Source organism: Coprococcus sp. OM06-34AC (genome assembly GCF_003462545.1).
Lineage (GTDB): Bacteria > Bacillota > Clostridia > Lachnospirales > Lachnospiraceae > Coprococcus > Coprococcus aceti.
Genome location: NZ_QTZF01000007.1, coordinates 57,672 through 173,014 on the forward strand (window position 1 = coordinate 57,672; position 115,343 = coordinate 173,014).

General features: G+C 45.1%; 96 protein-coding genes, 9 tRNA genes, 1 other RNA gene, 2 pseudogenes and 1 riboswitch (2 of these 109 cut by a window edge). Of the genes and pseudogenes, 27 read left to right on the forward strand and 81 right to left on the reverse strand.

Features of this window, described 5'->3' with window-relative positions:
- The 7 genes in view from DXB91_RS11765 to DXB91_RS11795 are tightly spaced (at most 59 nt apart) and all read right to left on the reverse strand, a layout consistent with a single transcriptional unit that may run on beyond the window.
- Positions 1-1,061, reverse strand: the 5' portion of a protein-coding gene (locus tag DXB91_RS11765) for a Ppx/GppA phosphatase family protein (RefSeq protein WP_118018146.1). The gene continues 472 nt to the left of window position 1, outside the view; the window shows 1,061 of its 1,533 coding nt (coding positions 1-1,061); its start codon is at positions 1,059-1,061; the stop codon falls past the left edge of the window.
- A gap of 26 nt (positions 1,062-1,087) precedes the next feature.
- Positions 1,088-2,065, reverse strand: a complete 978-nt coding sequence (locus DXB91_RS11770) for a prephenate dehydratase (RefSeq protein WP_118018148.1) — start codon at positions 2,063-2,065, stop codon at positions 1,088-1,090.
- Positions 2,066-2,099: 34 nt separating this feature from the next.
- Entirely contained in the window at positions 2,100-2,918 is an 819-nt protein-coding gene (folK, locus tag DXB91_RS11775; RefSeq protein ID WP_118018150.1) for a 2-amino-4-hydroxy-6-hydroxymethyldihydropteridine diphosphokinase, read from the reverse strand.
- 19 nt (positions 2,919-2,937) lie between these two features.
- Positions 2,938-3,747, reverse strand: a complete 810-nt coding sequence (gene folP, locus DXB91_RS11780) for a dihydropteroate synthase (RefSeq protein ID WP_015533887.1) — start codon at positions 3,745-3,747, stop codon at positions 2,938-2,940.
- 59 nt (positions 3,748-3,806) lie between these two features.
- On the reverse strand, positions 3,807-4,298 hold the full coding sequence (locus DXB91_RS11785) for an HD domain-containing protein (protein WP_118018152.1): 492 nt from the start codon (positions 4,296-4,298) through the stop codon (positions 3,807-3,809).
- Positions 4,298-5,602, reverse strand: coding sequence for a bifunctional folylpolyglutamate synthase/dihydrofolate synthase (locus tag DXB91_RS11790; protein ID WP_243003564.1), 1,305 nt, complete (start codon positions 5,600-5,602; stop codon positions 4,298-4,300). Before DXB91_RS11790 ends, DXB91_RS11785 begins: the two co-directional genes overlap by 1 nt.
- 19 nt (positions 5,603-5,621) lie before the next feature.
- Positions 5,622-6,503, reverse strand: a complete 882-nt coding sequence (locus DXB91_RS11795; RefSeq protein WP_243003565.1) for a polysaccharide deacetylase family protein — start codon at positions 6,501-6,503, stop codon at positions 5,622-5,624.
- 140 nt (positions 6,504-6,643) lie between these two features.
- On the opposite strand from DXB91_RS11795, the gene DXB91_RS11800 reads away from it, so the two are divergent.
- Positions 6,644-7,192 (forward strand): hypothetical protein, encoded by a 549-nt coding sequence (locus tag DXB91_RS11800; RefSeq protein WP_118018156.1) that lies wholly within the window; start codon positions 6,644-6,646, stop codon positions 7,190-7,192.
- A 74-nt stretch (positions 7,193-7,266) separates the two neighbouring features.
- Here DXB91_RS11800 and DXB91_RS11805 read toward each other — a convergent pair whose 3' ends face one another.
- From DXB91_RS11805 to clpX, 9 genes are all read right to left on the reverse strand, one after another.
- Positions 7,267-7,596: a DUF308 domain-containing protein gene (locus tag DXB91_RS11805; protein ID WP_118018158.1), complete on the reverse strand. Its 330-nt coding sequence runs from the start codon at positions 7,594-7,596 to the stop codon at positions 7,267-7,269.
- A 24-nt stretch (positions 7,597-7,620) separates the two neighbouring features.
- The gene (locus tag DXB91_RS11810) at positions 7,621-7,974 is read right to left on the reverse strand and encodes a hypothetical protein (protein ID WP_117549243.1); all 354 of its coding nucleotides are present in this window, start codon (positions 7,972-7,974) and stop codon (positions 7,621-7,623) included.
- A gap of 41 nt (positions 7,975-8,015) precedes the next feature.
- Entirely contained in the window at positions 8,016-8,510 is a 495-nt protein-coding gene (locus tag DXB91_RS11815) for a hypothetical protein (protein WP_015533893.1), read from the reverse strand.
- Positions 8,511-8,524: 14 nt separating this feature from the next.
- Complete coding sequence (gene thrH, locus DXB91_RS11820; RefSeq protein WP_015533894.1) at positions 8,525-9,127, reverse strand: bifunctional phosphoserine phosphatase/homoserine phosphotransferase ThrH; 603 nt, start codon at positions 9,125-9,127, stop codon at positions 8,525-8,527.
- A 101-nt stretch (positions 9,128-9,228) separates the two neighbouring features.
- Entirely contained in the window at positions 9,229-9,639 is a 411-nt protein-coding gene (locus tag DXB91_RS11825) for a hypothetical protein (protein ID WP_118018160.1), read from the reverse strand.
- Between the two features lie 9 nt (positions 9,640-9,648).
- Positions 9,649-11,310, reverse strand: coding sequence for a S8 family peptidase (locus tag DXB91_RS11830; protein ID WP_117549245.1), 1,662 nt, complete (start codon positions 11,308-11,310; stop codon positions 9,649-9,651).
- Positions 11,311-11,448: 138 nt separating this feature from the next.
- The gene (locus DXB91_RS11835) at positions 11,449-13,287 is read right to left on the reverse strand and encodes a DUF885 domain-containing protein (protein WP_117549247.1); all 1,839 of its coding nucleotides are present in this window, start codon (positions 13,285-13,287) and stop codon (positions 11,449-11,451) included.
- A 97-nt stretch (positions 13,288-13,384) separates the two neighbouring features.
- Positions 13,385-13,951 (reverse strand): manganese efflux pump MntP, encoded by a 567-nt coding sequence (locus DXB91_RS11840; RefSeq protein ID WP_117549249.1) that lies wholly within the window; start codon positions 13,949-13,951, stop codon positions 13,385-13,387.
- A 276-nt stretch (positions 13,952-14,227) separates the two neighbouring features.
- A complete protein-coding gene (gene clpX / locus DXB91_RS11845) occupies positions 14,228-15,715 on the reverse strand; it encodes an ATP-dependent Clp protease ATP-binding subunit ClpX (RefSeq protein WP_118018162.1) in 1,488 nt (495 codons plus the stop codon).
- A 304-nt stretch (positions 15,716-16,019) separates the two neighbouring features.
- Here clpX and DXB91_RS11850 point away from each other — a divergent pair, with 304 nt between their 5' ends.
- On the forward strand, positions 16,020-16,358 hold the full coding sequence (locus tag DXB91_RS11850) for a P-II family nitrogen regulator (protein WP_015533899.1): 339 nt from the start codon (positions 16,020-16,022) through the stop codon (positions 16,356-16,358).
- Positions 16,359-16,429: 71 nt separating this feature from the next.
- Here the strand turns inward: DXB91_RS11850 and DXB91_RS11855 are convergent, their stop codons facing one another.
- Positions 16,430-17,188: a helix-turn-helix transcriptional regulator gene (locus DXB91_RS11855; RefSeq protein WP_158564610.1), complete on the reverse strand. Its 759-nt coding sequence runs from the start codon at positions 17,186-17,188 to the stop codon at positions 16,430-16,432.
- A gap of 311 nt (positions 17,189-17,499) precedes the next feature.
- Here DXB91_RS11855 and DXB91_RS11860 point away from each other — a divergent pair.
- Positions 17,500-18,756: pseudogene (locus DXB91_RS11860) on the forward strand (ammonium transporter); the annotation flags it as partial.
- 312 nt (positions 18,757-19,068) lie between these two features.
- Here the strand turns inward: DXB91_RS11860 and DXB91_RS11865 are convergent.
- From DXB91_RS11865 to DXB91_RS11930, 14 genes are all read right to left on the reverse strand, one after another.
- On the reverse strand, positions 19,069-19,521 hold the full coding sequence (locus tag DXB91_RS11865; protein ID WP_022215918.1) for a DUF6465 family protein: 453 nt from the start codon (positions 19,519-19,521) through the stop codon (positions 19,069-19,071).
- A gap of 230 nt (positions 19,522-19,751) precedes the next feature.
- Positions 19,752-21,119: a UDP-N-acetylmuramoyl-tripeptide--D-alanyl-D-alanine ligase gene (locus DXB91_RS11870; protein ID WP_117875017.1), complete on the reverse strand. Its 1,368-nt coding sequence runs from the start codon at positions 21,117-21,119 to the stop codon at positions 19,752-19,754.
- 105 nt (positions 21,120-21,224) lie between these two features.
- Positions 21,225-23,693, reverse strand: a complete 2,469-nt coding sequence (locus tag DXB91_RS11875) for an ATP-dependent DNA helicase (protein ID WP_118018166.1) — start codon at positions 23,691-23,693, stop codon at positions 21,225-21,227.
- The gene (locus DXB91_RS11880; RefSeq protein WP_022215915.1) at positions 23,693-24,238 is read right to left on the reverse strand and encodes a DJ-1 family glyoxalase III; all 546 of its coding nucleotides are present in this window, start codon (positions 24,236-24,238) and stop codon (positions 23,693-23,695) included. Before DXB91_RS11880 ends, DXB91_RS11875 begins: the two co-directional genes overlap by 1 nt.
- On the reverse strand, positions 24,235-24,768 hold the full coding sequence (locus tag DXB91_RS11885; RefSeq protein WP_055223316.1) for a CYTH domain-containing protein: 534 nt from the start codon (positions 24,766-24,768) through the stop codon (positions 24,235-24,237). The genes DXB91_RS11880 and DXB91_RS11885 overlap by 4 nt, the downstream gene beginning before the upstream one ends.
- Positions 24,769-24,805: 37 nt before the next feature.
- Entirely contained in the window at positions 24,806-25,627 is an 822-nt protein-coding gene (locus DXB91_RS11890) for a DUF1189 domain-containing protein (protein WP_055146925.1), read from the reverse strand.
- Between the two features lie 45 nt (positions 25,628-25,672).
- Positions 25,673-26,491 (reverse strand): Cof-type HAD-IIB family hydrolase, encoded by an 819-nt coding sequence (locus tag DXB91_RS11895; RefSeq protein WP_015533908.1) that lies wholly within the window; start codon positions 26,489-26,491, stop codon positions 25,673-25,675.
- 144 nt (positions 26,492-26,635) lie between these two features.
- Entirely contained in the window at positions 26,636-27,097 is a 462-nt protein-coding gene (ribH, locus tag DXB91_RS11900) for a 6,7-dimethyl-8-ribityllumazine synthase (RefSeq protein WP_015533909.1), read from the reverse strand.
- A gap of 56 nt (positions 27,098-27,153) precedes the next feature.
- Positions 27,154-28,359: a bifunctional 3,4-dihydroxy-2-butanone-4-phosphate synthase/GTP cyclohydrolase II gene (locus tag DXB91_RS11905; protein WP_022215912.1), complete on the reverse strand. Its 1,206-nt coding sequence runs from the start codon at positions 28,357-28,359 to the stop codon at positions 27,154-27,156.
- A 25-nt stretch (positions 28,360-28,384) separates the two neighbouring features.
- Positions 28,385-29,068: a riboflavin synthase gene (locus tag DXB91_RS11910; RefSeq protein ID WP_015533911.1), complete on the reverse strand. Its 684-nt coding sequence runs from the start codon at positions 29,066-29,068 to the stop codon at positions 28,385-28,387.
- A gap of 24 nt (positions 29,069-29,092) precedes the next feature.
- Entirely contained in the window at positions 29,093-30,241 is a 1,149-nt protein-coding gene (gene ribD / locus DXB91_RS11915) for a bifunctional diaminohydroxyphosphoribosylaminopyrimidine deaminase/5-amino-6-(5-phosphoribosylamino)uracil reductase RibD (protein WP_118018168.1), read from the reverse strand.
- A gap of 173 nt (positions 30,242-30,414) precedes the next feature.
- Positions 30,415-30,542, reverse strand: a riboswitch (FMN riboswitch).
- Between the two features lie 94 nt (positions 30,543-30,636).
- Complete coding sequence (locus DXB91_RS11920; protein ID WP_055146937.1) at positions 30,637-32,286, reverse strand: vWA domain-containing protein; 1,650 nt, start codon at positions 32,284-32,286, stop codon at positions 30,637-30,639.
- A 12-nt stretch (positions 32,287-32,298) separates the two neighbouring features.
- Positions 32,299-32,877 (reverse strand): hypothetical protein, encoded by a 579-nt coding sequence (locus DXB91_RS11925; RefSeq protein WP_117875027.1) that lies wholly within the window; start codon positions 32,875-32,877, stop codon positions 32,299-32,301.
- A 27-nt stretch (positions 32,878-32,904) separates the two neighbouring features.
- The gene (locus DXB91_RS11930) at positions 32,905-34,077 is read right to left on the reverse strand and encodes a hypothetical protein (RefSeq protein WP_117875029.1); all 1,173 of its coding nucleotides are present in this window, start codon (positions 34,075-34,077) and stop codon (positions 32,905-32,907) included.
- A gap of 282 nt (positions 34,078-34,359) precedes the next feature.
- Between DXB91_RS11930 and DXB91_RS11935 the strand changes: the two genes are divergently transcribed.
- Positions 34,360-34,866, forward strand: coding sequence for a YqeG family HAD IIIA-type phosphatase (locus tag DXB91_RS11935; RefSeq protein WP_015533916.1), 507 nt, complete (start codon positions 34,360-34,362; stop codon positions 34,864-34,866).
- A 140-nt stretch (positions 34,867-35,006) separates the two neighbouring features.
- On the opposite strand, the gene hisS is transcribed toward DXB91_RS11935, so the two are convergent.
- The 4 genes from hisS to DXB91_RS11955 all read right to left on the reverse strand — a co-directional run bounded on the left by hisS (position 35,007) and on the right by DXB91_RS11955 (position 40,799).
- Positions 35,007-36,272 (reverse strand): histidine--tRNA ligase, encoded by a 1,266-nt coding sequence (gene hisS, locus DXB91_RS11940; protein ID WP_015533917.1) that lies wholly within the window; start codon positions 36,270-36,272, stop codon positions 35,007-35,009.
- A gap of 161 nt (positions 36,273-36,433) precedes the next feature.
- On the reverse strand, positions 36,434-38,491 hold the full coding sequence (locus DXB91_RS11945) for a hypothetical protein (protein ID WP_015533918.1): 2,058 nt from the start codon (positions 38,489-38,491) through the stop codon (positions 36,434-36,436).
- A gap of 229 nt (positions 38,492-38,720) precedes the next feature.
- The gene (locus tag DXB91_RS11950; RefSeq protein WP_117875031.1) at positions 38,721-40,499 is read right to left on the reverse strand and encodes a MutS-related protein; all 1,779 of its coding nucleotides are present in this window, start codon (positions 40,497-40,499) and stop codon (positions 38,721-38,723) included.
- A 30-nt stretch (positions 40,500-40,529) separates the two neighbouring features.
- Positions 40,530-40,799, reverse strand: a complete 270-nt coding sequence (locus tag DXB91_RS11955) for a hypothetical protein (RefSeq protein ID WP_015533920.1) — start codon at positions 40,797-40,799, stop codon at positions 40,530-40,532.
- Between the two features lie 172 nt (positions 40,800-40,971).
- On the opposite strand from DXB91_RS11955, the gene DXB91_RS11960 reads away from it, so the two are divergent.
- Entirely contained in the window at positions 40,972-41,652 is a 681-nt protein-coding gene (locus DXB91_RS11960) for a YtxH domain-containing protein (protein ID WP_022215906.1), read from the forward strand.
- Between the two features lie 71 nt (positions 41,653-41,723).
- Here the strand turns inward: DXB91_RS11960 and DXB91_RS11965 are convergent, their stop codons facing one another.
- Genes DXB91_RS11965 through DXB91_RS11975 form a run of 3 tightly spaced genes read right to left on the reverse strand, consistent with a single transcriptional unit; the run spans position 41,724 to position 44,528 of the window.
- Positions 41,724-42,638 (reverse strand): hypothetical protein, encoded by a 915-nt coding sequence (locus DXB91_RS11965; protein WP_022215905.1) that lies wholly within the window; start codon positions 42,636-42,638, stop codon positions 41,724-41,726.
- A 30-nt stretch (positions 42,639-42,668) separates the two neighbouring features.
- Positions 42,669-43,544: a TPM domain-containing protein gene (locus DXB91_RS11970; protein WP_117875037.1), complete on the reverse strand. Its 876-nt coding sequence runs from the start codon at positions 43,542-43,544 to the stop codon at positions 42,669-42,671.
- Complete coding sequence (locus DXB91_RS11975; RefSeq protein WP_199414263.1) at positions 43,545-44,528, reverse strand: hypothetical protein; 984 nt, start codon at positions 44,526-44,528, stop codon at positions 43,545-43,547. It abuts the gene before it with no gap.
- A gap of 244 nt (positions 44,529-44,772) precedes the next feature.
- On the opposite strand from DXB91_RS11975, the gene DXB91_RS11980 reads away from it, so the two are divergent.
- From DXB91_RS11980 to DXB91_RS11995, 4 genes are all read left to right on the forward strand, one after another.
- Complete coding sequence (locus tag DXB91_RS11980; RefSeq protein WP_055273319.1) at positions 44,773-45,060, forward strand: hypothetical protein; 288 nt, start codon at positions 44,773-44,775, stop codon at positions 45,058-45,060.
- A gap of 168 nt (positions 45,061-45,228) precedes the next feature.
- A complete protein-coding gene (locus DXB91_RS11985; protein ID WP_055146954.1) occupies positions 45,229-45,711 on the forward strand; it encodes a hypothetical protein in 483 nt (160 codons plus the stop codon).
- 2 nt (positions 45,712-45,713) lie between these two features.
- On the forward strand, positions 45,714-45,968 hold the full coding sequence (locus DXB91_RS11990; protein ID WP_015533925.1) for a hypothetical protein: 255 nt from the start codon (positions 45,714-45,716) through the stop codon (positions 45,966-45,968).
- A gap of 164 nt (positions 45,969-46,132) precedes the next feature.
- Positions 46,133-46,474 (forward strand): helix-turn-helix domain-containing protein, encoded by a 342-nt coding sequence (locus DXB91_RS11995; protein WP_055146956.1) that lies wholly within the window; start codon positions 46,133-46,135, stop codon positions 46,472-46,474.
- A gap of 80 nt (positions 46,475-46,554) precedes the next feature.
- Here DXB91_RS11995 and leuS read toward each other — a convergent pair whose 3' ends face one another.
- Both leuS and DXB91_RS12005 read right to left on the reverse strand, forming a co-directional pair.
- Positions 46,555-48,972, reverse strand: a complete 2,418-nt coding sequence (gene leuS, locus DXB91_RS12000) for a leucine--tRNA ligase (RefSeq protein ID WP_118018170.1) — start codon at positions 48,970-48,972, stop codon at positions 46,555-46,557.
- A gap of 133 nt (positions 48,973-49,105) precedes the next feature.
- Positions 49,106-49,606, reverse strand: a complete 501-nt coding sequence (locus tag DXB91_RS12005; RefSeq protein ID WP_055273312.1) for an NUDIX hydrolase — start codon at positions 49,604-49,606, stop codon at positions 49,106-49,108.
- 191 nt (positions 49,607-49,797) lie between these two features.
- On the opposite strand from DXB91_RS12005, the gene DXB91_RS12010 reads away from it, so the two are divergent.
- The 3 genes from DXB91_RS12010 (at position 49,798) to typA (ending at position 53,585) form a co-directional block, all read left to right on the forward strand.
- Positions 49,798-50,601, forward strand: coding sequence for a class I SAM-dependent DNA methyltransferase (locus DXB91_RS12010; protein WP_118018172.1), 804 nt, complete (start codon positions 49,798-49,800; stop codon positions 50,599-50,601).
- A 142-nt stretch (positions 50,602-50,743) separates the two neighbouring features.
- Positions 50,744-51,628, forward strand: coding sequence for an Hsp33 family molecular chaperone HslO (hslO, locus tag DXB91_RS12015; protein ID WP_015533929.1), 885 nt, complete (start codon positions 50,744-50,746; stop codon positions 51,626-51,628).
- Between the two features lie 130 nt (positions 51,629-51,758).
- Positions 51,759-53,585 (forward strand): translational GTPase TypA, encoded by a 1,827-nt coding sequence (gene typA / locus DXB91_RS12020; protein ID WP_022215896.1) that lies wholly within the window; start codon positions 51,759-51,761, stop codon positions 53,583-53,585.
- Between the two features lie 243 nt (positions 53,586-53,828).
- On the opposite strand, the gene DXB91_RS12025 is transcribed toward typA, so the two are convergent.
- The 3 genes from DXB91_RS12025 to DXB91_RS12035 all read right to left on the reverse strand — a co-directional run bounded on the left by DXB91_RS12025 (position 53,829) and on the right by DXB91_RS12035 (position 56,159).
- Positions 53,829-55,205, reverse strand: a complete 1,377-nt coding sequence (locus DXB91_RS12025; protein ID WP_118018174.1) for an ABC transporter permease — start codon at positions 55,203-55,205, stop codon at positions 53,829-53,831.
- 41 nt (positions 55,206-55,246) lie between these two features.
- Positions 55,247-55,591, reverse strand: coding sequence for a hypothetical protein (locus DXB91_RS12030; protein ID WP_118018176.1), 345 nt, complete (start codon positions 55,589-55,591; stop codon positions 55,247-55,249).
- Between the two features lie 208 nt (positions 55,592-55,799).
- Positions 55,800-56,159 (reverse strand): helix-turn-helix transcriptional regulator, encoded by a 360-nt coding sequence (locus DXB91_RS12035; RefSeq protein WP_022215893.1) that lies wholly within the window; start codon positions 56,157-56,159, stop codon positions 55,800-55,802.
- 221 nt (positions 56,160-56,380) lie between these two features.
- On the opposite strand from DXB91_RS12035, the pseudogene DXB91_RS12040 reads away from it, so the two are divergent.
- The 3 genes and pseudogenes from DXB91_RS12040 (at position 56,381) to DXB91_RS12050 (ending at position 58,936) form a co-directional block, all read left to right on the forward strand.
- Positions 56,381-57,054 (forward strand): annotated as a pseudogene (locus tag DXB91_RS12040) (response regulator transcription factor).
- Positions 57,042-58,364 (forward strand): HAMP domain-containing sensor histidine kinase, encoded by a 1,323-nt coding sequence (locus DXB91_RS12045; RefSeq protein ID WP_118018178.1) that lies wholly within the window; start codon positions 57,042-57,044, stop codon positions 58,362-58,364. The pseudogene DXB91_RS12040 and the gene DXB91_RS12045 overlap by 13 nt, the downstream one beginning before the upstream one ends.
- 56 nt (positions 58,365-58,420) lie before the next feature.
- A complete protein-coding gene (locus DXB91_RS12050; RefSeq protein WP_118018180.1) occupies positions 58,421-58,936 on the forward strand; it encodes an immunoglobulin-like domain-containing protein in 516 nt (171 codons plus the stop codon).
- A gap of 143 nt (positions 58,937-59,079) precedes the next feature.
- On the opposite strand, the gene DXB91_RS12055 is transcribed toward DXB91_RS12050, so the two are convergent.
- The 16 genes from DXB91_RS12055 to DXB91_RS12130 form a co-directional block, all read right to left on the reverse strand.
- Positions 59,080-59,949: a hypothetical protein gene (locus DXB91_RS12055; protein ID WP_117875053.1), complete on the reverse strand. Its 870-nt coding sequence runs from the start codon at positions 59,947-59,949 to the stop codon at positions 59,080-59,082.
- Positions 59,950-60,071: 122 nt separating this feature from the next.
- Positions 60,072-60,287 (reverse strand): hypothetical protein, encoded by a 216-nt coding sequence (locus DXB91_RS12060; RefSeq protein WP_055146976.1) that lies wholly within the window; start codon positions 60,285-60,287, stop codon positions 60,072-60,074.
- Between the two features lie 296 nt (positions 60,288-60,583).
- Positions 60,584-62,335 (reverse strand): aspartate--tRNA ligase, encoded by a 1,752-nt coding sequence (gene aspS, locus DXB91_RS12065; RefSeq protein WP_117549309.1) that lies wholly within the window; start codon positions 62,333-62,335, stop codon positions 60,584-60,586.
- Positions 62,336-62,896: 561 nt separating this feature from the next.
- Entirely contained in the window at positions 62,897-63,259 is a 363-nt protein-coding gene (locus DXB91_RS12070; RefSeq protein ID WP_117549311.1) for a YccF domain-containing protein, read from the reverse strand.
- 11 nt (positions 63,260-63,270) lie between these two features.
- Complete coding sequence (locus tag DXB91_RS12075; protein WP_118018181.1) at positions 63,271-64,239, reverse strand: tRNA dihydrouridine synthase; 969 nt, start codon at positions 64,237-64,239, stop codon at positions 63,271-63,273.
- 126 nt (positions 64,240-64,365) lie between these two features.
- Positions 64,366-65,787 carry a sodium-dependent transporter gene (locus DXB91_RS12080; RefSeq protein WP_055280491.1) on the reverse strand — a complete coding sequence of 474 codons (1,422 nt, stop codon included), beginning with the start codon at positions 65,785-65,787 and terminating at the stop codon, positions 64,366-64,368.
- 23 nt (positions 65,788-65,810) lie between these two features.
- Positions 65,811-66,662: a PHP-associated domain-containing protein gene (locus DXB91_RS12085; RefSeq protein ID WP_118018184.1), complete on the reverse strand. Its 852-nt coding sequence runs from the start codon at positions 66,660-66,662 to the stop codon at positions 65,811-65,813.
- Between the two features lie 38 nt (positions 66,663-66,700).
- The gene (gene lepB / locus DXB91_RS12090; protein WP_015533941.1) at positions 66,701-67,741 is read right to left on the reverse strand and encodes a signal peptidase I; all 1,041 of its coding nucleotides are present in this window, start codon (positions 67,739-67,741) and stop codon (positions 66,701-66,703) included.
- A 132-nt stretch (positions 67,742-67,873) separates the two neighbouring features.
- A complete protein-coding gene (gene guaB / locus DXB91_RS12095) occupies positions 67,874-69,325 on the reverse strand; it encodes an IMP dehydrogenase (RefSeq protein WP_015533942.1) in 1,452 nt (483 codons plus the stop codon).
- A gap of 151 nt (positions 69,326-69,476) precedes the next feature.
- The gene (locus DXB91_RS12100; protein ID WP_055273298.1) at positions 69,477-71,612 is read right to left on the reverse strand and encodes an LTA synthase family protein; all 2,136 of its coding nucleotides are present in this window, start codon (positions 71,610-71,612) and stop codon (positions 69,477-69,479) included.
- A gap of 174 nt (positions 71,613-71,786) precedes the next feature.
- Positions 71,787-71,858, reverse strand: a tRNA-Gly gene (locus DXB91_RS12105).
- Between the two features lie 98 nt (positions 71,859-71,956).
- Positions 71,957-72,028, reverse strand: a tRNA-Gly gene (locus DXB91_RS12110).
- Between the two features lie 99 nt (positions 72,029-72,127).
- Positions 72,128-72,484 carry a heavy-metal-associated domain-containing protein gene (locus DXB91_RS12115; RefSeq protein WP_118018186.1) on the reverse strand — a complete coding sequence of 119 codons (357 nt, stop codon included), beginning with the start codon at positions 72,482-72,484 and terminating at the stop codon, positions 72,128-72,130.
- A 21-nt stretch (positions 72,485-72,505) separates the two neighbouring features.
- Complete coding sequence (locus tag DXB91_RS12120) at positions 72,506-72,988, reverse strand: transcriptional repressor (RefSeq protein ID WP_118018188.1); 483 nt, start codon at positions 72,986-72,988, stop codon at positions 72,506-72,508.
- 135 nt (positions 72,989-73,123) lie between these two features.
- Complete coding sequence (locus DXB91_RS12125) at positions 73,124-75,577, reverse strand: sensor histidine kinase (RefSeq protein WP_118018190.1); 2,454 nt, start codon at positions 75,575-75,577, stop codon at positions 73,124-73,126.
- Positions 75,577-76,266, reverse strand: a complete 690-nt coding sequence (locus tag DXB91_RS12130; RefSeq protein ID WP_117549467.1) for a response regulator transcription factor — start codon at positions 76,264-76,266, stop codon at positions 75,577-75,579. The genes DXB91_RS12125 and DXB91_RS12130 overlap by 1 nt, the downstream gene beginning before the upstream one ends.
- Positions 76,267-76,479: 213 nt before the next feature.
- Between DXB91_RS12130 and DXB91_RS12135 the strand changes: the two genes are divergently transcribed.
- Positions 76,480-77,673, forward strand: coding sequence for a DUF4317 domain-containing protein (locus DXB91_RS12135; RefSeq protein WP_118018192.1), 1,194 nt, complete (start codon positions 76,480-76,482; stop codon positions 77,671-77,673).
- 64 nt (positions 77,674-77,737) lie between these two features.
- Here the strand turns inward: DXB91_RS12135 and DXB91_RS12140 are convergent, their stop codons facing one another.
- The 6 genes from DXB91_RS12140 to DXB91_RS12165 form a co-directional block, all read right to left on the reverse strand.
- A complete protein-coding gene (locus tag DXB91_RS12140) occupies positions 77,738-78,685 on the reverse strand; it encodes a magnesium transporter CorA family protein (protein WP_117549331.1) in 948 nt (315 codons plus the stop codon).
- A gap of 122 nt (positions 78,686-78,807) precedes the next feature.
- Positions 78,808-80,349: a sodium:solute symporter family protein gene (locus DXB91_RS12145; protein WP_117549333.1), complete on the reverse strand. Its 1,542-nt coding sequence runs from the start codon at positions 80,347-80,349 to the stop codon at positions 78,808-78,810.
- A gap of 318 nt (positions 80,350-80,667) precedes the next feature.
- Positions 80,668-81,630 (reverse strand): calcium/sodium antiporter, encoded by a 963-nt coding sequence (locus tag DXB91_RS12150; RefSeq protein WP_015533950.1) that lies wholly within the window; start codon positions 81,628-81,630, stop codon positions 80,668-80,670.
- 85 nt (positions 81,631-81,715) lie between these two features.
- Positions 81,716-82,225, reverse strand: a complete 510-nt coding sequence (locus tag DXB91_RS12155) for a shikimate kinase (protein WP_055146992.1) — start codon at positions 82,223-82,225, stop codon at positions 81,716-81,718.
- Positions 82,222-82,680, reverse strand: a complete 459-nt coding sequence (locus DXB91_RS12160) for an Lrp/AsnC family transcriptional regulator (protein ID WP_022215931.1) — start codon at positions 82,678-82,680, stop codon at positions 82,222-82,224. Before DXB91_RS12160 ends, DXB91_RS12155 begins: the two co-directional genes overlap by 4 nt.
- Before the next feature lie 24 nt (positions 82,681-82,704).
- Complete coding sequence (locus tag DXB91_RS12165; protein WP_118018194.1) at positions 82,705-83,649, reverse strand: AEC family transporter; 945 nt, start codon at positions 83,647-83,649, stop codon at positions 82,705-82,707.
- 217 nt (positions 83,650-83,866) lie between these two features.
- Here DXB91_RS12165 and DXB91_RS12170 point away from each other — a divergent pair.
- The 7 genes from DXB91_RS12170 to DXB91_RS12200 all read left to right on the forward strand — a co-directional run bounded on the left by DXB91_RS12170 (position 83,867) and on the right by DXB91_RS12200 (position 84,637).
- Positions 83,867-83,941, forward strand: a tRNA-Pro gene (locus DXB91_RS12170).
- Between the two features lie 30 nt (positions 83,942-83,971).
- Positions 83,972-84,042 (forward strand) — tRNA-Gly (locus DXB91_RS12175).
- Positions 84,043-84,083: 41 nt separating this feature from the next.
- Positions 84,084-84,157: transfer RNA gene (locus DXB91_RS12180), tRNA-Arg, on the forward strand.
- 79 nt (positions 84,158-84,236) lie between these two features.
- A tRNA-His gene (locus DXB91_RS12185) sits at positions 84,237-84,310 on the forward strand.
- 33 nt (positions 84,311-84,343) lie between these two features.
- Positions 84,344-84,415: transfer RNA gene (locus DXB91_RS12190), tRNA-Gln, on the forward strand.
- 20 nt (positions 84,416-84,435) lie between these two features.
- A tRNA-Lys gene (locus DXB91_RS12195) sits at positions 84,436-84,508 on the forward strand.
- Between the two features lie 49 nt (positions 84,509-84,557).
- A tRNA-Leu gene (locus tag DXB91_RS12200) sits at positions 84,558-84,637 on the forward strand.
- Between the two features lie 135 nt (positions 84,638-84,772).
- On the opposite strand, the gene DXB91_RS12205 is transcribed toward DXB91_RS12200, so the two are convergent.
- From DXB91_RS12205 to DXB91_RS12245, 9 genes are all read right to left on the reverse strand, one after another.
- Positions 84,773-85,042, reverse strand: a complete 270-nt coding sequence (locus DXB91_RS12205; protein WP_015533951.1) for a hypothetical protein — start codon at positions 85,040-85,042, stop codon at positions 84,773-84,775.
- Between the two features lie 169 nt (positions 85,043-85,211).
- Positions 85,212-87,560: a DNA helicase PcrA gene (pcrA, locus tag DXB91_RS12210; RefSeq protein WP_117549339.1), complete on the reverse strand. Its 2,349-nt coding sequence runs from the start codon at positions 87,558-87,560 to the stop codon at positions 85,212-85,214.
- Between the two features lie 131 nt (positions 87,561-87,691).
- On the reverse strand, positions 87,692-88,672 hold the full coding sequence (locus DXB91_RS12215) for an SPFH domain-containing protein (protein WP_015533953.1): 981 nt from the start codon (positions 88,670-88,672) through the stop codon (positions 87,692-87,694).
- A 39-nt stretch (positions 88,673-88,711) separates the two neighbouring features.
- The gene (locus DXB91_RS12220) at positions 88,712-89,389 is read right to left on the reverse strand and encodes a PspA/IM30 family protein (RefSeq protein WP_015533954.1); all 678 of its coding nucleotides are present in this window, start codon (positions 89,387-89,389) and stop codon (positions 88,712-88,714) included.
- Positions 89,390-89,626: 237 nt separating this feature from the next.
- Positions 89,627-90,586: a hypothetical protein gene (locus tag DXB91_RS12225; protein WP_117549341.1), complete on the reverse strand. Its 960-nt coding sequence runs from the start codon at positions 90,584-90,586 to the stop codon at positions 89,627-89,629.
- Between the two features lie 80 nt (positions 90,587-90,666).
- The gene (locus DXB91_RS12230; RefSeq protein ID WP_015533956.1) at positions 90,667-91,350 is read right to left on the reverse strand and encodes a gamma-glutamyl-gamma-aminobutyrate hydrolase family protein; all 684 of its coding nucleotides are present in this window, start codon (positions 91,348-91,350) and stop codon (positions 90,667-90,669) included.
- 5 nt (positions 91,351-91,355) lie between these two features.
- Entirely contained in the window at positions 91,356-93,746 is a 2,391-nt protein-coding gene (locus DXB91_RS12235; protein WP_118018196.1) for a PEP-utilizing enzyme, read from the reverse strand.
- A gap of 93 nt (positions 93,747-93,839) precedes the next feature.
- Positions 93,840-94,382, reverse strand: a complete 543-nt coding sequence (locus DXB91_RS12240; protein WP_118018198.1) for a nitroreductase family protein — start codon at positions 94,380-94,382, stop codon at positions 93,840-93,842.
- Positions 94,383-94,406: 24 nt separating this feature from the next.
- A complete protein-coding gene (locus tag DXB91_RS12245; protein ID WP_055223258.1) occupies positions 94,407-95,120 on the reverse strand; it encodes a hypothetical protein in 714 nt (237 codons plus the stop codon).
- Between the two features lie 198 nt (positions 95,121-95,318).
- Between DXB91_RS12245 and rnpB the strand changes: the two genes are divergently transcribed.
- An RNA gene (gene rnpB / locus DXB91_RS12250) (RNase P RNA component class A) lies at positions 95,319-95,678 on the forward strand.
- 130 nt (positions 95,679-95,808) lie between these two features.
- Here the strand turns inward: rnpB and DXB91_RS12255 are convergent.
- Genes DXB91_RS12255 through DXB91_RS12275 form a run of 5 tightly spaced genes read right to left on the reverse strand, consistent with a single transcriptional unit; the run spans position 95,809 to position 101,665 of the window.
- Positions 95,809-96,816 (reverse strand): uridine kinase family protein, encoded by a 1,008-nt coding sequence (locus DXB91_RS12255; protein ID WP_055273287.1) that lies wholly within the window; start codon positions 96,814-96,816, stop codon positions 95,809-95,811.
- A gap of 8 nt (positions 96,817-96,824) precedes the next feature.
- Entirely contained in the window at positions 96,825-97,550 is a 726-nt protein-coding gene (locus DXB91_RS12260; RefSeq protein ID WP_118018200.1) for a tRNA (adenine(22)-N(1))-methyltransferase, read from the reverse strand.
- Between the two features lie 47 nt (positions 97,551-97,597).
- The gene (rpoD, locus tag DXB91_RS12265; protein WP_022216124.1) at positions 97,598-98,785 is read right to left on the reverse strand and encodes an RNA polymerase sigma factor RpoD; all 1,188 of its coding nucleotides are present in this window, start codon (positions 98,783-98,785) and stop codon (positions 97,598-97,600) included.
- Positions 98,786-98,817: 32 nt separating this feature from the next.
- On the reverse strand, positions 98,818-100,632 hold the full coding sequence (gene dnaG / locus DXB91_RS12270; RefSeq protein ID WP_118018202.1) for a DNA primase: 1,815 nt from the start codon (positions 100,630-100,632) through the stop codon (positions 98,818-98,820).
- Positions 100,633-100,660: 28 nt separating this feature from the next.
- A complete protein-coding gene (locus DXB91_RS12275) occupies positions 100,661-101,665 on the reverse strand; it encodes a deoxyguanosinetriphosphate triphosphohydrolase (RefSeq protein WP_022216126.1) in 1,005 nt (334 codons plus the stop codon).
- A gap of 160 nt (positions 101,666-101,825) precedes the next feature.
- Here DXB91_RS12275 and uvrC point away from each other — a divergent pair, with 160 nt between their 5' ends.
- Together uvrC and yfbR are read left to right on the forward strand one after the other, a co-directional pair.
- Complete coding sequence (gene uvrC / locus DXB91_RS12280) at positions 101,826-103,649, forward strand: excinuclease ABC subunit UvrC (protein WP_118018218.1); 1,824 nt, start codon at positions 101,826-101,828, stop codon at positions 103,647-103,649.
- Positions 103,650-103,662: 13 nt separating this feature from the next.
- The gene (gene yfbR, locus DXB91_RS12285) at positions 103,663-104,265 is read left to right on the forward strand and encodes a 5'-deoxynucleotidase (protein ID WP_117549350.1); all 603 of its coding nucleotides are present in this window, start codon (positions 103,663-103,665) and stop codon (positions 104,263-104,265) included.
- A gap of 117 nt (positions 104,266-104,382) precedes the next feature.
- On the opposite strand, the gene ftsH is transcribed toward yfbR, so the two are convergent.
- Complete coding sequence (ftsH, locus tag DXB91_RS12290) at positions 104,383-106,188, reverse strand: ATP-dependent zinc metalloprotease FtsH (RefSeq protein ID WP_117549473.1); 1,806 nt, start codon at positions 106,186-106,188, stop codon at positions 104,383-104,385.
- A gap of 262 nt (positions 106,189-106,450) precedes the next feature.
- Between ftsH and DXB91_RS12295 the strand changes: the two genes are divergently transcribed.
- The gene (locus DXB91_RS12295) at positions 106,451-107,164 is read left to right on the forward strand and encodes a hypothetical protein (protein ID WP_117549352.1); all 714 of its coding nucleotides are present in this window, start codon (positions 106,451-106,453) and stop codon (positions 107,162-107,164) included.
- Positions 107,165-107,240: 76 nt separating this feature from the next.
- Here DXB91_RS12295 and DXB91_RS12300 read toward each other — a convergent pair whose 3' ends face one another.
- Positions 107,241-115,343, reverse strand: the 3' end of a protein-coding gene (locus DXB91_RS12300; RefSeq protein WP_118018204.1) for a fibronectin type III domain-containing protein. Its footprint extends 10,755 nt past the window's final position; 8,103 of the gene's 18,858 nt are visible here — the last part of the coding sequence; its start codon lies off the right edge, out of view; the stop codon is at positions 107,241-107,243.

The window sequence follows — 115,343 nt, forward strand, 5'->3', positions numbered from 1 at the left end:
CTCTTGAAGGAATCAAATATATCCAGTGCGTTCTGCGTCACATTCTGTGTGTGCTTCCTGTTGACCTTATATTTCTTGGCTATGCTGTTTGCCGATGCAATGATATCCTCGTCGAAATTCTTATTCAGCAGAAGCGTTCCGTTCTTATCCATATAATCGGCAACTATTCCGTCACAGAACGTAACATCCGGCGTGATGATATCCTCCGCCCTTGAGTTGTCGAGGAATGACTGGTAAATGATCGCCATCGGAAGCATCAGTGTCGCCCTCTCGTATGGCACACCGTATTTTTCTGAAAGGACCTCCGGGGTGGTCTCAACTACCTTGTGATAAAGCACGCGGAACTGATCTCTTGTGATCTTGTCTGTGATATTCAACTCCGGTCCGACCTTCTTCAGATTTGCGATTCCGTCTCCTATGGCTATTATGCTCTTGATGTCCTTATCGTTTATAAAGAGGTTCCTGAACTCCTCTATGAAGTTCGATACAAACTCCTCCATGATATTCTCCAGAGCCACCGTGTCTGCGCCGTATTTTGCCAGATAATCCCTTATTCTCACGGCTCCTATAGGAAGGTTCTGTGTCTGGATCAGATTCTGCTTGTCAAATATAGATATCTGAAGACTTCCCGCTCCTATGTCCAGAAGCGCCCTGTTCTTCGTGTCGGCATCCTCAAACTTCGACTTTGCCGCATACGCCTTGTAGTTCATGAATCTCTGCTCCGAGTTGCTGAGCACTGAGACGTCGATGCCTGTGTGCTGCTTTATCCTCTCAAGGACCATGACTGAATTCTCCGCCTCACGCACAGCGGACGATGCATACGCCTTGTATTCACGCACATCGTATTCCCTCATCTTCCTGCGGAATTTGTTGAGGATCTCACATACCTTCATTATGGAATCCTCGGTTATCCTGCCACTGTTGTAGGTATCACTTCCGAGCTCAACTGTGCTGTTGACGTAATCGATCTCCCTCACCCCTTTTTTGGGAGTTATCTCATACACCTTCATTGACAGCTCGTTAGAACCTACATCGATGGCTGCAAATACCTTACTTGCCATATCTACCCCACCTTTCATGTTACTTATCAGTATGTTCCAATTATCTTGAAATCCATAGAATCCTTATTTATATGGTCCAGCGCATCTATCGTCGCCGGATCCATGAGACTTCCCTCAAGAGTTATGAAGAATGAATATTCCCATTTTCTTCCCCTGAGAGGCCTCGACTCAATGCTTGTCATATTGAGCCCGTTATGTTTTATATGTCCAAGTATACTGTAAAGGGTTCCACTCTCATGTGGCAGTGCAAAGCATACGGATATATTTCCCGCACTCTTCACATACTCCTTTTTCTTTGACAGTATGATAAATCTCGTTGTGTTGTTCTCATTGTTGACTATATCGTCCTTGAGTATCTCAAGTCCGTATATATCTGCGGCAAGAGCGCTCGCTATGGCAGCCTGGGTAATATCGCCTTCATCCCTGACCTTCACCGCACCCACTGCAGTGTTCGCAACCGGGCACTGTGCGTATCCGGCTCTGTTTAGGAATTCACTGCACTGCAGAAGCCCCTGCGGATGGGAATATACAGTCTGTATATCAGAAAGCTTTGAGCCCGGAACTCCCATGAGCATATGTGCCACCTTGACCTCGTCTCCACCCACGATGGTCAGGCCGCTGCTGCCAACCATATCATATATACCACTCACAAATCCGGCAGAGGAATTCTCTATAGGCAGGACTCCGTAATCAGCCTTGCCGCTCTTCACCGTCTCTATGACATCCTCAAATTTTGCAACATTTACATTTTTTATATCCTTGCCAAAATAGTCATGCATAGCCTGATGACTGTAAGCCCCCGGAACACCCTGGTATACAACCACCGTGTCTTTATCGACCTTCAGATGATCCACGGGCACAAACCCGCTCACCACATCAGAGCTTATATGTGCCAGCGCAACATCTCTGCCCTCAACACACGCTCTGTCGATAAGCTCATTCTTTCTGGTGATAAGCTGCTGTATCTGCTCCTCCAGACTGTTTATCTCTTCCAATGTATTCATTCTATCTATCCTTCCACTTGAAGTGTCAATTTTGTCACTGTTTGTCCAGCCCGGCACGAAGCTCGGATATTGTCTTGCCAAGCAGCGGGTGCCTCTTGTATCCCGCTATCGTGGACAATGGTTCAAGTACAAACTCTCTCTTGTGCATCTCCACGTGTGGTATGTGAAGATCCTCACTGTCATACACGACATCATCATAAAGCAGGATATCGATATCCAGAGTTCTCGGTCCCCAGTGGATCAGCCTCTCTCTTCCCGCCGCTTTCTCTATTCCATTCACCAGTCTCAGCAGTTCCTCAGGAGTCCTGAGCGTCTCTATCTCCAGACAGCCGTTCAGGAAATCGTCCTGCTCAACGCCGCCATACGGCTCGGTCTCTATAAAATCTGATACTCTTGTCACCTTGGTGTATTTATCCTTGTTCAGCTCATCTATGGCCATGTCCAGATATGATTCCCTGTCGCCGATATTTGACCCAAGTCCAAGATATGCTGTGTGCTTTTTTCTGCTTATGGACACGGACACTGTATCTACATGTACCATGACCGGAGCCCACGGCTTCTTCACCGTCACATTTACCCCTCTCACATCATCGTAAGTGAGAAGTATCATGTCTGCTATCTCCTCAGCCACAGTCTCTATCAATTTATAATTTCTGTTCTTCATGACCTTCTGTATGTCATCGCACACGCTGCCATAGTTCACAGATTTTCTTATATCATCACTTCTGCCGGCCTCCTGGGTCGACACCTGCATGGATACGTCCACCACGAACTTCTGTCCAAGGACATTCTCCTCCCTGTACACTCCGTGATGTGCAAATACCTCAAGTCCTTTTATATTGATACTGTCCATACCGCACCTCCGCTATATGTTATCTGGCACTCAGCATCGCATGCGTCATCTTGAGTGCTCTGTAGTTACTCTTCACATCGTGTACTCTGAAGAAATCGCAGCCCTTCACAAGCCCAAGCACTGATGTGGCAACTGTTCCCTCCTCGCGCTCGGTCACCGGAAGATCAAGTGTAAGTCCTATCATCGACTTTCTCGACGTTCCGAGGAGTATCGGGAGATCCCATTTGTGGAGCAGCTCCAGATTGTTCATGAGGAGCAGATTCTGATGCAGATCCTTTGCAAATCCTATTCCCGGATCCACCATGATCTTGTCCCTGTCTATGCCTGCTGCCAGAGCCATGTTAACCGACTCATCCAGATCTGATACAACATCAGCCAGATAGTCTGTGTAATCTGTGTTCTCCCTGTTGTGCATAAGACAGCACGCCTTGTCGTACTTCGCTATGACAGCCGCCATCTTCTCATCGTACTTCAGTCCCCATATATCGTTTATGAGATCTGCACCTGCATGTATACCCGCCTCAGCCACCGCAGACTTGTATGTGTCGAGTGATACTGCCACGTCGAAATCTCTCTTTATCGCCTCTATGATCGGTGCGGTCCTCTCTATCTCCTCCTCATCCGATATCTTTGTATATCCAGGTCTTGTGGACTCACCGCCAACATCTATTATCACAGCCCCCTCAGCTATCATCTTCTCTGTGGTAAACAGAGCTGTGTCCATGGTGTTATGCTGTCCTCCATCCGAAAATGAATCCGGGGTCACATTCAGTATCCCCATCACATAAGGTTCTTTTCCACTCTCAAATGTCTTGTTTCCTATTATCATCCTTTTATCCTCCAGATATAAAATATCCGCACATGACGTGCGAGCCCTTGGTACTTCCCTTAATATTTTATCCCTGTATTGCGTGCACTCTCCAGCCAGTAACACTGGTCTGATGCCTTGCAGTCAAAACAGTTTCGAGACAGCTTATCCGCATTATACAACACATATGCCAGTCCTTCCCGCTCAGCACCGTCTGTATTGTGTGAGCCTATGGCATCACATATCTGCGCATTCTCCTGCGTGGAAAATCCGCACTGCTCCAGTATCCTGCCCGCATACTCAACACTCAGCTCATGATGCTTCCTGCCGGTGTCATCAGGATCTGCCCGTCCCACATCGTGAAGAAGTGCCGCGGCATATATGATCTCCCTGTCTATCGCATATCCCTGTTCGATATTCATTATATACGCTATCCTGGCAACATCCAGGCAGTGCTCAAGTCCATGCCGGCAGAATATCCTGTCGGTCTCCTTGTTCCGCACAGTCTCCATGAGACGTCTGTATTCATCGTTGTATATGATCCTGTCCACTCTGTCCATCTCTGTCTGCATCAGCTTTCTATATATCCTCCATGTTCCGCACGGTCTATGATCGGCCCAATAAATGACAGCGAGCCAAATACCATCACCACCGGATCCTGCCTGTCATCAGCCAGCGTCATCGTCAGCCTCACAGCATCGTCCACATCTTCCTGCTCATAGACTTCATCTATATATGTCCCTGCCAGCCTTTTCAGCTCATGCCTTGAAAGTGCTCTCGGGTTATCCGGCTCAACTGCTATGAACGCAGAAGCCCCCGGCATCATGATCCTGAGCATCTGCTCATAGTCTTTGTCCTTGAACACCCCACATATATATATGAGGTCTCTTCCGGCAAAATACTCATCTATGTTCTGTCTAAGTGCTCTCCAGCCTCCCGGATTGTGTGCGCCATCCACATACAAGAGAGGTTTGTCCATAAGCTTCTGGAATCTTCCCTTCCAGAACGTCGCATTAAGTCCTCTCCTTATGTCATCCTCAGTCAGCTCATATCCAAGCCTCATGAGAACATGTGCGGTCGCAGCCGCTGTGGCACTGTTATATATCTGATATATGCCCGGAACCTGAAGTTCGTATCTCTGTCCGTCATATATATATTCACTTCCACCTACTGACTCTCTGCATATCTCTATATCCTTCTCCCTGATAAGTACCGCCAAGTCCGATATATTATTCTGCTCACATGCCATATCCCACATATCCTCAAGCTCTGAGGCAAGCGGGTACGCCACACATGGGCAGTTCTTTTTCAATATTCCAAGCTTCTGTCTGTATATATCCCTCAGGGTATTCCCGAGGAAATGCATGTGATCCATGCTTATACTTGCTATTATCGTACAGACCGGGTGGCTACACACATTTGTGGCATCCTCCAGGCCTCCCATTCCGGTCTCAAGCAACAGGAAATCGACCTTTTTGTCGCAGAAATAACAGAACGCCACCGCTGTCTCCGTCTCAAACGATGTGGGTCTTCCCCAGCCGTCCGACACCATGTCATCCGCTGCATCTTTCACCGTCTCAAGATATACGGCAAAATCCTCCTCAGACATATATTCCTTATCTATCTGAAATCTCTCAAGATATGTAAATATCGTCGGAGATATATATCTTCCCACACTGTATCCTGCACTCTCAAGTATCTCGTCCAGAAATGCGCATATCGAACCTTTGCCATTTGTTCCTGCTATATGTATAACCGGGACTGCGTCCTGCGGATCGCCAAGCCTTCTCAGCAGCTCCTTTATACTGTCAAGCCCCAGAACGCTTCCCATGGTGTCCGTATATTCTATATAACTTCTTGCCTCTTCATAAGTCATGGCATATATCCGTCCCTTCTCATCTGTGCCTGATAAGTGGTGCATTCTCATCTATAGGCAGCAGCTCATACCCATCATCCCGGAGTCTTTCAATGAGCATCGGCAGTGATTCCACCGTGGTGTGCCTCGACTCAAGATCATGCATCAATATGACCACATCGTCGTGCTGCAGTGCATCCTTCATGATATTGTCGACAAGCTGCTCCGGCGTGTAGCTGCCACACACGGCATCATTGTTCAGCGCATTCCAATCATAATATATAAGCCCCTCGGCATTCACATAGTCTATCAGGGTGTTCATATCCACTCTGGATACCGTATTTGAACTGCCGCCCGGGAATCTGTAATATACACAATTTACACCTGTTACATCATACAATAAATTTCGCAATTCCTCAATATCTTCGGAGAAATCAGCAAGGCTTCCATATATTTTATCGTAATCATGGGTGTACGAATGAAGCCCCAGTGTATGTCCCCTATCCACTATATCCCGGTAGGCATCATAATAGCTCTTGTCGCGCCCCACGACAAAAAATGTTGCCTTCACATCGTATTTATCAAGGATATCCAGTATCTCCACTGTGTTCCCGGATGGCCCATCGTCAAATGTGAGATACGCCCTCTTCGTTATCTCCGGCTCCGCATCAGACTCCGTTTCGTCCTTCTCCGGCTGCATCTCCCCGGTATCATTTGCCCCATCCACCTCCGATGGTGTGCTCTCATCCGCCCCCAGGACATTTGCCTGCTGCCTGACCGGCCCTCCGGCACTATAAAAGCCCCACCTCGACTGGCTGATTATGTAATAACAACAGAAAATTATGGCAAGAAATATGGCAACCGCCAGCATAATATACTGCCATCTGTCAGTCACCTCCTGCACATTGTCAATTTTTTTCAAATGATCCTCGCCGCCTATAGCGTTTTTTCTATTATATTATTTTTTATTTTTAATTATGTGTCTATTTTTTATGCCATGAATATTTCTCAGATATACGGAGAATATAAATAGCAAATATTAAAAAAAGGAGAACATGTACAATGAAAAAATACTTTTTACTTGTGACGTGTATGACACTCACCATGATCCTCTTCTGTGGTTGTGGCAATTCAAACGGTGCTTCAAGCACTGGCTCATCTTCAGCAGCCAGCACCCAGACAACATCTGAGGCTCAGAATGGTAACAGCTCTGAGGGAAACAGCACCGACTCATCTGACAAAGGCGTTGTAGGCGGAGCAGCCGACGCTGTAAAGGATGTCGCTGACGGCGTGGCCGACGGTGTAAAGGATGTCGCTGACGGCGTGGGAAACACCGTGTCAGGCATCTTCGGTTCATTCGATGATGCCCAGGACTGGTTCATGGATCAGCTTCCCGCAGGTGACGGAAGATTCGAGGTTGCCAACAGTGACAAGGATCTCACAGAATTTTCCGGTGGAAAAACAGGCTACCACATCGAGCTCCACGACAACAATAAAGAGGGCGACACCAAGGTCGGTGATTTCTATATCGACTCCAGCGATGGCAAGGTGTACAGATCCGATGAGCACGGGAAGACATTTGCAGAGTATGATTTCTCTGATTATAAATAGATGAAATATCCCGCATGAAAAAACAAGCGGCACGGAGGTATCTAAAAACCTCCATGCCGCTTTATTCTATGTTCTTATTCTGCCACATCCACTGCATCATCAGCTTCAGTAACAGTCACTTGTTCGTCTTCACCCTTCTTGTCTGAGCTCAGCATCTCTCCTGTGAGCGGATTGATCTTGACTCCCATCTCCGACGCAATGAGATTGTACATGTCAAACTCTCTGTCTCTGGCAGCCTTCTTTCTGGCCTTTACGCCCCTGGATCTGACCAGCTCCACTATTCCGAATCCGATCATCAGTATGCCGAAGAATATGAAGCCCGCCATATTTTTTGAAAAAAATGCATGAGCCACACTTATTGCGCCTATTCCGATCATCACGATACCCATAACGAAATTGAACATATATGCTTTACCGCCTTTCACCAATCATCTGTTTACAAACGCATCTATGCCCGCCTTCTCGAGCATTCTGTCGTATTGCTCATACATATACTGGACACTGTTCTCAAGAAGATGATAGTGCATTATGTATGGAACAAGCAGCACCATGAATGCAAGTGCAAGTATCAGCAGCGATATATTGTCCGTCACTACAAATGTTATACATGTTGCAACCGTCAATACGGCAAACAATACCAGCACTATGAGGTGGATAAGTCTCTCATGCATGAAAAATCCTACCTGCGTGAGATGTCTCTCTGCCTCCCGTGCAAAGTCCACATCATTCCTCTTTAAAAGCTCATCAATATATGCTATATACCGGCGTATCCTCTTTGCCATCTGCCGCATCTTCCTTTCCTGATCCCTGCCGAACCGTCAGGCTAGTTCATCACCTTGTTCATAAAGTGCTCCCACTGTGCGATCACCTTATCATAGTAAAAACTCAGAACATAGGATTCCTCATCCACATCTATTATCATCTGATAGCATTTTCTGTCAGCATTCTCCGAAGACTTGAGCATCTCCTTTGGCTGGCCCGAATAAAATACAACCTTGCCCTCAAAGCTCTTCAGCACATCCTCATAGTCCGCCCTGTCCACAGGCTTATCCGGTACTGACTCCTGGAGGACATCGTTCGCATCGTAATACTTATGACCCTCGAGCAGAAGTGCCTCGATCTCAGGCTCAGTGAATCTGACCTGCATATCACTGGCATATCTGTCAGTATAGAGCTCATTTGCAGAGTTGTCCTCTCTGACTACCGCGCCGTCAAATTCAAATTCCAGGATTCCCTGCTTCTCCGAATATATACATCTGATCAGAGTCGCATCCCTGAAAGAGAGCGTCTCGATCTCATCTACACTCTTGTACTTCATATCTGTATCTCCAACTAGTCCATTGCCTTCTTGATGGCCGCAAGAAGCTCATCGTATGTCTCAAATGCCTCAAGATCAGGATTGTCCGCCTTGATCTGATCTGTGCTCTTGAACAGGAAGCCTGCCTTGCTCGCATAGATCATTCCCAGATCGTTGTGGCTGTCACCGCTTGCTATAGTGTCGTAGCCGATTGACTGCAGAGCCTTGACTGTTGTGAGCTTCGACTGTGGGCATCTCATCTTGAAGCCTGTGATCTCACCGTCATCTGCAACGATCAGCTCATTACAGAATATTGTAGGGTAACCGAGCTTCTTCATGAGAGGGCCTGCAAACTGTGAAAATGTATCGCTTATGATTATCACCTGTCCTATGGATCTCAGCTCATCCAGAAACTCCTTTGCTCCAGGGATAGGATCTATCTTTGCTATAGTCTCCTGTATCTCCTTGAGTCCAAGTCCGTGCTCCTTAAGTATACCAAGTCTCCAGTTCATGAGCTTATCGTAGTCAGGCTCATCCCTTGTTGTTCTCTTAAGCTCAGGTATTCCGCTTGCCTCCGCAAATGCGATCCAAATCTCAGGTACCAGTACTCCCTCTAAATCAAGACATGTTATATACATATTATATTATCCTCCGTTCTTATAAATAGTGTGAATTAATGCATGTCATACTCCTCCCGTTTCTGACCACACAGATGCATTATAGCACAGTATCACGCAGACTAACAATCACTACTTTCAGGCATTTGCCCAGACTTCTTCCATCTGTCCAGAGCGTATCCATAATCCCGGATTATCATGTCGAGCTGCACCCTTTTCGTCACTCTCATGTGGCTTCCCTTCAGGTATACTCCGTCCATGAAACCGGTCCGTATCGTCATTCCGCACTCACCTCTCATCGCAGCCGGTCTCTTCACCACACTTGCACCCGCCGCCTTCTGAAGCTCTTCGTACCTTTCATAATTCTTCTGCCATGCCCTCATATAGGTCTCAACTTTCCTTCCCGGAATATTGACCCTCACTCCACCATAGCGTCCATCCGGCCCCGGGAAGAAATACTCTATCCTGAAGTCATTCTCACTTATTATTAGCGTACCGCCGCTCGCCAGCTCTTCTCTGCATGCTCTTCCCATAACTTATCCTCACACATTCCTGAGACTTTCAAATGTATTGTAAATGTTCAGCAGGCCATATCCCCACTCGGGATTCGGATACTGCCTGATCTCCAAAAGCCCGCCCGAACTTCCCGGTCTCACCGCTCCCCTTATCAGGTAGCCCCTTATCTGGTTGCCGTTTATATTCCTTATCATCTTTCTCCCATACGACCACTCAAGCATGATGGCACTGCAGCCCGCAGTGTATGAAGCCGCCACTGAGGTGCCGCTTCTTATAACCGTCTCCCCGCTGGCTCCTTCTCCCCTTATATTCACTCCGGGAGCGAGAAGATCCGGTTTCACCCTGCCGTCCGCCGTATAGCCTCTGCTGTTGTCGATATACAGATTACCATTTGAGTGATCATATGCGCAAGTGCATATCGCAGTCTCCGCCACCGCCGGGCTGGTTATGGTCACTCCCGGATCACTTGACACAAATCTCGTCCCCGGGGATACAAAGCTGCTTATGGGCAGCCACGCGTTAAAGCTGAGCTCCGTGGTTCCAACACCGTACACCCTTATCCGCCATATACCATTTGCCGGGGTTATAAATCTGAGCATGATGAGCTCCTGCCCAGCAGAATCCTCTACGAGAAAATAGTCGACATATATCATCCCACCTCCAAATATCGGACGGATGATCGAGCTCCTGTCATACCTCGGCGATATCCTCTCTATAAATTCCCCGCCAGGAATCTCTATGGCCACCGAGTAGGTATTGGTGGACTTACCCCATATCTCAAGTGTAAAGCTGTTGTGATCTGCCACATCGATCTCAACGACATCATATGCCCCTGTGACGATCCCGGAATAATGATGTCCTGCTCTCCCCTCGTTGCCACCGGCAGCAGATACCGCAAACCCCTGAAGATCTCCTATGTTGTTTATATATTTGTCCAGCGCTCCCGCCCCCGTATGGCTTCCACTGTTGGTCCCAAGCGTCACGAGTATGCTCATAGGCATGCGCAGCTTTTTCTGCTGCTCAAGCAGATATGCTATCGCTGTCATTATGTCAACCTCACTGTACGCATTTGCATCCGATGGAATACCATAAAAGCTGCGGAGATTCTCCTTTGCCTGCTTTAACTTCACCACCACCAGGTCTGCCGACGGAGCCACACTCACAGCCGTTCCCGCGCAGAAGCTTCCATGCCCGGTGGTATCCGTCAATATCCTTTGTCTCTCATCCACAGCAGCCTGTATCTCCTCCGTGCTATACTCCCTGCCGTAGCCGTATGATGCGTTGTCAGCCTCCTCCACAGTCTGATCCCACGCCGCAAGTATCTTTGTCTTACCCCCATCCCGCACAAATGAACTGCCAAATATATCGATCCCCGTATCAACGATGCCAAGCAGTATCCCCTTTCCGGTGAGTCCGAGTATATTTTCCTGCTGGATATTGATAACCCCTATAGCCTCAAGAGCCCCCACATCGTCCATCAGGCCGTACACTTTTGGGAAAAGATTGTACTCAAGCCTTGAAAAACTCTCCATATACCCGGCCGGAAACGGCTGATATGCCACCGCATATCTGTCGTCTATTATGTTGAGCCCGTATGGCTGATACAGATCCATCAGAGCTTCCCTGTCTCCGTTGTATTCTATTATATATTCCACATAATCCTCTGAGTAAGCAGCATCTGATATCACCGCACATTCCTCCAGGGGCAATCTATATAGTATATGCAGCAAATTCCGAATCTTTACACAAAAATACCGCAGCACGGAAATTTCTCCGGCTGCGGTATGTCTCCATCTGTACATTATATGTACCGGCTATATTCTATTTTATTGTTTTGTATCAATATACTTCTGAACCTGCTGCTTCAGGATATTGAACTGGCATGGACCTGTCTCGAGAACGACTGTATTGAACTCCTTCAGGTCAAACTTTGATCCAAGCTGTTCCTCAGCATAATCCCTGATCTCCTGCATCTCATAGAAGCCTGTTGAATAACTCTGGTATACGGCAGGATCACCTATCATGGTAGTATACAGATCGTCGGCGGCATCGCCGTTGAATCCCTTTTCATTCAGGTAATCTTTTGCTTCCTGCAGTGACCAGCCCTCATAGTTGATTCCTATATCGATCCTTCCACTTATAAGATAATTGATCTCATCGTTTAACCTGTACAGTTTTGCAACGGTGTCCGAATCAGATGCCCCATCAAATGTGTAATAGTTTATGGCATCATAGCACGCATACATTGCCCAGCCCTCCTTGTATCCAAGGAAGCTTAATATGGTACGTACCGGTTCAGGATCTGTTGACATGTAGTATGCATTCTGCAGCATGTGTCCCGGATATCCCTCATGGGCAAGTGTGGTCCACATACCATCCGTATGTTTGCCATTTACCCTGATAAGGTTGTTGTCCTGGTCATCGATCGCAGGTGACATATAGTATGCCAGCGTATTCTCCTGAATATCCTCAAGGCTCTTATCAAGCTTCTTCGCCTGATACTTTATCTCTCCAAAGTCTGGGTAGTTCTCGGTGGCTGTATTCATGAGTATATCTATTATTTCTGAAGGCTCCTTTGAGTCACTGTCTCCAAAGAGGTCATCGTAGTGCTCCACAAAATATTCATATGAATCGTACTGTGTCATGGCTATGGAATACAGATCTGTCATGAGATCTGACAGGTTGTCATCCAGCATCTGTGCCACTTCCTCAGGTGTCTTATCAGTTCCCGCAGCGTCCTTCAAAAGGTAAGCGTAATACTCTTTACCACCTTCATAGCCACACACACCGCCCTGGTTCTTACCGGTTCCCTTGAGCGATGACAGCACATCTATAACATCCTCATATGCAGGTATAAGACTTTCCGCAACGGCCTTCTTATTCTGTTCCTCAAAGTCCGCTATCTCGTCCGCAGTCAGAAAGTCCAGCGCCTCGATGTTATCGTTGAACACCTGTATCATGAAGTGATTGTCCTTGTCCTTGATGAAGTCTTCGCACTGCTCGATGACCTTATCGCACACGGCATCACTCATAAAATATCCCTTCTCGGACTTTGTCTTCTCAAACTCTAGATTGTCATCAAAATAATCCCTTACCATTCCAAGCACCTGGAGATATCTCTCCACATCACCCTTGTCGTCAAAACGGTAGTCTGTGAAATATGTGGATATATTCGACTGCAGTCCCTTCATAGGTGAGAACGGCTCGCTGAGGTATATGTTCAGATAACCCTCTGACTCCGTCTCCAGATACTGATTAAGTATATCATATGTGAGCTGCTGGCTCTCCGTGAGATCGTCCCTGTCAAATGACTTGAGCTTGTCAAAGGACTCATCAAACTCAGCCTTACGTTTTTTGATTCCCTCATCGCTCATATCCGAATCGCCCAGAGATACCTCCGGCTCAGGAATACCAAGGGCATCCCCATCCTTTATCTCATAGTTGTACGAGAGTGTGTCCGATGTCACACTGTCCACATACTCATCGTGCAGATATTCCTCGAACTCCTTCTGCACCTTTGTGTAGTTGTCCGCATTATCCTTTATTGTTCCTGTGATAGTCTTCTCATCAAACATATGAGAAGTACATGCAGTCATCGACATGGCCATGGCTCCGACAACAGCAGCCACGACAAATCTTCTCATATTCTTTTTGAATCTGGTCATACATCTACTCCTTACTTAATATATTGTCCCTTCACATAACCTATCTACACATTGTATGCCATAAACCATACTATTGTCCATTTATTTTATGTTAAGGTTACAATATACCGAGTCCGTCCAGAACAACCTTTACTCCTATGAGTATAAGTATGATACCTCCGGCAAGCTCAGCCTTTGACTTGTACTTTGTTCCGAATATACTTCCGATCTTCACTCCGACCGCTGAACATATGAATGTGATACATCCTATGAATAATACCGCAAGTATGATATACAGAGTGGACAGCTTGAGGAATGCAAATGACACTCCAACCGCCAGTGCGTCTATGCTGGTTGCAACCGCCAGAAGGAACATGACCTTAAAGCTCATATCTGCATCTACTTCCTCTTCCCCGCCAAACGACTCCTTGATCATGCTTCCGCCGATGAACAGGAGGAGCACAAATGCGATCCAGTGTGACCATTTGCTTACCAGATCTGCAAAAAAGCTTCCGAGGACATATCCTACCGTCGGCATAAGTGCCTGAAATCCTCCAAACCATGCACCTGCGATAAGCATATGCTTCACCTTGATGTTGCGCAGGGACAACCCCTTACAGATAGACACGGCAAATGCATCCATTGAAAGACCAACTGCCAACAGGAATAACTCTGCAATACTCATAATTTTTCTCCTTGATATGGATTTGACGGATGCAGTCACAGACACATATAAAAAGAGACCTCCCGGGCAGCTAAAAGCTGTCCAGAAAGTCTCATCATCTACAGTAATACCAGATTCACGCCATCATCGACCGATGGCTGCCAATCATTATGTTGATATCACAACGCAAGCTCTGCGCTGACTACTCCCTTAATGAACGGTGATATTCTAGCATATTGATAAAATATTATCAAGTAGCATTTTCCTGTTATCGCATTATTGTCATTACAGATCTGTTCAGTCCTGCTTATCGATCCGGGTTGCGCTTGCCTCCTCAAGTGCCGGTGTTCCACGCAGTTCTATGATAGGGCTTCCCTTGCCCTTTATATAATCACCTGTGATTGTCACCCTTCCTATGGTGTCATCCCTTGGAATCTGGTACATGATATCCAGCATGAATTTCTCTATGATGGCACGTAGAGCTCTGGCTCCCGTCTTCCTCTTGATCGCCTCCTCGGCTATCGCCTCGTATGCCGAATCGTCAAATCTCAGATCTACTTCATCAAGCGCAAGGAGCTTCTTGTACTGTTTAAGGATCGCATTCTTCGGTTCCTTGAGTATGCTCACATACATTTCCTTGTCCAACGCATCAAGTGTAAAGAGCACCGGAAGTCTTCCAAGGAACTCAGGAATCATGCCAAACTCGCGGAGATCCTCGGTTGTAACCTGTCTCAGCAGATTCGGATCATCGTCATATTTGTCCTTGAGTTCAGCCTTGAATCCCATGGACGCCTGCTTGCTGATCCTCTGCTTAATGATCTCCTCTATATCAGGGAATGCTCCACCACATATAAACAGTATATTTCTTGTATTGATGGTCGTCATAGGAACCATAGCATTCTTGCTGCCCGATCCCACAGGTACCTCAACATCCGCACCCTCAAGCAGCTTCAACAGTCCCTGCTGTACGGATTCACCGCTCACATCCCTGCTGTTGCTGTTCTGCTTCTTGGCGATCTTGTCTATCTCATCTATGAACACGATTCCTCTCTCTGCCTTCTCCACATCATTGTCGGCGGCGGCGAGAAGCTTTGACAGAACGCTCTCAACATCATCGCCTATATAACCGGCCTCTGTAAGAGTTGTCGCATCAGTTATTGCAAGAGGCACCTTGAGAAGTCTTGCTATGGTCTTGACTATATATGTCTTACCACAGCCTGTAGGCCCCACCATCAGCATGTTGGACTTCTCTATCTCTATATCATCCATGGTATCTGTGAGAACCCTCTTATAATGATTGTATACAGCCACGGATATAACCTTCTTGGCATATTCCTGTCCCACAACATACTCGTCCAGCATAGCCTTGATCTTATGAGGAGCCGGAATGGTCTTAAGCGTGAGCTCTTCCTCCTGCTTCTTTTCCTTTGGCGCCTTCTTCTTGACCTTCTGTGACTTCGGCACGTCATTCTGTGCCTTGAACTTGGACATATCTATATTGCCAAATGGCATATTTGTCAGATCTATGAACTGCATATTGCCAAGCCCCGGCATGTTGCCAAACCCGGAATTGTTGAAGCTGTCAAATGATCTCTGCATGCAGTCCGCACATATATTTATATCTCCAGGCATATGTATCAGCTTGCCGGCCACGCTCTCCGGTCTCCTGCACAGGTAGCAGTATTTCTCGTAGTCGTCATCGTTGTCATTATCATCCGATGCATGTCCATCGGCATCCACCGTATCCGGTGTCTTCTTATCTATATCATCATAATTCTCTGCCATATCTCATTTTCCTTTCCTGATTATACATATAGTCTCAGTCAGAAATATAATAACACACATATACCACATTTACCAACACCTGCAAATATGAAATTACTGTAAAATAGCCGTGACCAAACTCCTCATACCATCATTTTCCCCTTAATAATATTAAGTCATTTGTCTGTTTTTTGTATTATTTTACCGCTGGCATCTTTCGAATCGTTTTAAAATTTCGGCATTTGCGAAGTGCTATGGAATTGGATTTTTCGCTATGCTATAATCATAAAAAATAAATCCAACGGGTAAAAGGAGGACTGTAATTATGAAGAAACTTGAAATCGTAGTTCGTTCAGAAAAGCTTGATGATGTAAAGTCAATACTTGATGAGTGTGAATCAACAGGTGCCATGGTATCAAACATCATGGGTTACGGTAATCAGAAGGGATATAAGACAACTTACAGAGGAAGCGAATATGTTGTAAACCTTATTCCAAAGGTAAAGATCGAGACCATCGCAGCAGACGATGTTGCGGACAAGATCATTTTCAAGGTTTGCGAGAGAATATCCACAGGTAAGATCGGTGATGGTAAGATCTTCGTATATGATGTAGCAGATGTCGTTCGTATCCGTACAGGCGAGCGCGGAGAGACAGCACTCTGATAAGCACAGGTATCCAGTATCATTCCTTTTTCTAAATTGGCAGGCAGTGGCATTTGTCCACTGCCTGTTTTTTATCGTTCAGCTCTGTCTCCCAGTATCTTCAGCAGACTCCCCGGAGTCATCCCTGTATACCACTTAAACTCTCTCTGGAAATGCGCCTGGTCAGAATATCCCATGTCATCCATATAATCCGTGACATGTCCGCCCGGATGCTCCAGCATTTTTCTCACAGTCTCCCTGATCCTCACGATGCGGGCAAACCTCTTGGGGCTGACCCCCAGCTCCTCCACAAATCTCCTATGCACATGTCTAACGGTGCATCCCATCTGCTCAGCAAGCTCTGATATGCTTATCTTCCCTTTTGCCGCATATATGACATCCGCCTGTTTCACGATGTCCGAATCAGCCATGCCATTCCTCTGCCACAACGATCCGCATTTCTCTATATGCTCCGTGATCTCCTCCGTCGCACCCTCTATCGGATCTTCTGCACCATTTCCTGTAAATGCATGATCAGCCGTCAGCAGTTTTTCAAGCAGACGCATATCTTGGGTATCCAGAGTCTCCCTGCCAAATCCAAGATCCTGCTCCACAGATATGAAGCTGCAGCTCTCCTCAATGCAAACAGCCGCCTCCAGTTCACCCGGATACACCCTTTTGATGTGTCCATCCGTACATATCACACATATCCCAGCATTCTCCTGTGGCACTATTCTCAGCCCACCCAAGCTGTAACCAGCTCTCACATACACAGACTTCTCATTCTTTTCTATCAAATTAGTATGTACTTCACTGCAAAAATTAACATTCAATAAAATCTGACTATCCATACGCCATCTCCGCATAACTTTATTTATCTTTACCGTATCTTTGCTTTATTATATTAAGCCCGCGCAAAATATAATAAGGTTTATCGTTCCATGTCCGATTTTTTCAATATTTTACCATATCTCAATACTATACTCAACCCAAGTTAGTAATTGAGGTGTGGCACTGAGATACTTATTATCAGTCATATCTCAGTGACGTACGATCAGATATAATGTGCACAAAGATGTGTTTTGTCAGGAGCATACCTGGCAGGGCGCATCTTTTTTTATTATCTGATCACTTCCACAACTACAATGTATTAAAAGGAGGAATGATTATGGAAGACGTAAGCACAATTGTATTTGGAGTATGGTTCCTTGTCGGAGCCGCACTGGTATTCTGGATGCAGGCCGGATTTGCAATGGTTGAGGCCGGTTTCACAAGAGCCAAGAATGCCGGAAACATTATAATGAAGAATCTCATGGATTTCTGTCTCGGTACAGTTTCATTCATGATCCTCGGTTCATCACTTCTGCTCGGCAGCAGTGACTGGGCACTCGGAGGTTTCATCGGAAAACCATCATGGGATTTGTTCCTTCACTTTGAAAACTATGACTGGTCAAGCTTCGTATTCAACCTTGTGTTCTGTGCAACAGCAGCAACCATCGTGTCAGGAGCTATGGCAGAGAGAACAAAGTTCTCTGCATATTGTGTATACTCAGCTATCATCTCACTGCTGATATATCCTATTGAGGCTCACTGGATCTGGAATCCAGGTGGCTGGCTTGTAAAACTTGGCTTCCATGATTTTGCCGGTTCATGTGCCATCCATATGGTAGGTGGAATCTCAGCACTGATTGGTGCCGCATTACTTGGACCTCGTATCGGAAAGTTCAATAAGGATGAGAATGGCAAAGTAGTAAAGGTTCACACCTTCCCTGGTCATAACCTTCCACTCGGCGCACTCGGTGTATTCATCCTGTGGTTCGGCTGGTACGGATTCAACGGTGCAGCCGCAACATCTGTTGAGCAGTTAGGTTCTATCTTCCTCACTACTACTATCGCACCTGCACTTGCAACAGTTTCATGTATGATATTTACATGGCTCAAATATGGCAAGCCTGATGTGTCAATGTGTCTCAACGCTTCACTCGCTGGTCTCGTTGCCATCACAGCTCCTTGTGATACAGTCGATGCTTTCGGCGCAGCTATCATCGGTATCGTTGCCGGACTTCTCGTAGTATTCGGAGTATGGCTCTGTGACCACGCATTACATGTTGACGATCCTGTCGGTGCCGTAGCCGTACATGGTGTAAATGGTATCTGGGGAACAATCGCTGTAGGTCTCTTCTCCACAACAACTGTTCCTGGAAATGATACATTAAACGGTCTGTTCTACGGCGGTGGCATTCATCCACTCCTCATCCAGTTACTTGGATTTGCAGCAGTTGCAGCATGGACAGCAGTTACGATCACCATCGTATTCCTGATCATCAAGAAGACTATGGGACTTAGAGTATCTGAGGAGGAAGAGATCAAGGGACTTGATCCTACAGAGCATGGTCTTCCTACAGCATACGCAGATTTCCTGACAACAAAGTAATTCATAATATATAGTATTATCTGCAATCAAAAAGCCTGTGGTATGAATCAAAGTTCATATCACAGGCTTTTTAATATATTCACATCCACATGCCATGTATAAGCAGCATATGCGGATTCTTCCTGTCTCCATACTCGTGTATTGTCATCTCTTACCCCCTGTAAAAGCATTAGTTAGACTATCCTAACCTATGGCATATTATCACAGAAAGGCACTTATATACAACACAATATTGCACAAAGAAAAAAGATCCCAGTCATTACGACCGGGATCCGTCTTAAAACAAACATCTATAGATTAAAGACTGTAAGAACCTGATTCTCCATCAGCTGTATAATATACCATGCCTGTTTCTGGCTGGTAGTATACGTTCAATTCCTTAACTGTCTTATTGCCAATAACTTCCTTCACCTTAGCAACGATTGCTGCCATCTTGATCTGACCGCCAGCGAACTCAACAAATACATTCTCTGTTGTCTTAGCTGGAGCTGCCTTCTTTGCTGTAGCCTTCTTTGCAGGTGCTGCTGCCTTTGTCTCTTCCTTCTTAGCTGGTGCTGTTTTCTTTGCAGGTGCTGCCTTTGGCTCTTCCTTAACTGGAGCTGCCTTCTTTGCAGGTGCTGCCTTTGTCTCTGTAGCTGCTGTCTTCTTTGCAGCTTCCTCTTTCTTAACTGCCTCAACCTTAGCAAGTGCTGCTGCAGGTGTTGCCTTTGTTACCTTCTTTGTCTCATCTGCCTTCTTTGCTGTAGCCATGATTCTTTCCTCCCAAATAAAAAGTATCTATGTAATCTTATGTATTTATTTTCAAGCTAGGTTGATATTACTCCATTTTTTATATTTTTTCAATATAACCAAATTCTTTTCTCCCTTTTGTATCGTTTTGGGAATTGATTTACAATAAATGGCAACACTTTACACAAAAAGGCGGTCACAGATCGTTGTAAATCCGTGACCGCTTTTGTCATTTTGTACAAATACACACACTAATTCGTGAGAATATTAACCACTTCACTCAATTTCATTCCGTTTGATCCCTTCAAAAGCACTATATCCTCAGGCTTCATGAGCGCCATAAGGTATATCGCGATCTCCTCCGTGTCAGTGAATGACACAGTCTTGGCATACTTCGTATCACAGGCATCCAGAGCTTCCTTGATCTTCTGGGCATGCTCTCCGATGACTATGACCTCATCTATCTTCTTATCTCTGAGATACTCTCCGACTTCATAGTGGTACTCATCGCTCTTCTCTCCGAGCTCAAGCATATCGCCGAGCACGATATACTTCTTGCCCTCGCACTTCATGTCACAGAGGACATCGGTGCTAGCCTTCATGGAATCAGGGCTTGCATTGTATGTATCGTCTATGATCGTGTATTTGCCAGGAAGCTTGATGACCTTCTGTCTGAGACCTCTGAAATTCTCAAATGCCTTCGACGACTTCTCATATGGAACTCCAAGCTGATGCGACACAGCCATGGCCACCAATGAATTGCGCACGTTGTGCAGTCCCATCACTCCTACCTTGACAGTTACAACGTCATCCCCATGTACCATATCGTATACAGAATATCCATCCTCCATGCGGATGTTAGTTGCTCTGAAGTCCATGCCCTCGCCGCAGCCATATGTGTATACCTTACATGGTATCTCATCCTTGACCGCATACAGCATAGGATCATCACCGTTGATATACAGTGTTCCATTCTCGCCCATGCCATTGATGATGCTGAGCTTCTCCTTGCGGGTGTTCTCCAGTGAACCCATATATTCTATATGTGCAACGCCTATGGTCGTTATAACGCATATATCCGGCTGAGCTATATCAGTGAGGATGTCCATCTCACCCGGCTCGCCGATTCCAAGCTCAAGAACAGCCGCATCGTACTCGTCTGTCATCCTTGACACCGTGATAGGCTCGCCGTACACCGAATTATAATTGCCCTCTGTGTGGAAGCACTTCATTCCAGCACTGACAGCCGCTGTGATCATCTCTCTTGTCGTGGTCTTGCCCACGCTTCCTGTAACCGCCACAACAGGCATATCGTATCTGTTCCTTATATACTTTCCAATGGCCTGCAATGCCTTAACAGTATCATCCACCCTGATATACGCCTTGTCCGACACCACAACATTGTCATGCTCCGATGTGAGTGTGGCTGCTGCAGTCTGAAGTGCTGATTCTATAAATCTGTGTCCGTCGGTTCTTGTTCCTATGATCGGCACGAACAGATCGCCCTCCTTGGCCTCCTTAGAGTTTATACAGATGTCAGTGAGAACAGTGTTCTCATCTCCGCAGAGGAGTACGCCTCCTGTAGCTTCCAGAATATTTTTTACTGTTATATCTACCATCACTATCCCCTTTTTTCATATTGATAAAATATATACAACCGGGCTTTACCGCCGCTCCGGCTTCATCAGGTGTCCATTATAGCACTGTATTATGCTTTTGTATATTTAAATCTCTTTACTTTTATAATCCCAGAACTGTTCAAGGATCCCGTCCACATTTTGCATGTTGCATATCACGCTGTCATTCCATTCCACAGGAAACAGCTCCGTGTAACGCCTGGTGGCAAATCTCTCGTCTATCAGAAGTATTATCCCCTGATCCGTCTCCGTCCTTATGACTCTTCCGGCAGCCTGAAATACCTTGTTTATTCCCGGGTACTGGTACGCATATCTGAATCCATTCCTGTCGGATGCAGCCTCTTTTTCGTCCGCCGCGGTTCTGCTGTCGAAGTAATCCATCATCAGCTTTCTCTCCGTGCACACCTGGGGAAGACCGGGTCCGACTATTATTGCTCCTATCAGCCTGTCACCAGTCAGATCGATTCCCTCGGAGAATATTCCGCCCATGATACACAGTGCCAGCACATTGTCCTTCTCCTCAAATGCCCTCAGGAAGCTCTCTCTGTCGCTCTCCGTCATGTATTGTTCCTGGGCTATAACTTCCACCCCAAGAGACTCTGGAAGCTCTTCAGTGAGCACATGCACCTTCTCCAGCATGGCATACGATGGAAAGAACACCATATAGTTGCCCAGTCTCGCACTTATCACGCGCTCTATATAGCTGTAAATGTTCCTGTACATCGCCTCATTACGGTTCGTGTATCTGGTCGTGACATCATTTGCTATCATTATCTTCCTGTTCTCCGCAGAAAATGGAGACGGGATGTATATTGCCCTGTCCTCCGGGCAGTCCGACAGCATCTCCATATAATATCTGACAGGAAGTATCGTAGCCGAGAAAAACACCGTGGCAAGCCCTTTGTCCAAGCAGTTTCTTATGTTAACTGCAGGCTTGACGCAGTACAGTCTCACCACAAATCTTCCGTCATCCCTTATCTCGTCATACACGACATAATTCTCATCCATCATCTCCGCAATGTTCAGAAATGAGGTGAGATTAAAATAAAAGTTCAGGACTTCCTTTCTCTCCGGGATCTGCCTGTGCTCCTCCAGAAAGAGCTGTATTGCTTCATGGAGGCTGAGCAATTTCAGGTGAAGAGGTGCTATGCTCGAGAGCACCCTGTATCCCTCCTCAGGAATCTCCTTCTTCATCGTAAGCAGCTCTCTGTTGCAGCTTCCTATATGTCTTGCCATACGGCCGCCATACTGGGCTGTGAGCTTCTTGAGCTCCAGAAAGTCCTCCTTCACAATCTCCGCACTGTACATGGACGAAGCCCTGTCCACAAGGTTGTGCGCCTCATCCACAAGGAATACATAATCTCCCGGCTTACCGCCCTCTGCCGCAAAGAACCTCTTGAGGCTCGCCCTCGGATCAAAGACATAGTTATAGTCACATATCACCATGTCAGCAAACAGACTCACATCAAGGCTCAACTCAAACGGACACACTCTGTGAGCCTGTGCGTACCGTATTACCACATCTCTGTCAACCACCGTCTCATGTAATACCACGTCGTACAGCGCATCATTTACCCTGTCAAAATGCCCCTCGGCATACGGACATACCGCAGGATTGCAATCCACCTGTTCCTGACAGCATATCTTCTCTTTTGCCGTGAGTATTACAGTCTTAAGCCTGAGACCTCTGTCCTCCAGCAGCTCCACCGCATTTCTCGACACAGTGTGGGCTATGGTCTTGGCTGTCAGATAAAATATTTTCGACACATGTCCCTGAACCATGGATTTTATGGACGGGTACACCGCCGCCATGGTCTTTCCGATTCCAGTTGGTGCCTGGACATACAGATGTTTTTCCTGCTCAATAGCCCTGTACACATACAGAGCCATCTCCTTCTGGCCCTTCCTGTACTCAAATGGGAACTCCATGTCCGAGATGGACTGATTTCTCATGAGCTGATGCTTCTCCACCAGATCAATCCATTTGCAAAGCTCCGCCATCATTGAGCTAAACCATTTCTCCAGATAGCCAAATGAATATCTCCGCCTGAAGAACTTCTCCTTCTCGCTGTCAAGGTTTACATAACTTATCCTCACATCTATCCAGCTATAATTATTCTCTTTTAAATATATATACGCATAGCACATCGCCTGGGCCACGTGGACGCGCTGCGGGCTCTCCATGTCATCGAGGTTCCTGTATATGCCCTTTATCTCATCTATAAGCACATCGCTGTCATGGAAGTCCACAGCATACCCCTCTGCCATGTCAAAGCCGTCGTCAATATCCCCGGACTCTTCCTGTTCGCCACCGCATCTGTCTATGATTCCATCAGCCCGGCCCTCCACAGTTATCAGATGTCCGCCAAGCTCCTCTGTATACCGGAGCGGCACCTCTGAATTATAATGAGACCCTGCCCTTTTCTGAAGCTTCCTGTGAATCCTGCTACCCGCATTCATCGCTTCTCTGGACAGAGTCCCACTACTGCTATCACTTATATCGCCACTGCGGAAGATGAATTCCACCAGGCTCCTAACTGATATTTTTATATTCATTATCTCTTATATACTATCTTCTCTGCGAGATCGTCCGCAGTCTGTCTGTCTATGAGTATCTCAACCAGCTTAAGTGCAAATTCTATGGCTGTTCCCACTCCTCTGCTGGTGATCACATTTCCGTCCACCACTACCGGCTCCGTGCTGTGGCGCTTCGCCATGAGCTGATCCTCACATCCCGGATAACATGTTGCATTCTTGTCCGCAAGCACGCCAAATGCGCCAAGTGCTGTAGGTCCCGCACAGATAGCAGCCACATAACCGCCTCTGTCATTCTGTGCCTTGACCATGGCCTGAACCTTTGAATTTGCCTTGAGGTTCGGAACCCCCGGAATACCTCCAGGAAGAACTACAAGATCGCACTGGTCATCGATCTCTGATAACTTCTCATCCATCGTGACCTCCATGCCTCGCGCTCCTGTCACTGTATCCAGATCGTCAGCCGACACCATCAGGCACTCAACTCCGGCTCTTCTCAAGAGATCCACCACCGTGAGAGCCTCTACCTCTTCATAACCTGTTGCAAATAAAACTCTTGCCTTCATCGCTTTTCCTCCTTATTCGCACTCTTTACAAAACTGTCTATATCACGTCTGTCCATGCCGCTCAGGGCGCTGTTCTGATAGATACCGTCCTCAGTCACATCCCTACCAAACCACGTTGGCGGCACAAATGTATTTGCAAATTTCTCCTCCGGGAATTCAACCTCAGCATAGGTGAGTCCGCCAAATATCCCGTCGAACACGTCCAGCTCGATCTTCAGTTCCCTGTCCACTTCACTGTCACCACAGGTTCCGTCTGTATCGGAAAGCGGTATTATATACCGGTCCTTCTCTATTATATTGCCGTCTGCCTTACATCTGAGATTCCTGTATTCATCCTCGTCCAGATCCATCTCGAATTCCTGCCTGCTGAGCAGTCCCTTGGATTTGACCGTGAGCACACGTCTGTCGTCCGTTCTCCTGATCCTTATGACCGGCTTCACGGACACATACATCTGTTCCATGTGCTTCACCTGATATTTTGTCAGATCGACAGGTATCTCATGTACAAGGTATTTTCTCTCTATCTCCATATATGCCTCCACCTATTCAAACCAAATGGCCGCCTTATCAGAACACATCTCCCGGCGGTATATCTCCACTCACATAGCTTCCTATAGCTTTGTTCATAAATACCATGGACACGACAAGTGCGATGATCCATACAACAAACGAGGATAACAGATATCCAAGAGCAGTGTTGACCGACATTATGAACACCGCCAGAGTCTGTGCATAGACACATATCGTAAATACCTTGCCGTAGGACAGTCCCGTGTTGAGAATTCTTGCAAGTCTATTGCCCGCTATACTGAATATCAGCGCAAGGAGAAGCTGTCTGCCCGCCGATGCCACCATCACCGCAATGAACATGATCACCATGTACATATAAAATACCGGTGTCAGTACCGCCAGCTTGCTATTGTTGAAGCCATCCGGTAGGAACATGTATTTGAGCGGTGTCTCCATGTAATCATAGCCCTTGCCATCTGAGACCATTCCCATGACTATATTCTCACTTCCTATGGCGATGTACACTCCATCCGTTTCCATGGAGTCAAGGTCCACTGACGCATTCTCCGTGTTGATGTACAGAGTAGCATTTCCTATCTCAAGCTGCATATCGTGTTCCATGTCTAGCTTATTGTCATGATATGTGAATGCCGGGATCTTATTTGTTATGAGATTCCTCAGACCTCCGACCTTGCCAACCCAGAATATGGCGTCTATTCCAAACTCTATAAATGCCAGTAAAAAGGATATGATCACCACAAACCACACAAGGCGTCCCGTCTTCAGCTTAACCAGTTGTTTGTAATTCTTCGGACTGCTGACCGCTATCGACAACTGATCGAGCAGCGTCACCTTCTTGTTCTCTTCCTGTTCTTCCATATAAATCTCCAACTCTAATAATTATTGACCGGCAAAATGAACCAGCTATTCCATCGGCTCTATGATCCCAAGCTTCACCATAGCCTTATATATTCCATCATTCTCCGCATCGTCTGTGACCATCATAACCTGTCTTTTGAGCTCCTCCGGCCCCTTCTCCATGATTATGCTGTTCGGACAATATAATAACATAGGTGCGTCATTGTTGCCATCACCAAATGCATATGCATTTTCAAGCGGAATATCAAAATAATCCAGAAGATACTGTATACCTGTCGCCTTACTAAATCCCTTGGGAACTATCTCGCAGAAATTTGAACCTCTGTCGATATAGTCAAAATGCTGTGATACATACGCGCGGAACTCAGGAACATTTTTATTGTCATCCGCGAACCAGCAGCAGAACTTGTCGAATTCAAAGTCATCCGAGTCCACATCCTCCCCAACAAATATTCCATTTGCCCGGAAGTATCTGACCATCTCTGCAAGGAGTTCATTTCCCATGTTCTGACCGTCCACGTACACCTTGTCTCTGTGCTCATACATTCCAAACATGTCATATCTGCGGCATGCATAAGCTATATCCCTGCACACATCCCTGCTGACATCATTGTGGAACAGCTCTTTGCCGTCATAGTAAATGGATGTTCCGCAGCCACACACAAAGCCATCAAAACCCGCAGCCTTGATCTCATCAGTGACATTACAGTAAACCCTGCCAGTGTTGATGAACACCAGATGTCCGTTGGCTCTCGCCTGCGCCAGCGCATGCCTTGCGCTGTCCGGGAAGTATCTCCTTCCGTCCTCGGTTATAAGCGTTCCGTCTATATCAAAGAACAATATCTTCCTGTCTGTGCTTTTCATATATTATATCCATCCTGTCATATATTTACAGGCACATGTATTATAACTACACGTGCCTGTATCTTCTGTACGCATTATATTTTCACTTGATAACCTGCGCATGCATCAGCATGCTTCATTATATCGCATTTTCTGCAGTCTGCATTACAACTGCTTCATGAGGTCGATCATCTCAAGAGCTCCCATAGCGCAGTCATAACCCTTGTTGCCGGCCTTTGTTCCTGCACGCTCGATGGCCTGCTCGATATTCTCTGTTGTAACAACTCCGAACATTACAGGTACACCTGTCTCAAGTGATACTGAGGCAACGCCCTTTGAAACCTCGTTGCACACATAATCATAGTGGCTTGTCGCACCACGGATAACAGCACCAAGACAGATAACAGCGTCATACTTGCCGCTTGCAGCCATCTTCTTTGCGATTACAGGGATCTCAAATGCACCCGGAACCCATGCAACTGTAATGTCGTCTGCATTCACATCATGACGGAGAAGCGCATCCTCTGCACCGCTGACCAGCTTTGAAACTATGAACTCATTGAATCTCGCTGCTACTATACCTATCTTTGCTCCATTTGCTACTAACTTTCCTTCTACCTTATTCATCTGATTTATCCTCCTTATTCTATATCGGAGCTTACCCAGCCCCTCCTTATGAAATATTAGACTTCGTGTAACATATGACCCATTTTCTCTTTTTTTGTCTTGAGATAAAATGCGTCAAACTTGGTTGGCTCTATCTCTATAGGAACTCTCTCCACGATCTCAAGATTGTAGCCTGCAAGGCCGTATACCTTGAGTGGGTTGTTGGTGAGGAGTCTGATCTGTCTGATTCCGAGATCCACAAGTATCTGTGTTCCTATGGTGTAATCCCTTGCATCATCAGGGAAACCAAGCTTGAGGTTTGCCTCAACGGTGTCAAGCCCCTGATCCTGAAGCGCATATGCCTTGATCTTGTTGATAAGGCCGATTCCTCTGCCCTCCTGTCTCATGTACAGGAGCACGCCTCTGCCTTCCTTGGCAATGGCCTTCATGGCCGCATCGAGCTGCTGTCCGCAGTCACACTTCTGTGAGCCGAAGCAATCGCCTGTGAGGCACTCGCTGTGCACACGGCAGAGAACAGGCTTGCCGTCAGCTATATCACCCATTGTGAGTGCCACGTGATGTTCACCGTTCAGCTTGTTGATATATCCACAGATCGTAAACTCACCATACTTTGTTGGAAGCTTTGCCTTGGCTACGCACTCAACGAATACTTCATGCTCTTTTCTGTACTGCACAAGCTTCTCTATGGTCGATATCTTAAGGCCATGAACCTTTGCAAATTCCACAAGGTCATCCTTTCTCGCCATGGTTCCGTCATCCTTCATGATCTCACAGCACAGTCCGCAAGGCTTAAGTCCTGCAACCTTCATAAGATCAACTGTAGCCTCTGTGTGGCCGTTTCTCTCTATGACTCCGCCTGCAACTGCCTGAAGTGGGAACATATGTCCCGGCCTTCTGAAGTCATCCGGCTTTGCATTCTCATCCACAAATTTTCTGGCTGTGTAGCCTCTCTCCTCGGCTGAGATTCCGGTGGTTGTATCCACATGATCCACTGATACTGAAAATGCTGTGCAGTGGTTATCTGTATTGGTTATACACATCTGTGGGAGATTCAGCTTATCCGCATATGACGCATCCATAGGCATGCATATGAGACCTCTCGCCCACTTTGCCATGAAGTTGACATTCTCCGTTGTAGCAAATTCTGCTGCACAGATTACATCTCCCTCATTCTCTCTGTCCTCGTTGTCGAGCATGACAACCGGCTTTCCCGCCGCAAGATCTGCAGCGATCTCCTCTATCGAGTTGAATTCAAAACTCATCACTCTACCTCCTTAAAATATCTGTCTACATAAATCCATTTTCTGCCAGAAACTTCATATCAAGTCCTGATCTATCTGAAGCATTTCCATTTGAAAGCTTTTCATCTGTATCGTCACCCTTGTATGGCATAAGCAGTTTCTCAACATACTTTCCAACCACGTCATTTTCAAGGTTGACCACCTTGCCTGGCTTGCCATCCAGCAGCGTCGTCTCTCCCGCCGTGTGCGGAATGATCGACACCTTAAAGCATGTATCATCGACATACGCAACCGTAAGGCTTATACCGTCTATGGCTATTGAGCCCTTCTCAATGATGTATCTGAGTATCTTCGGAGAACAATCTATTGTCACCCACACTGCATTGTCCTCCCTTTTGAGCTCTCTGATCGTTCCGGTTCCATCTATATGTCCTGACACTATATGTCCGCCAAATCTTCCTCCGGCCGCCATGGCACGCTCAAGGTTCACCCTGCTGCCACCGGTAAGCTGTCCAAGTCCGCTTCGTCTCAAAGTCTCAGGCATTACATCCGCAGTAAAGATATTCCCCGATATGCCAGTTGCAGTAAGACACACACCGTTTACCGCTATACTGTCTCCAACCTGGCTTCCATGGAGAACCTTGTCTGCCTGCACCGTGATGCTGCAGGAGCTTACGCCTTTATCTATCTTTCTTATAGTTCCTATCTCTTCTACTATTCCTGTGAACATGTATGACCTCTTTTCTATAAGTTCTTAAACCTTTTTGTATCTGAGCATCACATCTTCATCAAATCTTCTGACCTCGTCAAGTCCAAACATATGTGCATCCGCAGGCACATCAACACCCGTTCCGGATACCGGACTGTACTTGCCCTCGCCGCCAAATATCTTAGGGGCAATGAATACACATGCCTCATCCACAAGACCTTCAGACACCATGCTGTAGTTGAGCTCGCCGCCGCCCTCAAGCAGTATTCCGTCTATGCCTTTCCCGCCGAGGATCGTCATGAGCTGCCTTAGATCCACCTGTCCATCCACATCTTCGGTCTCTATGATGCTTACACCTTTATCCTTGAGTCTCCCACACTTTGCTGAGTCTGAAGCTCCCGCTGCCGTCGTGGCAACTATGGTCTCTATCTCCCCGGCGGTCTGTACGATCTGTGAATCCTCCGGAATCCTGAGCTTGCTGTCACAAACTATCCTGATCGGATTTCTGACATTATCAGTATCCCTGTCCGTGCTTTTCTCTATTCTGCATGTCAGCATCGGATCATCCGCAAGCACTGTTCCTATGCCCGCCATAATACCCTTATGTCTGTTTCTGAGTTCCATGACATACGCCCTTGATGCCTCACCGGTTATCCACTTGCTGGCCCCTGTGTGGGTAGCGATCCTGCCGTCCATGGTCATGGCATATTTCATGGTCACATACGGCTGTTTATTTACTATATACTTAAAGAAAATACCGTTTATGGCATCGCACTCGGCTTTGAGGCAGTGTGTGTACACCTCTATCCCGGCATCACGCAGTCTCTTAAAACCTTTTCCCGCCACCATAGCATTCGGATCATCGGAACCACAGTAGACCTTTCTGATCTTGTGCTCTATGATCGCGTCCACACATGGAGGCTGCTTGCCAAAATGGCAGCACGGCTCAAGCGTCACATACATGACTGCGCCCTCGGCATCCGCCTGATCCTTAAGACTGGCAAATGCTGCGCGCTCAGCGTGGAGCTCTCCATATCTCACATGATATCCCTCTCCTATGATCCTGCCATCCTTCACTATGACAGCACCTACAAGCGGATTTGGATTCACTGCTCCAGTGCCGCGCCTTGCAAGCTCTATGGCACGTCTCATATATGACGGATCAAATTCATCATCTATATCATATTTTTCCATATGACCACCATCCTACTTAATACCTTTACAGACAGACTATCGGATATTGCTCATTCAAGCCTCCGAAGTATCTGTTCAAAACACAAGAAAAAACCCCGAAGATAACTTCGGGGTTTTCTCTTGTTCTGGTATCCATCACAACGGACTTCCATCAGATACCCTGTTCTGAATATATAATACTTCTCTCATCCAGACTATACTGTCGGTCCCGGAATCACACCGGATCATGCCTCATGGCTCACGGACTTAAGGTTTCCCTAACACCGTCGGTGGAGAATTGCACTCACCCCCGAAGATCTATCATCATATGCAGTTGTCTCTTAAAAACGACTATATTGTATTCCATATGCAAACGGAATGCAACTGTTTTTTATGATGTATTTTACCGATAAATTTTAAAGCTGTGAATTGAACAGGCTCTTTATCTTGTAGATAATATCATCACTGTCCGCATTTATAGATGCCGCCTCATTTATTCCTGAGAGCTTTGTAAGCTCATCCGTGTCAGCATCTCCGCCGTAACCTATCGTGTATACAGGTATGTTCGACTGTCTGAGCGCACTTGTTATCTCATCCATGGAATATCCCACATTGGCATATCCATCGCTGAGAAGGAACAGCATACACTTTGCATCCGGGTGCTCTGCCTTTGCATCGGTTATCATCTTCATCGCAACCACAACGGCATCATACGAAGCCGTTCCGCCTGAAGCCATCAGATTGTTGACCGATCCCTGGAAATATGATCTCTGGTTCAGGTCAAACTGGGCGATCGGAACCTCCACTGTAACTGAGCTTGAGTAGCTGACAAGCCCAACATAATTGTTGTCATTGATATACTGCGCACCGTTTGTCAGACTGTTCTTGAGCTGGTTCATAGGATCTCCGTCCATGGAACCGCTGCAGTCCGCAACAAACACCGCGATGATGTCCTTGCCGTTATCCTTTGTCTTCTTGTATGTCTTGAGTCCCTGTGTGACCTGTGCACCGGAGAATTCTTCCGTCGCAGTATAATCATCGTTGGCATTGAAGCCCTTCTTTGTCGCGATCGTCTGCATATCATCACTCTTGCAGTAATCCACAACGAGCTGTATGGCCTCAAGCTCTGATGCAGACTTTCCCGACTTGTTACATATGTATACAGGATTGTCATGTCTCACGCCAAATGCAATGAAATCATACATTGACACGAGATTGCTGTCATTGATATATGCCTGATACTCTGACAGCATAGCATCGAGTGTTCCGTTTGATGCACTATCTCTCATCTGCTGTGTTGTATATGCAACGTATGGTATGTTTGAGTTAAACTTTGTAAAGTTATCCTCGCCGTCCTGAAGCAGCGTGAGCAGGAGGTTAAGTCCTGTGGCACTTGTCTGTGGGTTCGTGTATCCCATGGTGATCTTGTTGTCCTGAACGGCCTTTATGGCATCGGCAGCAGTAGTGTAACCGCTGTCCTTCTTCACAAGGATTCCCGCTGTATTTCCAACCAGTCTGTCCGCGTAAAGCTCAAGGCTGCCGCTGTTCGACATCGCATACTCTCCGAACAGGGTGTTGCTCGGGGTGTACAGATCCGGGAGATATTTGCCGGAAATGATATAGTCAGCGGCTGTACCGGATGGCACTGATCTCACGCTCATCGATACCGACTTGCCGTCCGCTGTCTTCACACCAGAACCGTTGAAGGAATTTGCAACATCTATAAGCCATGAGTCGTTGTCCTTTCCCGCCTTCTCACCTGATGTAAATATCTCTATATCTATGTCTCCATTGCCCTCAACTGCCAGTGGATATTTGTCTATCTCAGGCAGCTCCGCATACAGATCCGGAGTGTCCAGAGTGACCGTACCCTTTACAGGGGTCGCTTCGCTTACATCGAGATCCGCATATAACTCATCAAGAGTCATATCCGATCTTGATGATCCTCCATTTCCACCGCCTGCTATGTTGATAACCTTCCTGCCGACTATTCCGATAATGACCGCGATCATCGCAATTATCACCAGCACTCCGACTACCACTAATCCTTTTGTCCTCTTATCCATTTCTTCCTCCTTTTACATTCCCTGACTGTGGACATCCTGCCTCATGCCATTCATGCACTCTATGACATCATCCACATATTTCATATCCAGCGAGCTCAGGTTGGTGTCAATATCAACCATCTTCTCCACCAGAATATTGAACTTTCTCACCAGCTCGTCGCCCTGTCTGCACAGATTGTCGAGGTATACCGGCTGGGGTCTAGTGTAATAATCGTATGTCTGTATAAAGCCTATGGCACTGTCCATGTTGCTCTGTGCCTGCTGCTTTATATCCTCGTACAGATTGCGGATACCACTGCCCTCCTCCACATTCTCCTGGAAGTATTCCTCCCTGGACATTATGCTCTCATACTGTCTGTTGAGTCTCTCTATCTGTGCATCAAACAAATGTCCCCTGGCACTGTCCTTGAGCTTCTCCGTCGAGCGTCTTCCCTTGAGTATATGTACATTTGCTGTTATGGTGAATGTCAGCCACACTACACTGATCGCAACACCTATAGCTATTCCCACCATACTGTCAGCCAGCACAAACATTACTATTGCCAGTATGAACATTATCAAGCCTATGATATTGACCGCTATCAATCCCATCGTTTTTCCTCCTAAAGTCAATATATATCACACCGCATCTGCATGTTCATTGTCTCTCTGCAATACGCTGAGCCTTCGCTTTGCAGCATCGGTGACCGTAAGTCCCGAAAAGTCAGCAAATTCCTTCTTCTCATTTCTTATGAGCATGACCGCAAACTCCCTGTCCGTCTCCTCCGCGCAGGACAGCAGTTCATGGTAATCCACCGGCCTATCCTCATATATTCGAAGCGCAACAGCCTCCGGCACAACAATAAACGTCATGGACGTGTGCGTCTTATCCGCTATGTATATCTCCGCCTTGTCCGCAAATTTTGCAAATTCCTCCGCCTGAGTCTGAAAGCCTCCACTCTGAAGCTCCGCCAATATCCTGTCTCTGTCCTCCATGAGACTGTCGAGATACAGATAGCCCTTCAGCAACAGGAGTCCCATAAGTCCATCTGACATATTGAAGTCAAGTATACAGCCATGTCCCTCGTCACTGTCCGTCAGTACATGACACACGCACTCCGCTATATCCTCATCGCTGAGTCCGCTGTATTTATACGCCTGCTCAATCCCATCATTTGTTATGAGCACGGTCTCTACATTTCCCCTTACAGACTTTTTCTTCCTGATGCTCTCAACAGGACGTGCAGCTATCTTGAACGCCTTCAGCTCATTTACAGCATCATCTATACTCTTCTTCCCTGATATAGAGGTCTCAAACCGTCCCTGATCCGTAGCTGCCGCCTGCACATTCCTGTATATCCTTTGTACAGAGATCTTATTTCTCCTCATTATCGCACTTAAAATGTCAATATCTGACTTCTGACCGGCCAGATATCTCTGAAGCTCCGCTCTGAGCTTTCTCCTGAAATCAAGCTCGTACTCAGTGTTGGTTATATCCGTTCCTGAATACCACCGTTTCTCCAGATATTTGTAATTATCCGGATCCCTCAGTCTGTCCAGCGCACTGTTCTTCAGACTGTTCACACCTTCCTCATCGGTCTCCAGCTCACAGGCAAGTTCCGGCACACTGCATCTGTCATGTCTGTAGCCATAGAGCTTATCTATCACTATCTTCTCCCTGTAATTCAGTTTGTCTATGAGTTCATCGAACATCCGCCTGCACATACCATCCTGTGAATAGGACAGCGTATCCGCCTGCACCCCAAATACAGAACTGTACAGTGCTTCATACGGACTGATAACATCCAGCATATATTTATTATTTTCTTTTCTTAGAACATACGCCCTGTGCAATATCCCACACCTCATTCTATATAAGTTCTTAATCCAATATGCAAACCGGCATACATATCTGATATGCCCATCATCATTTTTACTTATATCTGAACTTAATCATTTTCATTATACATGTTTTGCCACAAATTAAAAACATAAAAGTGACGGGATATGGTATTTTATTATTTTATTAAGTGTTTATACAACTGTCTGTCCACCTGTGGTATAATGAATCGACAACAAACTGGGAGGATATCTATGATCAGATTTTTGCCGGATGAATACTATTCATCCACATACAAGATAGATTTCAAAAAGTATTACGACATGGGATACAGAGGTATACTGTTCGACATAGACAACACTCTTGTGAGACATAATGAGCCGGCCACATCCAGAGCGATCCAGCTCATGGAACAGCTCAAGGCCATGGGCTTCAAGGTATGTCTGGTATCCAACAACAAGGAGCCAAGGGTTGCCGCTTTCAACAAAAAGATGAAGGTGAATTACATATTCAAAGCCGGCAAACCATCGAAAAAGGGCTACATCCGTGCCATGAACGAGATAGGCTGCAACATAGACAACACGATCGCCGTGGGCGACCAGATCTACACTGACATCATCGGAAGTGCCAGCCTTGGCATACACACTATCCTTGTCAAGCCTATAGACACAAGCCACGAGGAGATACAGATCACCCTCAAGAGGATCATTGAAAAGCCGTTTATTTTCTACTTCAGGAAAAAGCATGGCATGGTAAGATAATTTCTGTTATTCATAACGCAACACAAAAGGCCGTATTCACATATCTGCCTGATATGTGAATACAGCCTTTTATTAAATATCTCAGTAACATATACGTTCTGTCATGATGTTACACATCTGTGTGATCCACAGAACGTATGTTAGTCGTTGTACACCTTCTTGAACTCTGTATATCCCTCTGACTCCAGCATGTTTATCTGCTGCTTCATGTTCTTTCTCATCATCTGGATAGTCACTGTCTTACCTGCCTGGCGAAGTTCCTTTGCCTCCTTGAAGATCTCAAGCTTCTTGTCCAGTGTCACATCCTTGTGAATGAGGATAGCTACGTTGTCAGAATCTATCTTGTATCCATTCTCAAGCTTGTCCTTGAGTATGGTGATTATTCTCTCAAAACCTATTGAAAATCCTGTTGCAGGGACATCCTGTCCACAGAAGTTTCCAACCATCTTGTCATATCTTCCGCCGCCGGCGATGGAGAAGTTGTAGTCATCTATTGTAACCTCAAAAATAGGTCCTGTGTAATATCCCATACCTCTCACAAGAGTAGGGTCAAATACGATCTTTACGCCATCTGCAACCATGGTCTTTGCACTTGATATGATCTCGTCCATATTGGTTATAACCTTTGGATCAAGGCACTCAGCGTCTATGTCCCTACAGAACTCAGCGCAGCTCATATCTCCAAGGTTCTGGTATATCTCAAGATACTTGTCCACCATCTCTGCGTCGTATCCGTTCTCTGTGAGCTCTGCTCTTATGCCATCCAGACCTATCTTGTCATACTTGTCAAGGCTGATGAGTATTGAAGCAATGTCTTCCTCTGCAAATCCCGCATTCTTCGCAGCACCACGGAGTATCTGTCTGTCGTTGATGTGGATAGTAAAATCTGTTATTCCCACCTCAGAGAATATTCTTGAGAGCATATCGGATGTGGCTGCCACAAGCTCTATCTCCGCAAGGTTTGTATTGTCACCAAGTATATCTATATCACACTGGGTGAACATTCTGAATCGTCCCTTCTGTGGCTGATCCGCACGGAATACAGGTCCGATCTGGAGTGCCTTGAATGGGCTTGGAAGCTGCTCCTTGTTGTTCGCATAATATCTTGAGAGTGGAAGTGTAAGATCGTATCTGAGTCCGCTGTCTGCCAACTCTCCCTTACCTGCATCGATGGCTCTCGCAAGGTCTGCGCCTCTCTTCATCACCTTGAAGATAAGCTTCTCATTGTCACCGCCCTGCTTGCTTGTAAGATTCTCTATATGTTCCATAACAGGAGTCTCTATCTGTGTAAATCCAAATCTGGAATAACTTGTCTTGATCATTGAAAGCACATGCTCTCTAAGCCTCATATCAGCCGGAAGCTGATCACACATACCTTTTACCGGTGTCTTGATGAATTTTGCCATTTCTTATCCTCCTGATCTTATATCTTTATTAAATCCAACCTATTCTAGCATATACAACTATATTTTTCCACCCTTAAAAAGAACACCGGAACAAACTTATAGTTTGTTCCGGTGCTTTTCACATAATATATTGATATTTTTAATTGTCCTGTAATATCAGATTACTTGAGAAGATCATAGTTGAGCTTCTTGATAACAAGGAAGGCCTTGTTTCTGAGTTCCTCACCTGAGAATTCATCAAGCTGTACATTCATATCCCAGTTGTACTTCATGAGTGTATTCATAAGATCCTCAATGTAATCCTTTACATACTTGACGTTGCTCTCACTCTTATCCTTGAGCTGGACAACTATATTGTCTATAGCCTCGATGATTCCTGACTCCTGCTTCTCTAGTGCCTGTCCTGACTCATCGTTGAGCTCTATAACCTTACCTGTCTTGGTTATGATGACCTTCTTGTTAGGAGCTGCAGCAGCCTTGCTCTTCTTGTTGATCATATGGTTGATACACTTGATCAGACATGCTACAGAGTATGTCATCTCCTCGTTTGATGGCTTGTCTATTCCCTTGAGAGTGTGCTGATGGTACAGGTACTCTGACTTGCACAGCATCTCCTCAACAATAGCTACCTTACACAGTGATACCAGATCAGCCGGCATAGCCTGCTGCTTCTTACCGAAGAGACCACCGCCACCCTGCTCATTTTCCTCCTTATACTTCTCAGGAAGAGCTGTTCTGACATATGTCTCATGCAGGTACTTCTTGGCTGTGTTGATATCGTAGCTTGATGCAAGAACCATCTTCTTGGTACTGTTGAGTCCGTTAACGACCATATCCTCAGCAGCCATGAACAGAAGGATCTTCTGTCTATTGTCAAGCATTGAATAAACCTCTTTGTTCTTGTTGTTCTTCTCAACAATTGACTTCTTTCTGACATCAAATACCTTTACCTTCTCCTTTACACTGAAGAATGCCTTCAGCATTGAAGGATTGGCGTTCAGGAAGTTGCAGCACCATGTGAGCTCTATGTACTGATCCTCGATCTTGTTCGATACCTCATACAAGCTGTATCCCTCAAACAGTACATTGAGTGCCTTGGAGAGGATCTCCAGACTCTCATACTTCTCCTCATATGACTTCTGTGTTATATCAGAGTTAACATATGCCTTGATTCCACACTCTATGAAGAGCTTGTTGTACTCATATGCTCCCTCAGGAATGTTCTGACGTCCGCTGAGCTGTGCTCCTGAACCAAGTGTCTGAAGTACCTTCTTGACCTCCGGCTCATTCTCGATGGCCTGATATACCTTCTTGGTAAATGCGCAGGTCTCATTAAGCAGTGAATCTATCCTCTTGTTGTATACCTCCTGCTTGGAGATCTCTGAAGCCACCTTGCTACTAAGGATCTTTGCTGCCTCTGTGCTTGTGACATTCTTGATGAGCTCCTTGAAGTTGGAGTATACTGACAAGTTATCTATAGGTATGTACTCTGCGTTCAGTCCGTAGAACTGAAATGCCTTCTCATACTGCTTGTTCGCAATGTAGATAGAGAAGAGATTGATAGATAACTGTATCTTGTAATCGTTAGGTGCATGTGCATCCTCGATGACGTAATCATAAAGTACCTCGAGGTTGTTGATATATGAATCAGATCCTATGTCTTTGGCTGAGATATCCATCTCCATAACCACATTGATCAAATCCAGGTATCCGAGCAGAGCCTTGTCAAAGTTCTTTGGTCTGTCATCATCCTCAAGTATCTGGTATGAAATGTTGATGAGAAGTGGAGCGATCTTATCCCCGATCAGTCTCATGCACTCCGGTATCTTCTCAAGCTGTAAGAGATACAGCAGCCATACACTGTAACGATAAACACCTGTAGCTGATACAGGCGCATCTATATCAGTAGGGTCAATATCACCATATACAAATCTGAATAAAGGCTCTATCCACTCTTCGATCGCATAGTGTCCGGTCGCCTTTATATTGAAGTCTACAAACTCTGCAAGCTCATACAGCTTTGTACACTGAGCACGAACCTCGTCATCCACTGTCATGGTCGACAGATCAAAATTAGAATCCTTCAGGCTGTCTATAACCAATGTATAGAATCCGTCCTCAACCTGATCATTCAGATAACGAATAAGTGTTCCTTTATTACTGGATGCCGCTATTGATAATGCGTTATCCCCTGCCTGTCCTATATTTGCTGGTAACATAATATGTCTACCTCCTTTTGTTTTCGTATGTCTGGCTTACGAATATTCTTGTACTATCCCCCTCAAATCACTACTCCAAATATAACATATTTGGTAAAATCATTCAACAAAGTTTTTGGTTATTACTGATAACTGTCATTGTGCATAATTACCCAAAAATTATAGCACTAAAAAAATCGCATTTTTTGTGCATTTTTACTGTTATGCCAGATAATGCCATTTTTCAGCATCAGTCGAGTCCTGCCATGTGAAGTATCGCCATGGCATTTGTCGTGGTACACCTGCCATCCTTCTTCTTATAGTCGAATTTCAACTGGTCTCCCTCGTAATATTCCTCGAAATGATAGTTCGCAGCAGGTGTTCCGTCCTCCGCCTTGAGATCACACAGCTCAAAATCGTGTGTCGATACCAGTGTCATTGAACCCGCTCCCGCAAGCTTTCTGATGACCTGTGTTGCTCCCACTATTCTGTCAGCAGAATTTGTTCCCTTGAATATCTCATCTATAAGACAGAGCATAGGTCTGTTCTCTTTCCTGTACTCAACCATCGTCTTTATCCTGAGTATCTCTGCATAGAACGTTGATATTCCATTGCTGACATCATCGGTCACCCTCATGGATGTGAATATCTTCATCCTGTCAGCCTCCATATAGCCCGCACACACTGGAGCGCCCGCATATGCAAGCACCAGATTTATACCCAGTGTTCTGAGGAAAGTCGTCTTTCCGGACATATTACTTCCGGTTATTATCGTGGCACCGCCCTTGAAGTCCGCATCATTTGCCACGACTGTATCAGGGCTTATCAGAGGATGTCTCATATCCCTGGCGGTGACATGAACTCTGGCATTTGCGCCGACCTGTGGATAGCTCACTTCCCTCGTTCTTGAAAGGACAGCAAATGACATGAGTTCCTCCATATCAGAGACAGCCTTTATCCAGCCCTCAACGCTCTGTCCATTCTTCTGTTTCCATTTGTCCATCATCCTGCCTATGTGGAAGTCCCACATTATAAGTCCACACAGTATCTGATGAACTATAGGATTGTATCTGATATTGAACGCCGCACTTATCGTCCTCAGTTTTCTTATAGCCGCCAGGGCACCAGAGTCATTTGACAGATGCGACTTGATATCATTTAAAAGTTCACTGTCGAAATTCTCCCCGGAGATCAGCTCGAACATTCTTATATAGTCCTCTATCACATAGCCAAATGAGATCATCGGCATGACAGCCTGACCCGCAACTCCGCCAAAAAGCCAGGAGAACAAAAGCACAACAAAGAATGAGACAAGCGTCCAGCCTATGTTTATCTCACCCATTATTCCAAGTATAAATGCCACCAGTGTTATCGCCGGCAGTAAAAATCTCAATATGTTGAACACCGCAGGTATATGGTCATCGCCATTGCAGTATGCCACAAATTCATCCGCGGTATATTTCTTCTTTTTGCCCATTCCGGTCTTCACACCGAGGGTCTCAAAATCCATCGAGAACTCTCTCTTTGAAGTGAGCTCTTTTATCGCCTCCTGGCGCTTCTCTATGTCTGCTATATCGTACTTCGGATCGCGTATACTCTCGGCGAGAGCCCTTTTTCCCTCCTCGGTTCCCGCAACACAGATAAACTGATACAGAGAGCTCTGTCCAAGAAGGTCCATATCCCTTGCAACCAGATCGTCATCGCCGAGATACTGTGCACCGTTGTCCTCAAACTTCTTCCAGCCGTCGCCGAATCTCTCTATATACCTCCTGAGCACCTCCGACTTGGCTTTCTTATATTCCAGCTCCTCACTAAGCTTTCCGTGGATAAACACCATTGCGACAAATGCCGCAGCGGCTATTATTCCCAGGATCAGCACTGTCACTCTGTTGTCATATATGCCTATTATCAGCCCTGCCAGAGCTGCAAGGAACATCACAAATCTAACCCCTGAATATGTTGCAGACTTCCCCTCAAGCGCCTTGATGTCCTTCTCCAAAATGTCCCTTTCGTCCTTGTATTCGTTCATGTTATCGTCCTTTCATAAAAAACAATATATTTACTTTTTGTCCGGCTTGTCCTTCTTCTTATATGACATCACACCATCCTCTGATACATCTATCATGTCCGGCTTGACAACGAGCACGATACCCATTACCCCAAATACCACACACAGCACGATGCATATTATTCCGATCACCTTATATGATGTAAATGCGAGCATTCCAACTCCCACTGCCAGTGTGAGTGCCGCACATAGAAAATAGTTTTTCTGAAGTGCCTTTATCGCCTGTTCTTCTTTGTTGTAATCCTGTCCACTATTATTCATGTTCCATTTTACCTCCACATATCCATTCCATTATAGATGAATATATCATACACGGTATATCATTCGCAAATATTAATTCCTGTGAATCAATCCACCACACTTATTGCATTTGACACGAATACATATTAAAATAAATGGACAGGTTATATTCTATGGGAAGGAGATTTTTATCATGAACAAATTGGCAAAAATGGCGCTCACTCTTGCCGCTGCAGGAAGTGTCTGCTACTTATTCAAAGACAAGATCAAGACAACGAAAGCTTACCAGACAGTTGAGAACAATGATACTGTAAAGAAGGCAAAAGCCACAGCTACAGATACTTACCACAAAGTAAAGGACTCCGAGACAGTCAAAAAGATCAAGGACTCTGAAACATACCACAAGGTAAAGGACTCTGAGACAGTCCAAAAGGCAAAGGATACGATCAAGGATACCTACAATAAAGTAAAAGATTCCGAGACAGTCCAGAAAGCAAAGAATACAGTATCCGACACATATGACAAGCTCAAGGACAAGGTTAAGGAAAAAGCTGCTTCCACCGAAGATGGCGACCGTGAATATTTCACACTTCACGAAGACACCACCGGAGCAGAAGAAACCACATCCGAAGAAGCCGCAACCGAGGATGTTGTAACCCCGGAAGCCACAGCGGATATTCCGGATGAGACAACCGCAAAGGCCGTAACCGAGACCGTAGCTGAGGCTGAGGATGTTCTCGCCGAGGCAACTGGTGCCGTTGCAAATGCCGCTGCTGCTGAGACATCAGAGGTAATCGGCGATGAGTACATGGGACTTTCAGATGTATCTGAGGATCCATCAGTGCTCTCCGATCAGGACAAGCTTGACGTATAGTCTGCACAGTACAATAGGCAAAACAAAAACAGTATGTGCGATCCGTTTGATAACGAACCGCATATACTGTTTTATTTTTTCCCTGAATCTCTCAGATATGACAATGCTTCATCTATGGCAGCCTCCGTCTTGAAGTCCTGCTCATATGTCACACCATCCACATCCACCATGAGTAGTTTGTATATCTTTTTGTCTGCCGGTCCTATATTTGCCGATGTTCTGAGCTTCTTGAACGTCTCTATGGTGCTGAGTTCCACCACATCCGTATGCCAGGTTCCGTGATATACCAGATATTTGTCTGTTATGGCTATACCATCCTGATCATAGTAGAGATTGTATCTGAGCTGTTCATCTATATCCCTGACAGTATTCCTGTCTGCCTTTCCGCCCGATACGACCTGCATTCCTGACACCTTCCATGGACAGCACACACTGTATATACATCTGACTATATTATATAACGCCCACAGAGCCGTCAGCACAAGAACCAGCAGCATCATATTATAATAGATCCTCGGAAAATCCACCTCACTTATTATGAGTGGATATACCTTGCTCTCAAGCTGCTGGGATGGTATCCCCATGTCCTGTGCAAGGCCATCAACTATCGATGTATACACATCATCCGCAGAGACTACTCTGCCTCTCAGCGTATAATTCAGCAGTACATCTTCGTTACTCCTGATGAGCAGGATGGCATATCTGCCATCCTGCTGACAGTAGTAGTACCTGCCCTGCCTCTCAGAATCCACATAATAATCGTATCCTATATAATCCGCCCGATCCACGGTTATCGTCACATCCCTGTCGTTCGGATTCGCCCTGGATTCCACATCAGCTATACTTCTGTATGTCCTGCTCCTTATCCTGTCCGGCAGACTGAAATGCCACGCCATGATGATCATGCATCCCACCATGATCAGTGATAGAATGATCCCGGGTATTCTGTTTTTTAGAATATAACTTTCAAACTTCCTGTTCTTCATAATATGTCTTTCCCGCGTACGGTCAGATTTTTAGAAATGGCTTCCGCCACCGCCATGACCACCGCCACCGCCTGATCCACCAGAACCTCCTGAGCTGCTCTGGATAGTCACGCTGGTTACTTCCTTACGTATAAATATATCTCTTCTGTCAAGCTCCTTGGCATTTCCATCGCTGTATGTAGAAGCTGTTGTGGTATCTTTTCCTGCTTTCTTCGACAGATTCACGATGCAGAATGCGATGGCTGCTCCCAGAGATACAAGGAAGCATATAAATGGTGATAGGAACTTTAATCCTCCTGTGCTGCTCTTCATAGCCGTCTCTGTTCTTGACATCATTCTCTCAAATGCTCCAAGAGTATCCGATCTGAGTATCTTTCCACCGTATTCCGTTATGGATGTCGCCTTGGAATCACTTATTCTCTTCTTCGCCTTGCCGGCTGTGCACAGATAAACATATCCGTCGTTCTCCTGCCAGTTGGCAACTATAACTACGCTTGTGCTGGCATCCCTGCCGTCAAGATATGTTCCTGCAGGCCACTCTTCCCAGCCGAATCTGTAATAATCACAGATCTTCTCTGCTATATCCTTTGTGTTAGACTCTATGTCATATGAAACTGCATCGGCATCATATTCTGACAGATCTGTGTACTGATCCATGGTAACGACAACAAAGTCCATACCCACTTTATCTTCCAATTCTGCTATCTCCCCGCGGAGAGTCTCCTCCTCCGAATCAGACAGCTTATCTGCATAGTCAAACACTCTCTCATTTGTCTTACATTCTGTATTATTTCTGGCGTCATGCTTGAGATTGGCATTTGATTTCACAAAGTATCCTATAAAGAACACTATTCCAAGTCCAAGTACCACGAGCATTGCCACGATAAATTTCTTTACTGCATTCATTTACAACACCCCCAATAACATAGACAAGCCATCAAGCAATACAAATGCTGCGCCAAACAAAAGTGCGGTAAGTCCAACTGCCTTACTCATGCTCTTCGGCTCTGTTCCGACACATTTTCCAGTCTGTCCGTTGACATAGAACTTATAGTTTTTGCCCTGGAAACGGTACTCATATACCCACACCGGCATGAGTCCGAACTTTGTTCCCGTGAGTCTGTTGTTGTTTCTGAATCTCTCATTTGTAAGTGATGAATATCCGGTTGTGGTGCTTCTCACCCAATCTCTGTTTGCCTTCTCCGCCTTTGCCTGAGCCCTCGGCTCCACCTCATTCGGCGGCATATTGTAAGTCTCCGCATTGAATCCCGAGAGGTACTTGTTGTCATGCTGCATGAGCTCTTTGTAGTTGTACGGCTCCATGAGATCCATGATTCCATCCTCCATGGCTATGGATGCATCAACCGGTATGCCCTCATAATTCACATGCAGACTTCTTCCGACATCAAAATATGAAGTCTCTGTATATCTCTTGTCTCCAGACGTCCATGATCTGACCTTTGTTCCTATGGCCTCATAAGCCACATCCGAATCATAATCGTACATCCAGAATGGGACATACACTCCCTTAAGCGCCTCAAGCGTCTTCTGTGAAAGGAATGTTCCCGGTATAAATAGCTTTTTACCAAATTCATTCCTCAGCTTCTCCTCAGCCTCATGCTTTGATATCTTAAAAGGAAGTATCACATCAGCCCCATACGGATAATTTACTTTGTCATCCCTGAGCAGATATGTTCCACATGAAGGACATCTTCCCGCAGACTGATACTCCGTGTAAGGTATCTGTGAACCACAGTTTATACATATTACAGGCTCCTGTGATGGAACCAGTTCCTGACAGTCGCTTCCCCCGCAACTAAGGCAGACCATCTTTTTCTTCGCAGGGTCGTACACTACGTTACCCCCACAATTCACACAACGATATAGCAAGTTATCTTCCCCCTGTCCTTTTTTATCGTTTTCCTTCCAAACTTCCTACGCTGATTCTCAAGCGTACCTGCGCTTATTATAGCATAGTAAATCTGTTTTTAGAACATCGAATTGGATGCCTTAAGGCGGCTTTATAACACATTTTAGATATCTTAAATGAAACAAAATATTTTTTGAACAAATGTGTAACACATCATGTTCATGCGAATATGTTAAACCATGAACAAAATAATGGAGGCTTACCATGAGTGATTTATCAGCAACACAGTGTGCCTGTGGCGGTTGTGGCTGTGGCGGCAGAAATGGACTTTCTTGCGGAGGTTCATGTGGATGCAACAGTTGCACTCTGATCATCATCCTTCTCCTCTGCTGCGGTGGCTGCGGCGGCGATGGTTTCGGTTTAAACAGCGGTTGTGGCAATGACAATAGCTGCATCTGGATCATCCTTCTCTTATTCTGCTGCGGTGGCTGTGGCAATAACAACGGATGTGGCTGCGGTGGCTGCGGCGGCAATGATTGCGGCTGCTGCTAACAGCGGATTCACCACGATCTATAAACGGGATATCGGGCAGAAAGGCTGTCCGGTATCCACAGAAGGTTGCCAGCAGAAGCAATTCTGCTGGTATTTTTTTTAATAAAAATCAATAGAATATAGTATAGCTGTCTTACCAAGTGATCACTGCATGAAATGGAGCTTCATATGTTTAATGGCAACTTCCATCATCCACTTGACAACTTAATAAAAGATGACCGCCTGTTCATGATGGAGGCCATTCTCCCATTTGTGGATGACCGTATGAAAGCTCCTCTGGCAATGTACATAAAGATCATGGAACTTCAGACCATATTGAATGCTCTGCGCGATACAAATTATGTAAACTCCTGTGGACTCCACAAAGATATAAACAATCAGGATGATATACTGTCATCCCTTGCCGGGTGTGGATTTCCCGATATCAGGAACCAGTTTGCCAGCATGAAAAAAGCCATGGATATGATGAAGACCATGGAAGCCATGAACACACAGCAATCCACGGATTCTCTGTACCGGCACTATCAAAGCAGAACTGCCTCTGAAACCGAGGGCGAAGAAAACTACGACAACACTGAATCCCAGTCATCCCAGGATATATACAGCTCCGTCAAAGACCTGTTTGAAAAATATGATATGGAGGGATATTAAACATGAATCTTCAAAATGACCCAAGACTAAAAAACATGCATCCGCTAAAAAGGGAAATTCTTCTCAGATTATCCAACTCCCAGTCCACCATGACTCCGGAGCAGATGCTACCCCAGCTAATGGAGATCAACAAAGAACTGCAAAAAAGGGATCTCTCCTTCAGCAGATCCGAGTCCGAGATCGTTCTGGATGTTCTGAGCGAAGGCATGTCTCCACAGGAAAAACAAAAGATAAATATGATAAAGTCCATGCTGTAAAAAATACATTTCACTGAATGTAACACAATTTCATTTTTGTGGCTATCAGCTATATTTTCACATTTTTGTACCTGATAGTTTCTGGCTGGCGATACCGTTATTGACAGATACTATTTGCATAAAATGTAGCTGATAGATATTGTTTTAGCAAGATGGAGGTTATTGTGATAGATATCTTTGACTTGGGATTGCGGATAAGAAATGTGAGAAAGGCTCATAATCTCACTCAGGAACAGCTTGCCGAGAAAATAAAAGTGTCTCCTCATTATGTGTATGAGCTGGAACATGGATATAAAAGTATGAGTATATATACTCTTGCCAATATAGCAACTGTTCTTGATGCGCCACTGGATTTTCTGGTGTTCGGAAAAGAACCGGCCACCACCCCCGAGAACAAGGATTATATCACTCATGACGATCTTGACAGACTGGTGGAATCGATACCGCTGTACAAACGTGACAGTGCATACAGCGCACTCAAGAATCTGCTGCCTTATCTGAAATAAATGATAATCCGATATATATTAAACATCAAGAAAGCCACATGGATTTTTCTCCATGTGGCTTTCTCTTGTTTATAGTTTTTTTATTTCATAACAATATTCACAATACGTCCAGGAACATAGATCTCCTTGATAACGTTACCTGTGAGCTTGTCGGCGATCACTTCCTTAGCCTTTGCGATAACCTCATCCTTTGGATCCTCCTTGCCGATCGCAAGTGTTGCCTTAGTCTTACCGTTGATCTGTACAGCGATCTCTACTGTTGACTCTACTGTCTTTGCCTCATCGAACTCTGGCCATGTCTGCTGATATACATATCCGCCATAGTTCTTTACTGACCACAGCTCCTCTGTGATATGAGGTGCAACAGGGTTTAACAGGATGAGCAGTGTCTTGAACTCATCTGCTGTAACGCTTCCCTTCTTGTAGAAGTCGTTGAGAAGTGCCATCATGGCTGCGATAGCTGTGTTGTACTTCAGGTTCTCGAAGTCATTTGAAACCTTCTTGATAACCTGGTGCATCTTGGTCTCCATATCCTTGGAGTAGCCCTTCTCGTCTGTCACACTGTCCTGAAGCTTCCATACTCTGTCGAGGAATCTTCTACATCCCTTGACACCATCCTCTGACCATGAAGCTGCAAGGTCAAATGCTCCGATGAACATCTCGTAAGTACGAAGTGTATCTGCACCGTATACATCTACGATGTCGTCAGGATTTACAACGTTGCCTCTTGACTTGCTCATCTTCTCGCCGTTCTCACCGAGGATCATACCATGTGATGTTCTCTTCTGGTATGGCTCTGGTGTAGGAACTACGCCCTGATCGTACAGGAACTTGTGCCAGAATCTTGAATACAGAAGGTGGAGTGTTGTATGCTCCATTCCTCCGTTGTACCAGTCAACAGGAAGCCAGTACTTGAGTGCCTCCTTGCTTGCAAGAGCCTCTGTGTTGTGAGGATCTGTATATCTCAGGAAATACCATGATGATCCAGCCCACTGTGGCATGGTATCTGTCTCTCTCTTTGCAGGACCGCCGCAGCATGGACATGTGGTGTTTACCCAGTCTGTCATAGCTGCAAGTGGTGACTCGCCGTTGTCTGTCGGCATGTAGCTGTCTACCTCTGGAAGAAGCAACGGAAGCTGGCTCTCGTCGATAGGTACATAACCACACTTATCGCAGTGAACGATAGGAATTGGCTCGCCCCAGTATCTCTGACGTGAGAATACCCAGTCACGGAGCTTGTAGTTTGTCTTTGCCTGACCGATACCCTTCTCCTCCAGGAACTTTATCATCTTCTCCTTTGCATCCTTTACCTCAAGGCCGTTGAGGAAATCTGAGTTGATGAGCACTCCTGTTGCCACGTCTGTAAATGCAGCCTCATTTATATCTACTTCCTCGCCATCCTTTGCAACAACCTGGATGAGTGGAAGTCCGAACTTCTTTGCAAATTCCCAGTCTCTGTCATCATGTGCAGGAACCGCCATGATAGCACCTGTTCCGTAGCTCATGAGTACATAGTCTGATACGTATATAGGGATCTCCTTGCCATTTACAGGGTTGATGGCTATGAGTCCGTCTATGCATACACCAGTCTTATCCTTTGCAAGCTCTGAACGCTCAAAGTCGCTCTTCTTCGCTGCCTGCTCACGGTATGCCTCGATGTCTGACCAGTTGCCGATCTCGTCCTTGTACTTGTCAAGGATTGGATGCTCTGGTGAAACAACCATGTATGTTACTCCGAATAATGTATCGCATCTTGTTGTATATATGCGGAGCTTGTCCTCTTTGCCCTTTACTGAGAAATCTACCTCAGCTCCTGTTGAACGTCCGATCCAGTTCTTCTGTGAAACCTTTACACGCTCGATGTAATCCACGCCGTCAAGTCCTTCAATGAGCTTGTCTGCGTAATCTGTGATCTTGAGCATCCACTCAGACTTAACCTTGCGGACAACCTCGCTGCCACAACGCTCACATACGCCGTTGACAACCTCCTCATTTGCAAGACCAACCTTACATGATGTACACCAGTTGATAGGCATCTCCTTCTTGTATGCGAGACCAGCCTTGAAGAGTTTGAGGAATATCCACTGTGTCCACTTGTAATATTCAGGATCAGTTGTGTTGATCTCTCTGTCCCAATCGAATGAGTATCCAAGTGAGTGTAGCTGTTTCTTGAATCTTGCAACATTGGTCTTGGTTACTTCCTTTGGATGGATCTTGTTCTTGATCGCATAGTTCTCTGTAGGGAGACCAAATGCATCCCAGCCCATTGGATACAGAACGTTGTAGCCCTGCATTCTTCTCTTTCTTGCTACTATATCCAGCGCTGTGTATGGTCTTGGGTGACCTACATGGAGTCCCTGACCTGATGGGTATGGAAACTCAACTAACGCATAATACTTTGGTTTTGAATAATCATCTGTAGCAGCAAATGCCTTGTTGTCATCCCAGACCTTCTGCCACTTTCCTTCAACGACTTTGTGGTTGTATGTCTCAGCCATTTTTGAAAATGCCTCCTTGAAATTTATCTTTTCAGGCTTTATAACGCTTTTTCGCCCGATTCCTCTCTAATCTTAACTATATTAGCATATATGCTGTGTTTTTCAAACTGTTTTTTGGTATAAGCAGCCCAGCTTATTCAAACACTTTCTTGATACTGTCATAATGAAGGAAGATTCCCTGCTCTGCATATTCTTTTATCTCATCCAGCGTTGCCAGCTTGAAACCATCGGTCTCCGCCTCCTGAGGCCTGATATCTATTTCCGAAAAATCTCCAGTAAACTTATAGACATCCACAAAGTAGTTGTCCTTCTCATCCGGGTTATCTCTCCTATATGTAAACTGCAAGCCTCCATCGAAATCACTTACGTCTATGCCTGTCTCTTCTATCACCTCTCGTCTGACAGCCTCTATGGATGACTCTCCTGCCTGCACTCCGCCGCCGGATACCTCCCACCAGCCTGCTGCCCACGCCTTTGTCATGACACGCTTGGTTATCAGATACTTTCCCTCTCTGTTCTGGAGCACACCGAGCACTGTGAGGTGATAATCCCCCGGCTGCATATTCCAGTCATTTCTCTTCATAGTGCGCCCTGTAGGTTGCTTGTTCACATCGTAAATATCCCAGTATTCCATCTCTGCTTGTCCTCTTTCTGATTTTTATATTTGTTCTGCCCAGTAACATAATAAATGCTATTTTAAGTTTCTTCAACAATCATTCGAATTTTATGCATAATTATTTATTGCAGTTTACTATAAAACTTAAGCTGTGGTACAATTCAAACTGTTATCAAGAGATTTGACCAGCGCAGGCTGAAGGAGGAAGCATGAACGCTTATGAGGTATTTGCCAGTGTCTATGATGAACTGATGGACAACATTCCATATGATGACTGGTGCACATATATAATAGAAGTTTTGAGAAAATACGGAGTGGACGAAGGGCTCATATGTGAGCTTGGATGTGGCACCGGAGAGATAACGGAAAGGCTTGCGGATGCCGGATACGACATGATCGGTATCGACAATTCATATGAGATGCTTGAGGTGGCAAATGAGAAAAAGCTGGATACAGGACATGAATCCATCTTATATCTCATGCAGGACATGAGGGAGTTTGAGCTCTTCGGCACGGTGAATGCCATCGTGTGCGTGTGCGACAGCATCAACTATCTCACGGAGCTTGCCGACATAACCCACGTATTCAGGCTGGCAAATAACTATCTCGAATCAAAAGGCATATTTATCTGCGACTTCAAGACCCGCCACTATTTCAAGGATGTGGTTGCCGACAGCACCATAGCCGAGGACAGGGACGACGTGAGCTTTATCTGGGATAACTACTACGATACGGAAACCGATATAAATGAGCTGGCTCTCAGCCTGTTTCTCCCAGAATACCCAGAATCAGGCATTGAGCCGGATGATGAGTGTCCTCTATACAGGAAGTATCAGGAATTCCATTATCAGCGAGGCCTGACCCTTGATGACATGAGGAAATGCGTTGCTGACTCAGGCATGGAGCTCGTCGCCATGTACGATGCATTTACATGGCAGCCAGCCACAGATTCCAGTGAAAGGGTATACGTGGTTGCAAGGGAGACACACCAGGATAACAAACACTATGAATAGGCTTGTCTTATCACCATTCATAATATAAAATGGTGAAGATTGTCCAATATATCATTATTATAATGCGATTATATATAGAGATAACCGGACAGATTTCAAAATGTAACAAAACTAATCAACATAGAATAGCGAGGTATACAACATGAGCGATCATATAATAAGAGGTATGGCGGCGAACAATCAGGTAAGATTCTTCGCCGGAACAACAAGAGATATCGTGGAGACTGCAAGATCTATCCACAACACAAGCCCTGTGGCTACAGCCGCACTTGGAAGACTGCTCACAGCAGGAGCACTTATGGGAGCACAGTGCAAGAACGAGTCCGACGTACTCACACTTCAGATTCAGTGCAACGGACCGATCGGAGGACTTACCGTAACTGCAGACGCACATTCAAGAGTCAAGGGATATGTCAACAATCCAAACGTTATCCTTCATGCAAATGATAAGGGCAAGCTCGATGTAGCAAAGGCTCTTGATCTTGGTGTACTTTCAGTTATCAAGGATATCGGTCTCAAGGAGCCTTATGTCGGTCAGACACAGCTCGTGTCCGGTGAGATCGCCGAAGATCTTACTTATTACTTTGCGACATCTGAGCAGATTCCTACATCTGTTGCCCTTGGTGTTCTCATGGAGAAGGACAACACCGTCAAACAGGCAGGCGGCTTCATCATCCAGCTCATGCCATTTGCATCGGACGAACTCATAGACGTTCTTGAGAAGAGACTTAACGAGTTCTCTTCTATCACCAGTCTCCTCGATGCGGGCAAGACTCCTCTTGACATCATCAAGGATGTATTTGAAGGATATGACGTTGTAGTGACCGATGAGTTGCCTACCGAGTGGCACTGCAACTGCAGCAAGGAGAGATATTACAATGCGGTACTCAGCCTTGGCAAAAAAGAGATTGCAAGCCTTCTCGAGGAGGGCGAGCCTATAGAGGTCAACTGCCAGTTCTGCAATTCTCATTACAAGTTCTCACCTGACGAACTTAAGGAGATGCTGCTCAAAGCGGCTGCAAAATAATCATTTTTCCGCCATTTGCCCTCATTTTTACAACATTTTTGTACATTATAATTATTGCATTGGTTTTTTCACTATGCTAGAATGTTAAGCGTTGTAAAATAGACTAATTTTGAAAGAAAGAGTGAATATTATGAAGATAACAAGAGATGATATCAGAAATGTGGCTATCATCGCCCACGTTGACCACGGTAAAACAACACTTGTAGACGAGCTCTTAAAGCAGAGCGGTGTGTTCCGTGACAATCAGGAGGTCGCTGAGCGTGTCATGGATTCCAACGATATCGAGCGTGAAAGAGGAATCACTATCCTCTCCAAGAATACTGCCGTAACATATGGAAGCACCAAAATCAACATCATTGATACTCCGGGTCATGCAGACTTCGGCGGTGAGGTTGAGCGAGTTCTTAAGATGGTAAACGGAGTAATCCTCGTTGTTGATGCATTTGAGGGTCCTATGCCACAGACCAAGTTCGTTCTGAAGAAGGCCCTTGAGCTTAATCTTGCAGTTATCGTATGTGTAAATAAATGTGATCGTCCTGAGGCACGTCCTGACGAGGTAGTTGACGAAGTTCTTGAGCTCCTCATCGAGCTCGATGCAAATGAGGATCAGCTTGACTGCCCATTTGTATTTGCTTCTGCCAAGTCCGGTTATGCAACACTTGACTCATCCGAGCCAGGCACAGACATGAAGCCTCTGTTCGACACTATAATTGATTACATTCCTGCTCCTACAGGCGATCCTGAGGCAGGTGTACAGATGCTTGTCAGCACAATCGACTACAACGAGTACGTTGGACGTATCGGTGTCGGCAAGGTCGACAATGGTGTCCTCAAGGTAAATGAGGATCTTGTCATAGTAAATGAGCATGACCCGGACAAGCTCGAGAGGGTTCGTATCGGAAAGCTTTTCGAGTATGAGGGTCTTAACAAGATAGAGGTTAAGGAAGCACAGATAGGTTCTATCGTTGCTGTTTCAGGCATCGCAGATGTACAGATAGGTGATACTCTCTGCTCCCCTGAGAATCCTGACCCAATTCCTTTCCAGAAGATTTCTGAACCAACCATCGCCATGACATTCATGGTAAATGACTCTCCTCTCGCAGGCAAGGAAGGTAAGTTCGTAACATCAAGACATCTCCGCGAGAGACTTTTCAGAGAGCTGAACACAGATGTCAGCCTCCGAGTTGAGGAGACTGACACAACTGAGGCTTTCAAGGTTTCAGGCCGTGGTGAGCTTCACCTGTCAGTCCTCATCGAGAACATGAGACGTGAAGGTTATGAATTTGCAGTAAGTAAGGCTGAGGTTATCTACAAGGAAGATGAGCTCGGACATAAGCTTGAGCCATTTGAGATCGCTTATATAGATGTTCCTGACGAATTTGCAGGTACTATCATCAACATGCTGAACCAGAGAAAGGGTGAGCTTCAGGGAATGGCTCCTACAGGAAATGGAACCACAAGACTTGAGTTCTCTGTTCCATCCCGTGGACTTATCGGATTCCGTGGTGACTTCATGACAGCTACCAAGGGTACAGGTATCATCAACACAACATTTGACGAGTATCTTCCATACAAGGGTGACATGAGCTACCGTTCAAAGGGATCACTCATCGCATTCGAGTCAGGTACTTCGATCACATATGGTCTTTTCAACGCACAGGAGCGTGGAACACTGTTCATCGGACCTGGTGAGCAGGTTTACGCCGGTATGGTTGTAGGTGAGAATCCTCGTGCTGAAGACATGGAGGTCAATGTCTGCAAGAAGAAGCAGCTTACCAACACACGTTCTTCAGGATCAGATGATGCTCTCAAGCTTTCACCTCCAAAGGTGATGAGTCTTGAGCAGGCTCTTGACTTCATCGACACTGATGAGCTTCTGGAGATCACACCAAAGTCATTCAGAATCCGTAAGAAGATTCTTGACCATACTCTCCGTTACAGAGCCAACAGGAAATAAGGACGGACGAAAAGTCCTTTGAGATAGTGAAGCCCGTACCCTGTAAGGATGTGGATCCATCACGGGATATACAACAAAAGCAGAGACAGTTCACACATTCTTTGTGTTTTGTGTGAGTTGTCTCTGCTTTTTTTGTGCGTAAAACTGTATCTTTTTTGCTTATTTTCCTCTGAATGATACAACTTTTCTGTTTTTTGTATCTTTCTGGCTTTTTCTTTATGTTTGCGATAATTTTGTGACCTTTTACCTCCTTGTCACGGCGTCTATTGGTCTTAATTTTGAGGCCCATCTTGCTGGGAAATAGCCTGCTACCACTCCGAGGATCACGGAGCCGAGGACTCCGGCCAGTGCAAGCCACCATGGGATCATGGCTATCTGGGTTCCTTTTGCAAGGTTGAACATGGAGACGTCGGCTTTATTCACCACTATTCTCACTCCGTAGGAGGATAATACTCCGAGGACGCCTCCGACAAGTCCTATCACTGCGGCCTCCATGAGGAACAGAAGTCTGAGTTCGTCTATGTCGCAGCCGAGGACCTTCAATATACCGATCTCGTTTACCCGGTCGAATACAGAGGTCGTCATGGTGTTGCTTATTCCTATGACAGCCACAATAAGTGCTATCATTCCGATTCCGCCGAGAAGAAGCTGTATCATCTTGAGGTACTTCTGTATCGTGTCCAGATATTCCTTGGAATTCTCTGTCTGATACCCCATGTCCTGAAGCTTTTTTACCATCGCATCAACGTTATTTATATCATCTACGATCACCACCGCTGATGTGTAGACAAATTCACGGTAGCTGTTGCCATTGCCATCCACCGGCTGACCGTACAGCTTGCCATCGGCGCTGACCTTTCTGAGCAGGCTTTTCAGTGAATCCATATCACAGTATATCGTCTGAGACTTCTCGCTGTAGCTGTCAGAGATGTCCAGCGATTCGTCAGACTCTTCATCCTGAACTGCGCTGTCATAAGAAGTGTCAGCAGAAGCATTGTCAGAGCTGTTATCCGTATCTCCATCAGATAAAACCCCGGCGAGCTTCAGTTTGAATATCCTGTCACTTTCACCGCTCCATCCGACGGTCGTGTCAAATCTCTTTCCGACAAGGGATGCAATACTCTTATTCTCTCTCTTCTCGTAACTGTCAAATATCTTTTGATTGAAGAACATTTTGCCCACACTGCTGCCCGAGATCAGTTCAGGTGTCCCATGTGAAGAATTGCTGTTTTCCCCATAGGCCAGACTCCAGCCATCAAGCTCATTTCCCGGCACACCCACAAGATTGCCAAAGTATTCATACTCCCCATACTTCATACTCACAGGCACCTCATACAGAGGATAACAACCATCCACATTTGCAAGATCTGTCAATGTAGATATCGTTCTGTCCGTTATCATTCGATCCTTATGCTTACTTCCGGTCTCACTGTATATCGTTATCTGGTTGACACTTCCACTTGCAACCGCAGAATCTATCATCTCGTTCTTGACTCCGATTCCCACAGCCAGAAGTGCTACAACCGATATAACACCTATCATCACGCCGAGAACGGTGAGAAATGTTCTGATCTTTCTTCTCTTCATATTCATAAGACACAAATGCCATATCCACCCCATACAATCTATCTCCTTATAAACTCTCTCCCCGTGACCGGAATCTAAAATTCATCAAGAATCTCCTTTTTTCTCCTGTGCTTTCTTATTGCACATATACATAACAGAGCTATCACTATAACCACAGCAATTACACCATATAACACCTTTTTACCACTGCTTTTTGTGCTGTCCTTTATCTTCTCTACATTGTCATACACCGGAGATTCCACAGTCGCCTTGAAATTCCCCTCAATCGTCGTCTCATTCCCCTCTTTGTCCTCATATGTAACTATCACCTTTGACATATCACCGCTCGCAGCAGTCGTCGCCACGGCATTCGTGAGGATATCTATACTTCCGCTCTTTCCAGACTCTATACTGCCTATATACGTCTCAATCTCCTCCATACTTCCCAACAAGCAATTTTCAACCGACGCACCGCAGGACGGGAGGGCGAAAATACGGAAAAGGGTACTCTTTTCCTATGCTTGCTAAGAAAGTTTTTTCCTCACTTATCACTACAACGGAACTCCCAGTATGCCAAAAAGCGCAAAAGAAAAACGCCGCAATTCTGCGGCGCTTCATTCACTTTATGCAGACAAAAACGAGGGAACTTTATTCCCCCGTCCTGTCATTGTTGGCTTCCTCTATGCCTTTTGCAGTAGCAGACATGATTTTTAAGTCTGTTTCGCTCATTGTGTCAAGCATGGTATCGAGCTGACGGCGGCGTGTGGACTTCTCTTGTTCCCGTTCCGGGAAAAAGAACTGGTCTACTGATACGTCAAGCAGGGTTACAAGCTCATATAAAATCTGTAAACTTGGGTGCTGCCCGCTGTTTTCAATGGACGCGATATACCTGGGCGCAATATTCAGTGTGTCGGCTAACTGATTGCGTGATATTCCCTTTGCTTTTCTTGCTGCTTTAATGGCTTGCCCGAAAGCCTTAAAATCATACTTCACTTTATCCTGCTTCATATTTTTCACCCTATTACATTTTACTGTTCCTCTTTTCTTTGAGATATGATTACACATATCATAGTATTGATGGCAATAGAGCATAAAACATGCAGAGTAAGGTTGCTACAACTCATATTGCCATATATAATATCTAATGACATCGAAAATTAAAGAAATTGATTAGAAATAGATTTTTGTTTGATAATCTTAAATCAGATATTCACAATGGAGGCATATTTATGGCGCAGAGTATTTTAATTGTAGACGATGAAAAAGAAATTGTATCAATGCTGTATTGCTATTTCAGCAAACTTGGATATACGGTATATACTGCAACAGCAGGAAATGCTGCATTAAAAGAAGTAGAAAAAAACCTGACATTATTTTGTTAGACGTTAATATGCCAGATATTGATGGATTTACTGTTTGTGAAAGAATACGGGATTATGTTTCATGCCCTATAATTTTTTTAACAGCACGCATTGAAGATAGTGATAAAATAAAAGGATTTTCTATTGGCGCAGACGACTATGTAATAAAACCATTTTCTGTTGATGAATTAGAAGCTCGCATTGCAGCACATCTTCGCATAGAAAAAAGACACAATACATCTTCAAAGGTGCAATTTGATGAAGATATGGTTATAGATTATTCCTCACGTATTGTGTTTTATCATAATAAGGATATGGCTTTTACCAAAAAGGAATTTGATATAATATCTTTCCTTTCACAAAACAAAGGAATTGTTTTTGACCGGGAAACTATTTATGAAAAAGTTTGGGGATTAGACGGCATTGGTGATAATACAGTTGTTACAGAACATATCAGACGTATTAGGGCAAAATTTTTATCTTTAGGCGATAGACCTTACATTGAAACTGTTTGGGGGTGCGGATATAAATGGAAAAATTAAAGAGAAGCAGATGGTTCAATCGGTTAAATAGCATGAGTATTAGTATGTCCTTTGTTCTTTATGCTTTGTTTTCGTTGTTGATTGGAATAATTATTTGTATACTTTTAATTTCAATGGTTGACAAATACAGAATAAATTTGAACTATAAGTATGAAAATATGTCAACAAGGTATGATATACCGGAAAATGGTTCATTTACCGCCGCTTATAGTAATGACCAAACAAAATACACAATATTTGATACGAAAGGAAACGAGATATGCAAGTTCAATGTTGATTATCAAAAAGAACGCCCAGTACACGAATATGTCTATCCGAACCATGTTTCATATATCGAAGTTTCACCTAATTTTACAAACCGGGATAGGCTTATTGACAGTGTTTTAGGTTCATTAAATGTTGCAATTATTCCTATCGTATTATCTATTAATATGATATGTTGTGTAACATTTTTTTATAAAAAAAAAATATCGAAACCTATTAAGCTATTAACTAATGCGTATCATAAAATTGAAGCAAATGACTTAGATTTTACGTTATCATATCCATTAAATGATGAAATGGGAAAACTCTGTCATGCCTTTGAAAAAATGAAAGACTGTTTGGCGAAAAATAATGAAACTATGTTTCGACAATTTGCTGAACAGCGCCGTCTAAACGCTGCTTTTTCACATGACTTACGCACTCCTTTGACTTTACTAAAGGGTCATGCTACTATGCTGCTTTCCTTTATTCCCAAAGGCTTAGTATCACAAGAAGAAATATTAGATGAAATATCAGTAATGTCAAAAAATGTTTCACGTCTTGAAAAATATGTAAATGCTATGACGAACTTATATAGGTTAGAGGATATTGATATTCCACGGCAACAGATTACATTTCATGCACTTATTGATAATTTTAATAACACAGCAGAAGCACTTTGTTATGACAAACATTTTTCAATTACTACAAGCGGTGATAATATAACCTTGTTTATCAATTTAAATACAGTCATGCAGATTTATGAAAATTTACTCTCTAATAGTATTAGATACGCAAAAAGTGATATTGCTATTAGCGCAGTAATAGAGAATAATAATTTAGTTATATCTGTTTCAGATGATGGTTGCGGGTTTAAAAATATTGATATTGAAAAAGCGACATTACCATTTTATAAATCATCGAAAGATATATCTACTGAACATTTGGGATTAGGGCTGAATATTAGTAAGATTTTAAGTGAAAGACATGGCGGAAATATCCAAATTGCTAATAACGAAGCAGGGGGAGCATGTGTTACAGTAAAAATAAATTGCAATGAAAGTTGATTGAAAATAGACATTTTATTGCTATTATAAATTTAAAAGAAAGGAGATAAGGACAAATGAAAAAAATAATATGTATGTTTCTAAACTTATCGTTATTGGTGTGTATTGTTGGGTGCAGTCAAGCAAAGGACAGTGATAACCATGTAGTACAAGATTATTCCGAAGAATATGAGGTTTCTCCTTATGGAAGTGAAGAAGCACTTGACACTTTGGGTGATTTGAAGATTTCAATGAGTACAGAAAAGGATTTAGATTTGAAGCACCTTTCATTTCTAATAGAAAATACTTCTGATAAAGAATACCGATATTCACCAAATTATTTTGAAATAGAAGCTGAACAATCCGGCACTTGGTATCAACTTAAACAGCTTGATGACCCCTCAAAGAGCAATGAAAAGGATTGTTTTATTAATCCTAACGAACGATTAACATTAGAAATTGATGTTAAAAGTTTTTATGGAGAATTGCCTGCTGGACACTATCGTTTGATTAAACAATTTGCGTTCTTTGAAAGTGAAAGAGATTGGGATTACGATACATATAATTTATCTTGCGAATTTACGATAAGGTAAAAATTCTCTACTTCATAAGCATGAAATAAAAAAAACGCTTATGAAGTAGAAAGTTCGACTCAGAACTTTTGAAAAGATAGTCAAAAATTACTTTGTGATTTCAGAATAAACATCATGGACTTTTCACACATGTTTTCTTTTTTCTACATCCCTTCGTTTATGATAACACTCTTTATACCTGAGACACTGTTAAGTGCGTTCAGTATACCCGTTACCGCCATGTTGCTATTTTCTTCTGATACACCGCCAAGGTCAAGATATATCATTATCTGGTCTTCACCATTATATATATCAATATACCCCATATAGTTTTCTTCATCACCATTTTGCGAAGAATAATCCGCCATCACCTGCTGGATCTCATCTACCTTCTCATCTGTGACACCGCCATCAATATGCACACTATACAAAAAGCTCTCTCCGTCAAATCCTGCAACATGTGCCTCGTAGTTCAGGTCAAGCTGATCTATCCCAAATATACTGTCAAAGTCGAATTCTCCATCTTCCCCATAATCCTCTTCCATAGAAGCATCCATATAAGCTGTCATCTCACTATTCCCCTCTATCTCGTTCTCTTTCTCTGCAGACTTCGTCTCATCCTGCGCTTTCTCCGTAGCTTCCTCCGGTCTTCTCTCAAACCTCGCATATCCGCTGTCATATTTCAGATAAATGACATTCTTCTCAGTTGTGCTGATATATATTTCCTGTCCAGCTTCAAGATCCACGCCTGCTGCCGCAAAATTCTCTGCAGGATAGTCTTTGCTGTCGACCCTTTTTATCGTTCCCGCGATCTCGTATCCTTCCGGCAATTTCTCATCTCTTCCGGTTGCATTGTAATAATAGATGTGTCCATCATACATGACCTGTGGCTGCTCTATTATTCCGCTCTCCACACCGGTCGAGGTCTCCGCACTATTTGTTTCTGAAACATTTCCACCTGAATTTCCACAGGCCGTACACGCCATAATGGAGAGCATCGCAGCACCTATAAATATTCCTTTTCGTATCCCCATATAAATTTCCCTTTTTTAATTCTTATTTATTGATGTAATGTAAACCAACTAACTGTATGTCCATATTAACATGGCTTTTCCAGCTCTGCCACATAAATATTATTAAAGTTGTCACCATATGCTTACTTCCGTCCATCCATATTCTCATCCCGGACATATCTCGCATTGAACTCCATATTTATCTCACGAAGCTCTTTCTTCCCGTCAATATAATCCTGATACATCTCTGTGATACCGCACATGCATCCATCGCAGTAAGCATCTATATTTCCCAGAGAATCGGCAACTATCTGCTCTCGTTCTTCCCTAGTTGTGTCCTTTATAAGAAAACCTGCCATCGTCAAAAGCCTCCTCTTACAATTCTCATAAAAACAATTAAAACCGTTTTTATACACAAGTACATGTCAAAAAAACAGGCACTTGTAGTTCTTGATACATAAGATATGAAACATATATACAAACGATAATGAAAGTGACTGATCTTCAGCGCTTACTGCTGCTGCGAAGACCGCACCGCTCTTATCGCGGTTTTCGCAGCATGCAAATGTAAGCAAGCTGAAGTGAAGGTAACTGAATGTGTTTGTATATATGTTTTCATATCCATATCTCGAACTACAAGTGCCGTCCGGCCTTTTTACTGTCTGACCTTAATGTGAACCTCACGGAGCTGCTGCTCTGTAACCTCGCCAGGTGCTCCGCACATAAGATCCTGTGCATTTCCATTCATTGGGAATGGGATGACCTCTCTGATATTCTCCTCGTTTCTGAGAAGCATGATCATTCTGTCCACACCAGGAGCCATACCTGCATGAGGTGGTGCTCCGAACTGGAATGCATTGTAGAGTGCTCCGAACTTCTCCTTCAGATCATCCTCTGTGTATCCTGCAATCTCAAATGCCTTGACCATGATCTTCATGTCGTGGTTTCTTACAGCGCCTGATGAAAGCTCGATACCGTTGCAGACGATGTCGTACTGGTAAGCCAGGATATCAAGTGGATCCTTCTCATTTAACGCCTCAAGTCCGCCCTGTGGCATTGAGAACGGATTGTGAGTGAAGATGATCTTCTTGCTCTCCTTGTCGTACTCGTACATTGGGAAGTCATTTATATAGCAGAAACGGAATGCGTTCTTCTCGTTGAGATCAAGTCTGTTACCAAGCTCAACTCTGATCTGTCCTGCAAATGACGCTGCAAGCTCCTCCACGTCTGCGATGAAGAAAATAGTATCTCCAGGCTGAAGGCCTGCAAGCTCTGCGATCTCACCCTTCATATCATCAGGAATGAACTTGTCGATAGGTCCCTTGTATGACATATCCTCAAGTATCTCCAGATATCCAAGGCCGCCCATGCCGATGCTCTGTGCAAACTTGAGCATCTTCTCATGCTGTCCCTTTGAAAGCTTCTTGTGTACATTGATGGCACGTACCGTCTTGCCGTGGAATGGCTTGAATGTACATCTCTGGAAGAAATCTGTAAGATCTATTATTCTAAGTGGGTTTCTGAGGTCAGGCTTATCCGTACCAAACTCAAGCATAGCCTGCTTGTAGCTGATGATCGGATATGGAGCCTGTGTAACCACTGCGCCCTCAGGTGCAAACTTCTCAAATGTTGCTGAGAGGACTTCCTCTCCAACCTTAAATACATCCTCCTGTGTTGCAAAGCTCATCTCAAAGTCAAGCTGGTAGAACTCACCAGGTGAACGATCTGCTCTCGCATCCTCATCTCTGAAACAAGGAGCAATCTGGAAGTACTTGTCAAATCCTGATACCATGAGGAGCTGCTTGTACTGCTGTGGTGCCTGTGGAAGTGCATAGAACTTGCCCTTGAACTTTCTTGATGGCACGATGTAATCTCTTGCACCCTCAGGTGATGATGCGCAGAGGATAGGTGTCTGGATCTCAAGGAATCCCATCTCAGTCATCTTCTGACGAAGGTAGCTGATGACCTGGCTTCTGAAAATCATGTTGTCCTTAACCTTCTTGTTTCTGAGGTCAAGATATCTGTACTTGAGTCTCACATCCTCACGTGTCTCCTTGGATGTCTGGATCTCAAATGGAATCTGCTTATATACCTTGCCAAGTATCTCTACAGTCTTTGCCTCAAGCTCAATAGTACCTGTAGGGATCTTAGGATTGTATGTCTCCTCATCTCTGTGCTCAACGATACCCTCGATTGATACACAATCCTCCTTTGTTATTCCGTCAAGCAGGGATGTGTCTCTCATTACTACCTGGAGCACGCCATACATATCACGAAGATCGATAAATGATACTCCACCGTGGTCACGGATATTCTCTACCCATCCGGCAACCTTAAGTGTCTTTCCCACATCGCCCTCAGTGATCTCGTTCATTGTTCTGTTACGATAAATGTTCTCGATTGTCATCTGTTCTCTCCTTTTCTTTACTATTTGCCTGTGGCTTTATGTCCACTTTGGCTTTTTCAGGATTACGCACTGGCTGTTATTTCTCTTGCAAATAGAAAAAGCTTATGTTCATCCTGAATCAGATGCACATATACATATGCAAATATTCAGGACGAACATAAGCTCTCTCAAACTACCTGTCGGTTACTTGTCTGCTTTAATGTCCGCGGTACCACCTGATTTACCGTTACACGATCTTCGTATATTCAAAGCATCGCGTCCCAGTCCCTCTCAGTCACCTTGCTCATGACCTCTCTGCGTATCGTGCAGCTACGGCTCCCCTACTCGACATAAAACACGTATCCCGCTATGGGCTATATCTTTCAGCTTGCGGCTGGTAAAGTGTTATTCACATATATTCACTCCGCCGGACTCCCACCACCACCGGCTCTCTGTGGGCGATAATCTATGCTACTTCTCTTCGTCATTGCCTTATATATGGCGTCAGCACATATCTGACGCCACATTATTATATTCTAGTGATTCAAGTTCTGTCAACTATATTTATGTATATTTCCACCATCATCCCACAATCTCTGCACCAAAAGGCATGAGCGCCAGCTTGGCGATCTTAAAGAACTGAAGCCCAAATGGAATTCCGACTATCGTTATGCAAAGCAGCAGCCCCAGGCAGGCATTCTCTACCGCCATAGGTATTCCGCAGCAGAGCAGCCATATGATATTCGCGATCAGCGAGCCAGCCCCGCCTCCATACACTATCTCTTTTCCAAATGGAAAAAATGCAAGTCCTGCAAACTTAAAGCACTGCATCCCAATCGGAATCCCTATTATCGTTATACAGCACAGCACCCCGCTTGCCCCCCACGAAAGTCCGCTCAATATTCCGCCACATAAAAACCATATACAATTTCCAAGACATCCCATGATATCATCTCCTATCTGCACAGTGCAGCCAGCATCCTGACTGCCGCCTCATACTCACCATTATCTCTAGTCTTCCGGATCTTCTTAAGAGCCCTCTCAGCTCCCTCCACATCATAAAACAGCCTCGACCAGTAAGCCCACAGCTCCTTCATCTTGAACATCGTGTTGCCCCTGCCCACATCCGACTCACAGTAATTCCTGTAAAGTTCATCGTGGAATATGAAAAATCTGTTCCAGTCATATGTACTGTCGCCACACTCTTCTTTTATCCGCTCCGCCAGACAAGGATCAGCTATTATCCCCCTGCCTATCATAACCTTACTTATATCAGGAAAATCGCCCGTGAACCTGTCATAATCCACCACACTGTTTATATCTCCGTTGTAGCACACTGTGTCTGGTCTTCCATATGAAGCCACACCTTCGGCAAACACTTCCATGTTTGGCGTATTCTTGTAGAAATCCGTCTGTATTCTCGGATGTATGATCAGCTCACTTATCGGATACTTCTTATATATTTCTATGATATCCTCAAACTCCACAGAACTGTCTCTTCCTATTCTGGTCTTTATAGACACATCCATCACGTCGGCGGCAAATACTTCATATAAGAAATTGTCAAGTCTCTCTGTATCATACAGTAGACCCGAGCCTTTATACTTCGTTACTACAGTTTTTGACGGACAGCCGAGATTGATATTCACCTCGTTATATCCAAGCTCCTTCAGGAACTTTGCAGCCTTCACAAATCCCTCGCCACTGTTGGTCAGAAGCTGCGGCACCACATTTATCCCCTGATTGTTTTCCGGCAGCACATCCCTTAGTTCCCTGTTTCTGAGAGGACGTCCTTTCGCCGGGGCAATGAACGGCATAAAGTATTTGTCAACGCCGCCGAAATATTTGTGATGTGCATTTCTGTATATGTATCCTGTTATCCCCTCCATCGGGGCAAGATATATCAAATCATCCCTGTTGTTCATCCATCATTCTCCCATTAAATCCGTAAACCCGGTATAAATATCCTGCAATGACATTCCTTATGACAAAAATATAGAGACATTCATCACCCACATGACAAATGCCTCTACATTATAAACTATATTGTTCTATTTGAACAGATTGGTAACAAACTGTACAAAGTCAATTCCAAACGACTGGAGAAGCAGCAATGCAAGCAGTATTGGTGCCACAAACTTTACCATGACAATATAGAGCTTCTTTCTTCCAAACTTCTCGCCATTTCTTGTAACCTCGTCTATAACCGTCTTAGGCTTCACTACCCAGCCGATAAGTATACATGACAGGATAGCCACAAGCGGCATGAAGATGTTGTTACTCAGGTAATCCATCACATCGAGGATCTGGGCTGTAGCTCCATTTGGAAGCTTGAGCTCAAAGTACCATATGTTGTAACCGAAACATACGACCAACATTCCGACAACCGCATATACAGTTGTTATGACCGCACTCTTCTTTCTCGTGAGATGGAACTTATCCATAAGTCCTGACACTATCGCTTCCATGACCGATACTGAGGATGTGATCGCCGCAAATGTAACCATGATGAAGAACAGGGCTCCGATGACTGTTCCGACCTTACCCATGGCATTGAATACCTTTGGCAGAGATATGAACATAAGTCCAGGGCCCGCTGACATGCCTTCCGTTCCAGAGAACACATACACCGCAGGGACTATCATCAGACCAGCAAGGAAAGCCACTGCCGTGTCAAATATCTCTATCTGATTGATCGACTTCATAAGGTTAACATCCTTCTTAACATATGAGCCATACGCAACCATGATACCCATAGCGACACTTATCGAGAAGAAGAGCTGTCCCATGGCATCCATTACAACCATGAATATATCCCTGAATGTCATTCCCTTAAAATCAGGAATCAAATATACCTTCAGTCCATCAATTCCTGTTCTGATCGTACCATCATCACCGGTATGCTTGATCGTCAGTGAATAGATTGAAATTCCAATTATAAGAATTACCAATATCGGCATGAGCACCTTGCTAAACTTCTCTATTCCCTTTTCAACACCACAGAATACGACAACGCCTGTGGCCGTAAGGAATATAAGTGCAAATACTATAGGCGCAGTCTGGGCTGTTATAAAACCGGTGAAATAACCGTCACCAGTGGCAGCCTCTGTCTGACCTGTAAAATATGCTGTCATATACTTCAGAACCCATCCTCCGATAGTACAGTAATATGGAAGGATTATGACCGGTACGATCCACGCCAGACCGCCAAGCCATTTCCACTTCTTATGTATAAGACCATAAGCTGTGAGCGGTCCCTGCCGAGTCTTTCTTCCTATTGCAATATCTGTTGTGAGCAGTGTGAATCCAAATGTAAGCGCAAGTATTATATACACAAGTATAAACACACCACCGTTGTCCTTTGCCGCAAGATATGGGAACCTCCATATATTACCAAGTCCTACCGCACTTCCCGCTGCTGCCATAACAAAGCCCAGCGTCCCCGTAAAATTACTTCTTTCCTTCTTATTCATAATCGCCCTTTCTGTTTTTGCTTTTATTTTTTGCTATCCAGTCCCCTGTCTGAACAGTTACTTTTCATTTTTGCCTTCAGTTTTGCCGATGCCGCAAAGTATGCGCGACATCTCGCAGGATAATTTCGGAATGCGCCATATATATTGTATAAATAAAATCCATACGTCAGGAATTTGCCGGCAGGTCCTATCTTGTCCTTCAAGGTCTTCGGGTATCTCTTTCCGCCAACCTCGGGATGATTGCCGTCATTTATATAATTTATCAGATCATCCTCCGAATGTATATAATCCGGAAGATATGTACCTGCAAGTCCGACACAGTTCTCCTTATGGGCATCGCTTCCACCAAAAACAGGTATATCATAGTATGACGCAAGCCTTCTGGCCATCTTATTCCTCTTGGCTGATTCACAGCAATTATATCCCTCTATGAAGTCAAAATGCTGTGCATATAGTCTGTGCTCTATCATGCCAAGCCTTCTCGTGCTGCCAAAGCTCATGAACTTCTCGCCAAATGGATGAGCTGGGCCAAGTATACCGCCGCACTCGTGCACAAGCCATATCACCCTGATAAGCGCCATGCCCCTATGTTCAAACAGGTCGTACACCTCCTCAGGTGTATCTGATGGCAGTACGATGAGGAAATGTCCATAGTCAAACGTATCATACTCGATACCTCTGAGCACAGAGAAATCCTTCACCTTATCTTTCTGCCTTAAGTAGGCTTTGTATCCGGAATATGAATCATGGTCTGTGACCAGCATTCCGTGAAAACCACGCTGCTTTAACAGATCAATATAATCAAGAATCTTTACTTTGGCATCGGGTGATCCCTCAGCCGTATGACAATGCATGTCAAATCTTACTCTGTTCATGTGACCATCTCCTCTGATTATCCATCATGACATACAATCTAATACTCTGCTCCGTTTCCAAGCCATGTTATCTGTGAAAATGGGAAATACACAAATTCTGCTTTGGCAAGTATTTTGTCACGCTTCACATAGGTATTCTCCCAAAGTCTGGCATCCGCTGAGTTTGGTCTGTTGTCTCCCAGCATAAAGTAACAGTCCTCAGGAACCTGATACGGTCCAAACGATCTTACGTCAGTCCTTGCCTCATCACTCAGATAATCCTCCTTGAGCGGAGTATCACTTCCATTTATATATACCTTACCATCTATGATCTCCACGGTCTCACCCGGCAGTCCTATGATTCTCTTGATATATACCTGGGACTCATCGTCCGGCCACTTGAATATGGCTATATCGCCACGCTCAGGATCAGAGAACTTATATGTAAGCCTGCTTCCTATTATATTGTCTCCAAGCTGTATTGTCTCAAGCATGGAACCAGTAGGTACATTACAGTTTAATATCACAAATCGTCCCAGCAGAAATGCCAGTACGGCGGCCACAACTACTATCACTATACAATCAATCACATCCTGCTTATAATCACGTTTTATATCTCTGCGCCTTATCCTCATCTGATGCCAGACGACACCGCCATGCTCAGATTCACTCACGCCCTCATCCACAAAACCAAATTGTTCGTAGAATGGGATCATGTTCTCTTTACATGTGAGGACGACTCCGTCGAGTTTACATTTGACCGTCTCCTGAAGAACCTCATGCATTATCTTCGCCGCATATCCATTGTGCTGATAGTCCGGCAGAGTTGACACGCCGAATATCATAAGCCAGCGACCCTTCTTGTCGTAGAAGTCCTCGCCCGTATACATGGCATCGCTCAAATCCTTCTCATTAGTAGTAATGCCATTTATACCTGCTATTATTCGTCCGTCCTTCTTGAGCACCCAGAAGGTTTCTCTGTGTGCCTTCAGTCTTCGCTCTATAGACTCCCGGCTTGCTGCCTCAGCCTCAGGAAATGTCTCCTGCTCAAGCATCACAAGCTGGTCAAGATCTTTTTTACCTGGATTGTTTACCTTCATAAATATCCAAACACCTCTTTTCTAAGACACCTATTCTCCATTATCTCACATAACAGAACGGTGTCAAGAAAAAAGGATGCATATCTGACAGATATGCATCCTCTTATCTGAAATCATCTATGCAAATTTCTATTACTCTACACTGTAGTTAGGAGCTTCCTTTGTGATATGGATATCATGTGGATGGCTCTCCTTGAGTGAAGCTGCTGAAATCTTGACGAACTCTGCCTTCTCATGAAGCTCTGCAATGTTCTTTGCTCCGCAGTAACCCATACCTGAACGAAGTCCACCGATGAGCTGGAATACTGTATCCTCAAGTGATCCCTTGTATGCCACACGGCCCTCAACGCCCTCTGGGACAAGCTTTCTTGCGTTCTCCTGGAAGTATCTGTCCTTAGAACCATTCTCCATGGCTGCTATAGATCCCATACCTCTGTATACCTTGTACTTACGTCCCTGATAAAGCTCGAAATCACCAGGAGCCTCATCTGTACCTGCGAACAGACTTCCCATCATACATACGTTGGCACCTGCTGCCAGAGCCTTTGTGATATCTCCTGAATACTTGATACCGCCATCTGCGATAACAGGGATTCCGGCATTCATAGCTGCATCATATGCCTGCATGATAGCTGTGATCTGTGGTACACCTATACCTGCAACAACTCTTGTTGTACAGATAGAACCAGGTCCGATACCGATCTTGACTGCATCTACACCCATGTCGATCATAGCCTGTGCGCCTGATCTTGTTGCAACGTTACCGGCAATAACCTGAAGGTCAGGATACTTCTCCTTAACCATCTTGAAGGTTCTCAGAACATTGGCTGAATGTCCATGTGCTGTATCTATAACTATCGCATCAACCTTTGCTGATACGAGCTCTGCAACTCTGTCGAGGATGTTGGCTGTACATCCTACTGCTGCTGCACAGAGAAGTCTGCCCTGTGCGTCATGTGCTGAATATGGGTACTTGATCTGCTTCTCAATATCCTTGATCGTGATGAGTCCCTTCAGATGGAAATCGTCATCAACGATAGGAAGCTTCTCCTTACGAGCCTTTCCAAGGATCTCTCTAGCCTCGTCAAGTGTGATTCCCTCCTTTGCTGTAACAAGACCCTCAGATGTCATTGACTCCTTGATCTTCTTGGTGTAGTCCTTCTCAAACTTCAGGTCACGGTTGGTTATGATTCCAACAAGCTTGCCATCCTCTGTGATAGGTACACCTGAGATTCTGAACTTGCTCATAAGCTCGTCAGCATCTGCCAGTGTATGCTCTGGAGATAAGTAAAATGGATCTGATATTACACCGTTCTCTGAACGCTTTACCTTGTCAACTTCCTCTGCCTGCTTCTCTATGGACATGTTCTTGTGGATAACTCCGATACCACCCTGACGAGCCATGGCAATAGCCATTCTGTGCTCTGTAACTGTGTCCATACCGGCACTCATAAGAGGAATATTCAACTTAATCTTCTGTGTCAGCTTTGTTGTAAGGTCAACGTCATTTGGTAATACCTCAGAATAAGCAGGTACCAATAAAACGTCATCAAATGTAATTCCTTCGCCAATAATCTTACCCATTTTCTTCTCTCTCTTTCTGTAAAATATTTAATAAGAGCATTGTGCTCATTATGTACGTCAATTAGCCTTAATAGAGAAAACACATCACCCAACACTTATCGCGTTGGGTGATGTTACTTTTTAAACATGCTAACAAATTATATAGTTCTTGTCAAGGCAGTTCTTCCGTCTCCGTGGTCACATTTGTCTCTGTGTCCTCCGGATCTTCAGGATCTCCCTTATATACATAAGTGTCTTCCACTCCGAAATCTATACTGTCGTCTCCGACCTGCGCCACGGATATCTCCTTGCCCGCCTCAAACGAGTCCTCATATGGAAGAAACAGCGTATCTCTGTCTATATAGATAGTCTCCTTCAAAAAGGCATCATCTATCCACACAAATGTACATTCATTGAAGTTGCTTCCGTGGATATAATATCCATTCATAGGCTGTGGCTCCTCAGCACTCTCACCGTCCCCGGAACCATCATTTGCCGTGAAATCCGCTTCTTCATCAACCGGTGGCACATACACGCCCTTTGTGATCTCCGAGATCCTGATCTTGCTTATGCCGTATTTCATATTCGTCGGCTCATATGGCCATCCATCAGGATACATGTATCTCTGTCCATAAAGCATATCATACTCAATGTTCTCGAGATCATCATCATAGTTTGCATAGCCCGGCTTGTACTTTGACTGGAACTTCTGCACATAGCTCTTCTCAAATCCCAGCATATCAAACACCTTTGTGCTGAGCTGATATGCCTCTATATCCTCATCCTCAACCGGGAAGTTCTTCATATTGCTCCAGACAAAATACTCTGTCTGGTAAAGGTCTCCGTTGGTTATATCGTCCTCTGTGATCTCAAATCCAGGAAGATGGTCTCCATACATAACGAGAACGACCGGCTCATCGTACGCCTTAAGTCTGTCTATAAGCTTGCCAATGAAATCGTCCATCTCGTGGAGCTGGTTACAGTAATATGTCCACTGTGTATCAAGGCTCTCATCGCCTGTTCCGGCAACCTTTATAGGATAACTGTAATTCTCCTCGTCAAGCTCTGATGGGTATCTTCCATGTCCCTGTACGCTGACGGTGAATATGAAATCCCGTCCATTGGTGGAGTACAGAGTCTTCATGATCTCACCAGTAAGGACATTGTCCTTCTCCCAGTTCTTCTGAGTATGCTCCAGATTGTACATATACTCCATCGGGGTAAATGTATCAAATCCCATGTTTTTATACACCTTGTATCTGTCATAGAATGTACCATCATGATTGTGCATGGCATGTGTTGAATAACCATCAAGCTTCAGCTGTGTCGCCATGCTCTCTATGGTCTGCTTGCCAAGTATGGTCTTATATGGATACTCACCTGCACCGAAATATGCCACGTTAAATCCCGTGAGCACCTCAAATTCCGAGTTGGCTGTACCTGCACCGATCGCCGGCATCGTCAGGAATCCTGATGTACATTCCTCCTTCAGCTTTGTGAAATTCGGAATAGGATTCTCATTGAACGTGAGGCATTTTACATATGACGGATCCATGAATGACTCAAGCTGTACAAATATAACGTTTGGCTTGTCCTTGCCAAGCTTTGAATCCGTTGTGCCAACACTGTCCAAATCGTCCTTTATCTCAAGCATCTTATCCTCGCTGTAATCACTCGGCTGTCCTATACCTACATCGACCACACTGTTTGAGAAACAGTATACAAATCCATAATTGTTGTATGCCGTTGCAAGGTTTGCAAAATTATCTGATATAGTCTGTGCATTGAGCGCGATCTTGGTGAAGAGCATTACACAGAAGAATGTCGCAACTATAAACACAGTCGTTCTCGTTCTATATATATTGCCCGTAACCGTCGGCGATTTTATGAACAGAACTATGATGGCTGCCAGCGCAACGAACAGAAGCGCAGCTATGAGCACGATCTGCCATACATTAAAATATTTGTCTATGATAGTTATCGTATTCCTCGCCATAAGCATATCGATAGCTGAAAATGGCGTTATTCTGAATCCCAGAACTATGCAGTTCGTGATTCCAAGTATCAGCCATGCAAACGATATAACGCAGTATCCGAATATTCTCTTTCTCATGAGCAGCGAAAGTGTCAGCGTAAAGAAAATGATCGAACAGTTATACAGGAATATGAGCGGCTGATTCCACACATACGATATCGCCTTAAACAGCGAATGTCTTCCAAGAGCTTCCAGAACAACGTCCAGAACAATTGCAAGAACCAGACAGATAAAAACTGCTGAATGATGAAAATTCTTAAGTCTCTCTTTCATAATTTAATCATTACCTCGTAAAAATTATACTTTTTCTGATATTCAACGATTGTGATTGATTATATCACTACATGTCATTTATTCAATAGTAAAAATGTTTAAATTTTATTACCAATCGCTTCTGAGGGCAAAAAAAAATCAGGATTGAATCCTGAGTGTGAATTAATATAAAAGAGCGCGAGACGGGAATCGAACCCGCGACCCTCTCCTTGGCAAGGAGATGCTCCACCGCTGAGCCACTCGCGCTTATCTGCTGTGCTACCAACAACAATATGGATAATATCACACCGCCAGCAAACTGTCAACAACTTTTTTAAAATTTTAGCAACATGGAAATTATCCAGAGCGCGAGACGGGAATCGAACCCGCGACCCTCTCCTTGGCAAGGAGATGCTCCACCGCTGAGCCACTCGCGCTTATCTGTTGTGTTTTCAACAACAATATGGATAATACCACATCTTATTCGAATTGCCAACAATTTTTTGAAAATTTTTTACAATTTTTTATTCAAGACTTTATCCTATACCGGTTACTGAGTATCCACACTTCTCTACACAGCTCTTAAGCTCATCATCAGATACTTCTCTTCCGAGCTTAACGATAGCCTGCTTCTTCTTGAGGTCGACTTTTGCGTTCACCTGGCTCAGACTGTTCAGTGCATTCTGTACACGATCTGAACAGTTGCTGCAGTGCATTCCCTCTATGTAAATAGTCTTCACGGCGACAACATCCTTTATCTTGTCACCCTTGACCTTGACGGAACCACCGCCGCCACAGCAGCCTCCTTCTCCTTTAAAGTGCTTTGTAGAACTGATAACTGCACCCACTACTATAAGCACCAGTATGCTCACTACCAATATTGTTCCACCCATTGTAGATCATCTCCTTCGTTATTAACAACATGAGCCACAGCCACAAGGCTTTACATTGACACCTGTCACCATCTGATTCTCAATATATCCGCCAGCCATAAGTCCTGCACGGATTATCCTGTTCCACTCTTTGGCCGAAAGCTCAATGCTGGATGAATCATCAAGCTCAATGACACAGGCATCCTCTATACCACAGTTGGCACCACAGGCAACCTTATACATGTTTTTACGGTTGATGGCTCCTATATCCTCCAGTGTATTCACCATTCTGTACACTGTAGCCGAGCCTATACGACTGTCCTGCTTGGCCGCCTTATAATAAATCTCCTTGCAGGAAGAACACTCTTCCCCAAGTATTATGTCAAGGAGTATCATTCTCTGTCTGGTTATCCTGCATCCCATTTCCCTGAGTCTGCTGATAACGATCTCTTTCTGCATCTCTGTACGCTGGATACCTGTATCATCTATACTCTTCTTGTCCGTCTCTAATCTTTCGTTAGTCATCATACACGCCTCCTTCTGATTGTTGATAATATTATCATCAAGGTTAGTATGCCCTAACTCAAATTAGTTGTCAATAACGTTTTGTGCTAAAATCTAATATTTTTTCATAATTCAACCTGCAGATCACACATTATTCTAACGATTGGTTTTCTTCTGCGGAGTTCCGCAGTCAAATGTTATAACCGCCTTGAACAGATCACCATCTATGCTCAATCTGAATTTTGCACCCATCAGTGTACACAGACTGTTTGCAATAGACAATCCCAGTCCGCTTCCCTCCGTATTTCTGGAGCTGTCTCCACGGACAAATCTCTCCATGAGCTCATCACTGGACACATTGAGCGGATCTCTGGATATATTCTTGAACTCAATCCTGGTCTTTCTGTCATCGATTATCACCGATGCATATACCCTTGTCCCCGGCATTGCATATTTGCTTATATTACACAGCAGATTATCAAATACTCTCCACAGATGCTGTCCATCAGCTCTTATGACTGCCGGCAACTCTGATCTTGTGAATACGACCTTAAGCCCGGCATTTGCAAGTTTATCCTCATATTCTGCAACAGCCTGCTCAAGCAGCATATTGGCATCTATCTCTGCCCAGTTTATCTGGATATTGCCAGTGGATGCCTTGGATGCCTCGACCAGATCCTCTATGAGTTTTTTCAATCTCGCAGACTGCCTTGAGAGAACTTCTATATATTCCTGTCTTGTCTTCTCATCCATATCGTCCTTCTGCAGCAGATCAACATAGTTGATTATGGATGTAAGCGGGGTCTTTATATCGTGGGATACATTTGTTATGAGTTCTGTCTTCAAATGCTCGCTCTTCATTCTGGCCTCAACAGCCTTTGACATGCCGTCTCTTATCTGGTTGAGGTGTTCACCATGTGCGCGGAATACCCAGAACATTTTGCTTGTGTCCGCTTTCCTGTCCAGATTGCCCTCCGCCATCTCCTTTGCGCACTTGTATAACTCTTGTGTCTGTATGAGATATGCCACTATTCCGACTATGCACAGCCATTTTAAAATGATATAAATCACCACCCAAAGAAGGCCTCTCATGCTGCCTGCTGCCAGGATTGCCACAAAAATTATCTCTACTATAGTTATACCTATATAAGCCCATACGCCCTTCTGCGTCAGGGACATATGACTTTTCACATACCTGAAACAAGCTTTCGTCTTTCTTGCTATCCACTTCAGTGCGCGGATTATCAGACAGTCTGCAAAAAATGTTCCCGCCTTCACCTTAGCGACTATATTATTAAAGAAAAACAATGCCACAGAATATAGGCATGCCACCGGCACCAGAAACGCAATATACTGTATATTCTCTGATACAAATGTGTAATTCCTATACTGGTTCACACACATGGATGCAATACCGCTTTCAACGCAGATCCCTACTGCTGCTGCAACAGAGCATACTGTCATAGCCAGCACAAGCTCAGTCGGAGTCCTCTCAAATCTGCCAAGAGTGATCGTCTCCTTCCCTGTCTTTACGCCGGCGTTGACCATTGAAAATATTGACATGACGATGCACAGCAGCAGCATAACTGCAAATCCCGCCAATATCCCCTTGCTCTTCGTCCTCCATATTCCAATGTATTGAACCATTTCCGGATTTGACGCTTTGATGTTGTCTACAGCAGCCGCCACGTCCACATAGCATTTTCCCGTGATATTTATAAATGAATATGCATCATAGCTTAGCACAAGACAGTAGACCTTTCCAGATGAACTGCCAGAATCGTCTGCTTCATCAAGATACAGTTTTTCAACTGAGCTAGGATAATAATCGCCATACATGATATCCTGTTTGGTAATAGACTTGCCATCCGCTGTCAATACAGAATCTGTATCAGCCTCCACAGTATCACTTTCTTCATATTCTTCATTATAAATGTATTCGTCATAATATGGATCATAATTCCCCAGCAGAGCATTGATATACTGCTCGCCCTGTTCCATATCGCTCTGTTTGTCAAACACAATATATCTTTTAACAGGTACTTCTATCGTGCTATCATAATCATTTGTATATATATTATCGTCCAGCCGTGCATCATCGTTTATCAGCTTTATATTTCCGGTCGTTACTTTTATCTTTCCATTATTGATGCTGACATTTGTATCATCACTGCAGGATGCCGTCAGCATATAGCCGATATCACCTCGTTCGCTCATATCCTCATACCGGTATGACGACTTGATCGCAGATGTTGTATCCGCATTGGTCAATCTCCGGAAAACATCATCCGCAGTTATAACCATATCTCCGTTATGATCAGCACTCACGAGCTGATTATATGTTGTAATGCTTTCCAGCTGCGACCTTGTATCCTGGATGTAAGCCTTCACCTTTTCGGTAAGCGCATCATTTGTGTCCTCCACATAATCGTTTACAAGTCTCTCATACGGCGTCGCGCCCTGATCATCATCACTGTACACTCCAAGGTAGCTTCCCTGCAGCACCAGACCGCCTGTATACAGCGTTCCATATGCCAGCACCGCCACAAGAATATATATTCCAAGTTTAAAGAACACATTTCCTCGTATCTTATAAATTGTTTTATCCACTATTGTCCCTCCATTCTATATCCTCTTCCCCAGATAACCTTTATGTATCTCGGATCAGATGGATTTATCTCTATCTTTTCTCTCAGGTGTCTTATATGAACCGCAACAGAGCCTTCCGCTCCCATCGGATCCTCCTTCCACACCGCCTTATATATCTCCTTCGTGGAAAATACCTTTCCCACATTCTGCATAAGAAGTTTCAGGATGTCATACTCCGTCGGGGTGAGTGGCATAAGTTCACCGTCAAGTGTGACCTGTTTGGATTTGTCGTCAAGTTCTATACCTCCGATAACCAGCTTATCCTTTGGTGTCTCTCCGCCTCCCAGCTGCATGTAACGCCTGAGCTGGGACTTTACCCTTGCCAGAAGTTCCACCGGATTAAATGGTTTTGTCACATAGTCATCTGCGCCGACCTCAAGTCCCAGCACCTTGTCGGTATCCTCACTCTTTGCCGTAAGCATGATAACCGGCACATTGCTGCTCTCTCTTATCTTTGCCATGGCTGTTATACCGTCCATCTGAGGCATCATGACGTCCATGAGTACAAGCTGTATGTCATTAGAATTTACCATATCAACTGCCTCCATACCATTGTAAGCTTTATACACCGAATACCCGGCTGTCTTAAGATATATCTCTATAGCTGATACTATATCTTTTTCATCGTCACATATTAATATATTGTACATTTTTCTTGTCCTCACCTTTTTCGTATTTATCCTTAGCTTACCACAATCACCTCCTGTTCTCAATTATCGCCATACTGCCATTAAGAAACAACCATTATAAAGTTTAAGATATCTTTAAGACTTGTCATTATTTGTGGTATACTTAGGAGGCGGTCTGTCATTGCAGATGTTATAACGCAAAATATATCACTATATAGAAACGGAGTTTTATTTATGACAAAAAAAGACGTACTTGAGATAAGACACCTGTTTGCTCCAAAGGAATGCTCCATAAGCAAGATCCGCGGATGCTACGTGGACGGAGACTGCAACAAGGTGGCGACCATCAACGAACAGTTTCTCACCATGCCGGAAGAAGAAACATACAAATATTTTGAAATACTGAAAAAGACTTTATCAGGAAGCATTGGCAAGAATCTTGTCACCATGCCATTTCCTACCTCACAGGAGTTTGAAGGCGGCACACAGGAATTCCTGAATAAACTCAGGAAGAGCAAGCTTGAGAACGATGAGCTGATAAATGAGTTCTATGACAAGGTCATCGAGAACTACGATTACACCGGCAACTACCTCATACTGCTCATCCACGATACATATGATGTTCCGGGCAAGACAACCGACGGCATCATGATGGACGATGCATCAGACGAGGTGTATGACTATATCATGTGCTCCATTTGCCACGTCAACCTGTCCAAGGCGGGACTCAGCTACTTCGACGTTGAAAGCACATTCCACAACAGAGTCCGCGACTGGGTGGTCGACATGCCGGACATAGGCTTCCTGTTCCCGGCATTTATCGACAGGAGCACGGATATCCACAACGTTCTGTACTACACCAAAAAACCGGAGGAGCTTCACGACAGCTTCATAAGCAATCTTCTCGGCACCTCGCTTCCTATAACGGCAGGCGAACAGAAGGATGTATTTCAGGAGATTGTCACTGAGACTCTGGGTGACGACTGTAATTATGACATGGTCAGAACCATCCATGACAATCTGAATGAGATGATCGAACAGAGAAAAGACAGTCCTGAACCGCTGACCCTATCCAAGAACACTATAAAGAATCTGCTGACAGAGAGCGGAGTATCAAATGAGAAGATGGCAGATTTTGACGCCCACTACGAGAAGGTAACCGCTGCGGCAGCACCGCCTGAGCAGCCATCTGAGAACCCGGAGGATGAACCGGCCATAGTTGTACCGCGTGAGAAGTCAACTGTCATGTACGCGACAAATGTTGCAAACACAAAAACATTTGAGGTAAAGACTCCTGATGTGGTCATCAAGGTGAATCCTGAGAGAACTGATCTGGTAGAGACCATGGAGATCGACGGAAGGAAATGCATCGTCATCCAGATATCCGATCAGGTCGAGGTAAACGGAATACCTATCAACAACAAATAACAAAGGCACAAAAAAGGACCACCGGCAGCAACAAAACCGCCGGTGATCCTTTTTTCTATCTGCCCTACTGTTTGAGCATCTTCTTTTTCTTCAATATCAAAGCTATCACAATACTTATAACGAGTATTATACCGCACACTATCTCAAATCCATATGGTACATTCGCAAATGGCATCCACTTCGTGCCCACATTCATTCCATACACACCGGATATAACTGTAGGCACAGCCATGACGATGGTTATGGCCGCCAGAAACTTCATGGCGTTGTTCAGTCTGTTGTTTATGATGGTCGTCATGAGCTCTCTCGTACCACTTATGATATCCCTGTATATCTGTGTCATCTCGATAGCCTGCTTGTTCTCCACCAAAACGTCGTCAAGCAATTCCTTGTCCTCCGGATACTGCTTGATCCTGCCGTATCTTGTCAGCTTGTCAAGAACTACTCCATTCGCTCTCAGTGATGTGGCGAAGTATACGAGGTTGGACTCCAGCTCGTGAAGATCTATGAGATCCGCATCCTCGGTCTCCTCCTGGATACGTTGCTCAATAAGGGTTCTTCTTCTGTCCATGACTCTCAGATAATACTGGTATGTGGTACAGTTCCTGTAGAGTATCTGGTACATGAACCTCATCCTCTTCTTGGTACTGAATTCTCTCACCTTGCCTTCCATGAATGCCTCAAGTACCGGTGTCTCCTCAGCACATATGGTGATGATACAGTCTGCAACAAGTATGATACCAAGTGGAATCGTAGTATATGCCTCACGTTCATTTCTTATCTCTATAGAAGGGATATCCACGATTATCAGTGTGTAGTTGTCCTCCACCTGAACACGTGAGCTCTCCTCGTCATCCAGTGCGGCTCTGACATCCGCCAGATCTATCTCAAACCTCTCGGCTATGCTCTTACTCTCATCTATTGTTGGCTTAGTCATGACTATCCAGGCACCAGGACCATATTCCTGTATTTCACTCAAAATTCTGTCATCTGTTCTGTACAGCGTGATCATATCTGCGCCTCCTGCCACATAGATTACAGCATGCCTCAAATGCACATTACCGCCTGATAATATTAACATAAAAAACACGGCCTTTCAACAAAGTTTTGTGTAAAGACCGTGTAATATCTATGTTAGTCAAGTGCCTTTCTGTGGGCTACTGTAACCGTCTCCTCGTAGCATGAGAAGGCATCCTCGACCTTCTTCTGGTCAGGCTTCTTTGTGAACAGGCTCACAATAGGAACTATTATGAGACCGCCCACCATTGCAACCGCACCGCAGTTGATAGGTGACTGCATCACTGCCGGGAACTTGAACAATCCCCATGTATTGCTTATAAAGTTCAGCGTCATGATTCCTGTTCCCCATATAAAGCATGTCCAGCATGCCGCAACTGTAGTCTTCTTCCAGTATAAGCCATATAAAAATGGAGCAAGGAACGCACCTGCTATAGCCCCCCATGAAACACCCATAAGCTGTGCTATGAACGTTATCCTGCTTGAGTACTGCACGATGGCAATAACAGCCGATACAGCAACAAACATAACGAGCATGAGCCTCATGACAAGTATCTGTTTCTTCTCATCCATCTTCGGTGCAATGACCGGCTTTATAAAGTCGATGGTAAGCGTTGAGCTGGATGTAAGGACCAGCGAAGAAAGTGTGGACATAGATGCTGAAAGCACCAGTATGACCACAAGTCCCATAAGGGCAGCTGGAAGCTTCTCAAGCAGATGTGGAATGATGGCATCGAATCCCTCTGTAGCAACATCGGTTCCTGTCAGTCTTCCAAAACCGCCGAGGAAATAGCATCCGCCGGCAACTACGATCGCAAACAGTGTCGACACAACCGTACCTGTCTTGATGGATCTCTCATCCTTTATGGCGTAGAACTTCTGTACCATCTGTGGAAGTCCCCATGTTCCAAGGGATGTCAGCACGACGACACAAAACAGATTGAACACGTCAGGTCCCAGGAATGATGCAAATACACCAGGTGTATCTGACACTGCAGGATCATTTATCCTTGCCAGACTGTCTAGCGCGCCTGTGAGTCCACCATAGTTGTTGAGTACCGCATATATGACTGCCACGATTCCCACCAGCATGATGAGTCCCTGGATGAAATCGTTGATAGCAGTCGCCATGTATCCACCAACGATTACATATATACCTGTAAGGGCAGCCATGACGATTACGCATATCTTATAGTCAACATTGAACGCCATTCCGAACAGTCTTGAAAGTCCGTTGTACAGTGACGCTGTATATGGAATGAGGAAGATGAAGATGATGATCGACGAGAAAAGCTTCAATGACTTGCTGGAGTATCTCTTCTCGAAGAACTCCGGCATAGTTCTCGTGTCAAGCTCCTGTGTGAGCAGTCTTGTTCTTCTTCCGAGAACTACCCATGCCACCAGTGAGCCAAGCAGCGCATTTCCAATTCCTATCCATGTGGAAGCAATTCCGTACTTCCATCCAAACTGTCCGGCATATCCAATGAATATAACCGCTGAGAAGTAAGATGTTCCATAGGCAAATGCTGTGAGCCACGGGCCAACGCTTCTGCCCCCAAGAACAAATCCATTCACATCCTTTGTGTGTTTTCTCGAGTAAAATCCAACTCCAAGCATGATCGCAAAGAAAACAACAAGCATAATAACTTTGAGTACCATAGTATCCTCCCAATACATTTTTTATCCGCACTTTACTTTATCACGTCAAAGCGTGTCAACTTTAAAGTTTTGCGGTTTAAATTGCTACGTCTGATTATAAGTTATACCCATACCATAGTCAAGAAATATCCACAAAAAAATACAGCGTGCGTCACTCGCTACACGCTGTATTTTTTATTGCGATCTAATCAAGTTCTTCTAAATCATAAAAATCATCCATACTGTAATAATCCTTGTCATCGTGACTTGTTATACACACCAACTCTTCCGGTTCATAATCATCACATAAATGACTATACCCCATTCATTTGATATCTGCTACATATAATTCTTGTACATAATATAAGCAAAATATACCGCATACACAGCCAGCATCACTATTCCGCCCGGCCTGGTGAGCTTCTTCTTTCTGACGCTGCACACCCAGAGGAGAACAGCAGCCACTATTGCCATGATGCCATCCAACAGGAAGTTCTGCTCAAACTGCACTGGGGTTATGAGCATTGTAGTTCCGGCAACGAAAAGTATATTGAATATATTGCTTCCAACTATGTTGCCTATGGCAATATCTGTCTGCCCCTTTTTTGCCGCTGTGCATGATGTCACAAGCTCAGGAAGAGATGTGCCAAATGCCACTATTGTAAGACCTATGAGTCTCTCTGTCATACCGAGCTTTCCAGCTATATATGATGCCGCATTTACAGTGAAATTACTTCCGACCACGACCAGCGCTAATCCTATGATTATAAACAGTATAAGTCTCGGAGTCTTATCCTTCTCCGTGAGTTCTATAGAATCACTCTCGCTGTTGCCATTCTTCGCGCTGATGATCAGATATACCAAAAATCCAATAAACACTACATAGAATATCACACCCTCAAGTCTGCTGAGCACACCATCAAAATATCCCATGCAGAGTATCATGATCGATGCCACGATAACAAATGGTATATCTATCCTAAGTGTATTTTTCTTTATAGGAAGTGCTGCTATGAGTGCTGTCACTCCAAGGATGACAAGTATGTTAATAATGTTGCTTCCAAGCACATTTCCAACAGTGATCCCGGCTCCCGCAGGCGAAAGTGCCGCCTTTATGCTGACAGCTGCTTCTGGAGCACTAGTGCCCATGGCAACTATTGTTAAGCCAACTACCATCTCTGGTATGTTGCATTTGACAGCTATTTTAGACGCACCATCTACAAATACATCCGCTCCCTTTATCATAAACACAAATCCAAGCACAAGAAGCAGTATCTGACCTAACATTTTTAATATCTCCATACATTCCCTCCATTGTATATATGCTACATTTTCACCTCAGCTATATAAGCAGCTTTTCTATCCCTATCATGTGGCATATGACGTATTACAGATCTCTTCTGACAATTATCATGCCCGCAACGCTGTCCAGCAATTCCTCAATTCCAAGACCTTCCGCTTTGATATTGATATGGCAGTACTTCTCATAAAGCTTTGTCCTCTCATTATACAAATCTTTCAGAGTCTGTCCATCCTTCAGCACCACGCCTCTTCTCTTGATATTGCCAAGTCTGTTCGCTATCTCCTCATACGGAAGATTGATATATATAACTGTATCCTCCGCCATGTATTTCTTCATGGCCTCAGTACAGTACACAGCGCTTCCACCTGTGGCTATGACTGCATGTTGGTCTGTGATACCCTTGTTCACATCATTCTCTATCTTTAAAAACCCATCATCGCCATACTTTGCTATTATCTCCCTGAGCAGCATTCCCTGACTGTTCTGTATGAGAATATCTGCATCGATGAACTTATAACCGAGAACCTTTGCCAGAAGAACCCCTATAGTGCTCTTGCCCGCTCCCGGCATGCCTGTAAGTACTATGTTGTTCATTTTTCCTTTACCTCCGGTATAACTGATACTTCGTCCTTGAGCGTCTTGAGAACAAAGTGCGTTTCAGTTGCAGACACACCCTCATATCCCTTCACAAACCTATACACCTCGTCCAGACCTGCAGCGGAATCAGTCACTATCTTCAATATAAAGTCAAAATCTCCTGTCATATAGAAGCATGCGACTATGCTGTCATTTGTCTGTATAAGCTGTGCAAATTCATCATAATATTTCGGATGCTTCAGTCTCACTTCCATGATGGCTACCATCTCATTGCCCAGCTTTTTCTGGTCAACCTCAATGGTATATCCCTTTATTACCCCGCTGCTCTCCATCTTCCTTATTCTCTCTATCACGGCCGAGACAGAGAGATTGATCTCTTCACTGATGGCCGATGCTGTAAGTCTCGCATTGTCCTTCAGGCATCTCAGTATCTTGTAGTCAATGTTATCCATTAATTAAACCTCTGTATAATAAAATTAGATTACTCCCAAACATTTTAACACAAACACCCACAGAGTCAACGTCACTGACGATAATAATGTGGATAAAACGATAATATTCGATGACAGCACATAATCATTGTCCATATTCTTCGCCATGATGTATCCCGACACCGTAGCCGGTGCTCCAACCATTATCAGTATAGCAACAATCTCACTCGGCCCAAAGCCCATACCAATGGCAGCCGGAAGGAATATGACAGGAAGAATCACAAGCTTTATGACCGTTGCCACAAGTGACGGCTTGAGCCTGGTCAATGCCTGCTGTGAGTCAAATCCAGCACCTATGGCTATGAGCGCTATAGGAGTCGCCGTCTGTGCTATATAACTGATAGTTCTTGTCGGTATGGCTGGTATCGGTATGTCAAATACAGAGAACGGGACTCCAAGCAATATTCCTATGATGATCGGATTCTTCAATATATTGACGAACGCTTTCTTGATACCAGCTGTTCCCCTCTGTCTGTCGTTCCCGCCAAATGTCAGAGCTATTACAGATATAATATTGTACATCGGCACCGCTGACACTATCATGAGAGGCGCCATGCCCGAGTTGCCACAGATATTCTCCACAAATGCAACGCCGAGAACCGCAGCACTTCCTCTTGCTCCCCCCTGCACAAATGCACCGATCATGGTTCTGTCCTTACAGTATATCAGTGCCAACACCCATACCAGCCCAAACATTATGATCGTTCCAAAGAAGCAGAACAGAACAAACTTTACATTGAGGTCGTCCAATATGGAGGTCGTCGCAATATCCCTGAACAGCAGAACCGGAAGGGCTACCTTGAACACATATTTATTCGCCACGTTGGCGAACTCTTCTGTTATAATATGTATCTTCATCAGAAACCATCCCAGAAGTATCACCAGAAATATCGGTATCGTTGCATTTATGCTGAATATAAAATTATCCATTTCTACACATCCTCACAATTTTCAATTTTTTTCAAAATACCTATTGACTTTCGCTCCTATAATGCATATAATGCAAAAGTCGGTTTGATGAACAGGCGATAACGTCTGATTCAATATAACACATCAGCAACTGATTTTCAAAAAAAAATTAAAAAAGTTGTTGACAAACATCACCGACTTGTGTATAATAGGTTTTGCGTTGGTCGCAAAGGACTAACGGGGTGTGGCTCAGCTTGGCTAGAGCGCTTGATTTGGGATCAAGAGGTCGCAGGTTCGAATCCTGTCACCCCGACTTATAATCCAAAACACTGTTAAGCATTATGCGGGTGTAGTTCAATGGTAGAACACTAGCCTTCCAAGCTAGATACGTGGGTTCGATTCCCATCACCCGCTCTTTATTTTCGCTAACATATACATATAGCGGGAATTGGTACGTGTCCGTAGCTCAGCTGGATAGAGCAACGGCCTTCTAAGCCGTGGGTCGGGGGTTCGAATCCCTTCGGGCACATTTTTGTATCTTAGCTACTACTACTGTTAGCAGGCTAAGATATATTTTTATAAAATAACAATTATTTTATAAGCCTATGGTGGGTATGGCGCAGTTGGCTAGCGCGCCAGATTGTGGCTCTGGAGGCCGAGGGTTCGAGTCCCTCTATCCACCCTTTTTCTTTATCGCACATATTAGCGATGCTATTGGGTTATCGCCAAGCGGTAAGGCACAGGACTTTGACTCCTGCATTCGCTGGTTCGAATCCAGCTAGCCCAGTTATTAAAGTCCAGACTTATGGGCCATTAGCTCAGGCGGTAGAGCACTTGACTTTTAATCAAGTTGTCCGGGGTTCGAGTCCCCGATGGCTCACTATTTCCCTTCTGGTATGAGGGGCTATTTTTATTTTACGGAGAATTAAGCGGATATGGCGGAACTGGCAGACGCGCTAGACTTAGGATCTAGTCCTTCGGGGTGCAGGTTCGATTCCTGTTATCCGCATTTTTTATACCTTTTATCATGACGTTTCGTCCTATCTTCCATTTTTTTTAGTAGATGGCAAAAAAATACGCTCTATCCTCAATGGATAGAGCGTATCTTTATACTACCATATTCTTCTATATAATACAGTACGAATTACTCAGCGTCTGCCGCCTCGGCTGCTTCTGCTGCTGGCTCTGCCTCATCTGTATCTTCCTCATCATCGAAGAAGTCATCGTCGAAATCATCGTCGAAGTCATCATCAAAATCATCAAGGAAGTCTGGTGTAAGATATGAATATACTGCATATGCAATACCTGCAATAGCAGCAACGGCACCAATGATAACCAAGATCACAAATAATGTGCTCTTTGCCTTCTCTTCTGTTGCATCGCCTTTAACTAAGATTACGTCACTACTCTTCATCGTTACATTCCACCCTTTCTTAACCCTGTAACGGGTTTCATTATATTATATTGATTTGAGAGAAGAAACATACAGTTATTATCTCCCAACACATACCAAAATTATAGCATACGGTTTTGATTATTTCTATATGTATTTTATAAATAAATCTAACATGCGGTTTAATTGACTACTCGCATTTTTTGAGCTTTGCAAACGAAGCAAACATCTTCCTGACACCGCATCTGTCGAAATTCACTGTAACCTCGTAATCCTTATCGCCCTTCTCCAAAGCCTCCACAGTACCCGGACCAAACTTAATATGTCTGACTCTGTCTCCAACAGCATAATCCGGCTTGCCAACACTGTTTACCACAAAGGCTTTGCCGAACGAAGGCTGGGAAGACGGCTGCCCGTATGACTGCTGTTTTGCATAGCTGCTGTATGGATTCTTCTGTCCATAGCTTCTGCCTGAGGCTGCTCCAGCGGTTCTTCCACCGCCATAGCCGGCATATGTATCACCATATGAACTTCCATACGCATCTCTGCGTCCTTCACCTCTGTTATATCTGTCGACAGACTCCGACTCTCTTCGCTTTGCCATATTCTTCATATCAGCTTCATGCTCAAACAGCATAGGTGGGATCTCTCTTATGAATCTGGACACATCGCTGTACACCCTGTTACCATGCATCATTCGTTCCTTCGCCGCACTCAGGTACAGCTTTTTCATGGCTCTGGTTATACCCACGTAACACAGACGTCTCTCCTCCTCAAGAGCATCGGGATCATCTGAGTTGAGTGCCATTCCACTAGGAAATACTCTGTCCTCCATTCCGCATATAAATACGTATGGGAACTCCAGACCCTTGGCACTGTGGAGAGTCATCAGCTTGACCTGATTGTCATCCTCCGACATGGCATCGAGGTCAGACACAAGCGCAATCTCCTCCAGGAACTCGCTGAGCCCTGCCTCCTCATTATCCTCTGTGAATTCCACCACCTTGTTGCGGAGTTCATCGATATTCTCAAGCCTAGTCATGGCCTCCTCTGTGTGCTCTGCTATGAGCTCTGACTCATAACCCGTATCCTCAAGGATCCTGTCGTACACCGAGTCAAGGCTCTCACCATCCGCCAGCATATCCCTGAATGATGTGATAAGCTCCGCAAACTGCCTGATCTTAGCTGAGGTCTTGGCAGCCATTCCCGGTATCTCGTCAGCTCTCGCCGCAGCATCCATCATCGACAATCCATACGCATCCGCAAATGACTCAACCTTGCTGAGACTCGCCTCGCCTATACCTCTCTTCGGAACATTTACCACTCTCCTGAAGTACAGGTTGTCAGTGGAATTGTTGATGACCTTGAGATATGCCAGAACATCCTTGATCTCCTTTCGGGCATAGAAGTTTGTGCCGCCATATACTCTGTATGGTATGTTCGCATACACCATCTTCTCTCCGAGCACACGGGACTGTGCATTCGTCCTGTAGAGGATAGCTATATCCCTGTAGTCCACTCCCTGTCTGACAAGAGTCTTGATACGGCTCGCCACCATATCTCCCTCTGCATATTCCGAATCGCACTGCTCAAACGAGATCTTCTCACCGGCATCCTTATCCGTCCACAGAGCCTTATCCTTACGGCCTGCATTGTGCTGTATGACTGCATTCGCTGCGGCAAGTATATTGCCACAGGATCTATAGTTCTGTTCCAGCTTGATAACCTTCGCATCCTCATATTCCTTCTCAAAGTTCAGGATATTGGTTATATTCGCTCCTCTGAACTTGTATATGGACTGATCATCGTCTCCCACCACACACAGGTTCCTGTATTTTCTCGCAAGCATCTTGACCAGCAGGAACTGTATGTGATTAGTATCCTGATACTCGTCAACCATGATATATCTGAATCTATTCTGATATGTATCAAGGACATCAGGATTGTGCTCGAACAGCTCCACCGTCTTGTAAATAAGATCGTCAAAGTCCATCGCATTGTTCTTCTTAAGACGACTCTGATACTCAGTGTACACCTCTGCAGCCTTTGTTCCTGCATAGTCTGCAACATTCTTTTTTGCAAATTCATCAGGTGACAGATACTTCTCCTTGGCCTTGGATATCTCCGCCATGAACATCTTCTCGGGATACCTCTTCGGGTCTATCTGAAAATCCTTGAGTATACTCTTCACCGTACTCTTCTGGTCATCCGAATCATATATATCAAAGTTCTTGCCATAGCCGATCTTATCAGCATATCTTCTGAGTATCCTCACACACAGCGAATGAAATGTGCTGACCCATACCCTGTCAGCTCCGTCCCCAACTATCAGATCAACTCTCTCTCGCATCTCACGGGCCGCCTTGTTGGTGAATGTGATCGCCAGTATGTTCAGAGGATTAACTCCTTCGTGCTCCATGAGATAGGCTACCCTGTGTGTGATAACCCTGGTCTTTCCGCTTCCTGCTCCCGCAAGTATGAGCAGTGGCCCATCCACATGCTCACAGGCCTGTTCCTGCATATCGTTAAGTCCTGCCATAATTCCTCCTGTATCCTGTGACGTAAAAAACGCCGTTATATACACCAAACATATGTTTTATTCCATCTGCCTAGTATATCATAACAGCGTTTATTTGAAAATATCATTATTCAATTATAATGTATTTGTCTTTAGATCAGCTTCGTTCCACAGTTGCCACAGAACTTCGCACCGTTAGTTGGCTGTCCACAGTTAGGACAGAACTTTGGGGCTGTTCCGGTTCCCGCTGCCTGCGTTGCTGCATTGTTCATCTGGTTCATAGCTCCGGCCATCTGACCTGCCATAGCCATTCCCATCTGCATTCCTACCATGGCATTTGCCATATCCGTTGCATTGCTTCCGGCTGTTCCTGTACGGCCACCCCTTGCCATGGAATCAACCATATTCACCTGCTGGAATCTGTTCATATCCCCTATCATAGAATACTCAGCAGCCTGATCAGCACGCTTCTGTATATTCTCAGGATATGTAAACTCGCTTATTCTGAAATCAGTTATCGTAAGTCCGATTCCCAAGAGTTCCATGTCCAGATCTTCCTTGATACCCTTAGCTATATCAACGGAATTGGCCATAAGATTGAATACGTCTCCGCCAACCTTTGTGATCCACTTCATCAGCAGTCCGTCCAGAATACCCCTTATCCTGTCTCTTATGTCATCGACTGTGAACTGCTGCTTTATACCTGCAACCTTCTCTATTAGAACATTATAATCGTCTATCTTGAATGAGAATTTACCATTTGATCTCACAGGAAGTCCGCCCGGAAGTCCCGGTGCCTGAAGTCTGATCGGTGAACTGGTTCCCCAGTTACATGTAAACTCTTTTGTATTCACAAACAGAACCTCTGCGCGAAGTCCTGAATTGAATCCGAACTTAAATCCCTTGAGTGTTGAAAGGAATGGTATGATCTGTGAATCAATAGTGTAGTTTCCAGACTCGGTAAATATACCTTCAACCGCTCCGTTATAAAGGAATATAGCATCCTGTCCCGGTTTGATTATAAGCTTTGAATCCTTCTTGATCTCTCTATTTGTCCACTTCCAGAAGATGACGTCATCTCTGTACTCTTCCCATTCTACAACATTAGCAAACTGATTTGAAAATAAACCCATGTAGTGCACTCCTCTCTGTTCTGCAATATGTTTGGAATATTATAATCCCATCTTTGCCTTAAGTGCTGCAAGCTCATCCTGAACGTCTGCATTTGGAGCTGCATCATACTTGCTTGCAAGATCATCTATTGAATCTGCGCTTGATGAATTGAGCTCGCTCATTGCATTTGCCTTGTCAAGCATAGCGTCTGCCTTTGCTTCCATTCTTGAAAATGCATCAAGTGAAGCTGATGAATCGCCGATACCGCTCATCATCTTGTTCATACGCTCCTGAGTCTTAGCAACCTGAACCTTTGCCTTGATAGTCTCTTTTCTTGCATTGAGATCGCTGACATCCTTTGTGAGCTTGTCATGCATCTGTCTCATCTTGGCTGCGTTAGCTGCTGCTGCATCATATGCCTGCTGAAGAGCTACCTGCTTCTGCGTGAGCTGGTTCTTCTTCTCGAGGAACTTCATTGCATCGCCCTCGTTACCTGCTACAAGTGCCTTCTCTGCATATGTCTGCATCTTTGCGATCTCTGCGTCACACTCATCAAGCTGTCTCTTGCATCTCTGCTCCTCTGCCATAACAGTTGCAGTCTCTGACTTAACCTTTCTGAGATCCTCCTGAAGGTCTCTGAGGTACTGATCTATCATCTTCTCAGGATCCTCTGCCTTGTCAAGAAGTGCATTGATGTTTGATGACATAATGTCCTTAAATCTCTTTAAAATTCCCATAACTTTTTACCTCCGCGTTTTAGGTTGATTTATTTGTATATAATATTAAATGTTGCCTCCTGTCGACGACACCACCATTATATGATCTCCCATGCTCCGGCGCAATGCCATGCATGCTGTGTTGCTGCATCATATAATGTGCTATTCGACACGTTACCCCCTGTAAAGTATCAGCCGCCAACTTATCAGGCTTTAATATTCAAAACTAGCGCGTCCCCTGCATGTTGCACGAAACTTTTATACGACTCCGTCATCCACGTCATCATAGGCATCGGATATACGTCCGCCTATTCTGAAATCAGGTCTGCCGTTCTTGTCTGAGTCGCTTCCCTTGGCACTCGCATCCGTTATCGACTCCTCAAGTCTCACCGGTGTTCTGTCTCCAAAGCGTCTCATCTTATCGTCATGATCACTGTCTTTTATGACATGTATCGAAGAATCCGCATCATCAGTCTCCCTCTGGACACTCTTGACCGGTTCCCTGGATGCCTTCACCCGGATCGGTTCAGGCTCCTTCTTATCTTCAAAATCGAACTCCCACTGAACCATCTCCGGCTCACCGTTCTTATCCTTGTGCTCCTCATCCTTGGCTTTGTTCTTCTCGTAATACAGCTCATTCGCCAGAAGCTGGCTGATCTCCAGTATATCGGCATAGCGCTCCTGCTTCTTCATATCCATGAGACCTTCCATGAGCTCCTTCTTGTTGTTCTCAATGATCTCAGATTTCTTTCTCAGAGAATCAAGGACTCTGTCGCTCTCCATGCTTATCATATTATATGCCTGGTTCACGGTCTCGTTGATCTCCATCAGCATCTCATTTGTATAAATGATAGATGCCGCATATATCTCGTTGGCCGTTCTGAGCGCCTGCCTGTCCTGCTTGCCAAGGCTCTTGACCTTGCGGTCCACAAAGAGCGGGCTTGGCTTTGTAAGCCTGATCCTGGATGCAGTCTCCTCGGCCTCCGCGATGATCTCATCGGCCTCCTGCTCTGCCTCCTTGATGATCTTGCTTCTCTTGTCTGTGATCTCATGATATGCCTTGAGTTCCAGATCTATAGTAGTCTTGAGCTCCTCAACGATCTCAAGAACCTCTTCCTTGTTGACCAGTACCTTACCTGCTGCAAATGGAACGTTCTGTCCATCTCCAACTATATCCTGTATTCTATCTAAAAGCTGTTTAGCTTTTCCGTTCTCCATAATAGTGCCTCCATCGCAACTTTTCTATCTCATAAGTATACGCTAGTTTATTTTAGCATCTTTCATATGGCATTTCAACGTTAATCTATCGCCGGTTTCACATCATCTCTCGGAAGCCCAAGGAAATCCTGTATAAGATGTCTTGTAAAAAGCCGTCCTTCCTCGCTCTCAAATATACGCTCAGGATGCCACTGGAAGGCAAGTATGCTCATCGTCGGTGATACAAATGCCTCGACAGATTCATTCTCCTCATCGACCACTATCGGATAGAACATCGTCGACAGATTTTCCAGATAGACACAGTCGCTGTGGAAGTTGTTTACCTTGATATATCTGTCCGTCTTGACTATCCTTGCCATGTGGTCTGTGCCTCTGGGTCTTGGCACCTTAAAGCGCGCGGAATAACTTATCTTACCGCCAAACAGCGCATTTATGTGCTGCATTCCCCTGCACACGCCTATCACTGGGATCTCATTCTGGACGCAGTACATTATGAGCTGCTCCTCCAGCGCATCACGGTGCGGCTGCAGCTCTGCATTGTGCGGCTCCACATAATGTCTCGGATGGAGCGTTCCGCCCCCTGTCACTATCAGGAGATCAAACTGTTCATCCACTATCTCATCAAAGTTTTTTGTAAAGTTGGATACCGGTCTGAGTCTTATTCCAAGGCTCTCATAGAACTCCACATAAGCAGCCTCGAGAACGTCCGTATATTTTCCATACATATTGTGTCCTTCCCGCTGTGTTATAAGTGCATGTAACATAAAACCTATACCCCCTTTGTTATCTTACCGTGTGCACAGTCGAGCGTCACCGTCTGCTGTTTTTCCACGAAACTGTATATGCAGTCTCCGCAGCCTATTGCCGCCGGGATGTTGAACTCCGCACACCTTATCGCCATGTGGGATGCAACTCCGCCGTATTTCGTTATAAATCCTTTTATCCCCTTTGCAAATATCCAATCGTATCCCGGATCCGCCTTCGGGAGAACTACTATCTTATCCTGAACGTCAGCCACATCCTCGTGATCCTCATTCTCATAATTTTCAAGCAGGAGAATGTCACCCGTGACGCATTCAGATGTTATGAAGTTAGGTCTGGCCTCCCATATCTCTATGCATTTTAACTGCAACGGATCATATATGACATCCGGCAGTATAAGCATGGACGCCCTCTGGAATTTCTTTTTGTTCTGATCTATGTTCTTTCTCCATATATCGCCTGTGAATTCCGCAGGTCTGTTCACCATAAGCTGAATATCCGGCACCTCAAGATATGCCATGTCTTCCTTGCTTATGCCAAGTTTATCGCCTATATCTATAAGTATGTCTATGGCAAGGCTTAATGTCTTGGTGAACTCGAACTTGAAGAATTCCCTCTCCTCCATGGAATCCTTGAGGAAATCCAGAAATTCCCTGAGATCCACATAAAAGCCTATATCCTCAAGTGCCTCCATGAGCTTAACCGAATCCAGAGGATTATGCTTAAGCTCCTCTATGGTCTGCCTCTGCTTTCTCGCAGCAGCGCTTCCCTTGGACAGGTCGAACTCGCGCTGGGCGTATGTCTCGCAGGTTATGTCGTATGTGCCTGAACGCAGATGTCCATATTTTTCATCAAATGTAACTCTTGTTATCCTGCCGTCCACCAGATCCTGAAAGTCAGAATCGTACTCCGACGCAACAGTATATATCGACATCATAAAATCGTCTATCTCTTTGTCCGTAAAATATCCTCTGTACACAAGGGATCTGCTAATCGCCTTCGATATGAATGCCAGTCTCGCCTGTCGCGCAAATTTCGGGGTTCCGTAATGCTTTATGCTCTCTATGAGCTGTACAAAATACTGTATCAGCGTTACCACATCATTGTGCGCCATAAGCCAGTTGCTTCTCGTATTCTCACGGTGGACACGAAGGCCGTTAAGAGCCCTGAGATCCTTCATCCTGTTTCTATTGAAATTGCATATCGCATTGTTTGTCAGATTGAACAGCGAATCCGAGAGGTCCGCAATCTCCTCCCTGGTGAACCCGGCTTCCGTCAGTGTCCCCAGCTTGTCCTCCGTCGAGAAGTCATATTCGGAAAATGCTATCTCAAATTCTATCTTGTCATGGGCGGTCGGATCATCTATAAGCTTCTTATCGTAATACTTCAGAAGCTTCGCCTCCAGCCTGTCATCCAGTTCATCCGGCATCAGCCCCAGGAACGACTTCTTAAGAGATATGTACGGCTTGTTGCCAAGCTTATACATGAGGTCTCCATCCACCTCTCTGTAACCAATGTAGCTGAGTCCCTGATTCCATGCCGCAGACGTGATGATCTCCCTGTACAGGGAATAGTCAAGCGGATGGGGATTTTCACCTATGATCTCCGCAGGATTCCAGAATGCCATATCCGACAATATGGTGTTCCTGTCCCCAACCAGGCTGCTGATCTCCCTGTATGTATCCTCAGCCTCCAAAACAGTCCTGAACACCTCTTCGTCATCGACATCGGAGTGAACACCATTGATGCTGGCTGCAAGAGGTCTCATCTGAAATATCGTGACTGTATTGTCCTCATCTATTGCGAACTCCACATCCAGTGGATATTCAGGGTGCATCTCCTCCAGCTCACGCATGGATCTGATGAGCGCAGCCCAGTTCGCCGGCAGCTCATCACAGTCCACATTCCTGATTATGTATACCGTCTTTCCTCCCCTTCCGCTTGTAACCGCGTCTGTGGATGAATCATCGTAGGTTATCGTATAATATGGCCTGTTCTTCTTGATCTCCCTTGAAAATATAACACCGCTGTAGCTGATATTCGTGATCTGTCTCTGTATGAGAACCTGTTCGCCGGACACATCGTCCAGATCACATTTATATGAATCCAGCACTTCCCTGACTGCCCTTACTACCGCCTCTCCGTCTGAAGGGTCCACTCCCAGAATACTCTCATAGTGACCGGCATTCGAAGTGTTGAGTCCGTCTTCATTTGAGGACGAGCTTCTGACCACGATATACCCTCCGGCAAATTCTTCTGCTATCTCCGCCGCAAGTCCATACGGATCGGCATCAAGCTCAGCTCCGGTTACTATCTTCAGCTTTTCCACTCTCGAATACTTCAATTTTCCATACAGGCTCTTAAGAACATCAGCCTTTGAAGAAATCCTGTCTGCCATGTTGCCTCCTTATTAAAAAAAGCTGCACTTAGTGTATACTAAAGTGCAGCTTACATCAATTTCTTTTTATATGTAATTGTACCGTTCTGTTATCTACTTCACTGTGAGAAGGTCGTCCACTGACTTTCTAGGCGGCATCTCCGGTGCAAATGCAGGATAACCCATAGCCACAACTGCGGCAACAGTCTGTCCATCAGGAATACCAACTATCTCTCCTACCTTTGCATCGTCAAATATTCCGAGTATGACTGTTCCAACGCCCTTATCATGAGCGGCAAGACAGAATGTCTGGGTTGCTATACCGGCATCGAACATCTCCCACTCGCTGCCCTTGCTTGTGCTGAACTCTCCTGACTTCTCATAGCCACATATTCCGTCCTTCTTGGTGACTATCATGAGCTGCTTCGCTCTGCTGACTGTCTTCTGGTTGAGAGGGAAATCCATAACGCCCTCTGCAGCTATCTTAGCTATGATCTCCGGATCCTCCACAAGTGTATATCTGATAACCTGTGTATTCTTCCATGATGGCGCATATGACGCCAGCTCAACAATCCCTCTGACTGTGTCAACACTCACCATCTCATCTGTAAACTTTCTCACACTTCTTCTGGTCTTGATACATTCTACTGCGTTCATACAATGTCCTCCTGGTGTAAAATCTTATAATAATCCCTGGATATATAATATCCCGCTCGTGAACTTGTCACCGACGTTATTCACGTAATTCCTGTATTCCTTATAGTCTATATAATACTTCTTTCCCCATGAAGATACAACAAGATATTCTCTTCCTTTTATGGTGCACACTCCTGTAACAGTCACATAATGTGAGTGGACATTCTCCCTGATGGAGCTCTTCAGCTCACCGTCCTTGTCCACATAAAGGCTGATACCCTTCTTGCCAAATGGATTGTATCTGTTAGGTCCTATGGCCAGTATGACCGGCTTATTCTTTCTTATGAGATGTCTTATATCTCTCAGCATCGATTCATCGGACTGCATCATCTTCCACTTTGCCTTGAGCCCTATGTCGTTCAGCATGAAATATCTGTTCATCGTATGCTTGAGTGCTATTCCCAGCATACCCTTGTGCATGAGAAGTATCACGTAGTGCACATAGAAAAATCTCACATACTCAAGATAGTCATGCTTGTTGTATAAGCCTTTTGGCTTGTTGATCTTTCGGATGGCATCGGTCATCATATTCGGATTCTGCTCAGCAAGATACATCGTGAGGTCTGCCATGGCTATAACACCACATCCGACCTTCTGCATCTTCTTTGACTTTGACCAGTTCTGATTGCCACCGTAGCTCACCAGATTCAGATTCTTTATCTTCACATAATCTCTATTAGTTAAATATACATCTTCCATTGTTAGTCCTTTCCAGCGCTGTGTGCGCCATATGCCTGAAGTCATATATTAGTCTGCTCGTCTTTGCTATAGATTATATCATGAATCGCAATCCACATCAAGCATTCTTAACTGTGTTAAGTAGTTTTAAAAACTACATTCGTTGTTTTTTGATTATTTTCACTTTACTTTTTGCCGGTGATTTGTTATAAGATTATATGAGTTGGATAAGTGATCGCGGCTGCATTTTTGCAGGTGAGGAAAGTCCGGGCTTCACAGGGCAGGATGCCGGATAACGTCCGGTGGAGGCGACTCCCAGGCCAGTGCAACAGAAATATACCGCCATATTCGTATGGTAAGGGTGGAAAGGCGAGGTAAGAGCTCACCGCTGCCATGGTAACATGACAGGCTCTGTAAACCCCATCCGAAGCAAGACCAAATATAGCTTCTGCAAAGGAGCTTGTGGAATGATACAGTTGCCCGCTGCATTCCAGGTAGGTTGCTTGAGTTTTATGGTAACATAAATCCTAGATAGATGATCACTCTCGACATAACCCGGCTTACAGTCCAACTCATTCCCTTTCATAGTATTTTTCTTATATTTTGAACAAAAAATACGGCACGGAGACATTTGATTTGCCTCTGTGCCGTATTTTTTATGCTACTGGTTATTCTTATTGGTTATTCTATATCCTTGTGTGAACCTTCATCATATCCTGAAGCATCCGCCACCTATAAATTCTCTGAGTATGGAATTGGCAGGTATGTATTCCGTGTCTATATCGTGGAACATATCTATCAGACGCAGAAGTCTCGCCGCATCCTGGTAATGCTCTGAAGTCTCATCTACCCCGAGCAGCAATGGTCTCGCCTCACGCCGTATGGCGGTATATTCGTACAACAGTCCCGAGTTAAACATCTCATCAGCCTCGCTCTCATATGGGAAGATATATTTCTCCTCTCCCCTTCTGACTGAGCTCCACATGGAAAGTGTCTTCTCCACATCGTTCCCTCTGGTCCTGCTGTCTCTGACTATTCTCCTGAGCAGTCTGCTGTCTATGGTTGAAACCTTTGCCGGCTCGCCGTCCTCACCTTCAACGTACAACTGATTAAGAGGACTTATGTATATCTTGTACTTGTCTTCATCCGCCAGGCCGTATGTCATCTTCGGGTTAAGCGAATGGATTCCTTCCATGATGATAACATCATTTTCACCTATTTTGAGAAGGTCCCCATGATATTCCCTCACTCCGGTCTTGAAGTTGAAAACCGGAAGCTCTATCTCTTCACCGTCCAACAGCCTTGTCATATCCCTATTAAGTGTTTCAAGATCCATGGCCTCCAGGCACTCGAAATCATAGTTGCCATTCTCATCCTTCGGATTGTCTTCACGGTTCACAAAATAGTTATCCGCAGCTATCGCATGTGGTCTGAGTCCCATGGCACGAAGCTGGATACTGAGTCTGTGGGAAAGTGTTGTCTTGCCCGCCGAGCTCGGCCCGGATATCAGTATTATCCTGCGCTTCTGTTCGGAGACTTTTCTGGCTATCTCATACATGCAGTTACTCTGCATAGCCTCGCATACCAGTATGAGCTCCAGTCCCTTTCCTGAATCGATCATCTCGTTCAGCCTGTCGACCGAATCGATACCGACTTTCCTCGCCCACTCCTTTGCAGTTGTCTTTAATGATGTTATACTTCTCTGCTCATCACCCATATAAATATCTACTCCATATCCGATATAAGTCTCAATGCCTCTTCCATGCATTCCTTTTCATGCGTGAGCTCACCGGCACGCCGTCTGGCATTGACCGTATCCGCATTCTTCAGTCCTTCAAGAACTTTTCCGGTCGAATCAAGCTTATCCCTCAGATACTCTCCGAGGATCTTGTCATGATTATGTATGAGGTAATATCCGTATTTATAATATACTTCATCCATGGCTGACTTATTACCAAAATCCTGTGCTGTCACATCCACATTCAGTACAACATAGTATTTGCCGGCATCTATCAGCATTTTTTCCTCTGTGATCTTCCAGCCATTCTCTGCGATGTACCTTCTCAAATGCTCTGTCTCCGACTGGGGCTGCAGCACGAGCTGACCGGCTGACTGTACCACATCCATGCCGGCTTCAAGTATATCCGTTATGAGGATTCCTCCCATGCCGGCTATTATGATGGAATCCACCTCACCCGGAGATATGGTTGCAAGTCCGTTTCCGAGTCTCAGATCAATACGGTCTGTCATATTCCACCTGGCTATATTATCCCTGGCTATAGCACACGGACCGGTTCTAACATCTGATGCTATGACCCGGTCCGATATGCCATTTGCCACAAGGTATATGGACACAAATGCATGGTCGCATCCAATATCACACACTCTGCCGCCGGGCTTTACCATGTCGGCAACAGTCTTCATACGAAGTGACAATTCTATATCTTTCATAATTATTATCCTCGCACCATCCATGCCAGATCGCGCGGTCCTCTCTGCTAGTTATACAGGAAATCCTTGAGCTTTCTGCTTCTGTTAGGATGTCTCAGCTTTCTGAGCGCCTTTGCCTCGATCTGTCTGATACGCTCTCTTGTGACATTGAACTCCTTGCCGACTTCCTCAAGGGTTCTTGGTCTTCCGTCATCCCATCCAAATCTGAGCTTTATAACTCTCTGCTCTCTCTCTGTAAGTGTGCTGACTACCTCGTCGAGCTGCTCGTGCAGCAGTGTCTGGTTTGTCGCCTCAACAGGTGTAGGGATACTCTCATCCTGTATGAAATCTCCAAGATGGCTGTCCTCCTCCTCACCGATAGGAGTCTCCAGTGATACAGGCTCCTGTGCGATCTTCATGATCTCCTGAACTCTCTCCTTTGGAAGTCCCATAACCTCTCCGACTTCCTCTGGAAGCGGCTCTCTGCCGAGCTTCTGAAGCAGATCTCTGCTCACTCTGGTAACCTTGTTGATGGTCTCAACCATATGAACCGGGATTCTTATGGTTCTCGCCTGATCTGCGATGGCCCTTGTGATGGCCTGTCTGATCCACCATGTCGCATATGTTGAGAACTTGTAACCCTTTCTGTAATCAAACTTCTCCACGGCCTTGAGCAGACCGAGGTTACCCTCCTGTATTAGATCGAGGAATAACATTCCACGTCCAACATATCTCTTGGCTATACTTACAACAAGTCTGAGGTTGGACTCAGCAAGCTTCTTCTTTGCCATCTCATCGCCTGCCTCCATTCTCTTGGCAAGCTCTATCTCCTCCTCCGCGCTGAGCAGAGGCACCTTTCCTATATCCTTCAGGTACATCTTGACAGGATCCTGTGTTGTGCTTGATATATCACCTGTATCTGTGAAATCTATCTTCTCAACATCCTCGCCCTCAGCGATCACGTCCTCGTCAAGTGTTGGCTCCTCCTCATCGTCATCTGTTATCTGAAGTATGTCCACACCGTTCTTTTCAAGGAAATTGAAGATCTTCTGCATGGTATCCAGATCAAGGGCAACCTCCTTGAGATCGTTAAAATGCTTGATGAGCTCTGTGTCCTCTATAACGTTCTTCTTGCTGTGAGCTATGTCAAGCAATTCCTGAAGCTTTGTGTTGAACTTTGCGTTGATCGCATCGTCCTCACTCACCTTGATCATATACTTGTCTTCATTTGAATTGATCGCATCCATTGTACTCATATCTTTCCTCCACATAATGTATTGTTTATTTCTTATAAAATAACTTTAAACTTTTCTATCTTTTTCCTGTCCTTGATGAGCTGCTGAACCTTCATCATGTCATTCTCGCTCTCAAGCTGCTTTTTTATGCTGGCAAGCTTTATCTTTTTCACGACCTCGGTTATGGCATTGCCAACCTCCTCCTCGGTCATGTCTATCGCCAGATCTGTCTGGAGCATGCCTGCCACCAGTCTCTGTTCCTCCACATCCTGGAATGTGTTCACCACCACAGCGGGCTCAACCTTGTGCTTCTCCCTGTACTGTGAGTACAGCTTGTCCGCTACGGTCCGGTATATTCCCGGCTCAAAGTCCGCCTCACTCACCACGCCGTCAAGTCTGGCAAACAGCTCCGGCCGGTTCACAAGCCATGTGAGCAGCAGCTTGGCGGTCTTATTATCCTTTGTCTCAGGTCTTCCCGGAGCTCCCGCGCTCTGGTCTCCCGGGAACTCTTCATAGCTCTGCTGTTCCTGGAGTCTGCGGGTCTCCCGCTCCACTATCTCCGGCTTTGCCGTGCCCGCAACACCGTAGGCATGTACCTTCGCGGCAAGGGCATCCTTGTCGATCACATATTTTCTCGCTATGGCATCGACATAATTATTTCTCTCCAGGTCGTCCTCAATATATGCCAGTTCCCTCGCTATCTGGTTCTGGAACTTGGTCAGCTCCCCCGGATCGCTCTGGTCATATTCCTCAGAATATATCCTTGCAAGGAACATCATTCCGCTCTCAGCTTTCTTTATCCTCTCCTCAAATGCCTCGCTTCCAAGGTTCTGTATGAACTCATCGGGATCCTTGTACGGTCTCATATTGATGACCCTTGCGCCGACTCCGACCTCCCGGAGAATTGCTATGACCTTCTTCGTCGCCTCCACGCCTGCGCCGTCACTGTCGTACGCCAGATAAACCTCATCGGCATATCTCTTTATTATCCCAGCATGTCCAAATGTAAATGCCGTTCCAAGGGATGCCACGGCATTGTCAAATCCTGCCTGATGCATGGAGATGACATCCATATATCCCTCACAGCATATAAATCCTTTTCTCCTGCTCCGCCTTGCTATGTTCATGGCAAACAACGTATGGCTCTTGTCGAACACCGCGGTATCACTGGTATTTATATATTTCGGTTTTCCATCGCCCATGACTCGTCCGCCAAATGCGATGACCTTGCCGTTTATATCCAGTATCGGGATCATGGCTCTGTTCCAGAACTTGTCCACACCGCCTTCCTTCTCGCTGATCTCAACAAGTCCCGAGCCCTTCATCTGATCATCTGTATATCCCTTGCTCTTCAGATACCTGTACAGATCATCCCTGTATATATCTGAATATCCAAGCGCAAATTTATTTATCGTCTCATCAGAGAGACCTCTTGTCTCGTGAAAATACTCATAAGCCTTCTCACCATGCTGGCTATGCTTCAATATATAATGAAAATATGCAGCCGCAGTCTTGTTCATCTCCCTGAGCGTTATCTTATACTGCTCCCTCGACCTCTCCTGGGCGTTCATGGACTTCTCAGGGAGCTGTACTCCAGCCCTCTCCGCAAGCCTCTCCACCGCCTCCGGGAAATTGAGGTTCTCATATTCCATGACAAATGTAAACACGTTGCCACCGACTCCGCAGCCGAAGCAGTGATACATCTGTTTTTCCCTGTTGACCTTAAATGACGGAGTCTTCTCATGATGGAACGGACAGCATGCCTCGTAATTCGCGCCCTTCTTCTTAAGGCTTGCGTAGCTTCCGATAACATCCACTATATCATTTCTTGACAAGACTTCATTTATCACGTCATCCGAATAATACAATTCGATTCCTCCTGTTTGTCAGGTATGCTCAGACCTTCCAGGACTTCGGTATATATATACTCTTAAATGTCTCTATCGCATAATTGTCTGTCATACCAGCTATGTAGTCGCACACGACTGTCTTGGGATCCTCTCCCATATATATCATCTCAACACATTCATTTGTCAGCCTGCTGGCGTCCTCAATGAAGTATTCATACAATATCCTCAGCATCTTGTCGGCCTTGAGCTCCTCGCTCTTGGCTATCGGGTTAGTGTAGAGATATCTGAACATGTATGTTCTCAGCTTCCCCAGAGCATCCCCGATCTCCGCCGACATACCGACATAATCCTTGTCCTGACTCGTATTTATCACATCATGTATGAGACAGTTCAGTCTGGTGCGGGTATTCTTCCCGAGAATGTCGGTGATATTGGTCGGAAGATCCTCCTCCTTCAATATGTTACCCCTTATCGCATCATCTATATCATGATTGACGTACGCTATCTTGTCCGCCAGTCTCACACACTGTCCCTCCAGCGTATGCGGAGTGCATGATGTCTTATGGTTTAGCATTCCGTCCCGGACCTCCCAGGTGAGATTAAGTCCCTCACCACGGTTCTCAAGACGTTCCACAACCCTTACGCTCTGAACATTGTGGCTGAAATTATTGCCCGCGCAGGCCGCAAGTGTCCGCTCACCGACATGTCCAAATGGCGTATGTCCCAGGTCATGTCCCAGCGCTATCGCCTCCGTCAGATCCTCGTTAAGCCTGAGTGATCTGGCTATCGTCCTTGCTATCTGCGACACCTCCAGAGTATGGGTCAGTCTGGTCCTGTAGTGATCATCACCCGGCGACAGAAATACCTGAGTCTTATGCTTAAGTCTCCTGAACGCCTTGCAGTGGAGTATCCTGTCCCTGTCTCTCTGGTAGACCGTTCTGAGGTCGCACTGCTCCTCCGGTCTGTCACGTCCTGTGGACTGATCACTGAACGCCGCATATCTGCTGAGCACTTCGTGCTCCCTTTTTTCCTGCTGTTCCCGTATCGTCATAGAATCTCTCCTATCACATGATCAATATTTCTTACCACACATTTTTATTATTCTCCGTTTTTTCTCAAAATCCTTTTTTATTTTTCAAATTTTCTGATGAAAGAATGACATGATAGTAAGTATAGTGATATACTTATCTAAGATTTTTGAGGTGAATGACATGTTTGATTTTGAAGAAGAACTTAAGAAGCTCCCCCATGTCCCAGGAGTATATCTCATGCACGATTCGGGGGATCATATTATATATGTAGGAAAAGCCATAGATCTGTACAACAGAGTACATCAATATTTCCAGACCGGCTACAAGAAATCCCCGAAGATTCAGAAGATGGTATCCCATATTGCATGGTTTGAATATATTGTCTGCGGTTCAGAGATCGAGGCTCTCGTTCTAGAGTGCAACCTTATAAAGGAGCACAGACCGCACTACAACACCATGCTCACGGATGACAAGGGTTATCCCTATATCCGCATTACTGTGGAGGAGGATTACCCGCGCATACTGTACAGCCATCAGATGAAACGGGATCACTCCAAATATTTCGGCCCATACACCAATTCCAAAGCGGTGAAGGATATCATAGAGCTGCTGAAAAAGCTGTATCACATCAGGAGCTGCAACAAGGTTCTGCCAAGGGATATGGGCCTTGAAAGGCCCTGCCTGTATCACCAGATAAAGCAGTGCATGGCGCCCTGTCAGGGATATATCTCCAAGGAGGATTACAACAAAAATGTCCAGGATGCCATAAGCTTTCTGAACGGCAACCACGGTCATGTGATCAGGGATCTCGAAAAGCAGATGAAGGAGCTGTCCGAGGATATGGAATTTGAACAGGCCGCCGAGATCAGGGATCTGATAAAGAGCATCCATCACATTGAGTCCACCCAGAGAGTCGGTGACACAAGCGCAGACGACAGGGATGTGATCGCCATGGCCACCGATCTTGGAAATGAGTGTGTCATATCCATATTCTTCATAAGATCCGGCAAGATGATCGGCAGGGAACACTACCACATGAGCGGCGTAAATGCTGAGGCTTACAGCACGATCATGGAGTCTTTTCTCAAGCAATACTACGCTTCCACTCCATATCTGCCAAAGGAGATCATTATCGAGCAGCAGATCGAGGACTACAAGGTCATCGAGGAATATCTGAGCGCCCGCCGGGGAAGTCAGGTACACATCATTGTTCCCCAGAAGGGAGACAAGCAGAAGCTTCTCAAGCTGGCAAAGGACAATGCTTTTCTGGTCATGAACCAGGATGCCGACAAGCTCAAGCGTGAAAAGGAGCGCACTGAGGGTGCGGCAAATGAGCTGGCACAGCTTATCGGAGTTTCATCCGCAAGACGCCTTGAAGCATTTGATATATCGCATATAAGCGGCTATCACTCCGTGGCATCCATGGTGGTATTTGAAAACGGACGCGCCAAGAAGAATGACTACAGAAAGTTCAAGCTCAGGACCATAGACGGGCCGGATGACTACGCAAGCATGAGGGAGGTACTCACAAGAAGGTTCACAGACGAGCGGTTTAATATCTACCCTGATGTACTCATGATGGATGGCGGCCGGGGTCAGGTCAACATAGCTCTGGAGGTTCTTGACGAGCTTGGTCTCAACATCCCGGTATGCGGAATGGTAAAGGATGACCACCACAGAACCAGAGGACTCTATTACAACAACAAGGAGATAGATTTTCCTGCAAATACACAGGCCTTCAACATGATAACAAGACTTCAGGATGAGGCCCACAGATTTGCAATCGAGTACCACAGAAGTCTCAGAAGCAAATCCCAGATCCACTCAGTTCTGGACGATATTGAGGGCATCGGTCCGGCAAGGAGAAAGGCTCTTCTGGCATACTTCAAGGACATAGAAAAGATCCGTGCCGCCAGCATTGCTGATCTCGAGATCCCGCAGGGAATGAACAAGACTGCAGCCACTGCGGTATATAACTTTTTCCACAACGATAAACAGAAGTAACGAGGATTTTATGATGGAATACAACTTTTTTGCACTTATATCACGAATGAAATATATTGACAGATGGGCACTCATGAGGAACAACCGCGAGGAGAATCTGTGTGAGCACTGCCTAGAGGTGAGCATGATAGCCCACGCACTGGCAACCATCGGCAATGTACGCTACGGCAAGACTCTGAACGCCGAGAGAGCTGCACTCATAGGTCTCTATCACGATGCATCGGAGATCATCACCGGCGACATGCCGACCCCAGTGAAATACTACAACGATGATATCAAGACAGCCTTCAAGGATGTGGAAGATATCGCATGCCACACACTGCTTGACAAGCTGCCGGACGATCTCAGACCAGCCTATGAACCGATATTCTTTAAGGATGCCGACGACGAGAATGATGTATATCTTTGGAAGCTCGTCAAAGCGGCTGACAAGCTGTCCGCCCTGATCAAATGTATGGAGGAGACAGGATCGGGAAATACCGAGTTCTCCAGTGCCATGGGTACGATCATGAATTCCGTGTCACAGATGGCTGAGACTTATCCTGAGGTAAACGACTTCGTGTGCGAGTTTTTACCGGCATACGGCAAGACCCTGGACGATCTTCAGCAGATATAATCTAAAGCAGATATAATCTAAAGCAGATATAATCTAAAGCAGATATAGAAAAAAGAGAAGCCGGAGCTTTTTGCCAGCCCCGGCTTCTCTTTTTTTGATCTTATTATTGTCTTAATTTTATTCCTGTTCAACATTTTGTTCAGCATTTTCAACTCTGTTGAATATCTCCATGAACTCCTGGCCTGTTATCGACTCCTTCTCTATCAGATACTGTGCGATGGCATCCAACGCATTCATGTGCTCTGAGAGAAGCTTCTTGGCCTCATCATATGCCTTCTTGAGCTGATTCCTAATCTCCTCATCGACCTTTGCAGCAGTCTTGTCTGAACACTGGAGCACTGCATTTCTGTCGAGATATTTTCCCTGAACAGTCTCAAGCTGCATGAGTCCGAACTTGTCTGACATTCCGTACATGGTTATCATCGCTCTCACTGTCTTGGTCGCCTGCTCTATATCATTTGCCGCGCCGGTGGTCACTGACTCGAATTTCAATTCCTCTGCAGCTCTTCCGCCGAGGGTCGTCACAATGTTCGCCTCAAGCTCAGCCTTGGTCTCCATATACTTCTCTTCCTCAGGCACCTGCCATACATATCCCAGAGAACCCATCGTTCTAGGAACTATTGTAATTCTCTGAACAGGCTCAGTGTGCTTCTGGAGTGCAACCAGAAGAGCATGTCCAACTTCATGATATGCAACGACCTTCTTCTCCTGGTCGCCGAGCAGCTTGCCCTTCTTCTCTTTTCCTGCAAATACAAGCTCCACCGCACCAATCAGATCAGCCTGTGAAACCATGCTCCTTCCGGATCTGACCGCAGTGAGCGCCGCCTCATTTATTATGTTGGCGAGATCTGCTCCAACCGCACCTGCTGTGGCAAGCGCAAGCTCACGGAGATCCACAGTCTCATCCATCTTGACATTTCTGGAGTGTACCTTCAGCGTGTCTATTCTACCCTGAAGATCCGGCTTCTCAACTATTACTCTTCTGTCAAATCTTCCCGGTCTCAGGAGTGCCTTGTCAAGTGTCTCCGGCCTGTTGGTTGCAGCCAGTATCACTATTCCCTTGGATGTGTCAAATCCATCCATCTCGGCAAGAAGCTGGTTCAGTGTCTGTTCTCTCTCCGAATCACCGCCCCTCACGCTGTCTCTGCTCTGGCCTATGGCATCTATCTCGTCTATGAATATTATACAAGGAGCCATCTCAGATGCCTGTTTGAACAGGTCTCTGACTCTCGATGCTCCGACTCCCACGTACATCTCCACGAAGCTTGATCCCGACATGGAGAAAAATGGCACGTTTGCCTCTCCGGCAACAGCCTTTGCCAGAAGTGTCTTTCCGGTTCCCGGAGGGCCGACCAGCAGTGCTCCCTTTGGAAGCTTTGCACCTATAGCCATATACTTCTTAGGGTTGTGAAGGAAGTCGACCATCTCAGTCAGGGATTCCTTTGCCTCGTCCTCACCTGCAACATCTGCAAATGTGACTCCGGTCTTCTTCTCCATATATACCTTTGCGTTAGATTTGCCAAAGCCCATCATTCCGCTCCGCCTTGTCACGAGCGAAAGAAACAGATAGAATGCAGCTATCATTACCACATATGAAAGTATCGTTCCGACCATGGCTGAACCGCTCTCGTCTTTTCCCTCATATGTTGTGGCATACTTCTCATGGGCCGTCTTAAGTCGGTCTGCCAGCTTATCGTCGCTTATCCTCACAGTCACATAGGTGTTCTTGTCCAGAGTTCCATCAGACTCCTTTGAGGTAAATTTGATCTTCTTGGCATATATCTCTGCATTGTCCACCTCTCCCGAATCCAGCATCTCCACAAATCCGCTGTACGGGATCTCTTTTTTCGTTCCATTTGTGATCTTGTCGTATGCTCTCCAGCACAGCAGTGTCAATATCACCGAGATGACAAGCAGAACCATGACATTCCTGTTTTTGCCTTTGTTGCCATTATTCTTGTTGTCGTCATTCTTGTCGTTTTGTTCTTTGTTGTAATCGTTATTCAACACGTTTCTCCTTTTACTCTGATATGGATATCCCATTTATCCATCTATGACTTTACCGCCTAACAAATTATAAGTCAAGTAAACTGTTTGTATGAAATTGTCTTTATTGACATTACGGGGGCTCCGGGGGTACACTTTTTTACAAATTGACAAATATATTCTATATGGGAGGGCTGCAATGCCGGGATACATAATACACCTGTGCGAGGGCAGATACATCGCAGATAAACTTCATATTTCAAAGGAATCCCAGCCGGAGCTGCTGAATGATTTCCTGCTGGGCTGCGTTCTTCCAGATGCGGTTACGGACAAAGCCCTGACACATTTCAGGCCGGAATGGCAGAACGATCTCATAACAAAATATCCGGACATCGATCACATATTGTCAGAATATCCAGTGGAAGCTATGACACCTGCCGACCTTGGCATACTTGCCCATCTCATGATGGACGCCGCCTATGTGGAGGAATTCTGGCCGCAATATTTTCAGTTTGAGGCAGGCGATAACACTCCCACCTGTGTGACACGCGACATAGACCATGTCCGAATGCACGAGCTCAGCATGCAGCCGGAGGGAAGGTGCATCCCATTCCGGGATTTCTTCTCAGAACAGTTTTTCTACGGTGATTACAATGTGACAAATCCATTGTTTATCAGGGATTTCTCACCGATCATACCGAAGGTTTCATCACCTGATATGACCATAAAAAAATGTCTATGTTTCTCACAGAGCAGACTGCGGAGTGATCTCGACTCATTCACCTCCATAGGCACCGATGTAGGCAATAATACAACGAATGTATTTCCATATAAAGCACTTAAGGACTTTATCATCTCTCAGGCGGACAGATTCCTCCGCCTCATAGATAACAAAAAAGCATCCACCAGATAAGCCTGTTTCCAGGCTCACCCGGTTGGATGCTTTTTATAGTTTTATTTCCGGCTTTCCCTTATCTAACTGTCAGTCACTATTTGACAACGATCTTCTTTACTGTTGAGTATGAACTCTTATATGTTGTCTTACCTGACTTGTTAAATGCACGCACCTTGAAGTAATATGTCTTGCCTTTCTTCAGGCCTTTCTTGGTGTATGAAGTAGTTCCTGCCTTTCTTATGGTTGCAACAGCCTTATACGTGCCACGCTTTGATGTTGACATGTATACGATGTAACCTGTTGCTCCCTTGGCTCTCTTCCATGCAATTTTCGCCTGCTTGACTCCGGCCTTCGCTGATACAACAGGTGTTGCAGGAAGTGTAAATCCTGATACATATGTTCCGGCATTCTCTACGATCGCCTTTCCATCCTTCTTGTATGCCACAACTCTGTACTTATACGTTGTTCCGGCACTGAGCTTTGAGCTTACAAATACGACCTTTGACTTGCTTGTGATGGTCTTGATCTTGACTGCTCTGTTGCCGCGGTATCTGTAAACTATGTATCCATCAGCGTTGTTTACCTTGCTCCATTTCATCGTTATTGATGCATTGCTTCTGGCACTGATCTTAAGATTCTTGACTGCCGATGGCGTTGTCATGATCCTTGCTGTAGCATCCTCACCAACGAGCTCCTTGCTGCCGACCTTCTTGTATGCAACTACCTTGAATGTGTAAGCTGTACTTCCAGTCAGACCGTTTACATTATAAGCTGTCTTTGATGTCGAACCAAGATATTTGTAATTGTCCTTTGCTACAAGTCTGTATACCTTGTAGCCTGTAGCTCCCTTAACTGTATTCCACTTGAGCGCTATCGACTTCTCTGCCCTGCTGCTGAATGAAATACCTGAAACCTTAGCTGGCTTTGTTGCTGCATTTATGACTGTCTTCTCGCTATACAGTGTCTTGCCTGACGACTTCACATATGCTGATACCGCAAACTTGTAATCAGTTCCCGCTGCCAGACCTGTGATATTTCTGCTTGTGCCCGTCACTGTTGCAACCTTCACATATGTCTTCTTACCTGTATCATATCTGTACACCTCATATCCCTGGGCATATGCACTGCTGCTCCATGATAGCTTCAGTGATGTTGTTGTCTCACCGCTTGCCGCAAGGTTCTTCACCTTTGCAGGAAGGATGTTGAATGTAACCTTCTTTGTTCCGTAGAAGTTGTTAAGTCCTGTGATCGTAACACTTGCAACACCCGGCTTCACGTTGTTGCTGTACTCAACCGTGTACTCCTTTGGATTTATCACTGTACTGCCGATCTTAACTGTAACCGCCGGCTTGATCGCTGATCCTGTGTAGGTCTTGTCTGCTATCGCTGATACGGTTGCCTTTGATATGTCAAATGCCTTGATCCTGAACTGCTTTGTAACGCTTCCCTTGTAGTCGCCCATGAACTTCACAGTGACTGAAGCCTTACTTGTTCTCGTCATGGTGATTCCGCTGTTGTTCTGGTATGTGATCGTGTAATCTCTGCCTTCCTTCAGCACATTTGTTCCCCATGTTATCGTGACATTATCAAACTTAAATGCTGTGCCCTTGTATATAACCTCGGACTCAATTCCGTTTATAACAGCCGTGTTGCTTATATCTGCCTTGCTTATCACAAAGCTCTTCTTTACAGAATCTGTGTAGTTGCCTGCACCTGTTATTGTTATGACTGCTGTTCCTACATGAACATTGTTCTCGTACTTCACAGTATAGTCCGTTCCCTGGCTAAGCTTCTGTCCATCCAGTTCAACTTCAATATCCTGTGTTATTGCATTACCTGTGAATACCTTTCCTGTAATACCCTTGATCTCAGCTCCAGCGATACTCTTCTTTGTAATTGCAAAGTATCTTGTCACTGAATCCTTGTAGTTGCCCTTACCGGTCACAACCACCTTTGCGCGTCCTGTCACATCTGTGTTCATATCGAAGCTGAGTATGTAGTCAACTCCCTCTGTCAGCTCCACATCACCATTCTTTACCTTTACAACAGGTATGAGCTGGTTTCCTGTGTACTCGATCGATGTGCTGCACTCAACTGTACAGTTCTTGATACTTCTTGCTATTATCTCAAATGTACCTGTTGTCTCTCCGGTGTAGTTGCCCTTTCCTGTTATGCTTACCTCTGCGGTTCCGACCTCAGTGTTGTTACTGTAAGCCACTGTGTAATCCGCTGCTGATAACACAACACCGTTGACTGTCACTGTAACGGCTGGAGTTACCGGCTTTCCTGTGTATTCCGTATCCTCTGCCACAACTACTGCATTATCGATTGATGCCGCTGTTATGGCAAATGTTGCTGTCACACTTCCTGTGTAGTTAGACCGGCTTCCTGCTGTAGCTGTAACCGTTGCTGTTCCAACGTTTACATTTGAAGCATATCTCACTATGAAGCCCGCGATATCTTCATCGTCAAGCACAAATGCTCCGTCACTGCTGTTAATAGCTGTAACTGATGGAGTGAGTGCCTTTCCGGTGTATGTCATGCTGCTCTTTGAAAGCTCTGCTACATAACCTGTTACGTCTCTCTTGACGATCTCGAAAGTTGCCGTCTTAGAACTTACGTAGTCTCCATATCCTGTGATCGTCACTGTGGCAGTTCCAACATTATAGTTATTGATGTATGAAACCTTGTAATCAGTTCCCTGTACAAGCGTCTTGCCACCGTATGTAACATTTACCGCAGGTGTGATATTCTTCTTTGCAAACTCCTGATCAGGTATTGCACTGATCTTGGCTCCGCTTATATTTACAGGATCCTTTGTAATGGTAAATTCTCTCTCCACAGTTCCTGTGTAGCTTCTCTTACCTGTTACTGTTGCCTTTGCCGGCTGTCCGCCTGCTGTAGGCTCAATATTATTGCTGTACTCGATCTCGTAGTCAACACCCTCTACAAGCACCAGATCTCCATATGTAATTGTGAGCTCCGGCTCTATCTTCTTGCCTGTGTAAATCTGACCCTCGATCTCGCTCACATGACAGTCTGCAAGATTTCTTCTTGTTATAGCAAAGTATCTGTTAACACTTCCTGTGTAGTTGCCAATACCTGTGATGGTAACACTTGCCTTGTCCGTCACGTTCTTATTTCCACTGTATGATACAGTGTAGTCTCTTCCTGCCACAAGTACATCGTCGCCGTATGTTACATTAAGTCCGGCAAATGTTATTGCCTTTCCTGTGTAGGTTACGCTGTCTTTTATACCTGTTATATCTGCATCTGCAATATCAGCACCGCCAATAGCAAACAGCTTGCTGGCAGCTCCTGAATAATTGCCCTTTCCTGTTATCACCGCAACTGCTGCCGTTGTCACCTCGACATTGTTCTTGTAGCTTACGGTGTAATCCCTGCCTGCCACAAGCTCTCTCTGTCCGTCAACAACCGTGAGCTTTGGTGTAACCGCATTACCGGTATAATTCTGTCTGTCGATGTCCTTTATCTCTGCAAGAGATATGTCTCTGGCTGCGATATCGAATTTCTCAACCGCCGTTCCAGTGTAGTTGCCTATACCTGTGATGGTAACGCCTGCCTTATCTGTGTCTGTTGTGACATTCACATTGTCACTGTATGAAACTGTAAAGTCTCTGTCCTCCACAAGAGCTGTTCCGCCAAGTGAAACTGTAACTGCAGGTGTAAGTGGATCTCCTGTGTATCTTGCCGATGCCACCGTAATGTCTGCATCTGCAAGATTTCTGGCACTTATCTTAAATCTTGCTGTGGTGCTTCCACTGTAGTTACCCATACCTGTGATGGTGAGCACTGCACTGTCTGTCACGTTCACATTGTTGCTGTAGTCTGCTCTGTAGTCGCGTCCCTCAACAAGTGTCCTGCCTCCGAGTGTAACTGTGTGATCCGGAGTTACAGCTTCACCCGTATAAACTCCGTTTCCAACCTTTACTGAAGCATTGTCGACTGAAGCACCTACTATTGCAAATGTCTTGCTGACACTTCCTGTGAAGCCTTCACCCTCAAGTGCCTTTATAGTAACCTTACCTGTTCCAACATTTGTATTTGACGAGTAGCTGATCTCAAGGTTGTCAAAATCAGTAACTGTCACTGTCTTTCCAGCTCTCTTCACTGTAAATGAATTGATCACCGGTTTTACTGCTGTTCCTGTATACATATACTCGGATGCATCAAGAGCTATCTGTCCATCACTTATATCGACCGGATTGATGTTAAACTTAGCCGATAAAGATCCGGTATTTGACTTGATACCTCTAACTGTTACGGTTGCCACACCCTCATCGATGTTGTCCACATATACGAGTGCGTAATCCTCGCCGTATACAAGTGTCTTTCCACCAAATGTAACTGTCACATCCGGTGTGAGCGGCTGGCCGAAGTTGTAAAGCTGATCACTGATCTTGCTTATCACAGCCTTGGATATATCCACAAGATTCTTAGATATCGTGAAGTTCACTGTTATGCTTCCTGTGTAGTTACCAGATCCTGTGATCTTGATCTCAGCCTTCGAGCTGGCCGTTGTCTCATTTATGTTGTTGCTGTACTCTGTCTTGTAATCTGTTCCAGACACGAGAACCTGTGTTCCGTCTCTCACTGTGACCTCAGGTGTTACAGCCTTTCCTGTGTATACCTGTCCGCCAATCGCATCGACTCTACACTTGCTTATGTCCTTAGCTGTGATCTTGAATGTTCTGCTCAGCTCTCCGCTGTAATTGCCGATACCTGTTATCACAACCTCCGCACTGTCTGTCACGTTTACATTGTTCTTATACTCTACTGTGTAATCCTCATCCTCGGACAGTTTCTTTCCGCCCAGTGTCACAACAATCTCGCCAAATGTTATGGCCTTTCCTGTGTATTCTGTGCCGGCTGGTATACCTGATACCTCTGCGTCCTCAAGAGTGAGACTCTTTATACTGAAGTTTTTCTCTACAGTTCCCTTGTAATTGCCCTTACCGGTTACGATAAGCTTGGCTGAATCTGAAACCTCTATGTTGTTCTCATATGTCACAGTGTAGTCCGTTCCTGCAACAAGCTGTACTCCATCGAGTGTCACCTTTGCATCCGGTCTGATCTCACTGCCGCTGTACATCTGATCCGGTATATCATTGATCTTCGCCTCATCGATCGCCTTTGGCTCAATGTCGAATGTTGCAGTCACAGTGCCCTGATAGTTTCCTGTTCCCTTGACTGTCACAGTCGCCTTTGACTTTGCTGTCGTAGCGTTTACATTGTTGCTGTAAGAAACAACATAATCAATGTCTGCATTTAATATCTCATCATCGAGAGTTACTGTCACAGCCGGTGTAAGTGGCTTTCCAGTGTAAACTGATGACTGGACATTCACATCTGCCTTGCTCAGATCCTTTGCAGTTATCGCAAAGTATGCGACAACTGTTCCCTTGTAGTTTCCTGTACCGGTCACTGTGAGGATGGCTGCTGTTCCAACATTTACATTGTTGCTGAACACCACATTAAAATCTGTTCCCGCAGTGAGTTTCTTGCCATCAAGTGTCACTGTATATGCAGGCTTTACTGCACTTCCTGTGTACACATGGTCTTCCACATCAACTACAGCCTGTGCGATATCCACCTCTGTGATCTCAAACTTCTTTGTCACAGATCCTGTAAATCCGCTTCCCTTTGCTGCCTTTATAACCGCACCAGCAGTTCCGACATTTGTATTGTCCGTGTATGTCACATCAAATGCTGTCATAGATGTCACTGCCGTCGCCTTGCCATCCCTGCTTACTGTTATCATCTTAACTGCAGGTCTGATCTCTGATCCCGTGTACTCAAATGAGTCATTCTCAAGTACAACCTCAGCAGTTGTTATATCTACTGGCTTTATGGCAAATGTTGTGCTCACCGAGCCTGTGTTCTTGTTGATACCATTTGCCTGTATCGTCGCCGTACCTTCATTGATATTGTCGATGTATACAAGCTCGTAGTCCACATCCTGTGTCAATGTCTTGCCGCCATATGTAAGTGTAACCTCTGGTCTTATGGCATTTCCAAAGTTGTAATACTGGTCATCGACCTTGCTCATTACAGCCTTTGATATATCCACAACCTCCTGTGCGATGGTGAATACCGCACTGTTGCTGCCTCTGTAGTTGCCCTTACCTGTTATGGTGACCTCAGCACTGTCTGTCACATCTGTGTTGTTGCTGTAAGTAATGTCATAATCCTTTCCGGTCTCCAGTATCCTTGCGCCATCTCTGACTGTGATCTCAGGCTCAACCGCCTTACCTGTGTATATCTGTCCGCCAATCGGATCAATGCTGCATCTGCCGATATTCTTAGCTGTTATGGCAAATGCTGTTCTAACCTGTCCGCCGTAGTTTCCTGTGCCCTTTATGATCACATATGCAGGATTCTTCTCATCTGTAACGTTCAGGTTGTTCTCGTAGCTTACTGTGTAGTCCGTACCATTCACAAGTGTCCTGCCGTTTACTACAACTGCTATATCTGCAAATTCAATGGCATCTCCTGTAAATACTACCGCATCCTGGATTCCACTTATCTCTGCATTATCTATGCTGTATGCCTTTATAGCAAATGTTCTGGTCACTGATCCCTTGTAGCTTCCTCTACCTGAGATAATAGCGCTGGCCTTGTCTGTAACCGAATCGTTGTTCTCGTATGCCACTGTGTAATCAGTGCCCTCTGAGAGGACATTGTTGCCATTTACAATTCTCAGTTCAGGTTTTACTGCCTGACCGCCGTATGTCTGATCTGGTATCTCCGGTATGTCAAGCTTTGATATATCCATAGGAGTTATAGAGAACTCTCCCTGGACTGTTCCTGTGTAGTTGCCTGTTCCTGTCACTGTCACAACAGCCTTTGCTGTGTCAGATGTGACATTCACATTGTCGCTGTAGCTGAGCTTATAGTCAGTTCCCTGAACAAGAGTCTTTCCATCAAGGACTACACTGACTGTTGTCGTAACTGCGCTTCCTGTGTATTCAGCATCATCGGCCTTTACCTCAGCCTGTGATATCCTCTTAGGAGTTATGCTGAACTTCTGTGAGAGCTTTCCGGTGTAATTTCCGGTTCCCTCTATAGTAACCAGTGCATTGTCAGTAACATTCACATTGCCTGAAACTGTTACCTTGTAGTCAACGCCCTCTGCAAGAGTCTTTCCTCCGAGAACTACTCTGCATACAGGAGTGATTGCGCTTCCCGTATATACTGCACTGTCAACGCTGACCTCTGCCTGCTCTATTGAAGCTGCAACGATCCTGAAGGATGTGCTTGTGCTTCCTGTATAGCTCTGGCCTTCGCCTGCGGCGATCTTAACTGTAGCCGTACCGACATTTACATTGTCTGTACATGTGATCTCAAATCCTGCGAGATCTGTGAGTACCTTCTTAACTCCATTTCTTGTGACTGTTATCGATTCTACATCTGCTGTTACCGCATCTCCTGTGAAACCATATGAATCCTTCACAAGTGCGATCTCTGCAGTTGTTATATCTATAGGAAGGATCTTGAATGTCTTACTTACCTCGCCCTTATTCTGGTCGATTCCCTTCACTGTAGCTGTAGCCGTACCGGCCTCAATGTTATCAGTGTAGGTTACGCTGTAATCAACATTCTCTGTAAGCTTTCTTCCTCCAAGATTTACACTGAGTGCAGGTGTGAGCTCCTCACCGAAGTTGTAATACTGATCTGCGATATCACTTATCACCGCATTTGAAATGTCGAGCACTTCCTTTGCGATGGTGAACTCTGCTGTAAGCTGTCCGGTGTAGTTGCCCTTACCTTCTATAACTGCCTTGGCATTCTTGCCCACCTCGATATTGTCACTGTAAGATACCGTGTAGTCTCTTCCATTTTCGAGTACCTTTGATCCATCTCTTACTGTAACCTCAGGGGTGATCTCCCTGCCTGTATATGTCTGTCCTCCGATGGCATCGACCTTGCACTTCTCAAGACTTCTTGGGGTTATGCTGAAGGCTGTTCTTATCTGTCCACCGTAGTTGTCGTTACCCTTTATGATAACGTATGCCATGCTGTCCTCAGTGGTTGCATTGACATTGTTCTCATAACTTACTGTGTAATCTGTTCCATATACAAGTGTCTTTCCATTCATCACAACTGTTATGTCCTTAAAGGTTATGCTGTCACCTGTATATTCTGCACTCTCAGGTATTCCTGTCACAACCGCCGG

What these genes read in the sequence shown, in the direction of transcription:
- DXB91_RS12165 (WP_118018194.1), bottom strand. Translation starts at nt 83,649, where the DNA reads ATGGATAATTTTATATTCAGCATAAATGCAACGATACCGATATTTCTG.
- clpX (WP_118018162.1), bottom strand. Translation starts at nt 15,715, where the DNA reads ATGGCAGAGAATTATGATGATATAGATAAGAAGACACCGGATACGGTG.
- DXB91_RS12155 (WP_055146992.1), bottom strand. Translation starts at nt 82,225, where the DNA reads ATGAACAACATAGTACTTACAGGCATGCCGGGAGCGGGCAAGAGCACT.
- DXB91_RS11910 (WP_015533911.1), bottom strand. Translation starts at nt 29,068, where the DNA reads ATGTTCACAGGAATAGTAGAAGAGATAGGAACTATAAGAAAGATAGAT.
- DXB91_RS11785 (WP_118018152.1), bottom strand. Translation starts at nt 4,298, where the DNA reads ATGCAGACAGAGATGGACAGAGTGGACAGGATCATATACAACGATGAA.
- DXB91_RS12005 (WP_055273312.1), bottom strand. Translation starts at nt 49,606, where the DNA reads ATGGAATACTGGGATATTTACGATGTGAACAAGCAACCTACAGGGCGC.
- thrH (WP_015533894.1), bottom strand. Translation starts at nt 9,127, where the DNA reads ATGTATATAACATGTCTTGATTTAGAGGGAGTACTGGTACCTGAGATT.
- DXB91_RS11855 (WP_158564610.1), bottom strand. Translation starts at nt 17,188, where the DNA reads ATGGATAGTCAGATTTTATTGAATGTTAATTTTTGCAGTGAAGTACAT.
- typA (WP_022215896.1), top strand. Translation starts at nt 51,759, where the DNA reads ATGAAGATAACAAGAGATGATATCAGAAATGTGGCTATCATCGCCCAC.
- DXB91_RS11880 (WP_022215915.1), bottom strand. Translation starts at nt 24,238, where the DNA reads ATGAAGGCAAGAGTTTTATTTGCAACAGGTTATGAAGAGGTAGAGGCT.
- DXB91_RS11840 (WP_117549249.1), bottom strand. Translation starts at nt 13,951, where the DNA reads ATGAGTATTGCAGAGTTATTCCTGTTGGCAGTTGGTCTTTCAATGGAT.
- DXB91_RS12085 (WP_118018184.1), bottom strand. Translation starts at nt 66,662, where the DNA reads ATGAACAGAGTAAGATTTGACATGCATTGTCATACGGCTGAGGGATCA.
- DXB91_RS11990 (WP_015533925.1), top strand. Translation starts at nt 45,714, where the DNA reads ATGAATCTTCAAAATGACCCAAGACTAAAAAACATGCATCCGCTAAAA.
- DXB91_RS12060 (WP_055146976.1), bottom strand. Translation starts at nt 60,287, where the DNA reads ATGGCAGGTTTTCTTATAAAGGACACAACTAGGGAAGAACGAGAGCAG.
- DXB91_RS11865 (WP_022215918.1), bottom strand. Translation starts at nt 19,521, where the DNA reads ATGGCTACAGCAAAGAAGGCAGATGAGACAAAGAAGGTAACAAAGGCA.
- folK (WP_118018150.1), bottom strand. Translation starts at nt 2,918, where the DNA reads ATGGACAGTATCAATATAAAAGGACTTGAGGTATTTGCACATCACGGA.
- lepB (WP_015533941.1), bottom strand. Translation starts at nt 67,741, where the DNA reads ATGAAGGTAAACAATCCAGGTAAAAAAGATCTTGACCAGCTTGTGATG.
- pcrA (WP_117549339.1), bottom strand. Translation starts at nt 87,560, where the DNA reads ATGGCAGGACTTAACGATATGCAGGAACAGGCCTGTGAGCATGTGGAT.
- DXB91_RS11980 (WP_055273319.1), top strand. Translation starts at nt 44,773, where the DNA reads ATGAGTGATTTATCAGCAACACAGTGTGCCTGTGGCGGTTGTGGCTGT.
- hisS (WP_015533917.1), bottom strand. Translation starts at nt 36,272, where the DNA reads ATGGCAAAATTCATCAAGACACCGGTAAAAGGTATGTGTGATCAGCTT.
- DXB91_RS12050 (WP_118018180.1), top strand. Translation starts at nt 58,421, where the DNA reads ATGAAAAAAATAATATGTATGTTTCTAAACTTATCGTTATTGGTGTGT.
- DXB91_RS12260 (WP_118018200.1), bottom strand. Translation starts at nt 97,550, where the DNA reads ATGAAAGATATAGAATTGTCACTTCGTATGAAGACTGTTGCCGACATG.
- DXB91_RS11850 (WP_015533899.1), top strand. Translation starts at nt 16,020, where the DNA reads ATGAAGAAACTTGAAATCGTAGTTCGTTCAGAAAAGCTTGATGATGTA.
- DXB91_RS11955 (WP_015533920.1), bottom strand. Translation starts at nt 40,799, where the DNA reads ATGAATAATAGTGGACAGGATTACAACAAAGAAGAACAGGCGATAAAG.
- DXB91_RS11895 (WP_015533908.1), bottom strand. Translation starts at nt 26,491, where the DNA reads ATGAAAAGCACAGACAGGAAGATATTGTTCTTTGATATAGACGGAACG.
- DXB91_RS12245 (WP_055223258.1), bottom strand. Translation starts at nt 95,120, where the DNA reads ATGGAAGATGTATATTTAACTAATAGAGATTATGTGAAGATAAAGAAT.
- yfbR (WP_117549350.1), top strand. Translation starts at nt 103,663, where the DNA reads ATGGAATACAACTTTTTTGCACTTATATCACGAATGAAATATATTGAC.
- DXB91_RS11825 (WP_118018160.1), bottom strand. Translation starts at nt 9,639, where the DNA reads ATGGGAAGAGCATGCAGAGAAGAGCTGGCGAGCGGCGGTACGCTAATA.
- DXB91_RS11950 (WP_117875031.1), bottom strand. Translation starts at nt 40,499, where the DNA reads ATGAACGAATACAAGGACGAAAGGGACATTTTGGAGAAGGACATCAAG.
- ftsH (WP_117549473.1), bottom strand. Translation starts at nt 106,188, where the DNA reads ATGGTTCTGCTTGTCATCTCGGTGATATTGACACTGCTGTGCTGGAGA.
- DXB91_RS12160 (WP_022215931.1), bottom strand. Translation starts at nt 82,680, where the DNA reads ATGGATAACATTGACTACAAGATACTGAGATGCCTGAAGGACAATGCG.
- DXB91_RS12150 (WP_015533950.1), bottom strand. Translation starts at nt 81,630, where the DNA reads ATGGAGATATTAAAAATGTTAGGTCAGATACTGCTTCTTGTGCTTGGA.
- uvrC (WP_118018218.1), top strand. Translation starts at nt 101,826, where the DNA reads ATGTTTGATTTTGAAGAAGAACTTAAGAAGCTCCCCCATGTCCCAGGA.
- DXB91_RS11945 (WP_015533918.1), bottom strand. Translation starts at nt 38,491, where the DNA reads ATGTTACCAGCAAATATAGGACAGGCAGGGGATAACGCATTATCAATA.
- DXB91_RS11790 (WP_243003564.1), bottom strand. Translation starts at nt 5,602, where the DNA reads ATGACTTATGAAGAGGCAAGAAGTTATATAGAATATACGGACACCATG.
- DXB91_RS11930 (WP_117875029.1), bottom strand. Translation starts at nt 34,077, where the DNA reads ATGCTGGATGTTATCAGTCCGTATGAAGCACTGTACAGTTCTGTATTT.
- DXB91_RS12045 (WP_118018178.1), top strand. Translation starts at nt 57,042, where the DNA reads ATGGAAAAATTAAAGAGAAGCAGATGGTTCAATCGGTTAAATAGCATG.
- ribH (WP_015533909.1), bottom strand. Translation starts at nt 27,097, where the DNA reads ATGAATAAGGTAGAAGGAAAGTTAGTAGCAAATGGAGCAAAGATAGGT.
- DXB91_RS12140 (WP_117549331.1), bottom strand. Translation starts at nt 78,685, where the DNA reads ATGATCACGCTGTACAGAACAGATGACAGAATTTTGAGTGAAATACAG.
- DXB91_RS12220 (WP_015533954.1), bottom strand. Translation starts at nt 89,389, where the DNA reads ATGGGAATTTTAAAGAGATTTAAGGACATTATGTCATCAAACATCAAT.
- DXB91_RS11965 (WP_022215905.1), bottom strand. Translation starts at nt 42,638, where the DNA reads ATGAAGAACAGGAAGTTTGAAAGTTATATTCTAAAAAACAGAATACCC.
- guaB (WP_015533942.1), bottom strand. Translation starts at nt 69,325, where the DNA reads ATGGGTAAGATTATTGGCGAAGGAATTACATTTGATGACGTTTTATTG.
- DXB91_RS11800 (WP_118018156.1), top strand. Translation starts at nt 6,644, where the DNA reads ATGAAAAAATACTTTTTACTTGTGACGTGTATGACACTCACCATGATC.
- DXB91_RS11815 (WP_015533893.1), bottom strand. Translation starts at nt 8,510, where the DNA reads ATGAAGTACAAGAGTGTAGATGAGATCGAGACGCTCTCTTTCAGGGAT.
- DXB91_RS12255 (WP_055273287.1), bottom strand. Translation starts at nt 96,816, where the DNA reads ATGGGTGATGAGCAGAGAAGTATAACATCATTAAAGACAACTGCAAAG.
- DXB91_RS12080 (WP_055280491.1), bottom strand. Translation starts at nt 65,787, where the DNA reads ATGAATAAGAAGGAAAGAAGTAATTTTACGGGGACGCTGGGCTTTGTT.
- DXB91_RS11835 (WP_117549247.1), bottom strand. Translation starts at nt 13,287, where the DNA reads ATGACCAGATTCAAAAAGAATATGAGAAGATTTGTCGTGGCTGCTGTT.
- hslO (WP_015533929.1), top strand. Translation starts at nt 50,744, where the DNA reads ATGAGCGATCATATAATAAGAGGTATGGCGGCGAACAATCAGGTAAGA.
- DXB91_RS12070 (WP_117549311.1), bottom strand. Translation starts at nt 63,259, where the DNA reads ATGGGATGTCTTGGAAATTGTATATGGTTTTTATGTGGCGGAATATTG.
- DXB91_RS12215 (WP_015533953.1), bottom strand. Translation starts at nt 88,672, where the DNA reads ATGGGTTTATTTTCAAATCAGTTTGCTAATGTTGTAGAATGGGAAGAG.
- DXB91_RS12275 (WP_022216126.1), bottom strand. Translation starts at nt 101,665, where the DNA reads ATGACGATACGGGAACAGCAGGAAAAAAGGGAGCACGAAGTGCTCAGC.
- DXB91_RS12055 (WP_117875053.1), bottom strand. Translation starts at nt 59,949, where the DNA reads ATGGGGATACGAAAAGGAATATTTATAGGTGCTGCGATGCTCTCCATT.
- ribD (WP_118018168.1), bottom strand. Translation starts at nt 30,241, where the DNA reads ATGGAAAAATATGATATAGATGATGAATTTGATCCGTCATATATGAGA.
- DXB91_RS12135 (WP_118018192.1), top strand. Translation starts at nt 76,480, where the DNA reads ATGACAAAAAAAGACGTACTTGAGATAAGACACCTGTTTGCTCCAAAG.
- folP (WP_015533887.1), bottom strand. Translation starts at nt 3,747, where the DNA reads ATGATAATAGGAAACAAGACATTTGAGAGTGGAAAAGAACCTTATGTG.
- DXB91_RS11805 (WP_118018158.1), bottom strand. Translation starts at nt 7,596, where the DNA reads ATGTTCAATTTCGTTATGGGTATCGTGATGATCGGAATAGGCGCAATA.
- DXB91_RS12120 (WP_118018188.1), bottom strand. Translation starts at nt 72,988, where the DNA reads ATGACTAACGAAAGATTAGAGACGGACAAGAAGAGTATAGATGATACA.
- DXB91_RS11925 (WP_117875027.1), bottom strand. Translation starts at nt 32,877, where the DNA reads ATGGGATTGATAGCGGTCAATATCATAGGCTTGATAATGTTCATACTG.
- DXB91_RS12205 (WP_015533951.1), bottom strand. Translation starts at nt 85,042, where the DNA reads ATGAAGAGTAGTGACGTAATCTTAGTTAAAGGCGATGCAACAGAAGAG.
- DXB91_RS12035 (WP_022215893.1), bottom strand. Translation starts at nt 56,159, where the DNA reads ATGAAGCAGGATAAAGTGAAGTATGATTTTAAGGCTTTCGGGCAAGCC.
- DXB91_RS12235 (WP_118018196.1), bottom strand. Translation starts at nt 93,746, where the DNA reads ATGGCAGACAGGATTTCTTCAAAGGCTGATGTTCTTAAGAGCCTGTAT.
- DXB91_RS12225 (WP_117549341.1), bottom strand. Translation starts at nt 90,586, where the DNA reads ATGGAGAACGGAAAAGCTAAACAGCTTTTAGATAGAATACAGGATATA.
- DXB91_RS11920 (WP_055146937.1), bottom strand. Translation starts at nt 32,286, where the DNA reads ATGGATAAGAGGACAAAAGGATTAGTGGTAGTCGGAGTGCTGGTGATA.
- DXB91_RS12145 (WP_117549333.1), bottom strand. Translation starts at nt 80,349, where the DNA reads ATGGTACTCAAAGTTATTATGCTTGTTGTTTTCTTTGCGATCATGCTT.
- DXB91_RS12130 (WP_117549467.1), bottom strand. Translation starts at nt 76,266, where the DNA reads ATGTACAATATATTAATATGTGACGATGAAAAAGATATAGTATCAGCT.
- rpoD (WP_022216124.1), bottom strand. Translation starts at nt 98,785, where the DNA reads ATGAGTACAATGGATGCGATCAATTCAAATGAAGACAAGTATATGATC.
- DXB91_RS11770 (WP_118018148.1), bottom strand. Translation starts at nt 2,065, where the DNA reads ATGAATACATTGGAAGAGATAAACAGTCTGGAGGAGCAGATACAGCAG.
- DXB91_RS12230 (WP_015533956.1), bottom strand. Translation starts at nt 91,350, where the DNA reads ATGTTACATGCACTTATAACACAGCGGGAAGGACACAATATGTATGGA.
- DXB91_RS12010 (WP_118018172.1), top strand. Translation starts at nt 49,798, where the DNA reads ATGAACGCTTATGAGGTATTTGCCAGTGTCTATGATGAACTGATGGAC.
- DXB91_RS12030 (WP_118018176.1), bottom strand. Translation starts at nt 55,591, where the DNA reads ATGGAGGAGATTGAGACGTATATAGGCAGTATAGAGTCTGGAAAGAGC.
- DXB91_RS12240 (WP_118018198.1), bottom strand. Translation starts at nt 94,382, where the DNA reads ATGAACGCAGTAGAATGTATCAAGACCAGAAGAAGTGTGAGAAAGTTT.
- DXB91_RS12075 (WP_118018181.1), bottom strand. Translation starts at nt 64,239, where the DNA reads ATGAACAACAGGGATGATTTGATATATCTTGCCCCGATGGAGGGGATA.
- leuS (WP_118018170.1), bottom strand. Translation starts at nt 48,972, where the DNA reads ATGGCTGAGACATACAACCACAAAGTCGTTGAAGGAAAGTGGCAGAAG.
- DXB91_RS11875 (WP_118018166.1), bottom strand. Translation starts at nt 23,693, where the DNA reads ATGAATATAAAAATATCAGTTAGGAGCCTGGTGGAATTCATCTTCCGC.
- DXB91_RS12025 (WP_118018174.1), bottom strand. Translation starts at nt 55,205, where the DNA reads ATGGGGTGGATATGGCATTTGTGTCTTATGAATATGAAGAGAAGAAAG.
- DXB91_RS12295 (WP_117549352.1), top strand. Translation starts at nt 106,451, where the DNA reads ATGCCGGGATACATAATACACCTGTGCGAGGGCAGATACATCGCAGAT.
- DXB91_RS11885 (WP_055223316.1), bottom strand. Translation starts at nt 24,768, where the DNA reads ATGGAGATAGAGAGAAAATACCTTGTACATGAGATACCTGTCGATCTG.
- DXB91_RS11960 (WP_022215906.1), top strand. Translation starts at nt 40,972, where the DNA reads ATGAACAAATTGGCAAAAATGGCGCTCACTCTTGCCGCTGCAGGAAGT.
- DXB91_RS11890 (WP_055146925.1), bottom strand. Translation starts at nt 25,627, where the DNA reads ATGGAAGAACAGGAAGAGAACAAGAAGGTGACGCTGCTCGATCAGTTG.
- DXB91_RS11870 (WP_117875017.1), bottom strand. Translation starts at nt 21,119, where the DNA reads ATGGTAGATATAACAGTAAAAAATATTCTGGAAGCTACAGGAGGCGTA.
- aspS (WP_117549309.1), bottom strand. Translation starts at nt 62,335, where the DNA reads ATGACAATCGAGAACATTTATCGTAACAGAACAATGAACGAGATCACT.
- DXB91_RS11970 (WP_117875037.1), bottom strand. Translation starts at nt 43,544, where the DNA reads ATGAATGCAGTAAAGAAATTTATCGTGGCAATGCTCGTGGTACTTGGA.
- DXB91_RS11905 (WP_022215912.1), bottom strand. Translation starts at nt 28,359, where the DNA reads ATGAGTTTTGAATTCAACTCGATAGAGGAGATCGCTGCAGATCTTGCG.
- DXB91_RS12100 (WP_055273298.1), bottom strand. Translation starts at nt 71,612, where the DNA reads ATGAAAGAGAGACTTAAGAATTTTCATCATTCAGCAGTTTTTATCTGT.
- DXB91_RS11810 (WP_117549243.1), bottom strand. Translation starts at nt 7,974, where the DNA reads ATGGCAAAGAGGATACGCCGGTATATAGCATATATTGATGAGCTTTTA.
- DXB91_RS11985 (WP_055146954.1), top strand. Translation starts at nt 45,229, where the DNA reads ATGTTTAATGGCAACTTCCATCATCCACTTGACAACTTAATAAAAGAT.
- DXB91_RS12115 (WP_118018186.1), bottom strand. Translation starts at nt 72,484, where the DNA reads ATGGGTGGAACAATATTGGTAGTGAGCATACTGGTGCTTATAGTAGTG.
- DXB91_RS11935 (WP_015533916.1), top strand. Translation starts at nt 34,360, where the DNA reads ATGATCAGATTTTTGCCGGATGAATACTATTCATCCACATACAAGATA.